This is a genomic window from Mesorhizobium sp. WSM4976, from assembly GCF_029625685.1.
Classification (GTDB): domain Bacteria; phylum Pseudomonadota; class Alphaproteobacteria; order Rhizobiales; family Rhizobiaceae; genus Mesorhizobium.
In genome coordinates, this window is record NZ_JARTVT010000001.1 from 340626 (window position 1) to 450652 (window position 110027).

117 protein-coding genes and 1 pseudogene (2 of these 118 cut by a window edge) are annotated in these 110027 nt (G+C 62.5%); 53 read left to right on the forward strand and 65 right to left on the reverse strand.

The genetic code is table 11. The features are described from left to right. On the forward strand, nucleotides 1–255 hold the end of the coding sequence (locus P9272_RS01580; protein ID WP_278158338.1) for a hypothetical protein. 1419 nt of this gene lie to the left of the window's left edge; the window shows 255 of its 1674 coding nt (coding positions 1420–1674); the start codon falls outside the window, past its left edge; the stop codon is at nucleotides 253–255. A gap of 16 nt (nucleotides 256–271) precedes the next feature. Here P9272_RS01580 and P9272_RS01585 read toward each other — a convergent pair whose 3' ends face one another. The 9 genes from P9272_RS01585 to P9272_RS01625 all read right to left on the reverse strand — a co-directional run bounded on the left by P9272_RS01585 (nucleotide 272) and on the right by P9272_RS01625 (nucleotide 9472). After that, nucleotides 272–457, reverse strand: coding sequence for a hypothetical protein (locus P9272_RS01585; protein ID WP_042647245.1), 186 nt, complete (start codon nucleotides 455–457; stop codon nucleotides 272–274). A gap of 79 nt (nucleotides 458–536) precedes the next feature. After that, the gene (locus tag P9272_RS01590; protein ID WP_278158592.1) at nucleotides 537–1571 is read right to left on the reverse strand and encodes a UDP-glucuronic acid decarboxylase family protein; all 1035 of its coding nucleotides are present in this window, start codon (nucleotides 1569–1571) and stop codon (nucleotides 537–539) included. 23 nt (nucleotides 1572–1594) lie between these two features. Beyond that, nucleotides 1595–2704, reverse strand: coding sequence for a glycosyltransferase (locus tag P9272_RS01595; protein WP_278158341.1), 1110 nt, complete (start codon nucleotides 2702–2704; stop codon nucleotides 1595–1597). Continuing rightward, nucleotides 2701–3795, reverse strand: coding sequence for a glycosyltransferase (locus P9272_RS01600; protein ID WP_278158343.1), 1095 nt, complete (start codon nucleotides 3793–3795; stop codon nucleotides 2701–2703). The genes P9272_RS01595 and P9272_RS01600 overlap by 4 nt, the downstream gene beginning before the upstream one ends. Next, nucleotides 3792–4919 carry a glycosyltransferase gene (locus tag P9272_RS01605; RefSeq protein ID WP_278158345.1) on the reverse strand — a complete coding sequence of 376 codons (1128 nt, stop codon included), beginning with the start codon at nucleotides 4917–4919 and terminating at the stop codon, nucleotides 3792–3794. The genes P9272_RS01600 and P9272_RS01605 overlap by 4 nt, the downstream gene beginning before the upstream one ends. A 2-nt stretch (nucleotides 4920–4921) precedes the next feature. After that, a complete protein-coding gene (locus P9272_RS01610) occupies nucleotides 4922–6022 on the reverse strand; it encodes a glycosyltransferase family 4 protein (RefSeq protein ID WP_278158346.1) in 1101 nt (366 codons plus the stop codon). Then, nucleotides 6007–7299: a TIGR04295 family B12-binding domain-containing radical SAM protein gene (locus tag P9272_RS01615; RefSeq protein WP_278158348.1), complete on the reverse strand. Its 1293-nt coding sequence runs from the start codon at nucleotides 7297–7299 to the stop codon at nucleotides 6007–6009. The genes P9272_RS01610 and P9272_RS01615 overlap by 16 nt, the downstream gene beginning before the upstream one ends. Then, on the reverse strand, nucleotides 7296–8369 hold the full coding sequence (locus P9272_RS01620) for an NAD-dependent epimerase/dehydratase family protein (RefSeq protein ID WP_278158350.1): 1074 nt from the start codon (nucleotides 8367–8369) through the stop codon (nucleotides 7296–7298). The genes P9272_RS01615 and P9272_RS01620 overlap by 4 nt, the downstream gene beginning before the upstream one ends. Continuing rightward, nucleotides 8366–9472, reverse strand: coding sequence for an SDR family NAD(P)-dependent oxidoreductase (locus P9272_RS01625; protein WP_278158352.1), 1107 nt, complete (start codon nucleotides 9470–9472; stop codon nucleotides 8366–8368). The genes P9272_RS01620 and P9272_RS01625 overlap by 4 nt, the downstream gene beginning before the upstream one ends. Nucleotides 9473–9663: 191 nt before the next feature. Here P9272_RS01625 and P9272_RS01630 point away from each other — a divergent pair, with 191 nt between their 5' ends. Then, nucleotides 9664–9936, forward strand: coding sequence for a hypothetical protein (locus P9272_RS01630; RefSeq protein WP_278158354.1), 273 nt, complete (start codon nucleotides 9664–9666; stop codon nucleotides 9934–9936). A gap of 98 nt (nucleotides 9937–10034) precedes the next feature. Here the strand turns inward: P9272_RS01630 and P9272_RS01635 are convergent, their stop codons facing one another. The 3 genes from P9272_RS01635 to P9272_RS01645 all read right to left on the reverse strand — a co-directional run bounded on the left by P9272_RS01635 (nucleotide 10035) and on the right by P9272_RS01645 (nucleotide 12363). Further along, nucleotides 10035–10274 (reverse strand): hypothetical protein, encoded by a 240-nt coding sequence (locus P9272_RS01635; protein ID WP_278158356.1) that lies wholly within the window; start codon nucleotides 10272–10274, stop codon nucleotides 10035–10037. 39 nt (nucleotides 10275–10313) lie between these two features. Beyond that, complete coding sequence (locus P9272_RS01640) at nucleotides 10314–11492, reverse strand: zinc-dependent alcohol dehydrogenase (RefSeq protein WP_278158358.1); 1179 nt, start codon at nucleotides 11490–11492, stop codon at nucleotides 10314–10316. Between the two features lie 85 nt (nucleotides 11493–11577). After that, nucleotides 11578–12363, reverse strand: a complete 786-nt coding sequence (locus P9272_RS01645) for an SDR family NAD(P)-dependent oxidoreductase (protein ID WP_278158359.1) — start codon at nucleotides 12361–12363, stop codon at nucleotides 11578–11580. Nucleotides 12364–12505: 142 nt separating this feature from the next. Here P9272_RS01645 and P9272_RS01650 point away from each other — a divergent pair, with 142 nt between their 5' ends. After that, nucleotides 12506–12712, forward strand: a complete 207-nt coding sequence (locus tag P9272_RS01650; RefSeq protein ID WP_278158361.1) for a hypothetical protein — start codon at nucleotides 12506–12508, stop codon at nucleotides 12710–12712. 243 nt (nucleotides 12713–12955) lie between these two features. On the opposite strand, the gene P9272_RS01655 is transcribed toward P9272_RS01650, so the two are convergent. Next, complete coding sequence (locus tag P9272_RS01655; protein ID WP_278158363.1) at nucleotides 12956–13273, reverse strand: hypothetical protein; 318 nt, start codon at nucleotides 13271–13273, stop codon at nucleotides 12956–12958. 128 nt (nucleotides 13274–13401) lie between these two features. On the opposite strand from P9272_RS01655, the gene P9272_RS01660 reads away from it, so the two are divergent. Continuing rightward, nucleotides 13402–13899 (forward strand): hypothetical protein, encoded by a 498-nt coding sequence (locus P9272_RS01660; protein ID WP_278158365.1) that lies wholly within the window; start codon nucleotides 13402–13404, stop codon nucleotides 13897–13899. A gap of 297 nt (nucleotides 13900–14196) precedes the next feature. Continuing rightward, on the forward strand, nucleotides 14197–14559 hold the full coding sequence (locus P9272_RS01665) for a response regulator (RefSeq protein ID WP_278158367.1): 363 nt from the start codon (nucleotides 14197–14199) through the stop codon (nucleotides 14557–14559). A 32-nt stretch (nucleotides 14560–14591) separates the two neighbouring features. On the opposite strand, the gene P9272_RS01670 is transcribed toward P9272_RS01665, so the two are convergent. Genes P9272_RS01670 through P9272_RS01680 form a run of 3 tightly spaced genes read right to left on the reverse strand, consistent with a single transcriptional unit; the run spans nucleotide 14592 to nucleotide 19588 of the window. Next, on the reverse strand, nucleotides 14592–14981 hold the full coding sequence (locus P9272_RS01670; protein ID WP_128259243.1) for a response regulator: 390 nt from the start codon (nucleotides 14979–14981) through the stop codon (nucleotides 14592–14594). Beyond that, the gene (locus P9272_RS01675; RefSeq protein ID WP_278158370.1) at nucleotides 14950–18579 is read right to left on the reverse strand and encodes a CheR family methyltransferase; all 3630 of its coding nucleotides are present in this window, start codon (nucleotides 18577–18579) and stop codon (nucleotides 14950–14952) included. Before P9272_RS01675 ends, P9272_RS01670 begins: the two co-directional genes overlap by 32 nt. After that, the gene (locus P9272_RS01680; protein WP_278158372.1) at nucleotides 18533–19588 is read right to left on the reverse strand and encodes a chemotaxis protein CheB; all 1056 of its coding nucleotides are present in this window, start codon (nucleotides 19586–19588) and stop codon (nucleotides 18533–18535) included. Before P9272_RS01680 ends, P9272_RS01675 begins: the two co-directional genes overlap by 47 nt. Nucleotides 19589–20162: 574 nt before the next feature. Between P9272_RS01680 and P9272_RS01685 the strand changes: the two genes are divergently transcribed. Next, nucleotides 20163–20594 carry a hypothetical protein gene (locus P9272_RS01685; RefSeq protein WP_128259246.1) on the forward strand — a complete coding sequence of 144 codons (432 nt, stop codon included), beginning with the start codon at nucleotides 20163–20165 and terminating at the stop codon, nucleotides 20592–20594. Between the two features lie 45 nt (nucleotides 20595–20639). Here the strand turns inward: P9272_RS01685 and P9272_RS01690 are convergent, their stop codons facing one another. Next, nucleotides 20640–21242: a response regulator gene (locus tag P9272_RS01690; protein ID WP_278158375.1), complete on the reverse strand. Its 603-nt coding sequence runs from the start codon at nucleotides 21240–21242 to the stop codon at nucleotides 20640–20642. A 220-nt stretch (nucleotides 21243–21462) separates the two neighbouring features. On the opposite strand from P9272_RS01690, the gene P9272_RS01695 reads away from it, so the two are divergent. After that, complete coding sequence (locus tag P9272_RS01695; RefSeq protein WP_278158377.1) at nucleotides 21463–21636, forward strand: hypothetical protein; 174 nt, start codon at nucleotides 21463–21465, stop codon at nucleotides 21634–21636. A gap of 248 nt (nucleotides 21637–21884) precedes the next feature. Here P9272_RS01695 and P9272_RS01700 read toward each other — a convergent pair whose 3' ends face one another. Then, nucleotides 21885–22088 carry a DUF2934 domain-containing protein gene (locus tag P9272_RS01700; RefSeq protein WP_128259248.1) on the reverse strand — a complete coding sequence of 68 codons (204 nt, stop codon included), beginning with the start codon at nucleotides 22086–22088 and terminating at the stop codon, nucleotides 21885–21887. 147 nt (nucleotides 22089–22235) lie between these two features. Between P9272_RS01700 and P9272_RS01705 the strand changes: the two genes are divergently transcribed. Together P9272_RS01705 and P9272_RS01710 are read left to right on the forward strand one after the other, a co-directional pair. Next, complete coding sequence (locus P9272_RS01705; protein ID WP_128259249.1) at nucleotides 22236–22550, forward strand: hypothetical protein; 315 nt, start codon at nucleotides 22236–22238, stop codon at nucleotides 22548–22550. Between the two features lie 128 nt (nucleotides 22551–22678). Continuing rightward, nucleotides 22679–23068, forward strand: coding sequence for a hypothetical protein (locus P9272_RS01710; RefSeq protein WP_278158380.1), 390 nt, complete (start codon nucleotides 22679–22681; stop codon nucleotides 23066–23068). Between the two features lie 84 nt (nucleotides 23069–23152). Here the strand turns inward: P9272_RS01710 and P9272_RS01715 are convergent, their stop codons facing one another. The 4 genes from P9272_RS01715 to P9272_RS01730 all read right to left on the reverse strand — a co-directional run bounded on the left by P9272_RS01715 (nucleotide 23153) and on the right by P9272_RS01730 (nucleotide 27652). Beyond that, nucleotides 23153–23467, reverse strand: a complete 315-nt coding sequence (locus P9272_RS01715; protein ID WP_278158382.1) for a hypothetical protein — start codon at nucleotides 23465–23467, stop codon at nucleotides 23153–23155. Between the two features lie 163 nt (nucleotides 23468–23630). Beyond that, nucleotides 23631–23831 carry a hypothetical protein gene (locus P9272_RS01720; RefSeq protein WP_278158383.1) on the reverse strand — a complete coding sequence of 67 codons (201 nt, stop codon included), beginning with the start codon at nucleotides 23829–23831 and terminating at the stop codon, nucleotides 23631–23633. 53 nt (nucleotides 23832–23884) lie between these two features. Beyond that, the gene (locus P9272_RS01725; RefSeq protein ID WP_278158385.1) at nucleotides 23885–25876 is read right to left on the reverse strand and encodes a protein-L-isoaspartate(D-aspartate) O-methyltransferase; all 1992 of its coding nucleotides are present in this window, start codon (nucleotides 25874–25876) and stop codon (nucleotides 23885–23887) included. A 15-nt stretch (nucleotides 25877–25891) separates the two neighbouring features. Next, the gene (locus P9272_RS01730) at nucleotides 25892–27652 is read right to left on the reverse strand and encodes a thiamine pyrophosphate-dependent enzyme (protein WP_278158387.1); all 1761 of its coding nucleotides are present in this window, start codon (nucleotides 27650–27652) and stop codon (nucleotides 25892–25894) included. Nucleotides 27653–27797: 145 nt separating this feature from the next. On the opposite strand from P9272_RS01730, the gene P9272_RS01735 reads away from it, so the two are divergent. The 3 genes from P9272_RS01735 (at nucleotide 27798) to P9272_RS01745 (ending at nucleotide 31951) form a co-directional block, all read left to right on the forward strand. Continuing rightward, entirely contained in the window at nucleotides 27798–28811 is a 1014-nt protein-coding gene (locus P9272_RS01735; RefSeq protein WP_278158389.1) for an alpha/beta hydrolase, read from the forward strand. Nucleotides 28812–29325: 514 nt separating this feature from the next. Continuing rightward, entirely contained in the window at nucleotides 29326–31440 is a 2115-nt protein-coding gene (locus tag P9272_RS01740) for a catalase (protein ID WP_278158391.1), read from the forward strand. A 232-nt stretch (nucleotides 31441–31672) separates the two neighbouring features. Further along, entirely contained in the window at nucleotides 31673–31951 is a 279-nt protein-coding gene (locus tag P9272_RS01745) for a hypothetical protein (protein WP_278158393.1), read from the forward strand. Nucleotides 31952–31964: 13 nt separating this feature from the next. On the opposite strand, the gene P9272_RS01750 is transcribed toward P9272_RS01745, so the two are convergent. Genes P9272_RS01750 through P9272_RS01760 form a run of 3 tightly spaced genes read right to left on the reverse strand, consistent with a single transcriptional unit; the run spans nucleotide 31965 to nucleotide 33533 of the window. Then, on the reverse strand, nucleotides 31965–32177 hold the full coding sequence (locus tag P9272_RS01750) for a hypothetical protein (protein WP_278158395.1): 213 nt from the start codon (nucleotides 32175–32177) through the stop codon (nucleotides 31965–31967). Nucleotides 32178–32236: 59 nt separating this feature from the next. Further along, nucleotides 32237–32866 (reverse strand): hypothetical protein, encoded by a 630-nt coding sequence (locus tag P9272_RS01755; protein ID WP_278158397.1) that lies wholly within the window; start codon nucleotides 32864–32866, stop codon nucleotides 32237–32239. Next, nucleotides 32802–33533 carry a DUF4142 domain-containing protein gene (locus P9272_RS01760; protein WP_278158399.1) on the reverse strand — a complete coding sequence of 244 codons (732 nt, stop codon included), beginning with the start codon at nucleotides 33531–33533 and terminating at the stop codon, nucleotides 32802–32804. Before P9272_RS01760 ends, P9272_RS01755 begins: the two co-directional genes overlap by 65 nt. Between P9272_RS01760 and P9272_RS01765 the strand changes: the two genes are divergently transcribed. The 4 genes from P9272_RS01765 to P9272_RS01780 all read left to right on the forward strand — a co-directional run bounded on the left by P9272_RS01765 (nucleotide 33526) and on the right by P9272_RS01780 (nucleotide 36087). Next, nucleotides 33526–33867 carry a hypothetical protein gene (locus tag P9272_RS01765; RefSeq protein WP_278158401.1) on the forward strand — a complete coding sequence of 114 codons (342 nt, stop codon included), beginning with the start codon at nucleotides 33526–33528 and terminating at the stop codon, nucleotides 33865–33867. The genes P9272_RS01760 and P9272_RS01765 overlap by 8 nt on opposite strands. 122 nt (nucleotides 33868–33989) lie before the next feature. Continuing rightward, a complete protein-coding gene (locus tag P9272_RS01770; protein ID WP_278158403.1) occupies nucleotides 33990–34205 on the forward strand; it encodes a hypothetical protein in 216 nt (71 codons plus the stop codon). Nucleotides 34206–34255: 50 nt separating this feature from the next. Further along, nucleotides 34256–34807, forward strand: a complete 552-nt coding sequence (locus tag P9272_RS01775; protein WP_278158405.1) for an isochorismatase family cysteine hydrolase — start codon at nucleotides 34256–34258, stop codon at nucleotides 34805–34807. A 359-nt stretch (nucleotides 34808–35166) separates the two neighbouring features. After that, on the forward strand, nucleotides 35167–36087 hold the full coding sequence (locus P9272_RS01780) for a hypothetical protein (RefSeq protein WP_278158407.1): 921 nt from the start codon (nucleotides 35167–35169) through the stop codon (nucleotides 36085–36087). A 39-nt stretch (nucleotides 36088–36126) separates the two neighbouring features. Here the strand turns inward: P9272_RS01780 and P9272_RS01785 are convergent, their stop codons facing one another. The 3 genes from P9272_RS01785 to P9272_RS01795 all read right to left on the reverse strand — a co-directional run bounded on the left by P9272_RS01785 (nucleotide 36127) and on the right by P9272_RS01795 (nucleotide 38584). After that, nucleotides 36127–37197, reverse strand: coding sequence for an HWE histidine kinase domain-containing protein (locus P9272_RS01785; RefSeq protein WP_278158409.1), 1071 nt, complete (start codon nucleotides 37195–37197; stop codon nucleotides 36127–36129). Next, on the reverse strand, nucleotides 37197–37940 hold the full coding sequence (locus P9272_RS01790) for a Crp/Fnr family transcriptional regulator (RefSeq protein ID WP_278158411.1): 744 nt from the start codon (nucleotides 37938–37940) through the stop codon (nucleotides 37197–37199). Before P9272_RS01790 ends, P9272_RS01785 begins: the two co-directional genes overlap by 1 nt. 425 nt (nucleotides 37941–38365) lie before the next feature. Beyond that, nucleotides 38366–38584, reverse strand: a complete 219-nt coding sequence (locus P9272_RS01795) for a hypothetical protein (RefSeq protein WP_278158413.1) — start codon at nucleotides 38582–38584, stop codon at nucleotides 38366–38368. Nucleotides 38585–38947: 363 nt separating this feature from the next. Between P9272_RS01795 and P9272_RS01800 the strand changes: the two genes are divergently transcribed. Then, nucleotides 38948–39241 carry a hypothetical protein gene (locus tag P9272_RS01800; RefSeq protein ID WP_278158415.1) on the forward strand — a complete coding sequence of 98 codons (294 nt, stop codon included), beginning with the start codon at nucleotides 38948–38950 and terminating at the stop codon, nucleotides 39239–39241. Between the two features lie 466 nt (nucleotides 39242–39707). On the opposite strand, the gene P9272_RS01805 is transcribed toward P9272_RS01800, so the two are convergent. Next, nucleotides 39708–42014 (reverse strand): FdhF/YdeP family oxidoreductase, encoded by a 2307-nt coding sequence (locus P9272_RS01805; protein ID WP_278158417.1) that lies wholly within the window; start codon nucleotides 42012–42014, stop codon nucleotides 39708–39710. A gap of 243 nt (nucleotides 42015–42257) precedes the next feature. Between P9272_RS01805 and P9272_RS01810 the strand changes: the two genes are divergently transcribed. The 3 genes from P9272_RS01810 to P9272_RS01820 all read left to right on the forward strand — a co-directional run bounded on the left by P9272_RS01810 (nucleotide 42258) and on the right by P9272_RS01820 (nucleotide 44081). Continuing rightward, a complete protein-coding gene (locus P9272_RS01810) occupies nucleotides 42258–42419 on the forward strand; it encodes a hypothetical protein (RefSeq protein WP_278158418.1) in 162 nt (53 codons plus the stop codon). A gap of 113 nt (nucleotides 42420–42532) precedes the next feature. Then, the gene (locus P9272_RS01815) at nucleotides 42533–43339 is read left to right on the forward strand and encodes a nucleotidyltransferase family protein (RefSeq protein WP_128259269.1); all 807 of its coding nucleotides are present in this window, start codon (nucleotides 42533–42535) and stop codon (nucleotides 43337–43339) included. After that, the gene (locus tag P9272_RS01820) at nucleotides 43332–44081 is read left to right on the forward strand and encodes a metallophosphoesterase (protein ID WP_278158420.1); all 750 of its coding nucleotides are present in this window, start codon (nucleotides 43332–43334) and stop codon (nucleotides 44079–44081) included. The genes P9272_RS01815 and P9272_RS01820 overlap by 8 nt, the downstream gene beginning before the upstream one ends. Before the next feature lie 3 nt (nucleotides 44082–44084). On the opposite strand, the gene P9272_RS01825 is transcribed toward P9272_RS01820, so the two are convergent. Then, nucleotides 44085–44366, reverse strand: coding sequence for a hypothetical protein (locus P9272_RS01825; protein WP_278158422.1), 282 nt, complete (start codon nucleotides 44364–44366; stop codon nucleotides 44085–44087). Nucleotides 44367–44506: 140 nt separating this feature from the next. Here P9272_RS01825 and P9272_RS01830 point away from each other — a divergent pair, with 140 nt between their 5' ends. Further along, nucleotides 44507–45718 (forward strand): FAD-binding oxidoreductase, encoded by a 1212-nt coding sequence (locus tag P9272_RS01830; protein ID WP_278158424.1) that lies wholly within the window; start codon nucleotides 44507–44509, stop codon nucleotides 45716–45718. A gap of 41 nt (nucleotides 45719–45759) precedes the next feature. Here the strand turns inward: P9272_RS01830 and P9272_RS01835 are convergent, their stop codons facing one another. Continuing rightward, complete coding sequence (locus P9272_RS01835) at nucleotides 45760–46773, reverse strand: ATP-dependent DNA ligase (RefSeq protein ID WP_278158426.1); 1014 nt, start codon at nucleotides 46771–46773, stop codon at nucleotides 45760–45762. Further along, on the reverse strand, nucleotides 46767–47099 hold the full coding sequence (locus P9272_RS01840; RefSeq protein WP_278158428.1) for a GFA family protein: 333 nt from the start codon (nucleotides 47097–47099) through the stop codon (nucleotides 46767–46769). Before P9272_RS01840 ends, P9272_RS01835 begins: the two co-directional genes overlap by 7 nt. Nucleotides 47100–47683: 584 nt before the next feature. Between P9272_RS01840 and P9272_RS01845 the strand changes: the two genes are divergently transcribed. Genes P9272_RS01845 through P9272_RS01855 form a run of 3 tightly spaced genes read left to right on the forward strand, consistent with a single transcriptional unit; the run spans nucleotide 47684 to nucleotide 51562 of the window. Next, the gene (locus P9272_RS01845) at nucleotides 47684–48253 is read left to right on the forward strand and encodes a (2Fe-2S)-binding protein (RefSeq protein ID WP_278158430.1); all 570 of its coding nucleotides are present in this window, start codon (nucleotides 47684–47686) and stop codon (nucleotides 48251–48253) included. A gap of 1 nt (nucleotide 48254) precedes the next feature. After that, nucleotides 48255–49280, forward strand: a complete 1026-nt coding sequence (locus P9272_RS01850; RefSeq protein WP_278158432.1) for a xanthine dehydrogenase family protein subunit M — start codon at nucleotides 48255–48257, stop codon at nucleotides 49278–49280. A 2-nt stretch (nucleotides 49281–49282) separates the two neighbouring features. After that, the gene (locus P9272_RS01855) at nucleotides 49283–51562 is read left to right on the forward strand and encodes a xanthine dehydrogenase family protein molybdopterin-binding subunit (RefSeq protein ID WP_278158434.1); all 2280 of its coding nucleotides are present in this window, start codon (nucleotides 49283–49285) and stop codon (nucleotides 51560–51562) included. Nucleotides 51563–51570: 8 nt separating this feature from the next. Here the strand turns inward: P9272_RS01855 and P9272_RS01860 are convergent, their stop codons facing one another. After that, nucleotides 51571–52665, reverse strand: a complete 1095-nt coding sequence (locus P9272_RS01860) for an FAD-dependent monooxygenase (RefSeq protein WP_278158436.1) — start codon at nucleotides 52663–52665, stop codon at nucleotides 51571–51573. A 416-nt stretch (nucleotides 52666–53081) separates the two neighbouring features. Then, entirely contained in the window at nucleotides 53082–53258 is a 177-nt protein-coding gene (locus P9272_RS01865; RefSeq protein ID WP_278158602.1) for a hypothetical protein, read from the reverse strand. Between the two features lie 197 nt (nucleotides 53259–53455). Between P9272_RS01865 and P9272_RS01870 the strand changes: the two genes are divergently transcribed. Genes P9272_RS01870 through P9272_RS01925 form a run of 12 tightly spaced genes read left to right on the forward strand, consistent with a single transcriptional unit; the run spans nucleotide 53456 to nucleotide 65252 of the window. Beyond that, nucleotides 53456–54112 (forward strand): cytochrome c3 family protein, encoded by a 657-nt coding sequence (locus P9272_RS01870; protein ID WP_128259278.1) that lies wholly within the window; start codon nucleotides 53456–53458, stop codon nucleotides 54110–54112. Beyond that, nucleotides 54096–57071: a TAT-variant-translocated molybdopterin oxidoreductase gene (locus tag P9272_RS01875; protein ID WP_278158438.1), complete on the forward strand. Its 2976-nt coding sequence runs from the start codon at nucleotides 54096–54098 to the stop codon at nucleotides 57069–57071. Before P9272_RS01870 ends, P9272_RS01875 begins: the two co-directional genes overlap by 17 nt. Next, nucleotides 57064–58422, forward strand: coding sequence for an NrfD/PsrC family molybdoenzyme membrane anchor subunit (gene nrfD, locus P9272_RS01880; RefSeq protein WP_128259280.1), 1359 nt, complete (start codon nucleotides 57064–57066; stop codon nucleotides 58420–58422). The genes P9272_RS01875 and nrfD overlap by 8 nt, the downstream gene beginning before the upstream one ends. Continuing rightward, nucleotides 58419–58946 (forward strand): DUF3341 domain-containing protein, encoded by a 528-nt coding sequence (locus tag P9272_RS01885; protein WP_128259281.1) that lies wholly within the window; start codon nucleotides 58419–58421, stop codon nucleotides 58944–58946. Before nrfD ends, P9272_RS01885 begins: the two co-directional genes overlap by 4 nt. Next, nucleotides 58943–59485: a cytochrome c gene (locus tag P9272_RS01890; protein ID WP_128259282.1), complete on the forward strand. Its 543-nt coding sequence runs from the start codon at nucleotides 58943–58945 to the stop codon at nucleotides 59483–59485. The genes P9272_RS01885 and P9272_RS01890 overlap by 4 nt, the downstream gene beginning before the upstream one ends. Then, nucleotides 59482–60594: a hypothetical protein gene (locus tag P9272_RS01895; protein ID WP_278158442.1), complete on the forward strand. Its 1113-nt coding sequence runs from the start codon at nucleotides 59482–59484 to the stop codon at nucleotides 60592–60594. The genes P9272_RS01890 and P9272_RS01895 overlap by 4 nt, the downstream gene beginning before the upstream one ends. Further along, on the forward strand, nucleotides 60587–61036 hold the full coding sequence (locus P9272_RS01900; protein ID WP_278158444.1) for a hypothetical protein: 450 nt from the start codon (nucleotides 60587–60589) through the stop codon (nucleotides 61034–61036). The genes P9272_RS01895 and P9272_RS01900 overlap by 8 nt, the downstream gene beginning before the upstream one ends. Further along, nucleotides 61033–61785: an SCO family protein gene (locus P9272_RS01905; protein WP_278158445.1), complete on the forward strand. Its 753-nt coding sequence runs from the start codon at nucleotides 61033–61035 to the stop codon at nucleotides 61783–61785. The genes P9272_RS01900 and P9272_RS01905 overlap by 4 nt, the downstream gene beginning before the upstream one ends. Next, entirely contained in the window at nucleotides 61782–62735 is a 954-nt protein-coding gene (gene coxB / locus P9272_RS01910) for a cytochrome c oxidase subunit II (protein WP_278158447.1), read from the forward strand. The genes P9272_RS01905 and coxB overlap by 4 nt, the downstream gene beginning before the upstream one ends. Next, nucleotides 62732–64375: a cytochrome c oxidase subunit I gene (gene ctaD, locus P9272_RS01915; protein ID WP_128259287.1), complete on the forward strand. Its 1644-nt coding sequence runs from the start codon at nucleotides 62732–62734 to the stop codon at nucleotides 64373–64375. The genes coxB and ctaD overlap by 4 nt, the downstream gene beginning before the upstream one ends. After that, a complete protein-coding gene (locus tag P9272_RS01920) occupies nucleotides 64372–65007 on the forward strand; it encodes a cytochrome c oxidase subunit 3 (RefSeq protein ID WP_128259288.1) in 636 nt (211 codons plus the stop codon). Before ctaD ends, P9272_RS01920 begins: the two co-directional genes overlap by 4 nt. Beyond that, nucleotides 65004–65252 carry a cytochrome C oxidase subunit IV family protein gene (locus P9272_RS01925; RefSeq protein ID WP_278158450.1) on the forward strand — a complete coding sequence of 83 codons (249 nt, stop codon included), beginning with the start codon at nucleotides 65004–65006 and terminating at the stop codon, nucleotides 65250–65252. Before P9272_RS01920 ends, P9272_RS01925 begins: the two co-directional genes overlap by 4 nt. A gap of 8 nt (nucleotides 65253–65260) precedes the next feature. On the opposite strand, the pseudogene P9272_RS01930 reads toward P9272_RS01925, so the two are convergent. Continuing rightward, nucleotides 65261–65515 (reverse strand): annotated as a pseudogene (locus P9272_RS01930) (NADPH-dependent oxidoreductase); the annotation flags it as partial. Between the two features lie 153 nt (nucleotides 65516–65668). Further along, nucleotides 65669–66067 carry a hypothetical protein gene (locus P9272_RS01935; RefSeq protein WP_278158452.1) on the reverse strand — a complete coding sequence of 133 codons (399 nt, stop codon included), beginning with the start codon at nucleotides 66065–66067 and terminating at the stop codon, nucleotides 65669–65671. Between the two features lie 281 nt (nucleotides 66068–66348). On the opposite strand from P9272_RS01935, the gene P9272_RS01940 reads away from it, so the two are divergent. From P9272_RS01940 to P9272_RS01950, 3 genes are all read left to right on the forward strand, one after another. Beyond that, nucleotides 66349–67512: an NnrS family protein gene (locus P9272_RS01940; RefSeq protein WP_278158454.1), complete on the forward strand. Its 1164-nt coding sequence runs from the start codon at nucleotides 66349–66351 to the stop codon at nucleotides 67510–67512. Nucleotides 67513–67992: 480 nt separating this feature from the next. After that, the gene (locus P9272_RS01945) at nucleotides 67993–69345 is read left to right on the forward strand and encodes a hypothetical protein (RefSeq protein WP_278158456.1); all 1353 of its coding nucleotides are present in this window, start codon (nucleotides 67993–67995) and stop codon (nucleotides 69343–69345) included. A 21-nt stretch (nucleotides 69346–69366) separates the two neighbouring features. Further along, nucleotides 69367–69882 (forward strand): DUF2249 domain-containing protein, encoded by a 516-nt coding sequence (locus P9272_RS01950; protein WP_278158458.1) that lies wholly within the window; start codon nucleotides 69367–69369, stop codon nucleotides 69880–69882. 112 nt (nucleotides 69883–69994) lie between these two features. Here the strand turns inward: P9272_RS01950 and P9272_RS01955 are convergent, their stop codons facing one another. Next, nucleotides 69995–70705, reverse strand: a complete 711-nt coding sequence (locus P9272_RS01955; protein WP_128259294.1) for a Crp/Fnr family transcriptional regulator — start codon at nucleotides 70703–70705, stop codon at nucleotides 69995–69997. Nucleotides 70706–70941: 236 nt separating this feature from the next. Then, the gene (locus P9272_RS01960) at nucleotides 70942–71370 is read right to left on the reverse strand and encodes an Rrf2 family transcriptional regulator (RefSeq protein WP_278158594.1); all 429 of its coding nucleotides are present in this window, start codon (nucleotides 71368–71370) and stop codon (nucleotides 70942–70944) included. A gap of 239 nt (nucleotides 71371–71609) precedes the next feature. Between P9272_RS01960 and P9272_RS01965 the strand changes: the two genes are divergently transcribed. The 4 genes from P9272_RS01965 to P9272_RS01980 all read left to right on the forward strand — a co-directional run bounded on the left by P9272_RS01965 (nucleotide 71610) and on the right by P9272_RS01980 (nucleotide 73012). Continuing rightward, a complete protein-coding gene (locus P9272_RS01965; RefSeq protein WP_128259295.1) occupies nucleotides 71610–71861 on the forward strand; it encodes a DUF2249 domain-containing protein in 252 nt (83 codons plus the stop codon). A 43-nt stretch (nucleotides 71862–71904) separates the two neighbouring features. Beyond that, nucleotides 71905–72243 (forward strand): metal-sulfur cluster assembly factor, encoded by a 339-nt coding sequence (locus P9272_RS01970; protein WP_278158462.1) that lies wholly within the window; start codon nucleotides 71905–71907, stop codon nucleotides 72241–72243. Between the two features lie 308 nt (nucleotides 72244–72551). Then, on the forward strand, nucleotides 72552–72674 hold the full coding sequence (locus P9272_RS01975; protein ID WP_278158465.1) for a hypothetical protein: 123 nt from the start codon (nucleotides 72552–72554) through the stop codon (nucleotides 72672–72674). A 35-nt stretch (nucleotides 72675–72709) separates the two neighbouring features. Further along, nucleotides 72710–73012, forward strand: coding sequence for a DUF6522 family protein (locus P9272_RS01980; protein ID WP_278158467.1), 303 nt, complete (start codon nucleotides 72710–72712; stop codon nucleotides 73010–73012). Nucleotides 73013–73151: 139 nt separating this feature from the next. Here P9272_RS01980 and ric read toward each other — a convergent pair whose 3' ends face one another. The 9 genes from ric to P9272_RS02025 form a co-directional block, all read right to left on the reverse strand. Continuing rightward, nucleotides 73152–73847 (reverse strand): iron-sulfur cluster repair di-iron protein, encoded by a 696-nt coding sequence (gene ric, locus P9272_RS01985; RefSeq protein WP_128259299.1) that lies wholly within the window; start codon nucleotides 73845–73847, stop codon nucleotides 73152–73154. Between the two features lie 302 nt (nucleotides 73848–74149). Further along, nucleotides 74150–75199, reverse strand: a complete 1050-nt coding sequence (locus P9272_RS01990) for an FAD:protein FMN transferase (RefSeq protein WP_278158470.1) — start codon at nucleotides 75197–75199, stop codon at nucleotides 74150–74152. After that, a complete protein-coding gene (locus P9272_RS01995) occupies nucleotides 75196–75771 on the reverse strand; it encodes a nitrous oxide reductase accessory protein NosL (RefSeq protein ID WP_278158472.1) in 576 nt (191 codons plus the stop codon). Before P9272_RS01995 ends, P9272_RS01990 begins: the two co-directional genes overlap by 4 nt. Then, nucleotides 75768–76598: an ABC transporter permease gene (locus tag P9272_RS02000; RefSeq protein WP_278158474.1), complete on the reverse strand. Its 831-nt coding sequence runs from the start codon at nucleotides 76596–76598 to the stop codon at nucleotides 75768–75770. The genes P9272_RS01995 and P9272_RS02000 overlap by 4 nt, the downstream gene beginning before the upstream one ends. Further along, the gene (locus P9272_RS02005; RefSeq protein ID WP_278158476.1) at nucleotides 76595–77503 is read right to left on the reverse strand and encodes an ABC transporter ATP-binding protein; all 909 of its coding nucleotides are present in this window, start codon (nucleotides 77501–77503) and stop codon (nucleotides 76595–76597) included. The genes P9272_RS02000 and P9272_RS02005 overlap by 4 nt, the downstream gene beginning before the upstream one ends. Further along, the gene (locus P9272_RS02010) at nucleotides 77500–78774 is read right to left on the reverse strand and encodes a nitrous oxide reductase family maturation protein NosD (RefSeq protein WP_278158478.1); all 1275 of its coding nucleotides are present in this window, start codon (nucleotides 78772–78774) and stop codon (nucleotides 77500–77502) included. The genes P9272_RS02005 and P9272_RS02010 overlap by 4 nt, the downstream gene beginning before the upstream one ends. Then, nucleotides 78771–80693, reverse strand: a complete 1923-nt coding sequence (nosZ, locus tag P9272_RS02015; protein ID WP_278158480.1) for a TAT-dependent nitrous-oxide reductase — start codon at nucleotides 80691–80693, stop codon at nucleotides 78771–78773. The genes P9272_RS02010 and nosZ overlap by 4 nt, the downstream gene beginning before the upstream one ends. Continuing rightward, nucleotides 80690–82990 carry a NosR/NirI family protein gene (locus P9272_RS02020; protein ID WP_278158482.1) on the reverse strand — a complete coding sequence of 767 codons (2301 nt, stop codon included), beginning with the start codon at nucleotides 82988–82990 and terminating at the stop codon, nucleotides 80690–80692. The genes nosZ and P9272_RS02020 overlap by 4 nt, the downstream gene beginning before the upstream one ends. A 674-nt stretch (nucleotides 82991–83664) precedes the next feature. Continuing rightward, the gene (locus P9272_RS02025; RefSeq protein ID WP_347404019.1) at nucleotides 83665–84267 is read right to left on the reverse strand and encodes a pseudoazurin; all 603 of its coding nucleotides are present in this window, start codon (nucleotides 84265–84267) and stop codon (nucleotides 83665–83667) included. An 899-nt stretch (nucleotides 84268–85166) separates the two neighbouring features. Between P9272_RS02025 and P9272_RS02030 the strand changes: the two genes are divergently transcribed. Beyond that, complete coding sequence (locus P9272_RS02030; protein WP_278158484.1) at nucleotides 85167–85568, forward strand: hypothetical protein; 402 nt, start codon at nucleotides 85167–85169, stop codon at nucleotides 85566–85568. A 21-nt stretch (nucleotides 85569–85589) separates the two neighbouring features. Here P9272_RS02030 and P9272_RS02035 read toward each other — a convergent pair whose 3' ends face one another. Further along, nucleotides 85590–85721 (reverse strand): hypothetical protein, encoded by a 132-nt coding sequence (locus tag P9272_RS02035; RefSeq protein ID WP_278158487.1) that lies wholly within the window; start codon nucleotides 85719–85721, stop codon nucleotides 85590–85592. 335 nt (nucleotides 85722–86056) lie between these two features. Between P9272_RS02035 and P9272_RS02040 the strand changes: the two genes are divergently transcribed. Then, a complete protein-coding gene (locus P9272_RS02040; RefSeq protein WP_278158489.1) occupies nucleotides 86057–86350 on the forward strand; it encodes a hypothetical protein in 294 nt (97 codons plus the stop codon). Between the two features lie 636 nt (nucleotides 86351–86986). Here the strand turns inward: P9272_RS02040 and P9272_RS02045 are convergent. The 9 genes from P9272_RS02045 to P9272_RS02085 form a co-directional block, all read right to left on the reverse strand. Beyond that, nucleotides 86987–87802, reverse strand: coding sequence for a c-type cytochrome (locus tag P9272_RS02045; protein WP_278158491.1), 816 nt, complete (start codon nucleotides 87800–87802; stop codon nucleotides 86987–86989). Continuing rightward, nucleotides 87802–89424 carry a b(o/a)3-type cytochrome-c oxidase subunit 1 gene (locus tag P9272_RS02050; RefSeq protein WP_278158492.1) on the reverse strand — a complete coding sequence of 541 codons (1623 nt, stop codon included), beginning with the start codon at nucleotides 89422–89424 and terminating at the stop codon, nucleotides 87802–87804. The genes P9272_RS02045 and P9272_RS02050 overlap by 1 nt, the downstream gene beginning before the upstream one ends. Beyond that, nucleotides 89414–89971 carry a cytochrome C oxidase subunit II gene (locus P9272_RS02055; RefSeq protein WP_278158494.1) on the reverse strand — a complete coding sequence of 186 codons (558 nt, stop codon included), beginning with the start codon at nucleotides 89969–89971 and terminating at the stop codon, nucleotides 89414–89416. The genes P9272_RS02050 and P9272_RS02055 overlap by 11 nt, the downstream gene beginning before the upstream one ends. A gap of 18 nt (nucleotides 89972–89989) precedes the next feature. Continuing rightward, on the reverse strand, nucleotides 89990–90163 hold the full coding sequence (locus P9272_RS02060) for a hypothetical protein (protein ID WP_278158496.1): 174 nt from the start codon (nucleotides 90161–90163) through the stop codon (nucleotides 89990–89992). 7 nt (nucleotides 90164–90170) lie between these two features. Continuing rightward, the gene (locus tag P9272_RS02065) at nucleotides 90171–91451 is read right to left on the reverse strand and encodes a cytochrome c (RefSeq protein WP_278158498.1); all 1281 of its coding nucleotides are present in this window, start codon (nucleotides 91449–91451) and stop codon (nucleotides 90171–90173) included. 9 nt (nucleotides 91452–91460) lie between these two features. Next, a complete protein-coding gene (locus P9272_RS02070; RefSeq protein ID WP_347404020.1) occupies nucleotides 91461–92168 on the reverse strand; it encodes a c-type cytochrome in 708 nt (235 codons plus the stop codon). An 868-nt stretch (nucleotides 92169–93036) separates the two neighbouring features. Next, nucleotides 93037–93849: a class I SAM-dependent methyltransferase gene (locus tag P9272_RS02075; protein ID WP_278158500.1), complete on the reverse strand. Its 813-nt coding sequence runs from the start codon at nucleotides 93847–93849 to the stop codon at nucleotides 93037–93039. 172 nt (nucleotides 93850–94021) lie between these two features. Further along, nucleotides 94022–94462: a nuclear transport factor 2 family protein gene (locus tag P9272_RS02080; RefSeq protein ID WP_278158502.1), complete on the reverse strand. Its 441-nt coding sequence runs from the start codon at nucleotides 94460–94462 to the stop codon at nucleotides 94022–94024. A 74-nt stretch (nucleotides 94463–94536) separates the two neighbouring features. Next, nucleotides 94537–95595 (reverse strand): class I SAM-dependent methyltransferase, encoded by a 1059-nt coding sequence (locus P9272_RS02085; RefSeq protein ID WP_278158504.1) that lies wholly within the window; start codon nucleotides 95593–95595, stop codon nucleotides 94537–94539. Between the two features lie 171 nt (nucleotides 95596–95766). Here P9272_RS02085 and P9272_RS02090 point away from each other — a divergent pair, with 171 nt between their 5' ends. Further along, nucleotides 95767–99627 carry a BTAD domain-containing putative transcriptional regulator gene (locus P9272_RS02090; RefSeq protein ID WP_278158506.1) on the forward strand — a complete coding sequence of 1287 codons (3861 nt, stop codon included), beginning with the start codon at nucleotides 95767–95769 and terminating at the stop codon, nucleotides 99625–99627. Nucleotides 99628–100040: 413 nt separating this feature from the next. Beyond that, nucleotides 100041–100277, forward strand: coding sequence for a hypothetical protein (locus P9272_RS02095; protein ID WP_278158507.1), 237 nt, complete (start codon nucleotides 100041–100043; stop codon nucleotides 100275–100277). On the opposite strand, the gene P9272_RS02100 is transcribed toward P9272_RS02095, so the two are convergent. The 8 genes from P9272_RS02100 to P9272_RS02135 all read right to left on the reverse strand — a co-directional run bounded on the left by P9272_RS02100 (nucleotide 100271) and on the right by P9272_RS02135 (nucleotide 105894). Beyond that, nucleotides 100271–100711, reverse strand: coding sequence for a GNAT family N-acetyltransferase (locus P9272_RS02100; protein ID WP_278158509.1), 441 nt, complete (start codon nucleotides 100709–100711; stop codon nucleotides 100271–100273). The two genes, P9272_RS02095 and P9272_RS02100, sit on opposite strands and share 7 nt — an antisense overlap. Continuing rightward, nucleotides 100708–101208 carry a DoxX family protein gene (locus P9272_RS02105; RefSeq protein WP_278158511.1) on the reverse strand — a complete coding sequence of 167 codons (501 nt, stop codon included), beginning with the start codon at nucleotides 101206–101208 and terminating at the stop codon, nucleotides 100708–100710. Before P9272_RS02105 ends, P9272_RS02100 begins: the two co-directional genes overlap by 4 nt. Before the next feature lie 253 nt (nucleotides 101209–101461). Continuing rightward, complete coding sequence (locus P9272_RS02110; protein WP_278158513.1) at nucleotides 101462–102169, reverse strand: NAD(P)H-dependent oxidoreductase; 708 nt, start codon at nucleotides 102167–102169, stop codon at nucleotides 101462–101464. A 26-nt stretch (nucleotides 102170–102195) separates the two neighbouring features. Further along, nucleotides 102196–102672, reverse strand: a complete 477-nt coding sequence (locus P9272_RS02115; protein WP_278158515.1) for a DoxX family protein — start codon at nucleotides 102670–102672, stop codon at nucleotides 102196–102198. Beyond that, nucleotides 102669–103466, reverse strand: a complete 798-nt coding sequence (locus tag P9272_RS02120; protein ID WP_278158516.1) for a DNA-binding domain-containing protein — start codon at nucleotides 103464–103466, stop codon at nucleotides 102669–102671. The genes P9272_RS02115 and P9272_RS02120 overlap by 4 nt, the downstream gene beginning before the upstream one ends. After that, complete coding sequence (locus P9272_RS02125; protein WP_278158518.1) at nucleotides 103453–104487, reverse strand: DUF692 domain-containing protein; 1035 nt, start codon at nucleotides 104485–104487, stop codon at nucleotides 103453–103455. The genes P9272_RS02120 and P9272_RS02125 overlap by 14 nt, the downstream gene beginning before the upstream one ends. Before the next feature lie 45 nt (nucleotides 104488–104532). Beyond that, nucleotides 104533–104802, reverse strand: a complete 270-nt coding sequence (locus P9272_RS02130; protein WP_052467677.1) for a DUF2282 domain-containing protein — start codon at nucleotides 104800–104802, stop codon at nucleotides 104533–104535. Between the two features lie 234 nt (nucleotides 104803–105036). Beyond that, the gene (locus P9272_RS02135) at nucleotides 105037–105894 is read right to left on the reverse strand and encodes a hypothetical protein (protein WP_278158523.1); all 858 of its coding nucleotides are present in this window, start codon (nucleotides 105892–105894) and stop codon (nucleotides 105037–105039) included. A 106-nt stretch (nucleotides 105895–106000) separates the two neighbouring features. On the opposite strand from P9272_RS02135, the gene P9272_RS02140 reads away from it, so the two are divergent. The 6 genes from P9272_RS02140 to P9272_RS02165 all read left to right on the forward strand — a co-directional run. Then, the gene (locus P9272_RS02140; RefSeq protein WP_278158525.1) at nucleotides 106001–106375 is read left to right on the forward strand and encodes a hypothetical protein; all 375 of its coding nucleotides are present in this window, start codon (nucleotides 106001–106003) and stop codon (nucleotides 106373–106375) included. 187 nt (nucleotides 106376–106562) lie between these two features. Beyond that, the gene (locus P9272_RS02145) at nucleotides 106563–106838 is read left to right on the forward strand and encodes a hypothetical protein (protein ID WP_278158527.1); all 276 of its coding nucleotides are present in this window, start codon (nucleotides 106563–106565) and stop codon (nucleotides 106836–106838) included. A gap of 171 nt (nucleotides 106839–107009) precedes the next feature. Further along, complete coding sequence (locus P9272_RS02150) at nucleotides 107010–107924, forward strand: LysR family transcriptional regulator (RefSeq protein WP_278158529.1); 915 nt, start codon at nucleotides 107010–107012, stop codon at nucleotides 107922–107924. Between the two features lie 192 nt (nucleotides 107925–108116). Next, on the forward strand, nucleotides 108117–108599 hold the full coding sequence (locus P9272_RS02155; RefSeq protein ID WP_278158531.1) for a cupin: 483 nt from the start codon (nucleotides 108117–108119) through the stop codon (nucleotides 108597–108599). A 90-nt stretch (nucleotides 108600–108689) separates the two neighbouring features. Further along, on the forward strand, nucleotides 108690–109892 hold the full coding sequence (locus P9272_RS02160) for an MFS transporter (protein WP_278158533.1): 1203 nt from the start codon (nucleotides 108690–108692) through the stop codon (nucleotides 109890–109892). Nucleotides 109893–109972: 80 nt separating this feature from the next. After that, nucleotides 109973–110027, forward strand: the start of a protein-coding gene (locus P9272_RS02165) for a DUF302 domain-containing protein (RefSeq protein WP_278158600.1). 371 nt of this gene lie beyond the right edge of the window; 55 of the gene's 426 nt are visible here — the first part of the coding sequence; the start codon lies at nucleotides 109973–109975; its stop codon lies beyond the right edge, outside the window.

The following is a 110027-nucleotide window of genomic DNA, read 5'->3' on the forward strand; positions in this document are numbered from 1 at the left end:
ATAGAATGGGACATCGCCGGCGCGCGGGCCGAACACGACCTGTCCGCCGCCGAGGTTTCGACGCTGGTCGGCTGCATCGAGCAGGCGACATCGATCGACAGGGCCCTGGTCGACTATTTCGAGCCTTGCTATCTCGCGTTTCAGCTTGGCCTCTGGAGGATTGCAGGGCATTCGGCCGACGACCAAGACCGGGCGCGTGCGACGCGGATAGTCGAACGTTACAAAGCCGGACTTGTTAGGCTTCTGGGCTGTTGAAGGCCAAGCCCGCAGGTCAGTCGAGCCTGCGCAGCATGTCGGCTTCCTGCTCAAGTATGCTTGCCACTTCCTCCCGTCGCAGATGCGTCATCATCAGGCTGACGCAACACTCGAGATAAGTGATGGAAGCTCTTCGCAGGAACGCGGCGGTTTCCGCCGCCGCCATCTGCTCTATGTCCTTGACTGGTCGCTTCGGCTGCACAGTTTTCCTCCGTCGCGGTTGTCATGCCCAACCGCAATGTCGGGCGGTTGTTCCGCAATGGTGAAAAGATGCCGCTGCTTCAAAGCTGCAGGTTCTGCAGCTTTCCCCCAGCCGCTCTGTCGATTGCAGCGACGGGCGCGATCGCCAGATCATCCATGCCTGAAAAGTAGACGATCGTCTGCAGCAGGCCCTGCCTGAGAGGCACCTCGGGCGACCAGCCGAGAAGCGCCTTTGCGCGGCCTATGTCGGGGCGCCGCCGGCGCGGATCGTCCTCAGGCAGAGGCAGGAATTTCACCGGCGATCCGGTGCCTGTCAGTTCGCACACCAGTCTTGTCAGTTCGAGGATCGAAAACTCCCCGGGATTACCCAGATTGACCGGCTGGCGTGGATTGGAATCGACATCTATCAGGCGGCGCAAACCCTCGACCATATCGGTGACATAGCAGAAGGAGCGGGTCTGCCGGCCGTCGCCGAAGATCGTCAGCGGCCGCTTCTCGATTGCTTGCATGACCAGGTTGGAGACGATACGGCCGTCGGCGGGGTCCATCCTGGGCCCATAAGTATTGAAGATGCGGGCCACGCGAATATCGGCCATCTCTGCACGCAGATAATCGAAGCAGAGTGTTTCGGCCGCGCGTTTGCCCTCGTCGTAACAGGCTCGCGGTCCGGTGCAGTTCACGTGGCCGACATAGTCCTCGCGCTGCGGATGCTGTTCTGGATCGCCATAGATTTCGCTTGTCGACGCCTGCAGGAAGCGGGCGCCGTTGCCGGCGGCGAGCTCCAAAAGATTGAGCGTCCCGATGACGCAGGTGCGCGTTGTGTGGATCGGGTCGGCTTGATAGCGAGGCGGCGAAGCCGCGCAGGCCAGATTGAAAACGCGATCGACAGGTTCACCGAGTTCCAGCGGGGTGCAAACGTCCTGCTCGATGAGCCGAAAGCGCGCCTGGCCAACCAACGAACCGATATTCTCCATTCTGCCGGTGAGGAAATTGTCGACGCAGATCACGCGATACCCGTCATACAGCAGCGCCTCGCACAAATGCGAACCGAGGAAACCGGCACCGCCGGCAACAAGCGCCGTCCGTGTTTGTTCAGCCCTTTTTGATCGCCGCATCTCGATGGTCTCCTGTCTGCCGCTCATGCTGCACTTTCGACGTCCAGATCGACCGCCGGTCGGGCGTCGACAGACGGCGTCAGCGCCGAAACGAATTCACGTGCCCTTGCCATGGCCGTATGTCTTGAAAGCACCGCCTCGCGAGCCAGTCTGGCCATGTCGAGCCTTGCCCGCTCGGATTTGGCGCTGAGGATCTCCTCGACATCTGCGGCATTGGCCGCCGTCTCGACCGCCGGTCCCGGGAAGAAATCGTCGAGTCCAGGCCAGCGGTCGCTTATGATCGGCGTACCGCAGGCAGCGGCCTCGAAGAGCCGCACGCTGGGCGACCATCCTGCTGCGATCATCGACGCCCGCGTAAGGTTCAGCGTGTAACGCTGCCGACTGTAGAAGGCAGCATGTTCACCGGGCGGCAGGTGCTCGATCCGCTCCACATTGTCCGGCCAGGCGATGTCGGAGGGATATTGCGAGCCGGCTACGACGAAGCGGCGGTCCGGCAGGCGCCGCGCAGGTTCCAGAAGCAGCGCTTCCAATGAGGGCTGCCGGTCCGCGCTATAAGTGCCAAGATAGCCAAGGTCCCATTCGATGGCGTGTCTGGTGCGACGATGTCGCGTTGGATCGACGGAGCAGTAGAGCGCCTCCGCCCGGCGCGCGCCGAACTCGGACCTCAGCCTCTCCAGGGTAGGTCCGCCGGTGAAGGAGAAGTAGACGTCGAAATAGGGAATCTGCCGGCGGGCAAGATAGTCGCAATCGTCCTCGGCCACCCGCGCCAGCGTCACCGGCGTGTCGATGTCGTAAAAGCAGAACTGTCCCGTGCACAGCGAAGCAAGATCGTCGATGATTGCCCTGCCTTCCGGCACGAAGGAGCCCATCACCACCGCGTCGGCCCGCTCCAACTCCCGCCGGTTGTTGCGGCGCAGCTCCGAGATCGTCTCGTAGTAGCGCAAGTCGCAGAAATCGGGAGCGCGCAAGTCCCGGTGATGCGCGTACCAGGGTACGTCGCGCTCCAGGAACGTGACGCGATGGCCGAGATCGTTGAGCGCGCCAAGCAGCCCCCTGAAAGTCGTCGCATGGCCGTTGCCCCAGGACGAAGACAGGGAAAGGCCAAGGAAAACGATGTCGAGCGGTCTCGTCATTCGGCAGCCTCCATGGAGCGGCGCTCGAAATGCGCCTTGAAGATGTCGTCCACCAGCTCGGCCCTCAGTGTGTAGGTATGCTCCGCCAGAACGCGCCGCAGCGCTGCGGCGCCGACCGCCTGCGCCCGTTCCGGCGTCAGCGTGCGCATGATCTCGGCGACATCGGCGCCGTCGCGGGCGACCAGAATCTCTTCCCCAGGGGTCAGGAACAACTCGATGCCGAGCCAGGCGTCGGTGAGGAGGCACGCGCCGGCCCCCGCCGCCTCGAAGACGCGGGTCGCGGGCGAAAAGCCGTTCGCCGCCATGCTGTCGCGGCTGATGTTGAGCACGGCCTTTGGCGTGACGTTGAAGGCGTTGTGATCACGCGTGCCGACATGCCCCAGCCACGAGACGTTCGCCGGCAAGGGCTTGTCGTCCCAGCCGGAGCCGCCAAGCAGGAAGCGCTGGTGGCCGAGCCTACGGGCCGGGTCGAGGAAGAAAGCGTCGACCCGCGCCTCGCGATCCGGCAGCCGATTGCCGAGGAAAGCCAGGTCGCAGGCAAAGCGCGGATTGGCGGCGAGCGGATGATGCGTCTCAGGATCGAGCGCGTTGTAGATCGGCACGCACTCCGCTGCGCCAAGCGCCCGATACTCCCAGACGACCGGGTCGCCGCCGCCGTAGGTCAGCACGATGCCGATCCTCTTCAATGCCTCATGCAACGGGTGTTCGGCATCGTTGCGCAACTCGCTTAGGGTCGCCGGCGCGTCGACATCCCAGAAGACGGTCAGCGCGTCTGGGCGGGCATTGTCGAGAACCGCTTGCAGCAGCGCATCGTCTTCGAAGCCCACGCCGCTTGCCTTGACCACGACGTCTGCCCGCGCGGCGCGCGATGCAACTTTCATCACCGCGTGCGGGGTCGGCTCGTAGACCACGACGCTGCACCAGTCCGGCGCCTCGATGTCGCGATGCTTCTGCCTCTCGTAGACGTCGGGCTCATAGAAGACGATGTCATAGCCACGCTGCGACAGTGCCTTGAGTAGGCCCCGGTAATAGGTGGCCGCGCCGTTCCAGTAGGACGACAGCAGGCTCGATCCGTAAAAGGCGATCTTCATGCGGCGGCCTCCGTTGCAGGTTTGATTTCGGTCGCGTCGCGATTGCCGCATGCGGCGAGGATGGCGAACAATTCGTCGGCGCGGTGCCGGCATGTGTGCCGCGCAAGGATGGTCTCCAGGCCCGATGCGGCCAGTGCTTGCGCAAGCTGGCTATCGTTCAGCACGTCGTGAAGGTGGCCTCTCATCTCGGCGCCGTTTCGGGCGAAGAGGAAATCCGTTCCGGCGCGGAACAGCCCTTCGACATCCGACCATGGCGCGGACACAAGCGGAATCCCGCAGGCCAGTGCCTCGAACATGCGAATTGTCGGAATGCCAGGCAGACTCTCCCGGTAGGGCCTGCGCGGGATGTGCATGGTGACGCGGTGCCGCGCGAAGGCCTTCGGCACATCCGCATTGGCGATCCAACCTTCATAGCGCAGGCCGGTATCTGCGAGGGCCGTCAGCGCATCGGGCGGATAGCGCACGCCGTGAACGGTTCCCGACAATCTAAGCGCGCTTGCCGGCTGGATCAGGAACTCGGCGATCTCGGCGCTGCGTTCGTCGTCGCCCCAATTGCCGATCCAGACGAGGTCGGAGACGGGGTCGATTTCCGGACAGGGCTTGAACAGCCGGTCGTCAGCCGCCTCATGCCAGGTGAAGACGCGTTTACCCCAGCCGGCGCGAAGATAGCTCTCCCGCAGCACTTCGCCGAAGACCAGCACCCCGTCATAATGATCGAGCTGAAGCGCCGCGATCGCCTGCGTCGCCGATACGGCGCGGTGATGGGTGTCATGGAACAGCAGCGTGAAATTGCAGTAGGCTCGCGCCTGCCCGATGCGCGCGACAAGATCTTTCTCCGTCCATTCGTGGACGATCACGATATCCGCGCCGGCAAGCCACGCCTCGTGCTCGAAGGCGGGACCATAGGTCACCGCCATCAGTTCCGGAAAGTCCTTGCGGAAGCGCTCGACGGCGAAGGGACCTTGCTGGGCGAGCAGGTTCGATCGGCTCCAGCCGTCGGTGGGCTCGAGCGCGACCACCTCATGGCCGCGCGCGGCAAGCTCGCGCATGATGCCGCGCTGGAAATGCGCGTTGCCGTGGTTCCAGTCGGAAACCGCCGAATGGGTGTAGAACAGAAAACGCATGGTCAACGCCCCGCCGCGGTCAGGGCCGCCCTGTTGTAGATGTCGCGCATCATTCTCACCTGCTTGCCCAGCGAGAATCTGCGTGCCTGTCGCGCGGCGCGCCTGCCGAGCCTGCGCCGCAAGCTTACGTCGCGGGACAGGCTCTCGATGCAGCCGGCCAGCGCATCTGAATCACGCGGATTGAAGAACGTGGCCGCGCCATTCCAGATCTCGCGGTAGGTCGCGATATCGGCGAGCACCAGCGGCGTGGCCGAGAGCGCGGCTTCCAGGGCGGCCAGCCCGAAAGGCTCGTAGATGGAAGGCGAAACGAAGATGCCGGACCGCCTCATCAGCCGGCGGACTTTACCGTGATCCATCGGCCCGAGAGAGACGCAGTGGTCGCAACGGGCGCGCTGTCCGTCGGGGCCGGCCAGCGGACCGGCGACCTGAACGGGCCAGTCGCAGAGCGCGGCGGCAGCATCGAGCAATGCTCCATTCTTGCCCTCGTCCCACCAGCGCGCCGCGGCGAAGACGAAAGGCTCGCGCCGCCCCGGCCTCGGGCCGGGCAAGGCGCCATTATGGACAACGCCCAACCCCGCGATCGCGCCGTAGCAGGCTTGGAGCATCTCGGCATGGCTCCGGCTCGGAGCGACAACGACGTCGGCGCGATCGAATCCGGCCCTGTTGCGATCTCGCTGCCAGGACCAGGCATCCGCCGGGACCTGGCCACGAACCGCGTGCAGCCATGTCGCCACGCATGAATGCGAGACGGCCACGATGGGACATTCGAGATGGAGCCTGGCCGCTTGCGCCGGCGCATTGAGATGGACGAGGTCGATCGCATAGGCCTTGGCAAGGCTTTGCAATTCGCCCGGCAGGCGGTCGAGATCTTTTTCATCGCGCGTCATCCAGTCCGGCGGGCTTTTCAGCCAAACCAGAGTGGCGAAAGACCGCGCCTCACGCGCCTGCTCCGGAGAAGGTTCCGGCCCCAGTCCGGCAAGCACGATGCTGTCGCCGCCCGCCGCCAGTTCGCGCGCCAGGTCGAGACAATAGCGCCACACTCCCCCGACGGCGTCGGTCGTCATCAGGATGCGCCGAGGACGATGGATCAGTGATTGCAGCATGAGGACTCCAATTCAGCCAGAGCATGCGGACGCTGGTCCTGGATGTCGCTGAAGGATCGGAAGGAGGCGAGGTAGTGCTCATGCGCGCGCTCCCAGGCGACATCGTCGGGTTCGCCCCAGAGTTCGCGGTAGCTGGGAGAGCTCGGATAGGGATATAGCGGCACGGGTTCGTTCGCCCAGACGCCGTGATCGATGAGGTGCTTGCGCCAATAGTCCACCAGCGCCGGATCGTCCTCGACGACGCCGATCAGATTGGCCTGGACGAAAGGCACGTTGCGGCGGGCGTCGATGAGAAGCGCGGCGAGATCCTCGGTGTCCAGCCGGCAGCGCTTGGCCAGCATCGCCCGACCCTCGACGGTAAGGCTTTCGAGACCGGCTTCGATCGAGACGCAGCCGGCAGCGCCGAGCAGCTCGAGCAGTTCCGGCTTCCAGAGGTCGATGCGCGTCTGGACGCCGAATTGGACGTCGCGGTCGACCAGCGCTTCCAGCAGCGCCTTCTGGGGCAGGAAGATCTCGTCGATGAAATAGATGTAGCCGACCCCTTGCGCGATCAGTCCATCGATCTCGGCCACGATGGCGTCGTGCTTCCGGCGCCGGTAGGCATCGCGAAAATCGATCTTGGCGCAGAAGCTGCAATTGTAGGGGCAGCCGCGCGAGGCCTCGACCTCGGCGCCGGCGCCCTTCTGGACGGCATCGAACCTGTGGTGGTGATGGCTATGCGTCGCGATCCAGTCGGACGGCCAGGTGAGTGCCGGATGATCGACGAAAGGACTGGCATGAACGCCGCCGTTGCAAGCCAGACCGTCGCTTTGGAGGCGGGCCGTGTGCGCAACCTTGCTCCAGTCGCTTTTCCGTGCAAGCGCTGCCACGACCTCCTCGCATTCGCCGCGCACGACCACATCGACGCCGAGCTTGCGCAAGGTCGGGGCCGGCGTCGCCGAGCCGTGCGGTCCGACCGCCACGGTGCGTCCACCGCGCCCAGCGAGATGGTTGAGGAATTCTCTGGGAACACGCAGCTCCGGCGGCGCGCAGCGCCAGAACAGATAGGTCGGCGCGGTGGTCACGACGGTCATGTCTGGCGCGAACGCCGCCACATGCTCAGCGAGCGCCGCGTTATCGAGGCCCTGAAGTTGTCCGTCCAGCATCAGGACGTGGTGTCCTTCGGAGTCCAGCATTGCCTTCGAATAGCCGAGCTCCAGCGGCAGATGCGGCTGGCGGCAGCCGAAATAGATGCTGTGCTCGTATGTCCAACAAGGATTGACCAGGGCTACCTTCATGCGACGTACCTCGTGGCTTCTGGGCGCGATTGGAGCCGATACCGCAGCAGCCAGCTGGCAAGATCGCAGACGCCTTCGCGCCATGGTACATGCGCCTGCCAGCCGATCGCGGCTTGCAGCTTTCGCGTGTCGGCGACGAAGAAGGGCTGATCCCCGACGCGCTCGCGGTCGTGGCGGATCGCGATGTCGCTGCCGGTCATATCGGCGATCTCCGCCAGCAGCACGCGCAGGCTGACTGCGTTGCGCGGGCCGCCGCCCAGATTGAACGCCTGGCCCTTGAGATCCTCGATCCTGGCGAGCACGCCGCGATAGGCGGCAACCGCATCGGACACATGCAGGATGTCGCGCACCTGCCTGCCGTCGCCGTAAATGGTAATCGGCTGGCCCGACAGCGCGCTGAGAAGAAAATGCGCAACCCAGCCCTGGTCCTCGGTGCCGAACTGGCGCGGCCCGTAGATGCAGCTCATGCGCAGCACCGCTGTCGGCAGCCCATAGGATTTGGAATAGTCGAGCACATACTGGTCGGCCGCGCCTTTCGAGCAGCCATAGGGCGTACAGAAATCGAGGCCGACCTTCTCATCGACGCCGCTCGTCCGCACCTCTTCGTCGAGTGGTTCACAGTGATCGCCGGATTGGCGCACCGTGATCTGCGGCAGGCTGCCATAGACTTTGTTGGTGCTGGCGAAGACCACGGGAGTTCCGCTGTCGCGGGCCACCTCAAGCACGTTGAACGTGCCCTTGAGGTTGATGTCGAAGTCTTCAGCAGGATCGGTCAGGCTGGTCGTCACGGCTGTTTGAGCGGCGAGGTGAAAAATCGCCTTCGCCGGCGCCAGTGCTGTCGCCAGCGCGCTCAGATCGCGAATGTCGACGATTTCGACGATCAGCCGCTGGCCATGTTTTTGCGCCAGCCAGTCGAGATTCTGCTCGACGCCTGGACGGCTGAGATTGTCGACTACAAGCACTGTCTCTCCATCGGAAAGCAGGTTGTCGGCGAGATTGGAGCCGATGAAGCCGCTGCCGCCGATAACGGCCACCGGCGCCTTTCGGGCGTGGCGGTGCGTTCTGGTCATGAGACCAATCCCCGCTCTTCCAGCTCGCGCCTCATGTCGGCGCCCCGGTCGATGACGACGCTGTTGCGAACCCAGGCGGCGAATTCGCCGAGCGAATTTTCCAGACGATGCTTAGGCTCGAAGCCGAGCAGCTCGCGCGCCTTGGCAATGTCGGCGAAGCAATTGCGGATGTCGCCGGAGCGCGCCTTGTCGAGGATTTCGGGCGGGCGCTTGGGGATGCCCATCGCCTTGGCAAGAAGACGGGCCACTTCGCTGATAGAGTAGGCGTGGCCGCTGCCGATGTTGATGGCATGCCCGGCCGCCTGGCGTTGCTCAAGCGCCAGCCGGAACGCGGTGGCGACGTCGCTCACATGTACGAAGTCGCGCTTCTGCTCGCCGTCCTCGAAGATCGTCGGCCGCTTGCCGCTGGCAAGCCGTGAAGCGAAGTTGGCGAGAACGCCTGTATAGGGATTGGAGAGCGCCTGTCCTGCGCCGAAGACGTTGAAGAGGCGCAACGCCACCGCATCGATGCCGTAGGCCTGGCCGAAGATCAGCACGGCGCGCTCCTGCGCGTATTTGGTCAATGCGTAGATCGAGGCGAGATCCGGCCGTTTCTCCTCGTCGGTGGGAATTGGCGACAGGGCTTCACCCGATGCCGACCTGAGATCCCACAGGCCGTCCTTGATATCAGTGGGCTTGCGTCGCGCATTGTCGATCCGCTCGCCGTCCGGAGTCCGGTAAAGGCCTTCACCGTAGATGCTCATGGAGGATGCCACGACAATCCGTTCGACCGGATGCTTTATGAGGGCCTCGAGCAGCACCGCCGTGCCGAGATCGTTGGTGCCGACATAGCGGGCGATCTCGTACATGGACTGGCCGACGCCGACTTCGGCCGCCAGATGGATGACCGCCTCGACATCAGCAACCGCCTCGGCGACCGCATCGCGATCGCGCACGTCGCCCTTGATCAGCTCGGCTCCGGTCGGAAGATTGATGGCTTCGTCGCCATGCACCTGGTCGACAAGCGCATCGAGCAGGCGCACCCGATAACCATGGTCGGCGAGCTCCTGGGCGACGTGGCCGCCGATGAACCCGCATCCTCCCGTAATCAATACGCGTTTCACGGCATCTCCCTTCCGGATTTGGTTTCGGCGCCCCGAACTGTGCGGCAAAAGGTTTGTTCCCTTGCTTCAACAAAGTTCCAAGCAGCGCAGAACTGCGACGCCCGCGAAGACCGACGAGGCGCCGCTGGAACATTGCCCTTTGGCTGCTGTTAGGACCGCTGAACGGTGCCCGCTGCGAGAAAGGGAAATCCATGTCAGAGGCCAAGACGACCACCAATCACGACGAGATCCGGAAGTGGGTGGAAGAACGCGATGGCCAGCCGGCCGTCGTTCGCACTAAAGGCAAGGGCGGCATTCTGCGCATCGATTTCGGCGAGCCCGAAGACACGCTGGAGCCGATCGAGTGGGACGAATTCTTCCGCATCTTCGACGAGAACGATCTCGCCTTCCTGCATCAGGATGAAGCCGGCGGCGGCGAAACGAGCCGCTTCAACAAATTCGTCGAGCGCAGCCAGAAGGACTAGTGGCTCGAGAAGCTGGCGTCATGGCGCCGTTGGAGCGAGAGGAGGCCCTGCAACGGCGCCGCGGCAGGCGGTCAGGCTGCCAAATTTGTTCGTGCCGCTCAATCGAGCGGCTTGTCCGTCGGCCTGGGTGTCGGCCCGGTCTGGCGTCGCCGGCCGGCGTTGCGGTTTGCAACAGCATTGTCGAGCGGCGAGGTCGAGGGCTCCCGTGCGCCTGAGGTCTTTGGAGCAGTCGGTCTCGCGACCGCATCGCGGTCCTGCGCATCGCGATTTGGATGCGGAAGCCCCCCAGGATCGGGCGACTTCACCGCGGGCTTGGACAGGTCTTTCGGTTCAGCCATTTCCGAACCCTTCCTCGTTCAGCCGTTCGCTGTCGGCTATCAATCGTGTGGGCGCATCACCACTTTGATGCAGCCGTCCTGCTTGTCGCGGAATGTCTTGTAGAGATCCGGTCCTTCCTCCAGACCGGCGCGGTGGGTGATCACAAAAGTCGGGTCGATATCGCCGCTCAGCACCTTCTGCAGCAGCGGCTCGAGATAGCGTTGCGTATGGGTCTGCCCCATGCGGAATGTCAGGCCCTTGTTCATAGCCGCACCAAAGGGAATGTGATCCACCAAGCCGATATATACGCCGGGCACCGAGATCGTGCCGCCCTTGCGGCAGCAATAGATCGCCTCGCGCAGCACATGCGGCCGGTCGGTGCCGAGATAGACGGTGGCCTTGGCCTTATCGAGCATGGAATCGGACGTTGCGGTGGCATCGGCTTCCGTGCCGACGCAGTCTATGCAACTGTCAGGGCCGCGACCGCCGGTCATGGCCATGAGGGCATCGTAAATATCGGAATTGCTGAAATCGAGGGTCTCCGCCTTGCCGAAGTCGCGCGCCATGGCGAGCCGTTCCGGCACCTTGTCGATTGCGATGACGCGGCCCGCGCCGAGCATCCAGGCGCTCTGGATGGCGAACTGCCCGACCGGCCCGCAGCCCCAGATGGCGACAGTGTCGCCTTCCTGGATACCGGCGTTCTCGGCCGCCATGTAGCCGGTGGGGAAGATATCGGACAGGAACAGCACCTGCTCGTCATCCATGACGTCGGGCACCTTGATTGGGCCGACATCGGCAAAGGGCACGCGCAGATACTCGGCCTGTCCTCCCCAGTAGCCGCCGACCAGATGCGAATAGCCGAACAGGCCCGCGGGCGACTGGCCCATCACCTTGGCGGCCTGCTCGGCGTTGGGGTTCGAGCGGTCGCAGAGCGAGAACAGGCCGTTCTGGCAGAACCAGCACTCGCCGCACGAGATGTTGAAGGGGACCACGACGCGATCGCCCTTCTTGAACTTCGTGTGAGCGCGGCCGACTTCCACCACTTCGCCCATGGTCTCGTGGCCCAGCACGTCGCCCGATTTCATCGTCGGCATGTAGCCGTCCATCAGATGCAGGTCCGAGCCGCATATGGCGCAGCACGTGACCTTGATGAGGATGTCGCGATCGTTCTCGATCGCCGGGTCGGCGACCTGGTCGCAACGAATGTCGCCTTTGCCATGCCAGGTCAGGGCTTTCATCGGTTGTTCCTTGGGTCGTGGATGCTTAGCGGTTAGGAGCCGAACTGGGGCTGGGCGGGAATGTTCCCGGATCACCGCCCGCGTTTCAGCCATTCTTCGCCGAACCCGGTTCGGCCATGTTGCGGTACTGTTCGGCCAGCGTGCCCGCCGGTGTGACATGGGCCGCGGCGGCTTGCATCTTGTTCTTCCAGCCGCTGACCACCTGCTCCTCGCCGGCCATCAAGGCGTCGTAGCCGTTCCTGGCCACATCGGCGGGATTGTCCTTCTCTTGCACCCCGATTTCGGTATCCATCATGCGGGCGCGCTCGAAGAAGCGCGTCTGCGTGGCGCCCGGCATCAGCACGGTGACGCTCACGCCGCTGTCCTTCAGCTCGTGGCGCAGCGCGATGGCGAAGGAATCGATGAAGGCCTTGGTGCCGTTATAGACCGCCTGGAACGTGCCTGGCGTGAAGCCGGCGATCGAGCCTGTGAACAGGATCCGGCCGCGACCGCGTCCGACCATCTTGCGGCCGAGCCGATGGGCCAAATAGACCGTGCCGGTGATGTTGGTGTCGATGACACGGCGTGCCTCTTTCCAGTCCTGCTCGATAAAGCCTCTCCCCAAACCACGTCCGGCATTGAGGAGCAGAAGATCGATGTCGCGATCGCCGATCTCGGCGACCAATTTGTCGGCGCCGTCCTCGCTTGCAAGGTCGGCCTCCACCGCGTCGACCGAGACGCCGCGCGATCGGAGCGCCTCCGCCGCCTGCTCGATGGCCGGCTCATCGGCGACGATGACCAGGTCGTAGCCGTCCTTGGCGCAGAGTTTCGCGAGCTCCTTGCCGATGCCGCTCGAGGCACCGGTGACGACCGCCAGTTTCCCGTTTCCCATTCGATCCTCCTGAGTGGTTCGGCCGAACATTCGGTGCAACCGGATGTTCCTTCGGAGGATTTCAGCACGCCGAAACTGCAATGCCTTTGGCCGAGGGAACCGCGTGGGCGCTCCGGCTGTTGATCAGCAAGGAGCAATGGCCATGGGACTCTTTTCCGACCTGAACAAGAAGCTGACCGAAAACCTCTATGCCCATGGCAGCTATCTGAGCGACCCGAGCGCCGACCTGCCGCGACGGGTGGAGGAGACGGTCGATCTGCTGATGCCCTTCGTGAAGCCCGAAGCGCGGGAAACGGTGAAGCTGCAGATCCTCGGCATCATCCACGAGCATATCTTTGACGAGAAGTGACTCCGGCAATCGCTCGATGCTCCGGAGCACTACCCGTTAAGATTCTTTGTTATTCCGAACGCCGAGATCCGTGCTGCTTTTCGGCTTCGCGCAGCACCCGCACAATGGCGTCGACCGGGGAGGGGTACGTCGTAGCCTGTGCTTTCCAGCGCCACAGATGACGAAACAAACTTCTCAAGCTTGGCATCGCAATAACCTCCTTGGCTATCAAACCTGGGACGGCGAATGATGTTCCTTCCATGCCTAGCGGAAGGTCGCGGCGAACAGAAAGGCGACCGCGGCCAGGACAACCAGCGCCACGACGACCAGGACTGGCCCGTTCCTGTGCGGCTCAAGGTCTGGCGCGTTCTCTGGCGGTCGCATCGCGTTGGCAAAGCTCGCCTGGTTGGTGAAGTTCGGTTTGTGCGTCGCAGCCGGCGCAGCGGAAGTCGGAGCGTTGCCCGCCTCGGCGTCCGCTTCCTGTGGTGCTGCCGCCGGGTCGAACCCCGGGGTCTTGTCTTGCGTCCTGCCGGCCTGGATTTTGCCGCGGGCCTCAGCTGGTGTGCGTTCGTCAGGTGACATTCAGCGCCTCCTTTGTCCCCAAACCTGCATCTGGCCCCGCTGTTCCAACCGCGCCTTCTTGAAACCCGGAGGGAACTTTCCGGACCAGGGCAGCTTTGTATTCTCGACACCAAGAGAAAGAGGCAGGAATGCAAGTTCTCGACACGGCGATACATGCCAACCCCGGAACTGTGACGGTCGAATTTGTCGGCGAGGGCGGCGAAAACATCGCTGTCACAATGGTCGTGTCCAACCCGTTGCTTGACCACAGCGCCCTTGTTGATCGCGCCAAGGAGTTGATGGTTCAGTGCGCGGCTTTCGGCGGCCTGCCTGCACAAGACCGCCCGCAGGGGAAAGTAGATGGCGGCCGGCCCGACATCGAGCGGCAAAGCGATGCGAGCGAGGGTCCCTACACATTCGAATACCGCGAGGGTGGCAGTATGAGGCGGCTCGAAGGCGTGGAATTGCCCAACCTGGAAGCTGTTCATGATGAAGCGTTGCGGTCGGCGATCGACCTGCTCGGCGATGCGGCTACCGGACCTCTCCAGGACGGCTGGGCGGTTCGGGTTCGTGGCGGCGACGGCGAGGTCGTTCTGTCCGTCGATTTCGATGAGGCAAGGCGGGAAAAGGCAGCCGCCGCAATGTGATGGAGCCCAAGCCCGTGAAACACGCAACGATGAATCCCTTTATGTCGCTGCACGCGATGGCCGCCGCAAGGGGCGACGGGCTGAGGCCCGAGTTCCTTCGTCTGCTTGATGCTCGCGCAGCCTTGTCCCACCCCGACGTGATCGAACTTCACCGGGAGCCGGGTTTGAACCAGGCCGGTCCAAATCCTGTGGGAGACCTCGAAACAGCTCCCAAGCAAAGTATGGTGCATTTTCCTGGCCGCCGGAGTACGATCAGTCGTGCGTCCGCAAGAGATGCGCCCGTCAGAGGAGGTCGCCATGGGAGCGCTCCTCGCACTAATCATTGAAGACGAATATCTGATTGCGTCCGACGTGGCGAACGGTCTGAAGGAGCGAGGTTTCGAGTCCGCCTGCGTGGCGTCCGAGCGGGCAGCCGCGGCTTGGCTGGACGATCACAGGCCGGCCCTTGCCATCATCGATATCCAACTGCTCGACGGCCAGCGCGGTGTCGCCGCCGCCCGCCTCAAGGAAGCGGGCGTGCCTTTCGTCGTCCATTCGGGCTATGATCCGGAGTTCCAGTCGCCGATCTTCCACGGCGCGCCTTATGTGCCCAAGCCGGCGCCGATCGCGGACTTGGTCGAACTGGCAAGCCGGCTCGTAGGGCATCGCGCCGAGCAATAGATCAGGCCAATGCAACGAGCCCAAGCCGGACTTCAGCCCGACGCGGGATCACCTTTGCGGAACCGCGACACCGCCTCGACCAGCATCTTGTAGTCGACGGGCTTGGTTAGCTTCTGCGCGTCCCTGAATTGATCGGGGAAGACGGTGACGCTGTCATATCCGGTGAGAAAAATGAAAGGCACGCCGTCACGGGCCAATTGCTCGGCCAAAGGAAAGCTTCGATCGCCGCGAAGATTCACATCCAGCACGGCGCCATCCAGGGCGGTACTGTCCGCTTGATCCAGCGCCTGTTGAACGGTAGGCACCGGTCCTATCACGGTGCATCCGGCACCGCTCAACTGGTCGGCCAAGTCCTGCGCAAGCATGAACACGTCCTCAACCACCAGGACTTTAAGGCCGGACAAGAGTGTATCTGTGTTCATCCCTGGCACCCAGCGTGAGAATATCAGCGATCCGCGGCGGGGCCAACGGTATCTGGATGTCGCACTCAAACCCGGAGGGCTTGAACCGCAGGTCGACTTTCCCCCCTAGCTCATACTCTAAACTTTGCTTGATAAAGCTTGTTCCGAAATTCAGTCGCGATGGCTCGTCTACGGCAGGCCCGCCGATTTCCTTCCACCGGATTGACAGAACACCCGATTTGTCGGTCTTCCAGCCCACTTCCACGCGGCCGTCCTCAGTCGAGAGCGCCCCGTATTTCGCCGCATTGCTGGCAAGCTCGAAGAACACCATGCCAAGTGTCGCGGCCATGCTTGCGCCGAGCTGCAGCGATTTTCCGTCAATGACGATGTTCTGGCGAAGCTTGCTGCTGTAGGGCGCTAGGACCGCCCGTAGCAGCTGCTCGAGATCGGCATCGCGCCAGTTGTAGGAAGACAGCACTTCGTGCGTCCGACCCATTGCCTGCAGCCGCTGCTGGAACGAGGAAAAGAAATCACCCATTGAGCTCGACGTGCGAACCATGCGTGAAGCCAGCGCGGTGACCGTGGCCAGGATGTTCTTTACGCGATGTTGCAGTTCGTGCAGCAATCTCTCCTGGCTGCGCTCTTCCTCCTTGTGGCTCGATATGTCGACAAGGGTCGCGATGGCGCCGCGCACTTTGCCGTTTTCGTCGAAAAGCGGGTTGGCAGACATCATTACGTCGATGCCAGAGCCATTCTCGTGCAGGATTTGCGCCTCGTAACCGGGGATAGGTTTTCCGGTGCGAATTGCCATTCGCAGAGGCTGGTCTTCAGCGTTCACCTTAACGCCGTTGAGCGTCAGCGGCAGGATGGCGGGGACCGAAATGAGCTTGTCGCCGGTGGAGCGCTGCCCCATGAGTTCCACCGCGCGTCGGTTTGCGCGGATCTCCACGCCGTTGCCATCCTCGGCGATGAAGATGCCGACCGGCACCAGGTCCAGCAGGGTTTCAAGGCTTTCGACGCGGTTGTGCAAATCATGCGAGAGCACGCCGATCTTCTCCTCGGCCCGCGCGATCTGCGTGATATCGACAAAGGTGACGACGACACCGGCAATCACGTTGTCGACGGTGCGATAGGGCAGGACGCGCATGATGTAGCGCCGGCCGTTGTCAGTACCTTCGACCTGCCGCTCGATCGTGCCAAGCCTCAGCAGCACCTGCTCCATGTCGGCCTGCAGCCCGTCGGCGGGGAAGCGCGGGCGCACATGCGCCAGCGGCCGGCCGACATCGCTCTCGACCAGGCGGAAAAGGTCGCGGGCGGTCGGCGTGAAGCTCTTGATGCAGAGGTCGCGGTCGAGAAACACGGTGGCGATCTGCGTGCTTTCGAGCAGGTTTGCCATGTCGTTATTCGCGCGGCTGAGTTCGTCGACGCGGATATTGAGCTCGGCATTGACCGTCTGCAGTTCCTCATTGATCGATTGCAGCTCTTCCTTCGAGGTTTCCAGTTCCTCGTTGGACGACTGCAGCTCCTCGTTGATCGACGACAGTTCCTCGTTGGAGGATTTCAGCTCCTCATTGGAGGATTCGAGTTCCTCCGTGGTGATTTGCAGCCGCTCCTTGGTTTCCCTCAACTCCCTTTCGAGTTGACTGACATTGGCGCTTTCCACATCGTCGGCCGTGTCGACGGGCTCGTCCTCCGACTCCGTCTTGATGCCCCCAATATCCCGGAAGACCAGCATGTAGAGCGGGTCCGCCGCGCCGTCAGAGGGCAACGGCTGCACGGCAAGACTGATCGTTTGCCGGCCGCCATTGGTGCCGACGGTGATCTTGTTCTGGATTGCCACCTGTCCAGTGCTGGCCGCCTTGTGGAGCGCGGCGCGCAGGTCCATGCGAAGGCCCCGCCTTGCCATGGAAAAGACGTTGTGATCGGAGGCGCCCGCGGCGAGCTCGAGATATTTGCCTGTACCGCCGGAACTATGCATCAATTCGCCGCCGGCGTTGACCACCACATAGGCCGGCGCAAATCGCTCGACGAGAAGGCGCTCCGCCACTTCCTGCAAGGTTCCGTTCGTCGCCCGCTGCCGCGTGTTCGGCGCGGTGTGCCTGGCGGAGGTGGCGAGCGGGAATTCCGGCAACCGCTGCGGGGTCATCCCGCCGCGCTTCTGGAAGATGCGGCTCGCCTTGTCGATGGTGGAGAACAGGCGGGCGTGCCGCGTGACGTTTTCCGAGGATCCGAGAAAGAGATAGCCGTTGTTGCGCAGTGCGTAATGGAAGATCGGAACGATTTTTTCCTGCAGCTCCGGGCCCATATAGATCAGGAGGTTCCGGCAGGCGATCAGGTCGAGCTTGGAGAAGGGTGGGTCGCGCAACAGGTTGTGCGAGGAAAACAGACAGACCTCGCGCAGATCGGCCGAAACGCGGTAAGTGCCGTCTTCGCGCGAGAAAAACTCCTTGAGCCGCTTCGGCGTTATGTCCATGGCGATCGTTGCAGGATAGCGCCCGGCGCGGGCCACCTCCAGCGCGCGCTCGTCGATATCGGTGGCGAAAATCTGCAGATTGGGGGAGGCGGCGCCCCGCGGAGCGCTCTCCTTCAAGAGCATGGCGATCGAATAGGCTTCTTCGCCCGTCGCACAGCCGGGAACCCATACACGGATCGTCTCGGCGGGCTTTCGGTTCTCGAACAGCCGGGGAATGACCAGCCTTTCCAGCACATCGAAGGCGTGCTCGTCGCGAAAGAAGCTGGTGACGCCGATCAGCAGGTCCTGAAAGAGCAGATCGACCTGCTGCGGCTCGTCGCGCAGCCGCTCGTAAAACGCGATCGGGTCGTCGATCTGCAGCACCTGCATCCGGCGCTGGATACGGCGCAGGATCGTGTTGTCCTTGTAGCCGCTGAAATCATGGCCGGTGCGCACACGAAGCAGCGCCGCGATGCGCGAAAGCTGCTCGGCCACATCGCGCTTGCGGCGGTCGCGCTCGCTGTCGGTGTGGTTGGCGTGCCGGAAATAGCTGGTCAGCTTGCCCGCCATTTCCTCAGCGGGAAGCACCATGTCGACCAGGCCGCTCTGGACGGCGCTGCGCATCATGCCGTCATACTCGGCGCTTTCCTGTGCCAAGGTCAGTCCGCCGCGTTCCTTGACGGCTCTCAAACCGATGGTGCCGTCGCTGCCAGTGCCGGAAAGGATGACTCCCGCCGCGTTCTCCGACTGCTCCTGCGCCAGCGACGTGAAGAAATCGCCGATCGGCGTCCGCCTGGCTCTCGTCGTGGCCATTTTGGCCATATGGAAATGCTGGCCCTGCACCGTCACCGATACACCGGGCGGCGTGACGTATATCTTGTCGGGCTCGATCTCCATGTCTTCGGCCGCCGTCAGGGTCTCGATCGAGGTCGACCGCTGGATGATGCTGGCGAGAACGCTTTCGTGCTCGGCGTCAAGATGTTGAATGACCACATAGGCAAAGCCGCTGTCGGCCGGCACTTCGGGAAAGAACCGTTGGAGGGCCGCGATGCCGCCGGCCGACGCGCCGATACCGACAATAGGGAAAGGTGCCGCCGCCGTTGCGGCCTCGCGCGTGTCGCTAGGCTCCGCTCTTGTCGTGCTTTTCTTCCTCTCCGCCCGCGCCATTACCGCCTAACCGTGCTAGCCTGCTCTCAAGGATGCGCTCGATGACAGCGGCATCCGCTTCGTATTCCTGCGCCCGCTGGCCGAATTGATTGGCCAGTTCGGAGCGACGCCGTGTCTTTTCCCGCTCGGCCATGCGCCGGGCAAACTCCGCCCGCTGCTGATGAGAGCGAAGCAGGGCCCATAGGATCTCGTCCGCCTCGACCGCCTGAGCCTCTATCACCGCGTCGGCGGTAAAGGCGTGCCCGGTATGGCACCGATAGCGCAACATGTCACCGTCTTCGATCTCCCACAGCGGTCCGTGGCATTCCGGGCATGTAAACACCGACAACTCGCCAAGTCGATCCGCATCCTTCATGGTCGAATGCTCCTGCGCGGCGATGGCCGCCCCCAATCTGACCACCGGCGGTGCCGCAAAGGTCTCGCCCGGCGGCTCGGCCGCGAGCTTTGCCAGCAAGCCGCCAACCTCCGCGGCGGGTACACAGTGGTCGACCTCGACATAATTCAGCGCGCTTTCCACCATGGAAGGCACCAGCGTGTCTTTGGGATGCTGGACCACCGCCAGCCCGCCGACGGCCTTGACGGCCCTCAAACCGGCGGTGCCATCGGAAAGCGAGCCCGACAGCAGCACACCGATGACGCTGGCGCCGTAGCTCAGCGCCGCCGAACGGAACAAGGGGTCGATGGCCGGTCGGGCCAGGTTTTCACGTGGACCGCGCCGTAGCATCATATGGCCATCGTGAAGGAGAAGATGGAAACGGGGCGGTGCCACATAGATGCAGCCCATCCTGAACGCCGCGCCGTTCCCGGCCGGCTGCGCTTCGAGCCGCCCCGCGCGGTCGAGGATATCGGGCAGATAACTGATCTCGCCGACATGCACCACGATGAACACTGCCGCCGGCAGGCCGGCGGGCAGATCGGCGACGATCCGCTTCAGAGGTTCGATACCGCCGGCCGACGCGCCGATGACGATGATGTCGTGGTTGTTCGTTGGGCCTTTGGAACGGGCCATTCCGCGACGAGCCTCCAGATTGGGCTGTAGAACCGTTCCGTTGCGGTGATGGCGCCATCGCGGTTCAGCGACCGGTCAGCTGTTTAACCATGCAATCCACGTGATGTTCCATCGCTGCCGCGTCTCGCTTCTCGGTTGGTCGCGGCGATACAGCCGTTCGCCGGCTTTTCCAGGGTGCTGGTAGGATTTCTTTTGGAACAAACACCATCATGCGCGCTTAGGGCGCTGCGGTCATGTCCGCTCCAGGTGTCCCGCTGCAATGACCCGTCGCCGCTTTCCTCCCCGGCGACGGGTCTTTCTTTGCCTCGCCTAAACAACGTTAGGGCGGGCGAGGAAAGGGCCCCCGCGATGGCCTGGACCTCGTCTTCCCAATCCCTTGGCGAGAATGGCTGGAACATAGGTGATCGCTGGCAGTTCGGGTTCGCCTCAGACGCCGCTCCAAGGCGTCTGTTGAAGACGGGTGGGCAACACCTGGTCGGCCCGCGCTTGTCCCTCGCAGGCGTGGGCTTCAGGCACCGGCAGAACCTGCCGCGCCGCCGTGCAGATGTCGCCGCCACAACCACAGGAGACAGCAATGAAGCATCAGACCTCATATGAACTTCAATCGGTGGCGGTCGTCGACCGGCTCGGGTTGATTCCTCTTGCGACGAGAAGGCAGCGGATCGAGCGGTGGGCGGAACTTCTGGAACGCAATCCCCAGCGCTGCCTATCGGCGCTGACGGGCACCGAATATGTCGATCCCGGGGTCCGTGAACGCGTACGGGCGGACGGATCGCCGCTCGCGGTGGCCTTCGATGATCCGCTGCTGCGCGCCGCCGGATTGCGGTCGGACACCTATGGCGAGGCGAAGCGCTTTTTCGAACTCTCGGATTGGCAATTGCATGACGTCGTCTGCAGCTGCCATGCAGGCGCGACGATGCAGGCCAGTTGGGCGGCCGCGCGGGTGCGTCGAATCGTAAAAGGCAACCGGATCCTCGCCTGGCTCAGAAGCCGCTTCGTGCAATAAGAGCGCTGGTCGGCCGGCGAGCGCAGGTCGCCGGCGGCCCGATGATCAGTGCAAAAGAGAGGCTCCGCGCGACCAGGCTATCCTGCGCATGATGGTGTTCAGCCAGACGGCGATCGATAAGCCAACGGGCCGTTTGTCGATATCCTCGAGCGCCTGTTCCAAAGTGTGCTCGACAAGGCGGTCGGAGGCCCCGGCATCGTCCAAAAGCAGACGAGCGGTGAGCCGGAGCTTGGGCAGCAGAGCGACGACGTCCTCCGCCGCAGACATCGCCTGCGCGATGGTCGCTGGCTCCGCCGAGGGCTGCGGCGGGAACAGCGCGTCGACCAGGGTGACGCGGTTCGAGGACTTGCTCAGGCTGCTCGCGAAACGCAAATGCTCGGGGATGGCGATGTCGTCATATCCGCTGAAGAACACGAAGGGCACGTTCCGCAGCATCAGTTCGTCCGCCACCGGGAAGATCTTGCGGCCGTGCAGGTCAATGTCCAGGATCGCGGCCTCGGCTGCTTTCGCGTGCCGTCCGGCCTGCTCCAGCGTCGCCACCGGTCCAAGGATGACGGCGCCCATGTCGGCGAAGAAGGTCGCGAGATCGCTGGCGAGCAGCCACTCGTCCTCCGCGATCAAGAGGTGGAGTCCCCTGAGGTTTCGCACGCACGAGCTCCTTCAGTTCGCATACCTCAGCCGCAAATTATGCCGCTCAACCCGGCGCGCATGACGATGAGGTCGCCGGGAAGCCAGATGTTAGAACGCAGCGACAGATGAACTGTTCCGGCCGTTCGCCGCATGCGCTTCCATCCGGCTTGAGGAGGCATGGAACCATCCGCCGCCCTGCGGTGAGCCCGATCGAGCAGCATGTCCACTGCTTCCGCTGATGGGGTTGATCATCGCGGTGGCGCTGCATTGGGGCCAATTCCTGGCGCTGTTTGGCGCCGGAACGGCAAAAGCTCGCTTCGACCTGACCTGGAAACATCAGCAACTTGCGGTGACATATATTGCCGCCGTGATGATCGTTATCATGCTGTTCGAACTGCTGCCCTATCTGTAGGAGTTCTTCAGAGGCCTGCGCGCCAACTCCGGCCTGCTCGTTCCTGCCAAGGCAAGCGGCACAAGGCTGGCGACACCGCCGCGCGATGAAGACCTCATCCTCTCAGCCATTCTGGTCGATAGCGTGCGGCGAGGGCTGTTGGGCACCGCCGGCTGGGCGCCTGCCGTTCTGGCCGGTCCAGACCCAGAGGGCGACCAGAACGACCACCAGAATGCCGAGCGCAATTGCGATACGACGTATCAGCGGCTCTAGCCGCCTGGCCTGTTGGCGGCCGGGTCCGAGCCGACGCCAACCGCGGGATCGGGCGCGACCGGACCGCGCTCGGCTTCCGAGACTTCCGACTCGATCTCTTGTACGGCCTGATCCCAATGTTCTTGCTGGCGTCCTTCGGGGCGGCCTTCGCGGTCCCAGATCTCGTGGGCGCGTTGCCTGATGCGTTCTTCCCTGTTCATGCCCGGCTCCTCTCGCGGCTGAGCTTCACCGCCTGCGCCTAATCGGGTCCCGGGAGGTTTGTTCCATCAGGAACTTCACTCGTGCTGCCCGGGATTGGAACGCCATCCTCGCGCCGGTGTTATCTTTCATCCAACCGGAGATGAATCATGAAGGACATCCAGAACCGTCGCGAGACGGGCGCCAGGAAATATCCGGCGAACACCGATCCGGATCCGAGCGACGAATTTTCACAGGACGCCGCCGGCAACGAAAAACCTCACGTCGACCCAGGCCTTAGCCGTAGACAAGGCGAGGTCGAGGACAAGACCCATCAATCGGACGGCCGCAATCTGCCGCAGCAGCCGACGCCCAGTCCGGCGACGGTAAAGAGTTCAGGCGCTGGCCCGGCAGTCGCGGAGCATTCCAAGGACGCCAAGGCGCCCCGGAGCGGCCGTCAGCCCGGTGCCTATGTAAAGGAATGAACAGCACCTGCCGTGGAACATAGCTTTGACTTCTAAGTTCGGGAGCGGCCGTTCCGGCGATTGATATCCCCCCGGGCGGTCTGTCAGGCCCCTTCTTGCGGGGCCTGCCGCAACAAGGCGGACCGACCATGAACAGAAAAGCCTCAAGCAGACATGTCCACAGAGCGGTGGGCGCGGTGAGGCGCCGTCCGTCCGATCAGCGCCGATCGAAAGTGTTGCTGATATTGCCCGCGAGCCTTTTGGCTGGTTCCCTCTGCATGCCGGCATCGGCGCACCAAGCACCGGCGGGCTGGCAATATGATTCTTCTTGCTGCGCCGGAGTGGACTGCTACCAGGCCCCCCCTTCGGACGTGAAGGAGACCAAATACGGTTATCAGCTTTCGACCGGCGAGCTGATCCCCTACAGCGACCACCGCATAAAGCGATCGCGCGACGAGAACTTTCACGAATGCAAGCCAGGTGGCGATATCAATTCGCAGCACTCCTTCTGCCTCTACGTCCCGGACCGCGGCATGTAGCGGGAATGCTCCAGCCACGCGATCGCCAAGAAAGAAGGGCCCGCCTGTGAAACGCGGGCCCTCCGCGTGGCGCGGGCTGCAGACCTACTTGTTGCAGTTCTGCATATTGGATGTGGTGTTGCCGGTAGCGGTATTGTTGTCGACGTCGTTGCCGGCCACGTCCTTGCAGCGATCGGCTGCGCCGTTGGGCTTGGAGGTGTTCGTGCTGTTGGTGGCGTTTGGATCGATCGTGCCGTTGCCGTTGTTGCTGCCCATGCCTGTTGCAGCGCCAGTGCCGGTGGTGCCTGTGGTAGCGCCGGCGCCGTTTGTGCCGTCCCCGTTGCCCGAGCCGCTCGTTTGCGCCATCGCGGAAGTTGCCAGGACAATTGCAAGAACCGATGCGGAAAGAAGTTTTATCATGGTAAGGATCTCCTGTTGATCGCCTGATTGCGATATTAGTCAACATAAAATTCTTCCAGATGTTCCAAAGGCCGCTGCTCGGATGGAGGTTTTGTTCATCAATGTTGATGCATACCGGGCAGAATTAAGAATTCTAATATGTTGAACGGTATTAGTTCTGAGTTTACTTATTCGTGCGAACGGGGCGTGGCTCGATGCCGCCTGCGTCGGTGGTGTCGTTTTCGACATCACCTTCGACTGTGTTCTCGCCATGCTCCAGCTCGTCGCCTTCCTTGATGGTGCCCTTGGAAGTTCCGATGCCGGGATCATCGCTCATATCCGCATCGCTCGGCTTTTTCGATTTCGGGTGCTGGTTTCCGCTCATGGCCGTTCCTCGTTATGTCTTTCGAACTGGAAGCGGCTCGGAATGTTTAGGCGTCAGATGCCGAACGGATAGGTTTCCGGCATGCCTTCAGTCGCGTGCTCGGGCCCGAGCGGCGTGACGGCGCTGGTTTCATCGAACCAGACCAAGGCGTCGAACTGCCGGGCCAGCGAAGCGTCGGCATAGTGGCTGTGCAATTCGGTTTCCGGCCGGTAGATCACGCCGATGAAGCGCTCCAGGCGGCGCTCCGTCAGACGGTCGCGCAGGTTCGGGTCGCGCCCGAGGTCAAGCAGGAACCGGCCGATGCCGGCGTCGTGGCAAAGCCGCTCATAGCTGTCCTCACGCGATGGCCTTACCGACTTGATTTCCATCTCGCCGTCCCAGTCGGTCGCCGCCGCAACAGTGCCGGTGTGCGTGCCTAAGCCGATGAGCGCCGCCTTGTCACCAAACCGCTGCCGGCAGAGCTGGCCAATGTTCACTTCGCCGCGCGAGATTCCCATTTCGGTGTAGCGGGCATCGCCTATGTGCGAATTGTGGGCCCACACCACGGCCTTCGCGTTGGGTCCTCGCGCATGGAGAATATGCTCGAGCGTTTCGAACATATGCGTGTCGCGCAGATTCCAGGATTGCGGTCCGCCATAATACATGACGCGGTAGTACTGCTCGGCGGAGGCGACGAGCCGGGCATTCTGCGCTGCGTCGAAAAGATCGTCGCCGTCTGGCCCGGAATCATTCAACTGTCTCGCCAGCATGTCGCGGCACTGATCGAGGGCCGCTTCCTCGCATTCGCGATAGCCCCTGGTCAGCGCGGCGCGGCCGTAGGTCGACGGTTCGGTCTGCCATGGCGTCAGGCAGCCATAGCGTTCCCGCGCAACCCTTGCCGCCTCGGGGTCGACGCGGTCGAGATATTCCAGGACGGCGGCGATCGAGCCGCGCATGTTGTAGATGTCGAGGCCATAAAAGCCTGCTTGCGGCTGCAGTGCCTTGGCCTTGTCATTGTGCTCGCGCAGCCATTCCACGAATGTCGCGACGTCGGTGTTGCGCCACATCCAGGTTGGAAAACGCTGGAACGGCTGATCGGCGACGGGCGAGGCGCCTCGGCCGCGGACATAGCGGTCGACGGCCGCTGCATCGGGCCAATCGGCTTCGGCCGCGACGATTGTGAAGCCGTGCCTCTCGATCAGCCTTTTGGTGATCGCCGCGCGCGCCCGGTAGAATTCGGACGTGCCATGGCTGGATTCGCCGAGCAGGACGATCCGCCGCTCCGCGAACCGGTCGAAAGGTTCCGCAAACCCGGGATCGTCGAGGTCGGAAAGCGGCTCGGCGGCCGCTGCGATCATCTCCGGCAGGCTGCGTTGGCGTGCCAGCGGGGTCGTGCGGACAGCCGCCGGGCGGTTTTCCTCCCGCCAGCCCTGTTCGCCGATCAACGGGACGAAGCGCACGCCGCCGAAATCCACCTCGCTATAGGTCGATGCGCCCGTGCGGGTTACCTTGAGCAGGCGCTGCTCGTCGGGATCGTCGCCGACAGGAATAACCAGCCTGCCGCCGACATCGAGCTGCTGCTGCAAGGCCAGCGGCGCGCCCGGTCCGCTCGCCGCCACCACGATCGCGTCGAAGGGTGCTGCTTCGGGCCAGCCTCTGGTGCCGTCCCCGGTCCGGACTTCGATGTTGCCGTAGCCCAGTTTCTGAAAGCGCCGTCTTGCGGCCTCTGCTAGCGATGCATGGCGTTCGACCGTGTAGACATGGTCGACGATGCGGCTCATGACGGCAGCGGCGTAGCCGGATCCCGTGCCGACCTCAAGCACTTGGTCCCCCGGGCCGATCTCCGCCATCTCCAGCATGAAGGCAACGATGTAGGGCTGCGATATCGTCTGCCCTTCCGCGATCGGCAGCGGTCCGTCCTCATAGGCGAATTCCTCATAGCCCGGATCCACGAAGACTTCGCGCGGAACTTCCCGCATCGCCGCCAGGATTTCCCGATCCTGGATGCCACGGCGGGCAAGATGAACGTCGACCATCCGACGGCGCTCGCGGGAAAGATCGAGCATGGGCACTCCTCCGTCCTATTCGCCTGCCTCCATCATCGTCTTGGCCGGCTCGCGGGCGACGTTTTCTTCGATCTGCTCGCGGCCGGGAGTCTGAGGCAGCGCCTTGCGGAAGTTCTTGGCGTAATCCGACGGCATCTTCGGCGGCATCATCGGCTCGTAGGCGTCTACCAGCGCCTCGATGATCACCGGCCCGCTGGCGGCGAAAGCCTGGTCGAGCACGCGCTCGACCTCCTCCTCCCGCTCGATTCTGAAGCCTTTTCCGCCCATCGCCTCGGCCGCCTTGGCGAAATCGATCGGCTGCAACTCGCAGCCGAATTGGGGGTTTCCGAGGAACATCATCTGCTCCCAGGCGATCTGGTTCAGCATGTTGTTCTTGATGACTAGGACTTTCAGCGGAATGCCGTAGCGCACGGCCGTGGAGAACTCGCCTAGTTGCATGGCAAGCCCGCCATCGCCGACGATCGCTGCGACCGGCCGGCCCGGAAAGGCAATACCGGCCGCGATCGCGTAGCTGAGGCCGCAGGACATGGAGGCGAGCGCGCCCGAAACGCCGAAGGCTTGCCCGGCGCGAAGATCGACATGGCGCGCGGCGAGTTCCGTGTTCTGGCCGGAATCGGTCGCCAGTACCGTATTGTCGGCGAGGCGTTCGCCGAAGGCGCGCGCGACCCGCTGCGGCTTGAGGGGATGGGCCAAGCCATCTTCGGACTTACGCATCATCTCGCGCCATTTTTGCATCGAGCTCTGCGCGGTCGCCAGGAATGCGCCGTCGCCCTTCGGCTTCAGCCGCTTGTTGAGAGCGCGCATGGTCTCTGCAGCATCGCCGACCAGACCGGCCTCGACCGGAAAGCGCAGGCCGATGCGCTGCGCATCGCAATCGATCTGGACGCCGCGCGCCTTGCCCGGCTGCGGATAATACTCGATATAAGGGAAGGTCGAGCCGACGATGAGGACGGCGTCGCACGTCTCCATCGCCTCTTGCGATGGCAAGGTGCCCAGAATGCCGATGCCGCCCGTGGTGTAGGGATGATCGTCTGGCAGCACCGCCTTGCCGAGCAAGGCCTTGGCGATCGGTGCCTGCAACAGCCGCGCCGTTTCCTCGAGTTCAGCCGCCGCGCCGATCGCTCCGCGTCCCGCAAGGATCGCCACGCGCCCAGCGTCGTTGAGAATGGCCGCGGCCTTGTCCAACTCCGCATCCTGCGCGAGGCAGCGAGGGGCGAACATGTCCTGCGGCGTGTGAGCCGGCCGGTTGCGCTTGGATCGCTTGGCCGCGTCGGCGGGCTGCTCCTGGATATCGCTGGCGATCGAAAGATGAGCGACGCCTTTGCGGGCGAGCGCCGTGCGGCAGGCAAGGCTCGCCACGTTCTCCATATGCGCCGCGTCCGAGACCTGGACATTATAGACGCTGACGTCATTGAAGACGCGGGTGAGATCGACATCCTGCTGGGTGAAAGTCTCGACTAGATCATGGAACTGCATGCCGGTGATCGCCAGCACCGGCGCCTGGTCGAGCCTGGCGTCGTAGAGGCCGGTGAGAAGGTGAGTACCGCCGGGTCCGGACGTTGCGAGGCACACTCCGAGCTTCCCTGTCCATTTGGCGTAGGCGCAAGCCATGAACGCGGCCGATTCCTCGTGCCGCACCTGGACGAAGGATATCCTGTCCTGGTTTTTGCGCAGCGCCTCCATGACGCCGTTGATGCCGTCGCCGGGCAGCCCGAACACGACTTCGACGTTCCAGGCGATCAAGGTGTCGACGAGAATTTCGGCTGCATTGGGCATGGCGAGGCTCCGCTGTTGGGTTCCGAACCAGCAAGGCTGCGGTTGGTTCCCTCGCCGGATCGAGGCGGCTCATGGCCAAAGGGAACAAACCTGATTGCGCGGGGTTGGGCGGCCACTGCGGTGTGGTGCGCATGAGGAGGCGTCCATGGAAGAGCCTGTCTTCTGCGATACTTCGCTTCTGCGCGTTGCCTATCTGAGCGGCGGATCCGAGGGCGGCTCGCCTGTGCTGCTTATTCATGGCTGGCCGGATGATGCGACCACTTTTGCGGATGTCGCACCATCTCTTCAGGCCGCGGGCTTCCGCACCTTCGCGCCATGGCTGCGCGGTTTCGGGAAGACCTCGTTCCACTCCGATAAAACGATGCGCTCAGGCGAGATCGCCGCCATGGCGCAGGACGCGCTCGATTTTGCCGACGCCATCGGCCTCGAACGGTTCGCGGTTGTCGGCCATGACTGGGGCGCGCGTATTGCCTATCTGCTCGCCTCCGTCTTTCCGCAACGCATAACATGCTGTGCGGCGCTTTCGCTGGGGTGGCAGCCCGGCCCGCCTCCGACGCCGCCTTTGAAGCAGGCGAGGGCTTTCTGGTATCAGTGGTTCATGGCGACCGAGCGCGGCGAAGAGTTCGTGCGACAGCACGGTCACTCCTTCGCGCGGTTCCAGTGGGACAGCTGGAGTCCCCCAGGCTGGTTCGACGACGCGCTGTTCGAACGGGTCGCGAGGTCCTTCGAAAATCCCGACTGGCCGGACGTGACGCTGCATTCCTATCGCGTGCGCTGGGGCGAGGCGGATCCCGACCCGAACTATGCTGAACTCGCGCGCAAGCAGATCGGGGCGGAGGTCATCTCGGTCCCGACATTGGTCCTTCATGGCGATGACGACCGCGTCGTTCTGCCGGATTCCTCCCAAGACAAGGAGGCCTATTTTACCGCCGGTTATGGCGTGTGCTCCTGCCGGGTGTCGGTCATTGTCCGACTAGGGAAGCTCCTGGCCAGGTCCGAGAGAGGTTGGAGAGGTTCCTGGTCGGCTTCGGCAGGCAATAGGCGACGGCGACTTCCGCGTTCGGGGAAGCAGGAACCTTTGTTCCCTCAGTGGGTTAGTGGGCAGGCATTAACCCATGTTAGGGCGCGGCCGTGGCACACAAGGTTCATGAAGCACTGAGATCGGAACAGGAGCTGTCCGAGACGACAACGCCGGAACGCGAGACGACCGTCGCGTTGGAGGCGCTGGGACTCGAGAAAGCGCCTTCCCGAATGCTGGAACTGGCGCGAAAGCTGGACGCCGCGATCGCGTTGCGTGCGCGCAAGGCCCGTCCTAATTGATTTTCCACTAACGACGCTCTGATGGCGCCGACCCGGAACAATCAGGGCCGGCATCTGTTCACCCGTGAGACCTTCCATGGCAATCGGATGAAGAGCCTGATTCAAAGCCTGATGGCCGAGTTCCTGCCGCGCTGGTGGCGTCGAAAATCTCGCGCCCCTGCGCCGAGAGAGATGCCCGCTCGTGCATCCTCGCGGGTAACGCCGGACCGTTCTCAGGCAAGCGGGGCCGGGGAAGGATCGGACGCTGTTCCAAGATAGCTCAGGCTGGGGCATGCCCGCTCCACCGCCCTGGAACATTCGCCCCGATTGCTCGTTCGGCAACATCATTTCAGCGAGCACAAGGGACACCCACAATGCCGAAGAAAGCTTCCCCGGCCGACGCTACAGCCGTGGCTGAGATTCATGACCAGAAACTTTTCCGCGGCAATGGCGGCGAGCTGCACCAGGTCGCAGAAGGCGAGGTCGAGGTGCAGACGACGGCGCTTGGCGCGCCGATCGCAGATGACCACAACACGTTGAAGATCGGCGAACGCGGTCCCACGCTGATCGAGGATTTTCATTTCCGCGAAAAGATCTTCCATTTCGATCATGAACGTATCCCCGAGCGCGTTGTGCACGCGCGCGGCTACGGCGCCCACGGCTTCTTCGAGACCTATGAGTCGCTCGCCAAGTACACCAAAGCCGATATCTTCCAGCGGCCCGGCGAGAAGACACCCGCCTTCGTTCGTTTCTCAACGGTCGCCGGCAGCAAGGGGTCCTTCGACCTGGCGCGGGATGTTCGCGGCTTTGCCGTGAAGCTCTACACCAAGGAGGGCAATTGGGACCTCGTCGGCAACAACATCCCGGTCTTCTTCATCCAGGATGCGATCAGGTTTCCGGACATGGTCCATGCCGTGAAAGAAGAACCGGACAGGGCGTTCCCGCAGGCCCAATCCGCGCACGACAATTTCTGGGACTTTATCTCGCTCACGCCGGAATCGATGCACATGATCATGTGGATCATGTCCGATCGCGCCATTCCCCGGTCGTTCCGGTTCATGCAGGGCTTCGGCGTGCACACGTTCCGTCTTGTCAACGCCAAGGATGAATCGACCTTCGTCAAATTCATCTGGAAGCCTAAGCTGGGCATGCAGTCGGTGGTCTGGAACGAGGCCGTGAAGATCAACGGCGCCGATCCCGATTTTCACCGCCGAGACCTCTGGAACGCCATCCAGTCTGGAGATCTTCCGGAGTGGGAGCTGTGCGTGCAGCTCTTCGACCAGGATTTCGCCGACAGTTTCGACTTCGACATCCTCGATCCCACCAAGATCATTCCCGAGGAGATCATCGAGCCGCTGCCGGTCGGACGCCTTGTTCTCGATCGCATGCCTGAGAACTTCTTCGCCGAGACCGAACAGGTTGCCTTCATGACGCAGAACGTGCCGCCGGGCATCGATTTTTCCAACGATCCCCTGCTGCAGGGGCGCAACTTCTCCTATCTCGATACGCAGCTCAAACGCCTGGGCGGTCCCAACTTCACCCACCTTCCCATCAATGCCCCGAAATGCCCGTTCCATCATTTCCAGCAGGACGGCCACATGGCGATGCGCAACCCCGCCGGCCGCGCCAATTATCAGCCGAATTCCTGGGGCGAGGGGCCGCGTGAGTCGCCTGAGCGGGGCTTCCGCTCCTTTGCCGATGCGGAGGAGGGGCAGAAGGTCCGGCTGCGGGCGGAGAGCTTCGCCGATCACTACAGCCAGGCCCGGCAATTCTTCCTCAGCCAGACCGAGCCTGAGCAGCGTCACATCGCGATGGCGCTGACCTTCGAGTTGAGCAAGGTCGAGACGCCGATCATCCGCGAGCGGATGATCTCCCATCTGCTCAACATCGACGAGACGCTGGCGACCACGGTTGCCGACAAGCTCGGCATCAAGACGATGCCGGCGCCTGCCGACGCGGCTGTGCCGACACGCGATGACCTCGAGCCGTCGCCTGCGCTCAGCATCATCAACAATGGGCCGGACAGCTTCAAGGGCCGCAAGATCGGCGTGCTCGTCAGCGACGGCATCGATTTCGGCCTGCTGCAAGCAGTGCGGGATGCCGCGCAAGCCGAAGGCTCCAAGGTGGAAATCGTGGCGCGCCGGGTGGGCGGGGTCGAGGCTGCCGATGGCAGCTGGATCGAAGCCAACCACATGATCGACGGCGGACCGTCGGTTCTCTTCGATGCGGTCGTGCTGCTCGTTTCCGAGGAAGGCGCCGAGATGCTGTCCAGGGATGCTGCAGCAAGGGACTTCGTGTCCGATGCCTTCGCGCACCTGAAGTTCATCGCCTTCGTCGCGGCTGCCGGACCTCTGCTGGCAGGCGCCGGGGTAACGGCCGATGCGGATGAGGGCCTCATCGAGCTCACAGGCGACGATTCTGCGCGCTCGTTTGTCGAGGCTTGCCGCAAGCTGCGGCTTTGGGCGAGGGAAGGCGCGGTCAAGCTCTGACTTTCGTGGGAACATTTCGAGCGTCTGCCGGTTCGAAAGATGATCGCCCTCCCTCCAGCGATCCAGGGTCCCATCAAGACCTGATAAGGCCCGTTGCCGCATGCAGGCAGCGGGCCTTTTTTCGTCGGCGATATTCGGTTGTCGCGAGCGTCCAATCCGGGCCCGGCGGGAACAAGCGGGATGTCTTGGGGGTTCCCTTTCGAGAGAGGGGAACCGTCAACAGGAGGCCGCAATGAGCGAGGCTATGACCACCTCAAATCATGAAGTGATCCGAGCTTGGATCGAGGCGCGCGAAGGCCGGCCTGCCGTTGTCGCGACGCCGGGGAAGGTTGCGACGCTGCGGGTCGATTTCGGCGCGGGCGACGAAGATCTGAGGCCGATCGAATGGGAGGATTTCTTCAAAGTTATGGACGACAACAACCTGGCGTTCGTTCACCAGGACATGACCGCGGAGGGCAGCACCAGCCGCTTCAACAAGTTCGTCCCGCGCGAGCAGCCATCCGGGAGGTAACGGATCTCGACTGTTACTGAGCTCCCGGCATCTTGCTGGCGTCCTGAGGGTTCTTTTTGATGCCGGCCGCCGGGGAGGTGTCTTGCGGCGCGTTTCCGCCCTGGTTCTGTTCAGGCGTGCGCTTCCACGGCGTGTCAGACGAGCCGCTCTCGACGCGAATGAAGGCCCAGTAGCAGGCCAGCAGCACGACCAAAGTCAGTATGAGCGGCAAAACAACACGTCTCATGCCGATTCCTTCATGGCCTTTGTCGACGGCAAGCTGATCCGAGTGTCTGGGTGTCTGGCTCAGGCTCTCCGCCGTCGCGCGGCCTCGCGCTCGACATCGTCAGCCGAATAATCGCCGGCGGCCGGGTCGAACGCTGCCCATCCGCCCGCTTGGTATTCGCTGCGGCGGTCGGCGATGTTGACTGACGCGGAGCTGCGGAGAACGTCCCGAGCTTCCGAGGCGAGGTCGTCCTCGACACGAGCCGTCACCAGCGTTCCGCCGCGGCGGACGCCTTCAGCATAGACATGCGCGTCTTCCTCCGGCACGCCGGCGTCGGTCAGGCTGCCGATGATGCCGCCAGCCGCGCCGCCCACAATCGCTCCAGCGACGGCGCCCGCGGCTGTCGCCGCCAGCCAGCCGGCCGCGACCACCGGCCCGACGCCCGGTATCGCCATAGCGCCGAGGCCCGTTGCAAGGCCGCCCACGCCACCCACGACCGCGCCGATGCCGGCGCCGCTGGCGGCGTCCTCGGCAGCGGGAGATTGCGTGTTTCGGTGCCAGCCGCGGGCATTGTTGGCCATGATACTGATGTCGGATGACGGAACGCCGGTGGACTCCAGCGCGCCCACGGCGTCAGCGGCATCGTCATAGTCGTCGAACAGCAAAGACGTTGCCCTGGTAGTCGAGCGCGACGGAGATGCCCTTGCCATCCTTCGTCGCTTGGCCGCGCCAGACTCCCTGCTCGTCCTTGGCGAGCGCGGAGACGTCCGCATATCCGGCATCCTGGATGCGTTTCTTCGCCTGCGCTTCGGTGAAGCTGTTCGCGCCGGGAACCGGAGCAGGTGGTTTCGGCGTCGATGCCGTTTTGACCGCCGGCATGCCCGCGCTGGCGCCAGCGATCTTCTCGATCATGTCGCGATGCATCTTCAGCGTCGGCAGCGTCTCCGCCGCGAAAGATCTGAGGGCGGGATTGTCTCCCTCCTTGGCGTAGGCTTCGAACAGGCTGACCGCGTCGGCATGCGCCTTGCGCTGCATCTCGACGTAAGGCTGGTCCAGCGAGGCCGTCGTGCTCTGCAAGCGTTCAAGGTCGCTCTTGTGCTCGGCGTCGGGTTGCGTCGGCACCTGGAGCTTCTGCTCGCCGGCGATCTTCTGCAATTTGGCGTTCGCCGCACCGTGATCGGAGATCATGCGCTTGGAGAAATCCTTGATCTGCTGATCCTTCGCATTGTCCTGCGCGATCTTGCTCGAATCCACTTCGAACATCCCGCCGATCGCAGCCTTGTTGACGAAGCTCTGCGCGTCGTCGGCCGCGAACGCCGGAAGGGCAAGCATCAACGCGGCGGTCGCCGATGGGATAAGGAATATCCGCATGCTCATGGCTCAAGGCTCCTTCGGTCTTGGTGGCACCGAACCAACGTCCCTGCCCTTTGTTCCCCAGGGACCTCGTTTCCTTGGACCAATAATAGAAATCGCCCTGCCGTGGCCGGGCGGATTGGATCTACTTGGTGCCCGAGGTGCTTGGACGGCATGTCGGGCAACGCGCGTCGCCACATTGGCTCTGCCGCCGGCGAGCTTGGAAAGCGGGCGTCGGCTCCTCCATGATCTCGCCGCCTTCGGTGATGCCGACGATGCCAACAAACCTCGTAGCGGCCCAATCGTTCAAAGATTCTTTTTCAGCGCAGCGGCCAAAAAACATCATTTGTTATTGTGACTTGGCAGATTGAGGCGCGCTCAGCGCGAGCGCTTCCGAAAAGCGTGGCAGGCGCCTACCTCGATGGAACGGAGGACGTTAATCGGAGTTTAGCGGCAGACAACCCGATGGAGAAATTCAACATGGAATACGCTGCCGAATACCTCTGTCCTGAAATCGCCGAGCGCGAACGATGCGCGGCCATCGCCGAGGCGCAAGCGAGGGAGTTCGAACGGATCAAGATGTATCCGGTCGCACGCGCGATGCGTGCCTTGGCCTGTCGCATCAAAGAATCCAGCCTGCCGCGGGATTTCGACACGCGAACCGCGTCTCGCGATATCGAACGCGCCGCGGTCTGACGGCCTTGCCCGCGCTCTCACCGATCTCGGCGAAAGCCGTCCATATTTGCGTGGACATGCAGAAGATGTTCACGCCGCCCATGCCTTGGGCGGTCGATTGGCTGCCCGTGATCCTGCCACAAGTTGAAAGGTTGGTCCGCAGGCGACCCGAATCCACGATCTTCACCAGGTTCATCCCCGCGCGAAATCCGGGCGAAGGCCACGGTCAATGGAAACAATACTACGAGCATTGGGCGGACATGACGATCGCAAGGGCCGGCAAGGAGGTGGTCGACCTTCTGCCCGAGCTTGCCGTCCATATCCCGCCGGCGCGCGTGTTCGATAAGCCGATCTATTCGCCGTGGCTGAGTGGCGAACTGGCTGGTGTGCTTCAGGCCGAAGGTGTTGAGGAAGTCATCGTCAGCGGCGGCGAGGCCGATATGTGCGTTTTGGCGACCCTGCTCGGCTCCATCGATCTAGGCTATCGAACCATCCTCGCGGAGGATGCCATCTGCAGCGCGTCCGATGAGGCGTACGAGAACATCCTGAAGCTCTTCACCAAGCGGTATTCCCACCATGTCGAGGTGGTGCCGGTGGAGGCTATCCTTGAATCCTGGCATTGACCCAACCGGGCGTCGATACCGCTATTTTGGCGGGTCCGAGAAACATCGCACCGCGGTCTGGTTTCGGTAGGCGACGGCGTGCCGCGTCGCGGTGCGCCGTCTCGGGCCACAAGCATCCGGTCGCGGCCGCCCGATCACCCTTTGCGGGCGGGCCTTTTCCAACCGAGCTGCGCAGCTTCAGGCGTTTATCCCGGTGCTTCGCTTGTGAACGGAACGAAAGACAAATCCGGGAATTAGGTACATGCAACCGAAGATCATTACAGGAGGAAGAAATGGGACGAGGTATTCTGCTCTGGCTTCTTGGCGTTCCGATCCCGATCATTATCCTTTTGATGCTTTTCGCGCGGTAGGAGCAAACAATGACCAACGCCTTTTCCGCGGTCGATGAGCCCGCCGCAATCGAAACATCGGCTTCTGCCGTCAGTTGGGGGTCCATCGTCGCGGGTGCGTTCGCGGCTGCCACTTTGACGGTCATCCTCATGCTGGTCGGGTCCGGACTCGGCTTGACGATGATGTCGCCCTGGGGCAGCGCTTCATTGACGACATTTGCGGTGTCGACCGCCGTCTGGCTCGTCATAGTGCAGTGGCTGTCGTCCGCGCTTGGCGGCTACGTCGCCGGACGCCTTCGCACCAAGTGGGTCAACGTCCATACAGATGAAGTATATTTCCGCGACACAGCGCACGGCTTCCTGGCCTGGGCCCTCGCTACCTTGTTGGTGGCCACTGTCCTTGGTTCGGCGATTTCCGGAATTGTGGGGACCGGTGCCCAAGCCACAACCGGGCTGTTGAGCGGCGCCGCCGCCGGAGCGGCTTCGCAGGCTTCGCCGGCGCAGTCGCCGTCCGCGAACGAATTGGCCGGATATTTCGTCGACACGCTGTTCCGCCCGGCCGACAACGCACCGGCCGCGGCACCTTCCGCAGCTGGCACGCCCCAGAACAATGCGAGTGCCACGGGCGAGGCGGCGCGCATCCTTGCAATCAGTGCTGCGAACGGCGAAATGAGTGCGGACGACAAGGCATATCTCGCCCGTTTGGTCGCGTCGCGGACGGGACTTCCCCAGGCCGATGCGCAGAAGCGGGTGGACGATGTCCTTGCGCGTGTCGATGATGCCAAGAACAAAGCCAAGGCGGCTGCCGACAAGGCTCGAAAAGCAAGCGCCACCACAGCTCTGGTCGGAGCTTTGTCCCTGGTGATCGGAGCCTTCATCGCCGCCGTCGCGGGAGTGCTCGGCGGCCGGCAAAGGGATGAAGACGAGGCTCGTTTTTCGCGAAGCGGCTGACGGTGGAAGGTCGCAATCGGATTGCCGATAACCGTCTTGCTATTGACTGCTGACGGCCGCGAGCGGGATGGCCGCCCTGAGATTGAGACCGCTTGGAGCGACCCATAAGTCTACTGTCGCTCCGAGCTCGTAAGGCAAGGTCCGCTCCAGCACCTCCACGCCGAAGCCGCGCCGCTCAATTGGTGCGAAACTGTAAGGACTGCTTTCGGTCCAATTGAAACGCAGCAGGTCCTGCTCCAAACGCCATTCGATATCGATGCGGCCGTCCCGGTTCGAAAGTGCTCCGTACTTCAGCGCGTTCGTCGCCAGCTCGTGAATGGCCAGCCCCATTGTCTCGGCGGCGTTGGGAGCAAGCGTCACGGGCGGCCCTTCAATCTTCAGGTTCTCGCCTTCCCGGCCGCCGGCCGCGCGCAATTCCTCCGCGATGATCGATGCCAAATTGATGCCAATTGACGGGCGTCGCGTGATGGCCGCCTGCACGCGAGCGAAGGCGTTGATGCGACCTTCCAGATGCGCTGCGGCTTCATCAAGGGATGCACTTTTTTCCATGGTACGCCGCACGATCGAGCGGATGACGGCCAGCGTGTTGCGCACTTGATGCTGCAGGTCGGCGAAGCGGACCTGTAGCTGTTCCTCGAGTTCTTTCTGGCGCGTTATGTCCTGACCGACGCCACCGATATGGGCAATCTTTCCCGCTTCATCGCGAATTGGAAAATCGGCGTCGCGCAGCCAGCGTATGTCGCTGTCGGCCGGCCGGCATATACGGTATTCGAAGGTCACGCGCTCGCCGCTGCGTATGCGCTCGATCTGGCCCAGCACATGCTCGCGGTCTTCCGGCAGGACAAGGTCGATCCAGGTGGCGAAATTGTCGCCGGCCAGCGCCTGTTCGCGGCTCATCCCGTAAATGTCGTCGAAGGCCGGCGTCAGGTATTCCCATTGCAGTGTCTCGGCATTGCGGATCCAAAGCACGTCCGAGGCGGCCTCACCGAAATCCTGCAGGTTCTCCTCGCTTTCGCGCAGCCGGGCTGTGGCACGCGCGTGGTCGCGCAGGGCTGCCTTGACATCGGTCAGACCGCGTTCAAGTGGCTTGTCGGACGGCCCCTTGGACATCACTCCTCATTGGCATCGAGATGCCTGCCTTCGCGATCGAGATGCAGATAGTTGGCATTGAACAGAGCGACGTCCTGCAATGCCTGAAGATTGGGAATGGTCAGCGTCCTGTCCTTCAACACGATGAGGTTGGACGCGCGCAACTCCTGCAGCGTACGGTTGACGTGAACCGTCGACATGCCCAACGTCTCCCCCAGTTCCGTCTGCGTCAAAGGGAATTCGCAACTGTTATCGCTTGTACAGCCGGAAGCCTCCAGCCGGATGAACAGCTCGCATAATAGATGTGCCATGCGCTCCAGCGCATCACGTTGACCGAGGTTGACTGTCCACTCGCGCTGGATCGCCGCGGCGACCAGGGATTCCCACCACAGCGCCTGAGTGATGCGCGGATGACCGATCATCATTTCGTCGAAGTCCGTACGCGAGATCTCGGAAATCGCGACCGGCGTAATGGCTCCGATCGAGTGGTCCATTTCCTTCAGGATGAAGACGTTGAGGTCGCATAGATCGCCGGGCAGGAAGAACGCAATGATCTGCCGGCGGCCATCATCGAGGGTCTTGTAACGGCAGGCCCAGCCCTCATTGATCAGGTTGATGAATTCAGGCTTCTCGCCCTCGTGGATGATGTCTTCGCGCGCGGTGAAGCGCCGGATGCGTTGCGCCGCGATTCTGACCAGCATCTCCTTGTCGGCTTGCGAAAGCCGCGTGAACTTCTCGAGCTTGCGGATCAGAGGTCGCCTCATCCTTATCCTCTATCCCGTGATACACAGAATGATCGGGCAGTGACCTTACCTATGTTAATGTGGAGCACCACAGGGTTCGAACGGTTACCTCACTAGCTCGCCCTGTACGACAACACCGCCTTTGGCAGTGACTATTGAAGACCGTTACCTCGGCCCAGGATATCACGAAAGCGCTTTACGCGACCTGGCGGTCATGGACCGTCGCCGCCTGCAGAACGCGGTGCGACGACTTGATCTCACTTTGCAATTTTCCGGCGGGATCAGCCATTGAGAAGGCAGCGACCGCATGTCGTCGCCCGTTGCCACGACACAAGTGGTATTCTCGTCGTTGCCGAAGAGCGCAGTTCGAAAAACCCCGCAACGCCACCGAACTGGCGGCGGGTCTGCCGTGCCAGTTTTTTGATCGGCCAAGGCTTCCACGTCGGCTACATGCTCATCAGGTCGAAGCTGACGGCGTGGCCGTGTTTGACGGCAGACAGCGCGATCATGTTGCTGAGTTGCGGGCCTCCAACCGAGCAATCCGGCATGACGGTCAAGATGGCCCTCGTAGCCGCCGCCACCGATACCGGTGAACGGTGCGAGGAACGCGTTTCCATGTAGTGATCGATGAGTTCGTTCAGTCGGACAGGATGATATTTGATCACGCGCACCTCCCTGGCCGCGCTTTTATTTGTCTTCAGCCAACGATTGCTCGCGGCTCGCCTTTGTGCATTAACCCATGAGAGGGAGGCGGAAATTCTTTTGAAGCTTCGGGGCTCAAGGACACGTTCGGAAGAAAGGGCCCGCCACGCCAGGGCGAGTTAGGCGGGCCCTCCGGCTCGTTTGGTTGCCACCGTCTTGTCAAGCCAAGACTAAAAGATATCCGAGGCCTGCAGGGGGGCGCTTTAACCTGCGTTATTGCCGCGGGTTTGCGCCAAGTGCAGATATCTAGGGCGTCATCGGCGAACCCCGGTCGAAATGGCGCTTGGGATTGCCGCAAGGTGCTCAGCCGGCCAAGAAGAACAAAAATGGTCTCCGTCCCTAACGCCTATGATTTCGCCGACATCAAAGCTGTCGCGCGTGAGCTCTGGGAGGACGATCCTGCCGTGCCGATCGAGGACATCGTCCGGTCGCTCTACGATAGTCTTTACGAGGGCGAACCCTGCCCGCCGGCGTTGATCGAAGCCGTCAAGCAAGAGCTGCAGACCCGGCGCGCGAGGAAACATAGGCAGGCGGTGTGTGAAGATGCGCCGCCATTGAGATTTCGCGACGCTGAGATGTTCCCTTCCGCTTCCCCGGCAGAACCACGTAGCAGGAAATAGCGTCAGGCTTGGTCGCCCAAGAAGATACTGGCGTCCTTTGCAGCGTCTACGAAAGCCGGTGCGCCACGCGTCGCGGCTTCTCGTCCCGCAACACCGCCAGGCACGCCCTGATAGCGTGATGCCGGACGCGGAGTTGGGCTTTGGCCAGGTATGCAGAAGGACGTCGGCCGCATCCAGCAGGTGACCACCACCCGATCACGATCGATCCGCCGGGCTGCAAGATAACCGGTTTGCGAAAACGTTTGATGCGTTTCGAGCGCATGATCGCTTTGCCGCTGACCGCCTAGCCCAAGGAGAAGCGCTCGATCCCCGCCGTCATCAAAAACTTATGTTAAGGCAGCGGCTGGATCATCGTGCAACATAGGCTGGCCTTTGTCCCCTCACTTAGGCCAGGCCCGGCCTGCAATCCTGTGTCACGGACGAAAACGCAGGTCGGGCTTCACCCGTGGGAGGTGATCGCGAGCGGTCACCCAGGCACCACCACCCGAACCGGAACCGATTTCGCTGCCGGCACATGTGCCTTCTCGGCGCGGTGCCAGAGCGGGATGAGGGGATTGAGCTCCGGGTAGTAGCCTGCACAATCTCCGCGCGGGATTGAGTAGCGCGTCACGCGCAGGCCACGCACACGGCGCTCGACATTATCGGTTGCCGCCGACTCTAGATCGATCATTTCCCCGTCATGGAGTCCCAGCCGCTCGATGTCGTGCTCGTTCATGAGCACCACCATCCGTGTTCCATCGATGCCGCGAAGGCGATCGCGGTAGCCGTAGACGGTGGTGTTGAACTGGTCATTGGAGCGAACGGTGATCAGCGTCAGCACGTCCGATTGCGGTGTGCCGATGTCTGGATCCGTTTCCAGCATCGTCGGCGGCTTGAAGTTGGCCTTCTTGTTCGGTGTCTGCCACACCCGCTTGGAAGCCTTGATGTCGCGATGAAAACCCCCCGGCACCAGGAAGCGTTTGTTGAAGTCCTTGAAATGGTCCGGGAAGCAACGTTCGATCTCGTCCCTCACGCGGGAATAGTTCGCGACCCACTCGTCCCATGGGATCGAGCTCTTTCCAGGCACCGTGGCCTTGGCGAGCTCGGCGACGATCTTAGGCTCGGAGAGCAGTTTGGGCCCGGCCGGCGGGCGATAGCCGAAGGAACCATGGATGCAGGCGGTGGAATCCTCCATCGAGACATGCTGCTCGCCGGTAGCCTGCAGATCCTTCTCGATCCGTGACAGACAGGGCAGCAAATAGGTGACGGCTCCCGGTATCAGGTGACTGCGGTTCAGCTTCGTCGCGATCTGGACATGCAATCTCAGATGCCGCCAGGCGTCCTCCACCAGCCCTGTTTCGGGAACGGCGCGCACGAAATTGCCGCCCAGTCCTATAAAGGCCTTCACCGAACCGTCGATCACGCCTTCGCATGTCTCGACGGTGTCGCGGCCCTTCTCGCGCGGCGGCTCGAACAGATAAAATTCGGCAAACTTGTCGAGGGGGACAAGTTCCGGCTTCTCGGAGATGCCGACGGTCCGTTGACCCTGGACGTTCGAGTGGCCACGAAGCGGCGACACGCCGGCGCCCGGTTTGCCGATATTGCCGCGCATCAGGAGCAGGTTGCACAGCATGTGGACGTTCTCGGTCCCATGCCGGTGCTGCGTCAGGCCCATGCCGTAATTGCCGATGACCGCCGAGGCCCTGCTATAGACCTCGGCCACATGCTCGAGATCGGCGCGCGCGATACCCGAGCGCGCTTCAATCTTGTCCCAGGATGTGCGCCGCAGATAGGCTTCGAACGCGTCGAAACCGTGCGTGTGTTCCTCAATGAAGGCCGTGTCGAGAACGCGCGGGGCGCCGGCCTGCTTGGCCGCGTCGTCAAGCGCCAGAACGGCCTTCGCAATGCCGGTCATCGCTGCGATATCGCCGCCGCCACGGATCTGGAAGAAGTCGCTGGACATCCGGGTGCCGGGGCCCGGCGAAAGCATTTCAACCGGGTTCTGTGGATTCTTGAATCGCTTCAGCCCGCGCTCCGGCAGCGGATTGAAGGTAATGACGGGTATGCCACGCTGGCGCGCCTCCTCGATCGGGTGAAGCAGCCGCGGCGCGGTCACGCCGGTATTGTGGCCGAAGAAGAACATCAGGTCGCAATGGCTGAAATCCTCCAGCTGCACGGTGCCCACCGGCGAGCCGATGGACTCGGGCAAGCCGACCGAGGTCGACTCGTGACACATGTTGGAAGAATCCGGCAGGTTGCCCGAGCCGTATATGCGCGCGAATAGCTGGTACATGAACGAGGCCTCGAGCGAGGCGCGACCCGAGGTGTAGAACACGACCGATTTCGGATCGAGCTTGCGGAGTTCTTCACCGATGCCGCGGAACGCGGCCTCCCAGGAGACCGGCACGTATTTGTCGGTGACCTCGTTGTAGCGCATCGGCTCGAGCAGGCGGCCCTGCTTTTCGAGGTCATGATCGGGCCAATCCAGCAATTCGTTGACGGAGTGCGCGGCGAAGAACTCCGGGCCGCAGCGCTGTTTCGTCTGGTCCCAGATCGTGGCCTTGGCGCCGTTCTCGCAGAATTCGAACGGCCGCGGCTCGGCGGGCTTCGCCCAGGAACAGGAGACGCACATATAGCCGTCGGCCTTGTTCTGCTTGAGCAGCGTGCTCCAGATGCCCGACATTAGCAGGCCTTCGCCCCGTGCCTTGCGGATCAGGGACTTCAGCGATCCCCACCCGCCGGTCGGGTGGTTGTATTTGCGGATTTCGACATGGTCGTTGGTGGAGGGTTTCATGGTGGAACTCGGCTGGCCGTCGTTTTGATCTTCAACCTTTCAGGAGGCAGCATGTTCCCATGCTCTGAACGCGGCGGCGGGTTTCGACCTTTGCGCGATAAGAGGTTGCCAGGCGTGCTTCAGCCGCCGACTGATGTGCGATCTCCGTTCCGGCAGCGGAACATTTGAACCTTTCACCAGTTAGCGCACCACCGGCGATCCTGCTTCCGGGAGCACAGCCTTCGATCCGGGAAGGAAAGATCCATGTCAGGCACCGAGTTGTGGTTCATCGTCGTCGCTGGCGGCCCTCTCGTTCTCATGCTCGTGATCGTCTATGTTCTCCTTACCCGTCGTCGCCGCGGACCAGCGGAGCGGCGCGAGAGCGACCGTGCGGCCGAACGCCTATACCGGGACGAAGGCGACTAGCGCCTCCGGACTGGCGAAGCTCGTCAAAGCGTGATGTCGAGCGCGGAACAACGCCGGTTTGCCGCTGTTTACCGAAACATGGGAATGAAGATCGAAAGCCGGAGCAACGGTTGATGGCCAATGACGAGTTGCCGGGAGTGCTGGCGACGCTGCCGGTTATCGATGCAAAGGCGGAGCCGACGCTGAAGAGCGCGGAGGCGGAAGCGTTCTACACGCATGCAATCCGGGAGCTCACCGCCACAGACATTCCGTTTCTGGTTGCCGGGACCTATGCCGTCAGCGCCTATACCGGCGTCGTGCGGCAGACCAAGGATCTCGACATCTTCTGCAAGCCGGGCGATTGCCCGCGCATCCTCACCCATTTCAAGGATCTCGGCTACGCCGTCGTGATCGAGGATGACCGCTGGCTCGGCAAGGTCTTTGAGGGCCCGTATTTCTTCGACGTGATCTTTGCTTCCGCCAATGGGACCATGCAGGTCGAGGACCAGTGGCTGGAACATGCCCGCCAGGTCGAGCTGCTGGGCAGCCGGGTCAGGATCATCGGGCCGACCGAGCTTATCTGGTCGAAATGCTTCATTCAGGACAGGGGCCGGCATGATGGTGCAGACATCGCCCATACGATTCTGAAAGCGCGTGAGCAGATCGACTGGCAAAGGCTGCTGTCCTATCTCGACACCCACTGGGAGGTTCTCTTGATGCAGTTGCTGAATTTCAGATGGATCTATCCCAGCGAACGCGACCACATCCCCGATTGGCTGCTTGACAACCTGCTCGACCGGCTCGCTAGGCAGCGGCAATTGCCCTCGCCGAGGATGAAGATCTGTCGCGGCAGGCTTTTGTCGCAGGTCGACTACGAGATCGACGTCAAGGAATGGGGCTTCGCCGGCGTCGGCGGCGTAGGGGAATTCCGCGATGGCTGAACAAAGGAAGACGGCTCGCAAAGCGAACGGCAACGGCAAGGTCAAGATTGCCGCCATGGGCGATCTGCATATTCAGGAGGATGCGCAGACTTCCTACCGCGACCTTTTTGGCGAGATTTCCCGCGAAGCAGATGTCCTGGTGCTCACCGGGGATCTCACCAATCTCGGCAAGCCAAAGGAGGCCGAACTCCTTGCGGAGGATTTGCGCGCCTGCTCGATCCCCGTGGTCGCGGTGCTCGGCAATCACGACTACGAATCAGGTTGCGTCGACCAGATCGCGGCGACGCTCCGTCAAGCAGGCGTTTATCTCCTCGATGGACAAGCGACGGAGCTGATGGAAGTCGGCTTTGTCGGCGTCAAAGGTTTTGTCGGCGGCTTCGGCCCGAGGATGCTTGGTTCCTTCGGCGAGCCGGCGATCAAGGCGATGGTGGCCGAGAGCGTCAACGAGGCGATGCGGCTCGAGAACGCGATGCGGCAGGTCCGCGCAAAGCGCACGCTGGTGGTGCTTCACTATGCGCCTATCCCGGAGACGGTCACCGGCGAGCCGCCCGAAATTTTTCCGTTCCTCGGATCGTCCCGGCTTGCGGAAACGATCGACCGGTTCAAGGTGAGCGCCGTCGTGCACGGCCATGCCCATCGTGGCACTTTCGAAGGCCAGACCCCCGGCGGCGCGAAAGTCTACAATGTCGCCATGCACATCACCAAGCCGACGGGCCGGCCCTACGCGCTGCTGGAAATCTAAACGTTAGACCTCGTCGAAACGGCTGCCCTCCTTGGAAGGGTCCTTCGACAGGACGCGCTCCTCCTCGTCGTCGGGCAAGGCTTCGTCGCTGTCCTGGAAGGGGTTGTCGTCATCCTCTTCCGGAAGGTCGCCTCTCGCTTCGGCATCATCCTGCGGGTCACCGTTCACGGCAACTCTGTCAGGCAGGATTCTGCCGCCCTCCAGAGCATCCCAGTCCTGCTGTTCGATGGTTGGCGCTTCGGTTTCGTCGGTCTTTGCAGGCCGCTGTTTGTCGCGCGGGTCCATGACGTTCTCCATTGCTGAGCTTCGAGTGAAGAACCTCTCGCCGAAACACTTGTTCCGCTTCTTTTCCATCAGGGATGGGGCGCAGTTGCCTGGGAACAGCATGACGCCTTCTGACTTATCGTGCGGAACCGGGAACTTTCATGCCTCGCAAGCTAGATCTCAGAAGCGGTACGCCTGTCTGGTCCGCCTATCGCTCGCCCGCGGTGCCGGCAGACCGCCTGACCCGCGATGCAAAGACCGATGTCCTGATCGTCGGCATGGGCATCAGCGGGGCGACGATGGCCGAAGCTTTGACCCGCGACGGCCACGCCGTCATTTGCATCGACAGGCGTGGGCCGTTGAAGGGGTCGACGGCCGCGACGACGGCGCTCGTCCAGTTTGAGATCGATCAACCGTTGACAAGGCTGTCCAGGATGATTGGACGCGATGCCGCGCGTCAGGCCTGGGTCCGGTCACGGCTGGCCCTCGCGAACCTGCATGGGCGAATTGCCGAACTTGATATCCGCTGCCGGTCGGCGGATGCGCCTTCGCTTTATCTGGCGGGCGACCGACTTGGCGCCTCGGGCCTGCGCCATGAGGCGCAAGCGCGCCGCGTAGCGGGTATCGGAGCGTCGGTCTTGACCCGCGAAGAGCTGCGAAACGATTTCGGCATAGACCGCGCGGCGGCGATTTTGAGCCACGGCAATCTAGCGCTCGATCCACGCAAGTTGACGTCCGGGCTGCTCATGAGGGCGTTGCAGCGCAAAGCGCGTTTCTATGCGCCGGCGGAAGCGATTGCGATCGCGGACGATCGCCTCGGCGTGACGGTGGCGATGCGACATGGGCCTGTGATCAAGGCTCGCCATCTTGTTCTTGCGACCGGCTACGAGTTGCTCGATATCGTGCCGAAGATACGCCATCGCATCATCTCGACATGGGCGATTGCCACCCGGCCGCAGCCGGGGAGGATCTGGCCTCTCGCCGCCCTGATATGGGAAGCTTCCGATCCCTATCTCTATCTCCGGGCGACATCCGACGGTCGCGTGATCTGCGGCGGCGAAGACGAGGAGTTCACCGACGAGGAACGGCGCGACGCCCTGATCGCGCAAAAGACGGACCGCCTCGAGGAGGAACTCGGGAAAATCTTTCCGCAACTCGACACGTCGGTTGAATTCGCCTGGACCGGCTCATTCGGAGCCACCGATACCGGACTTCCGATTATCGGCAGCGTGCCCGGCCACCCGCGTATACATGCGGTGATGGGCTATGGCGGAAACGGGATCACCTTTTCGCAGATCGCTTCGGAGATCGTCTGCGCGTCCATCGCAGGCAGGGAGGACTCAGATGCAAATCTCTTCGCGTTCAAGACGTGATCCGCCTGGACGCCATGGCCGTGAGCCGATTGGCCGCCCGGCTACTCGATCTGCTCGAACGTGCACTGGCGCGCCGCCTTGTCCGGGCGCCAGCGCAGCAACCTTGTGCCGTGCCGGAAACGCTCGCCGGTGACATGGTCGAAGCGGACCTCGACCACCAGTTCCGGCTTCACAGGCTCCCATTCCCCGCTGCGCTCGGTGCTCCAGCGACTTGGCCCGCCCGGCGCCTTGCCGGTGAAGCCCGACCCTCCGCGCAACGCTTCGAGCTTCGCCGTGAGCGCCGCGCGCTCTCCATTGGCGATGGTCGATGTGAAGCCGACATGATCGAGCTGCCCATTGTCGTTGTAGAGCCCGAGCAACAGCGATCCGACCTGCCGCTTGCCGTTCAGATACCGGAAGCCGCCAACCACACAATCGGCGGTGCGCAGCCGCTTGACCTTGACCATCGCGCGCTCGCCCGGCCGATACGGCTCGTCGAGCATCTTGGCGACGACACCATCAGTCGAGCCGTGGCCGGCGCCTTGCAGCCATTGCCTGGCGGTGGCGACATTGGTGGTGGATGGCGACAGCTGGAGGCCGGGATTGGCTGCCTTGGACAGAAAGGCCTCCAAAGCGTCGCGCCGAGCGTGCAAGGGTCGTTCGAGAATGATCCTGCCGCCCGGGGTGACCAGCATGTCGAACAGGATCAGCCGCGCCGGCGTCTCGATGCTCAGCTTGCGGATACGGCTCTCCGCGGGGTGCAGCCGCATCTGCAGCGCGTCGAAGGAAGCGCGGCCGTCGATCTCGATGACGATCTCGCCGTCGACGACGAAATCCTCCGCATCGAGGCTTTGCATCGTTTCAATCAATTCGGGAAAGTAGCGGCCAAGCGGCTTCCCGGACTTTGCCCTGAGATCGACTGCCTTGCCATCCTTGAAGGCAAGGCAGCGGAAGCCGTCCCATTTCGGCTCGTATTGCCAGGCGCCATCTCCGTCCGGCAATGCTTCCGCCGTTCGCGCCTCCATTGGCGGCGTCTCCAATGGCAACGGGAAGTCGTTCCGGGGCGCCGCTACCATCGTTCTTCCGTGTCGTGATGCGGCAGGTCGATGCCGCAGCGGATCCACCCGAGCCGTTGCGAGGAACCGTAATTGTGTCGCGGCTCAAGCTCGGACGGATCGTCGAAGGTCCCGATATGCATCGCGACCTCGTGCGGGTTGGCGTCATAGGCAAGGGTAAGAGGCGTACCGCAAGACCGGCAGAAGCTTCTGCGGGCGATGGGCGAGGAGCGGCGATAGGCTGGTTCCGTCGTCAGCCATGAGAGTCCGTCGACAGGCGCCCAGCCAAGCACGGCGAAGGCGCTCCCCGTCGCACGCCGGCACATGTCGCAGTGGCAGTAATGCACGCGCGGCTCCCCCGTCAGGCGGTAACGGATAGTGCCGCACAAGCATCCGCCGTATCGCTCGACGGCTGCGTTTCGTGTGATGACGTCGGGGTCTTCCATCAAGCTTGAACGCTCGATGGAAGATGCGGTTTCGGTAGCGCAAGATTTTACGCGTCGAGATCGATCAGGGCGATACCGAGGCCGGTTCGTACGCAGCAAATGAACGGGCGAGTCCGTCACCGTGACCTCGAGTGTTGGCTTCACCACGCCTTCCAGACGCGGGTCGATCCGTCGCTTAGGAAGCACCGCATACAGATGCAGGCTTGGCTTGTCGTGGCGTCCGCGACAATGTCGCCGATCGCTCTCGGAGAGATGGACTGGGACAGAACGCCCCGCCGTGCCGCATGTTCCAGCATGGGTGCGAAGCCTCGCGACGCTCCCGTTCCAGGTCGAGGCCTCACACTTCGGTGAAGCGTCGCGGTTCTGCGCTCACCATCGGAACAATGGCACCGTTGAGAGGTTAGCGCACAACACCAGCCAGCGAGGAGCGAGTCATGTCCCAGCCCTCAGCTCTGTTAACCAATGGCCTCAGCCGAAGAAAGTTCATGGCAGGCACGGTCTCGGCGGCCGCGGCTGCGCCGTTGCTGGCTTCACGGGCCGAGGGCGCCACGCCGGTCGCAGCCGAGGCGAAACTGAGGCAGCCGCTCGTGACGTCGCTCAGGATCAACAACCAGGCCTATGAGCTTTCGCTTGATACCAGGACGAGCCTGCTCGACGCGCTTCGCGATCATGTCGGACTCACCGGCACCAAGAAGGGCTGCGACCACGGCCAGTGCGGCGCCTGCACGGTGCTGGTCGACGGCAAGCGGGTCCTTTCTTGCCTGAGCTTCGCCGTGATGAACGAGGGCAAGGACATCACGACGGTCGAAGGGATCGCCTCCACCGAAGGCAAGCTGCATCCGATGCAGCAGGCCTTCATCGACCACGATGCCTTCCAGTGCGGCTATTGCACGCCGGGCCAGATCCTGTCGGCGATCGGTTGCGTCAATGAAGGTCACGCCGAATCCGAGAGTGACATCCGCGAATATATGAGCGGTAACATCTGCCGCTGCGCCGCCTATCCCAACATTGTCGCCGCCATCCTGCAGGCGCGCGAAGAGACGAGGGGAGCCTGACATGCGCCCCTTCGTCTATGAGCAGCCCGCCGACGTCTCCACGGCGGTCGCGATCGCGTCCCGGTTCACGACCAACGACGATCAACCCACGCGAGCGAATGCGCAGTTCATCGCCGGCGGCACCAACCTTGCCGACTACATGAAGCTCGGCGTCGCCGAGCCAAACCGTCTGCTCGACCTAAACAAGCTCAAGGAGCAGGAACTCAGGCACATCCATGTCACGAATGAGGGTGGCATTCGCTTCGGCGCCCTGGCGCGCATGGGCGAGGCCGCCGACCACGCCGAAGTGAAGCGCCGCTACCCGGTCATTGCCGACAGTTTGCGTTTGGCGGCAAGCGGCCAGATCCGCAACATGGCAAGCCTGGCCGGAAACGTGCTGCAGCGCACGCGCTGCGAATATTTTCGCGAGACATCTTGGGCCTGCAACAAGCGAGTGCCCGGCTCCGGCTGCGCCGCGATGGAAGGTTTCAACCGGCAGCATGCGATTCTGGGGGCCAGCGACGCATGTATCGCCACCTATCACGGCGATTTCGCCCAGGCGTTGATAGCGCTCGATGCTGTCGTCCATGCCGAAGGCTCGCGCGGCGCACGAAAGATCGTGTTCGCCAAGCTGCATCGGCAGCCGGGCGACACGCCGCATATCGAGACCGATCTCGCCGCCGACGAGATCATCACCGCGATCGAAGTGCCCGCCATTCCGTGGGCACGGCGCTCGCTTTACCTGAAAATCCGCGACCGCGAATCCTATGCCTTTGCGCTGGCTTCGGCGGCCGTGGCGCTCGATCTGGATGGGGAGACTGTGCGCGAGGCACGCATTGCGCTCGGCGGTGTGGCGACCGTGCCTTGGCGTGCCGGCGCGGCCGAACAAAGCCTGCAAGGCAAGAAGCTCGATGAGGCATCGGCGGAAGCGACGGCCGAAGCCGCCTTTGCCCAAGCCCAACCGCGCCGGCACAACGCATTCAAGATGGAGCTTGGCAAGCGAACGCTGGTACGCGCGCTGCTAGAAACCCGAGACATGAAGGTGTGACCATGGACGCTGCCGCTCCCAAGCCCAAGGAGAACATGGGCGAACCGCTGCCGCGCATCGATGGGCGTTTGAAAGTCACCGGACAAGCCCATTACCCCGCCGATCTGCCCACCGCCAACATCGCCTATGGCGCGCTGGCCACCAGCAGCATTGCCAAGGGCAAGGTGACGAAGCTTCGTCTCGACGATGCCCGTGCGGTGCCCGGCCTGCTCGACATTGTGACCTATGGCGACATGGACAAGCTCGAGAAGCCGAAATTCGGCAATTCCGGCGCGACTTCTATCGGACCGCTGCACGACAGGAGGATCTTCCATGACGGCCAGATCGTCGCGCTCGCGGTTGCCGAGACTTTCGAGGCTGCCGAAGAGGCGGCGCAGCTGATCCGCGCCGAGTACGAGGAAGAGAAGCCGACCGCGACCTTCGACAGCCCGGGGACGGCGACCATCCCTGCCGCGGGAAGGAGCCCTCTGTTCAAGGAAGATGTGAAAGCCGGTGACTTCGACGCGGCCTATGCCGCTGCAGCCGTCAAGATCGACCAGCGCTACTCGACGCCCACGCAGCACCACAACCCGATCGAGCTGTTCTCGACGACCGCGTACTGGCAGGGCGAGCAGCTCGTCGTGCATGAGCCCTCGCAGAACGTCACCGGCTGGAAGGTCGAGCTGGCCAGGCAGTTGAAGATCGACCCTGCGAAGGTACGCATCGTAAGCCCGTTCATCGGCGGGGCCTTCGGCTCGAAGGGGCCGATGACACCGCGTACCGCAATCGTCGCCATTGCCGCCAAGCGCCTCGGACGTCCGGTGCGTTGCGTGACCAGCCGAATGCAGGCTTTCGGCACGCAGACCTACCGGGCCGAAACCCGACACCGCATCCGGATCGGCGCCGGCAAGGACGGCCGCATCACCGCCTTCGCGCATGAAGGTTGGGAGGTGACATCGCGGCCCGACCCCTATGTCGTCGGCGGCACTTCGGCCACCGGCCGCATGTATGATTATGGCTCTGTGCTGACCCATGTCTCGCTGGTGCAGGCAGACCGCAACACGCCGGGCTACATGCGCTCACCGCCCGAGACGCCTTATGTCTACGCGCTTGAAAACGCCATGGACGAGATGGCAGTGGCGCTTGGCATGGATCCGATCGAGTTCCGCCGCATCAACGAGCCCAAGACGGATCCGATCGGCAAGAAACCTTTCTCCAGCCGCTCGCTGATCCAGTGCTACGACCAGGCAGCGGTGGCCTTCGGCTGGGCCAAGCGCGATCCGAAGGTCGGCGCGATGCGTGACGGCGACTGGCTGGTCGGCATGGGTTGCGCAACGGCGATTTACCCAACGGCCGTCGCACCATGCGCGGCGCGCGTGCGCCTGACGGTCGACGGCGACGTGCGCCTGCAATGCGGTTCGCATGAGATCGGCACCGGCGTGCGCACCGTGGCCGGCCAGATGGCTTCCGAGCGGCTCGGCGTCAGCATCGACAGGACCAGCGTCGAAATGGGCGACAGCGGCCTGCCTCCGGCTCCGGTCTCGGGCGGGTCGATCTCCACGGCAAGCGTGTGCTCGGCGGTGCTCAAGGCCTGCGACGCCATCCGCACCAAGCTTTACGCCGCCGCGACCGCGGAAGGCGGTCTGCTGGCCGGCTCGCGTAATGCGGAATTCGAACTTGTTGACGGAAAGATAATGGCGAAGAGCGGCGCCTCGGCCAAGGTCGAGGATGTCCTGAAAGCCATGCAGGTCGGCGCGATCGAGGAATATGCCGAGTTCGCCCCCAAGGGTGCGACGTCGGAGGCGCTGAAGAAACTCTATGCCGGCAAGCCGGAATTCCACGGCGGCGACCAGGACGAGGATTCTGTGAAATATGCCTTCGGCGCTGAGTTCGTCGAAGTGCACATCAACCGCTACACCAGGGAGATCCGCGTGCCGCGCATCGTCGGCGCATTTGCCGCCGGCCGCATCATGAACACGCGCACGGCACGCAGCCAGCTCATGGGCGGCATGATCTGGGGTATCGGTCAGGCGCTGCATGAGGCAACCGAGATCGACAGGCGCTATGCGCGCTATGTGAACCGCGACCTGCAGGACTACCTTGTGCCGGTCAATGCCGACATCAAGGACCTGCAGGTGATCCTGGTCCCGGAGGTGGACCACGCGGTCAACCCGGCCGGCGTGAAAGGGCTGGGCGAACTGGGCAATGTCGGCACGGCCGCCGCCGTCGCCAGTGCGGTGTATCACGCCACCGGCAAGCGTATCCGCGATCTGCCGATCAGGATCGAGCAGTTGCTCGTCTGACGGTCTTGCTACTCCCTCAGACCTGCGACGCGCTCGATAAGAGGTTTTTGCAGGACCGGGAAGTGGCCGATGGTCGTCATTGCAAGGTTTCTGAACGTCTGTACGAATATGTTGGTCGACTGCACCGTCGACAGAATGCGTTCGCTGAGTTCGATCCAGCGATGCCCTACTGGCCGGCGCTCATCGGTGTATCCATCCAGAGTGCCGTCGCCGAAACGCCGGGCCAAGGACGCGGCATCCTCGATGCCGAGATTCATGCCTCGCGCGCCAAGCGGCGAATGGACATGCGCAGCATCGCCGCCGAGGAAGACGCGGCCGGCCTGGTAGCGTCTCGCTTGCTTGGCCGGAATATGGAAACGATCGGTCCGCAGCACCTTCGACACGCGGTAATTGCCCGGCACTTGGGCCAATGCGTCGGGCGTGTTGGAGACAGAGCGAAAGCGGCCGTCGCCGATCGGTATGATGAAGCCGACGTCGCCGCCACGGTTGACGAACGCCTGCGCAGCACCCGGCTCGTAAGGCCAGGATGCGATCTCCGCGTCGGTGATGCTCCATTGCCGCTTGTGCGTATAGCCCTCAAATTCGATACCTGATGACTTGCGCACCGAGCTCTCGGGGCCATCGGCACCGAAGACGATGTCGAAGTTTTGTCTTTCCTCGTCACCGCTTCGGCTGATCCTGGCCTCCACCTTGTCGGCATGCTGGGTGAGGCCGACCAGTTCCGTGCGCCATTCGACATCGATGCCGAATGTCGCCAGCGTGTCGGCCATGATCCTTTCGGTATCGCGCTGAGGCAGAGACAAGAGGAAATTGTAGCGGTGCGGCAGCAGCGAGAAGTTGATTGTGAGAAGCTCCCGCGCTTCCACATGGAAATGCGCGTGGCGGACCTTGAGCCCTTCGGCGAGCAATTGCCTGCTCACCCCGGACGCTTCGAGGATATCGAGGCTGTGCGCGCTGATCCCCACGGCCTTGCTGAGCGCCGTGGGTCCGTCCTTCTCATCAATGATGCGGGGAAGGGCGCCGCCTCGCGCAAGCTCCAACGCCGCGGTCAGTCCTGTTGGACCGGCACCGACGATGAGGATGGAAGCTTTTTCTCGAGGCACGACCGTTGCCTTTCCCAAACTGTCTACACGGGTGCCCCACTTGTCGACGATAGACCGGAACGCTTTGCGGGAACGGAGGTTGCGTACCAATGAGGCTCCGCGTCCAACTGTCTTCACCGAAATGACACTTGCGCCCGGTCGCTCTCGGAACTGTTCTTTCCCACGCCGGTTTGGGTATGGGCCGACTGACCGCAACAGGACAGAGAGACGTTCATGTTTCACCTTGGCGTTTGGATGCTGCCCATCGCGGGCGTCCCTCTGATCCTCATCCTGATCTGGATGTATTTCCTCGCCAGGCGCCGAAGCCGGCGGCTGGCGGAGCCGAGAGGCGATCCATCACAAGAGACCCGACGGCGCCCCAACGACCCGCTGGGCTGAAGGCTCTCGAGGCCCTGCCTTAGCTGAACAGCCATCTGTCAACCCGCCGGCAGAGCATAGGCGATGACTTCGTCGCCGACCTTGGGTTCCATGAAGTGGTGGCCGCCGGGCGCGATGACGACATACTGCCTGTCGTCGACCACATAGGTCATCGGCGTCGTCTGCCCTCCAGCGGGAAGATCCACCTGCCACACCTCCTTGCCCGTGTCGGTCATGGCATTTTCCAGCGTGAAACAGATCGTGATATCTGGCGAACGCCTGCGGGCGGCTGCGGTTGCGGATAAAATCTACGACCAGTTCCCGGGCGCGGTCACCATTCTGTGATCCTTTTTGCGGCTTCGGAACCTTCGCGGCGAAAGCACCGTTAAGTGCCGTCAACTCTGAGTTTGCCTTCAGCAGAATCGGCGAGGGGATGCCGCAGATCTTCTCGAAAAACGCCAATGGCGTTGCGCGCTTTGTCATCTGGGGAAGTTGTGCCGTTCTGCTGATCGCAGCCGCGATTGGGATAATCCTGCCCCGCTCGGGCCTGGTAACGGGAGTAGGTGAGCCATTGGCGCAGCCGGTGCCGTTCAGTCACAAGCACCATGTCGGTCAACTCGGCATCGACTGCCGCTATTGCCACAACGGCGTCGAAAGCTCGTCTTCGGCGGGTCTGCCGGCCACCGAGGTCTGCATGACCTGCCATTCGCAGCTGTTCACCAATGCCGATATGCTGGCGCCGGTGCGCGCAAGTCTAGCGAGCGGCAAGCCGATCGAATGGCAGCGCGTCAACAGCGTGCCCGACTTCGTTTTCTTCAATCACGCGATCCACATCAACAAGGGTGTCGCCTGCGAGACCTGCCATGGCGAGGTCGACCAGATGCCGCTGACGATGCGGGCGCATACGCTGAGCATGGAATGGTGCCTTGGCTGCCATCGCAATCCGCAGCCCAATCTGCGTCCGCCGCGGGACGTGTTCCTGATGCACTGGCAACCGCCCGCGGACATTGATGAGATCAGGCGGCAACTGATCGGCATGCTCGACATTCATCCCGAGACAATGACGGATTGCTATGTCTGCCATCGCTGACGACAGGCCTGGCCCCGCCATCGACATCGAGGCTCTGCGCAAGCGGTTGGCGCGTGGCGGCGAAATATGGCGCAGCCTGGACGAGATCGCCGGCACCGCCGAATTCCGCCGCTTCGTTGAGGCCGAGTTTCCGGCAATCGCGGAACGCCTGCCTGCAAAGCCGAACCGGCGCACGCTGCTGAAGCTGATGGGCGCCTCGCTGTCGCTTGCCGGGCTGGCCGCCTGCAGCAGGGCGGAAAGCATCGTGCCCTATGTGCGCCAGCCGGAAATCCTCATTCCCGGCAAGCCTATCTATTACGCGACGACGCTGTCGAGCGACGGCTTCGGCATCGGCGCCATCGTCGAAAGCCATGAAGGGCGGCCGACAAAGGTCGAGGGCAACCCCGATCACCCAGCGTCGCGCGGCGCGACCGACGCGGTCATGCAGGCAGCCGTGCTGACGCTGTTCGATCCCGACCGCTCGCGTACGCCGCTCAAGGATGGGGAGCCGGCATCTTATGGCGATTTCCTCAAGGACATGGCGGCGCTTGTCTCGCGCTGGGCGGCATCGCAAGGCCAGGGCGGGGCGTTGCTGGTTGAGGCCACGACATCGCCGACCGCCGCCGCACAGATCGATGCGTTGCGGGTTCGCTATCCCAAGCTGAAGATCTATCGTCACGACCCATTGGCGACGCCAGCCACGGAGGCGGTCTCGCGCGCGCTGTTCGGATCGCCGCTAACGCCGGTCTACCGCTTCGACCGCGCCGAAATGATCCTCAGCCTCGATGCCGATTTTCTCGGCGAGGGTCCCGGGCGGCTAGCTTATGCGCGCGATTTCGCCGCGCGGCGACGTGTACGCGATCCGTCCGACCGGATGAGCCGGCTTTATGCGATGGAGTCGACGCCCACCATAACCGGGGCAGCTGCCGACCATCGGCTTGCGATCAAGCCAAGTGAGGTCGAAGCCGTGGCCGCCGGGTTGAACGCGGCGTTGACCGGCGAAGCCGGAGGTTCCCGCTCGCCGATCGACCAGGTCTGGATGACGGCGCTGGTCGATGACCTGAGAGCGGCGGGCCGCAACGCATTGGTTATTGCAGGGGCGCATCAGGGCGCCTTCGTTCAAGCCGCCGCTTTATCTGCCAATGCGAAGCTTGGCGCGCTTGGCAACACGGTCGGGCTGATCGAACCACCGGACGCATCGCAGGTCGATGGCGATGTAGCCGCGCTGTGTGAGGCAATCGGCGATGGCGGGATCGACTCGGTCGTGGTGCTGGGCGCAAACCCGCTGCATACGGCTCCAGCGGGGCTCGATGCGCATAAGGCATTCTCCAGCCTGAAGCTGCTTGTCCATTACGGGCTCTATCGCGACGAGACCGCATTCCTGGCGCACTGGCATGTACCGGCCGCCCATGAGCTCGAGAGCTGGAGCGACATCCGCGCCTATGACGGTACCCGCTCGCTGGTGCAGCCGCTGATCAAGCCGCTCTACGATGGCAAGACCACGCATGAACTGCTCGCCGTGCTTGGCGGCCAGTTCCAGACCGATCCACTGGCGCTCGTCCGGCAACATTGGGCAGCGCTCGATGACGATGCGTGGAAGAAGGCGTTGCGCGACGGCATCGTCCCGGATAGCGCCACCAAGCCCGTACCCGTCACAATGCCGTCAAATCTAGGCGGCTTGAGTCCGGCGGCGAACGCTACCGATGGCATCGATATCCGCTTCGTTCCCGATCCGTGGCTGCGAGATGGCCGCTTTGCCAATGCGTCGTGGCTGCAGGAATTGCCGCGGCCGCTGACCAAGATCGTCTGGGGCAATGCGGCGCTCATCTCGCCCGCCACTGCCGAGCGGCTGAAAATCGAGAACGGCAGGGTCATCAATGTCGCGTCCAACGGCACCAGCGTCGACGCGCCGGCCTGGATCGTGTCCGGCCACCCCGATGAGACGGTGACGCTCTCCTTCGGCTTCGGGCGCAAGGCCGGCTCCGTTGCCGCGCTGTCGGAAGGCCATGATGCGTTCCTTTTGCGCAGCGCGGCGGAATGGATGGCGACTGGTGCTGCGATCACGCCGCGCGAGAACAGCGCGCGCGTCATCAGCACACAACATCACCAGGCGATGGAAGGCCGCGCCATCGTACGCCACGCCTCGCTCGAAGCGTTCCGGCGCGATCCGCGTTTCGTGCGCAAGGATGCGCCGCCGTCACCAAAAGAATCACTCTATCCCGACTGGCCCTACGATCGGGAAGCCTGGGCGATGGCGATCGACCTTTCAGCCTGTATCGGCTGCATGGCCTGCGTCTCTGCTTGCCAGGCGGAGAACAACATCGCGACGGTCGGGCCGGAAGAATGCGAGCGCAGCCACGAAATGCATTGGCTGCGGGTCGACCGTTACTATGCCGGTCCGCTCGATGCGCCCGAGACCCTTTTCCAGCCGGTTCCCTGCATGCATTGCGAGAAGGCGCCCTGCGAAGTGGTCTGCCCGGTCAACGCCACCGTGCACACCCATGATGGGTTGAACGCTCAGGTCTACAACCGCTGCATCGGCACGCGCTATTGCTCGCAGAATTGCCCCTACAAGGTGCGGCGCTTCAACTTCCTCGAGCACCAGTCCTTCGACAAGGACGAAGCCGGTCCGGAGCAGGGCGTTCACAACCCCAATGTCAGCGTTCGTTCGCGCGGCGTGATGGAGAAATGCACCTACTGCGTCCAGCGCATCAGCGCCAAGCGCATCCAGGCGCAGATCGAAAATCGCGACATTGCCGATGGTGAAGTGGTCACTGCCTGCCAGCAGGCTTGCCCGACCCAGGCCATCACCTTCGGCGATCGCAACAGGAAAGACGCAAAGGTCGTTCGCGAGAAAAGTGCGCCCCAGAACTACGCGCTGCTGGAGGAGTTGAACACAAGGCCGCGCACCTCCTATCTCGGCAAGATCTCCAATCCGAACGGCAGGCTTGCCAAGCCGGGCGAGGCGACCGATGGCTGAAGCCGGCGCGAACAGCTTGGACGTCATGCGCGGCCGCCACGATTTTCCAGAGATCACCGGGCGCATCGGCTCGATCGTGCTCAAAGGCCGCCTGCCGCGCCATTTCTGGACCGCGTTCTTCCTCTGCTTCCTGCTCGTCCTGCTCTTCCTCTACTCGATCATCTACCTGATTTCCGTCGGGGTCGGCGCCTACGGCATCAACATGCCCGTGGTCTGGGGCACGATGATTTCCAACTTCGTCTGGTGGATCGGCATCGGCCACGCCGGCACGCTGATCTCGGCGGTGCTGCTTTTGCTGCGCCAGCCATGGCGCGCCTCGATCAACCGTTTCGCCGAGGCCATGACGCTGTTCGCGGTCGCCATGGCTGGACTGTTTCCGATCCTGCATCTCGGACGGCCGTGGTTCTTCTATTGGCTGCTGCCGCTACCCAATGTGCATATGCATTGGCCGCAATGGCGCAGTCCACTGGTCTGGGATTTTGCCGCGATCGCGACCTACGCGACCGTCTCGCTGCTGTTCTGGTACATGGGCCTTCTGCCCGATCTTGCGGTGTTGCGAGATCGCGCAAGGTCGAGAGCGGCGCAGCTTTTCTACGGCATATTGGCACTCGGCTGGCGCGGCTCGGCCTATCATTGGGCGCGCTACAGGATAGTCTATTTCCTGCTGGCGGCCCTGGCCACGCCGCTGGTCGTCTCGGTGCACTCGATCGTCTCGCTCGACTTCACCTTCGCGATCACGCCCGGCTACCACTCGACGATCTTTCCGCCTTATTTCGTCGCCGGCGCACTGCTGTCCGGTTTCGCCATGGTGCTTACCATCGCCATTCCGCTGCGCTGGGCGTTCTCGGTCGAGGACCTGATCACGCTGCGGCACATGGACAATGCCGCCAAGCTGATGATCGCCGCCGGCATGGTCGTCGCCTATGGCTATGTCTCCGAAGCATTCTTCGCCTGGTATTCGGGCGAGCCCTATGAACGCGCCATGATGGTACAGCGCGCCATCGGTCCTTATGCGCCGCTGTTCTGGCTAATGCTCAGCCTGAACTGCGGCGTGCTGCAACTGCTGTGGTTCAAACGCATCCGCCGCAACATGCCGCTGCTTTTCGCTATTGCCGTCGCGATCAACATCGGCATGTGGATCGAGCGCTACATCATCGTCGTGACGGGGCCGAGCCGCGATTACCTGCCGTCCGCCTGGGGTGAGCAGTCGCTGACCTGGCTCGATTTCGGCATCCTGTTCGGCTCGATCGGAACCTTCTTCGCGCTTGTCTTCCTGTTCATCCGCATCCTGCCGGCGATCACCATCTTCGAAGTCGAGGAGTTGGCTGAAGAAGAGGGCAAGCTCAGATGAGCCTCTACGGTCTCATGGCGGTGTTTGCCGATCCCGAAGCCCTCGTTGCGGCGGCGCGCCACATGCGCGAGCGCGGGTATCGTCGCATGGATGCGTTCTCACCGTTTCCGATGAACGAGCTGGACGGGATATTGGAGATCCCGAAGTCGCGGCTGCCCTGGGTCGTGCTCGCCGGCGGTATTGCAGGTGCTGCTCTCGTCTATGCTCTGATCTGGTATTCCGTCGAAGTCGACTATCCAATCAATGTCGGCGGCAGGCCGCTGCATTCCTGGCCGGCTTTCGTCGTCATCGCCTTCGAGGTCGGCATCCTCGGCGCTGCCTTCGCCGGCTTTCTGGGCCTGCTCGCGGCCAATGGACTGCCTCGCTACCATCATCCGGTGTTCAACGCCGAGAGCTTCACCTATGCACGCGGCGGCAGGTTCTATCTGCTGATCGAAGCGGCCGATCCGAAATACCGCAAGGGCGTGACCAGGGGCCAACTGACGCGCCTCGGCGCCGAGACTGTCGAGGAGGTGGAGGCGTGAGCGGCCTGCGCCTCACGCTCATGCTCGGCGCGCTGGCCATCGCCGGCTGTCGTCAGGATATGGAGGACCAGCCGCGTTACGATCCGCTGGAGGCAAGCAACCAGTTTGCCGACGGCATGTCAGCACGCACCCCGGTGACGGGTACGGTGACGCGCGACGCCGATCTTTCGCCGACCCCGCAGCGGGTACCCTATCCGATCACGATGGAGCTGCTGCAGCGCGGCGAGCAGCGTTTCGATATCTTCTGCTCGCCTTGCCACGGCCGCACCGGCGACGGTCACGGCATGATCGTCCAACGCGGCTTCCCGGCCCCGCCTAGCTACCATCAGGATGCGTTGCGCAAGGCTTCGGACCGGCACTTCTACGACGTCATCAGCGACGGCTATGGCGCCATGTACTCTTACGCGGCGCGCGTGCCGCCGCGCGACCGCTGGGCGATCGTCGCCTATATCCGCGCCCTGCAATATTCGCGCGACGCACCTGTCGCCGAGCTCCCGCAAAGCCTGCGCGCACGGCTCGACGCGGAGGCATCGCCATGAGCCGAATCGAGCAGGGCTGTCTGGCCGCCGGCATCGCGGGACTTGTCCTGTGCGTGCTCGGGGTATCGCTCGATGCTAAGGCAATGCTGGGCGCCTGGCTGGCCGCAGCCATATTTGTGCTCAGCCTTCCACTCGGTGCGCTGACGATCCTGATGGTGCACGGGCTGACCGGCGGACGCTGGGGCGATGCGGTCCGCCAGCCCTTGCGGATCATGGTCGCGATGTTGCCGTTTGCGCTGATCTTGCTCCTGCCGGTGTTGATGAGGCTCGACCTGATCTTCCCATGGGCCGGCCCCGACTCCGGGATGCTGCCGGAGAAGGTCCGCGAGAAGCTCGCCTATCTCAACGTCCCATTCTTCCTGCTGCGCTTCGCCGTCTGCGGCGCTATCTGGGTCGTTCTCGCCTGGATGATGCTGGGCCCGACTGCGGAGGATTCCGTAAAGACTGGCAATGGTAGGAAATATGCTTTCGGCCTGATCTTCCACGCGCTTGCTGTCAGCGTCTTTGCGATCGACTGGATGCTGTCGATAGAGCCGGAATTCACCTCCACCATCTACGCGCTTTGCGAGGTGGCGGCAGAAGTGGTCGGGGCATTCGCGCTTGCCGCCCTGGTGCTGGCGGCGAGGCGGGCGGTCGAGCTCTTGCCGGGGGGAGATGAGGAAACCTCGCTAAGCGAAGATCTCTCCAACATGCAGTTCGGCTTCGTGCTGACCTGGATCTACCTCGTCTTCATGCAGTGGATCGTCGTTTGGGGTGGAGACCTTCCGGACGAGATCCACGGGTACATCGTCCGCGCCACCGGCGGCTGGCAGTATCTGCTGTGGCTGCTGCTAGCCTTGCAGGTGGCTGCGTTCGCGGGCTCGCTCAGTCGACCGCTCAAGCGCAGCCATGACGGCCTGATCTGGCTGGCGGGCATAGTTCTGGCCGGCCATCTCGCCGATGTGTTCTGGCGCATTCGACCGCCGCTCTTCGCCGGTGGTCCGCCGGCACTGTGGCATGATGCGGTTGCCTGGATTGGAGTAGGCGGGTTGTGGCTCGCCCTGTTCCTTTTCCTGCTGCGCCGGCCGGATAGGATGGTCTGGTGGAAGCGGGAGGCCGCCCATGGCTAAAGCTCGCCGCCATCCCGAGACGCGCGATGTCCAGCCGCGGGTGCTGCTCGCTTTCGGCGGCGGGCTGTTGGTGTTTTTGGCCTTGGCCGCGTTCTGCATCAAACTCGTCTTCAACACCACGCCGAGCTGGCTGCCGCCACCCGAGAACGCCAGTCCGGAAGCTCCCGATTTGCAGAGCGCACCAAGGCAGGACCTTGTCAACTTCCGCGCCGAGGAGGATCGCCAGCTGAAAATGCTCGGCTGGGTCGACCGCAGCGCCGGCATCGCGCGCATTCCGATCGACGACGCAATGTGGGCAGTGGTCAACAACGGCTTGCCGGATTGGTCACAGCCCGACGCCACAGCCCCGGAACCTGGAGATTGCAACCTGCTCGCGGCTGCAGTTCCCCGCACATCCCAGGCCCAGAATTGTCAGCAGCAAAGTGACGAGGCAGGGCGATGAGAAGCCTGTTAGCCGCGCTTTGTCTGCTGGTTGTCGGGGCGGCCACTGCCGCCGAGCGACCGACATTCGATCCGAAGCTCGGCGCGCAGCTGACGGCGGACCGCGAATTGGTCGACGCCGGCGGCCGGAAGCTGACGCTGGGCGCAACACTGGACGGCCATCCGGCGCTCGTCATCTTCGGTTACGACAAATGCCCGAACCTGTGCGGCGTCACTCAGCAGGCCGTTGCCTCCGACCTGAAGAAGACATCACTTCGACCGGCGGATTATCGCGCGCTTTTCATCTCGATTGATCCCAGGGAGACACCAGCCGACGCAGCTGCGGCGCAAGACGAAATCGCTTCCGCCGCAGGTCCGGCAGGGCTCGCCGCCTGGCGGTTCCTGACCAGCAGCGACGGCGCCGGCGCGGCGCTGGCCAATGAGGCAGGTATCAATTTCGATCGGCGCAAGGGCATCGATCAGTTCGTTCACCCGATTGCGGTTATCGCGCTTACGCCAACGGGTCGAATTGCGCAGGTGCTGCCGGCGCTCACTTTCACGCCGCGTGATCTCCAACTCGCGCTGGTCGAAGCGTCGGAGAATAAGCTCGGGTCGATTGCCGATCATGTCTTCTTGCTCTGCGCCGGGTTCGACAGTTCGAAGGGCCAGTACACGCCAGCGATCTGGGCGGCACTGAAAGTGGCGAGCCTGGCCACGCTGTTCGGCCTCGGCGCGACAGTGCTCTGGCAAGGCTGGGGGAGGGCAAGGTGAGCTTCGGCATCCCCTTCTTCCCCCAGGAGGCTTCATCGGAAGCCGGTCGGATCGACGCGCTGTTCTACACGCTGCTCGCTTTTTCTGCCGTTCTCGGGCTGGCGCTCGCCGGGCTGGTGGTCGGCTACGCTGTGAAATACCGCGTCGGCTCAAAGGCGGATCGAACAGGCAAGCGTTCCCGCAGCCTGCCGCTGGAGATGAGCTGGACGATCGCCAGCCTGGTCATCGCTTTCATCTTCTTCGGCTGGGGCGCGGCGCTCTTCGTTCGCCGCGACCATCCGCCGGCGGACGCGCTGGAGATCAGCGGCCTTGGCAAACAATGGATGTGGGAGTTCAGGCAACCAGGCGGCCAGCGCGAGATCAACGAACTGCACGTTCCCGTCGGCAAGGTCGTTGTCGTGTCGCTCGCCGCGCAGGACGTTATCCACTCGTTTTATGTGCCGGCCTTCCGCATCAAGCAGGACGCGGTGCCGGGGCGCACGACGCATATCTGGTTCATCGCCACCCAGCCCGGCCGCTACCATCTGTTCTGCGCCCAATATTGCGGCACGCAGCATTCGGAAATGGGCGGCTGGGTGATCGCGATGGCCCCCGAGCAATATGCCGCTTGGCTGAACAGCCAGGGCGAGGGCGAGACGCTCGCCGCGAGCGGCGAGAAACTCTTTCGCGCCCTGGGCTGTTCCGGCTGCCACGGCGCGAGCAGCAAGGTGAGGGCGCCATCCCTGGATGGCATCTTCGGCCGTCCGGTGGCGCTCGACAATCAGCAAACGGTGATCGCCGACGAGCGTTACCTGCGCGACTCCATTCTCAACCCGAAGAAGGAGGTCGCCGCAGGCTACGAGCCAGTCATGCCGAGCTTCGACGGCCTCATCGACGAAGGCGAGCTGCAGATGCTGCTTGCCTATCTGAAGGCGCTTTCGCCGCAACCAACGGCTGGAGCCAGGCAATGACCAACGCGGCGATGTCCGGCACTTATCTTGGCGAAGGCAGCGGTCCCCGGGCGTGGCTGCTCACCACCGACCATAAACGCGTCGCATGGCTCTATCTTGTGTCGCTGACGGCCTTCTTCTTCCTCGGCGGCGCCATGGCGGTGCTGATGCGGATCGAGCTGGCGACGCCGGCCGGCGACCTCGTCTCCGACGATGTCTATAACAGGCTGTTCTCGCTGCACGGCATCATCATGGTCTGGTTCTTCCTGGTGCCGTCGATCCCGGCGAGCTTGGGCAATTTCCTGTTGCCTCTGATGATCGGCGCGCGCGATCTGGCTTTCCCGCGGCTCAACCTCGCCAGCTGGTATGTCTTCATCTCGGGCAGCCTGTTCGCGCTGTTTGCGGTGGTGGCCGGCGGCGTCGACACCGGCTGGACCTTCTACACGCCGCTCTCGACGCTCTATGCCAATGGCTGGGTCTCGACCGCGGCGTTCGGTGTCTTCATCGTCGGCTTCTCGACGATCATGACAGGCATCAACTTCATCGTTACGGTGCATACCCTGCGCGCGCCCGGGCTCACCTGGTTCCGCTTGCCGATCTTCGTCTGGACGCTTTACGCCACCAGCCTGGTGATGGTGCTGGCAACGCCTGTGCTCGCCGCCTCGCTGATCCTGATCGTGCTGGAGCGCGTGTTCGGCATCGGCATCTTCAATCCCGCTCTCGGCGGGGATCCGCTGCTCTTCCAGCACCTCTTCTGGTTCTATTCGCACCCGGCCGTCTACATCATGATCCTGCCCGGTATGGGCGTGGTGTCGGAGGTGCTGCCCTGCTTCAGCCGTCGGCCGCTGTTCGGCTACAAGGCGGTGGCGATGTCGTCGATCGCGATCGCCGTCTTCGGCTTCCTGGTCTGGGGCCACCACATGTTCGTCAGCGGGCAGTCGGCCTATGCCGGCGTGGTGTTCTCGTTCCTGTCCTTCTGCGTCGCCATTCCGTCGGCGATCAAGGTCTTCAACTGGAGCCTGACGCTGCGCAAGGGCGAGATCAGCTTCGAGACGCCGATGCTTTACGCGCTGTTCTTCCTCGCGCTGTTCACCTTCGGCGGGCTGGCGGGGCTATTCCTTGCCTCGCTTGCGGTCGATGTGCATGTCCACGACACATACTTCGTCATCGCGCATTTCCACTACATCATGGTCGGCGGCATGGTGACCGCCTATATGGCCGGCCTGCATTTCTGGTGGCCGAAGATGACCGGCCGCATGTATTCGGAAACGGCGGGGCGAATTGCGGCGACCGTCACCTTCATCGGCTTCAACCTGACCTTCTTCCCGCAATATGTGCTGGGCTTCGACGGCATGCCCCGCCGCTATCATACCTATCCACCAGAGTTCCAGTTCTGGAACGTCTTGTCCTCGGCCGGCGCGGTGGTGCTGGCGATCGGCTACCTTATGCCATTGTTCTATCTCGGCTGGTCGCTGTTTCGCGGCGCCCGGGCGCCCGATAATCCCTGGAACGCCACCGGGCTCGAATGGCAGACGGGCTCGCCGCCGCCGCCGCATAATTTCGAGACCATGCCGGTCGTGACGCGACCGGCCTATGCCTACGACATGAAGGGCCTCGAGCATGAGCGCTTCAGCCCGCACCGGGAGGAGGCAGCGGGATGAGCGGCACGGAAAGCATCGCCTTCGACACGCCGCAACGCGAACGGCGCGCCGACACTTTTGCCATGTGGGTGTTCATCGGCTCCGAGGCGATGCTGTTCGGCGCGATCTTCCTTGTCTTCCTCGTAGCCCATGTCGATTTCGGCCCAGCCTTTGCGGCCGCCTCGAAACATCTTTCGCTGCCGCTCGGCACCTTCAACACGGCCGTGCTGATCACCAGCAGCTTCACCATGGCGCTGGCGCACAGGCTTGCGCTTCAGAGGCGTTGGCGCGCGACGGTCTGGGCGCTGGTCGTCACCTCGGGCCTGGGCCTGTGCTTCCTGGTCGTGAAGGGGATCGAATACGGCAAGGAGATCGGCGAAGGACTGGCGCCGCTCCTCGGCATGCCGTTCCGCTACGCCGGGCCGGATCCGGTTCATGCCGAATTCTTCTTCGGCCTCTATTTCGCGATGACCTCGCTGCATGCGCTGCACCTGATCGGCGGCATCGTGGTCATCGCCGGCATGATTGCGCTCTGGCGGACCGCCAGTCCTGCCAACCGGCTGCGCCGGGTCGTGACCGTAGGCCTCTACTGGCACTTCGTCGACATCATATGGGTGTTCATGTTCCCCGTCCTTTACCTGATCAACCGATGAGCGAACTGCGCAAACTCACCTTCGGCTATCTCGGTCTCCTGGCGCTGCTGACGCTGACGGTAGGCTCATCTTTGGTCGATCTCGGCGGTTTCAACGTCGCGCTCAACCTGGCGATCGCCGCCGCAAAGGCGATCCTGATCGCCATGCTGTTCATGCATCTGACCGGCACGTTGCCGCGGCTGGCCGTAGCGGCCACCGGGCTTTGGCTGATCATCCTGTTCGGGCTGACGCTGATCGGGCGATAGGAGAGACATTAATCGCCGGCAGGGACACCGGCATAGGTTTTGGTCTTGAAGAGCCCGGCCAGATGGGCGGCATTGGAAGCCGCCATCTTGATCATGCTGACGACCTTCTCCGGTGTCCAGGGAAGATCGACGAAGTTGACGTGGTCCATCGCTTCTCCAACCCAGTACACGGCGCCATTGGCGGGAACGGTGAATCCGACATCGTTGAGCGCCTGTAGGCACTCGGCATGGCAGTGATGTGCGCCATCCTCGTTTCCGACGATCGGACTGGAAGTCCTTGGGTCGAAGGTCAGTCTTCTCGGTGAACCTGGACTTCGATCCCGCCGATTGAAGCGTCAGATCGAGTCATCTTTGGCCGGGGTCTGCCTTGAAATTCCGCCGGAATGGCTGATCGAAATCGGGAAAAGAGAACCGGCTCAATGATCGGCCGGCTCGAGGTGCCGCACGACCGCGGAGAGGGCGGCAAATTGACCGAGCTGCCGCATCGAAAGCGCGCCGTCCCTTGCCATCGTCGCGATGTCGTCGAAGAGAAGGGCGAAGTCCTGGCAGACACTGCTGTCCCATTCGGCCTCTCCTATCTCGTCGAGATCCTGCAAGAACAATAGAATCGCCTCGATATGCGCGCGTTGATGGCGAGCGTTGGTGAGATGTCCGCGTGCCGCCGGCACTATCTCCAAACTGGCGAAGCGGGACAACGTCTCGTCGAGCTTGGAGCGGCACCGGCTATCCAACCCCGCCTCCTCGATCAGCCCTGCCAGCCGGGCAACGGTGATCGCCATTTCCGCAGCGCTGTTTTCAGGAAGGCCGTGCTTCATATTCTTCTACCCCCGTCGCGGTCAGCCTGCCTGGAGTCGCTGCGCAGTTGACCTGAGCCTTGGGCAGCCTGGCCGAGAGGCGCGAAACACTCCCATGCCGGAGCCAGATCGCTGGGCTACCTCACAATCTTCAAGATAGCCGATGCTTTCGAGGGATGTTTGCGCTGGAGCAAACACCAAATCGATGGTCGCACTTATTGCGCCATGCTTGTCCTTCCTGCCAGTCCGTCCAATGGCGGCCATGCCGGAGGAGATACATCGCTATTCCGGAGGACGGTCGCATGGGCGCCGACGACAACTTCAAGGCCTTCGAGACGAAGCCGGTCCACTTGCCGTTTCGACCGTTCTTTCTCGTGGCTGTTGTCGATGCCGTCCTCGGCGGCAGCGGCTGGTTGCCGTCGGCGTTCGGACTGCAAGCCTTCGGCCCGGCAGGACTCTCCGCCGGCGACTGGCACCGCGACATGCTTCTGTTCGGGATGGTTCCGGCGGTGTTGACCGGGTTCCTGCTGACCGCGCTGCCCCGCTGGACGGGACATCGCGCAGTGTCGCCGCGCACCACACATCTGCTCGTTCTCTCGTGGGCCTGCAGCCGCGCGGGGTTCTTGGTGGTGTCACCGTCGCTTGGGCTTACGTTCTCGTCCGTCTGGATACTTGCCCTGTTGTCGATCGCGGCCCGAGCAGTGATCGCCAGTCGGGATCGCCGCGATATCAAGATAGTGCTTCTCCTGGCCGTTTTTTGTGCCAGCAACGGACTCGTTGCGGCATCGTACCAGGTGGAACTTGCACTGAGGCTGGCGCTCGTTTCGATCATCTCGCTGGTCGCCATCATCGGAGGGCGGGTCGTGCCGGCCTTGACCGTGGCCTATGTCGAGAGCGCCGGCGGTCGAATTGTCCTCAGCCGCTCCACTCCCAGAGAGTACGCGGCGGCGCTGGCGACCGGTTCCGCGCTTTGTTCATGGGTTGTTGCGCCTGAGGCGCAACTCACCGGCTTTGCCTGTGCTCTCGCCGCTTTCAGCCAGGCGGCCAGGGTCGCGCAATGGAAAGGCTGGCGCAGCCTGTCCTCGTCGACGGTGCTTGGCCTTCACATCGGATATGGCTGGATCGTCGTGGGTTTTGGTTTGCTAGCGATCCATATCTTCGCGCCGGCAATGCTGGGGCAGGCGACCGCTGTTCATGCATGGACCATCGGCGCCGTCGGAACCATGGCGCTGGCCATCATGGCGAGCATGATCCGCAAGCATGGCCGGCTCGCCTTCAGGCCCTCGATGCCTGCGACCTGTGCGCTCGCGGCGATGACGAGCTGTTGCCTCTCGCGCCTGCTGATAGAGGCGCTGCCTGCCAATTTCGGCCTGCTGGCAAGCCTTTCCGGCGCTTTGTGGATTGTCGCGTTTGGGCTGTTTCTGTTGGCTTATGGGAGGGCTCTGTCTCAAGTGGCCGTGAAATAGCGCCGCGGGAGCAAATCCGGCGGCAAGTTGCCCCAGATTTGTTGCTAAGACAATCATCGCGGCGATTAGGAATGTCGCTGAGGGAACTGCTCATTCGCCTTGGTCTCGATTGAGCAAGGCAGCCATTGATCTTGCGGGGCCTCTTGGCGACGGGTAGGCCAAAGCGCGACCCGAAGCGGGTAGAATATCTCTGGCAGTGCTGCCCGAGGCGGCCTATCACCAGTCCACCCGCTCATCGTAGCTAGGTTTTGGTCCTATTCGGCTTAGCCCCAGCCTCAGTCAACTAGCTTGCGCTTAGACAAAGATCGAAAGGTCAGGATGGCTCATAAAGTCACATATCGGATCATTCAGAGCAGTCACATCCATGCTTTACTCCGTTACCACTTGGCACACTGACTCGCAGAAATACCGGCCGACAGAGGTGCTTCGAAGGAATTCAGCTCGGACATTCAGCATTGGCAGTGCTTCGCGGAGAGAGCAATGATGCACTCCGCGCTATCACGCTGGACGATGTCTTACTTTGCCGCGGCGCTGTTCTTTTTTGTCGGCGCGCAGGTGTTGATGGTCGTCGGCTATGGCTTCCCCTCGGCGGCGGCGGAAGCGCCCGAGACGTTGGTGGTCGTGCACATGATTACTATCGGGTGGCTTAGTCTGCTGATGTGCGGGGCGCTGTTCCAGTTCCTGCCTGTGCTGATCGCCCGGCCATTGCGCGGCGAAGGCTTTGTATTGCCCGCCCTATTGTGCCTCTTGGCCGGCCTTGTATGCCTACTCGGCGGCTTCCTGGAGGTTTCGGGCGCGATCGAGACTGGGGTTCCGCTGCTGGCCTGGGCTGGCGTGTTGCTACCGGTCGGCTTTGCAATTGCGGCGGGCGTGCTTGGCGGGACGCTCTGGGGCGCTCGTCTACCGTTTCCAGCGCGGTTCGTCACGGTGGGGTTGCTGAGCGTGCTCGCTACCGCCGTCCTCGGCGCGCTGTTCGCGCTGCAGCTCTCTGGCCGCCTTCCAGCACTGGCTGAACTCGACTTTCGAACGCAGGCACTTCCTGTCCATATCGCGGTTGGGCTCGGTGGCTGGCTGAGCTTTTCCGCTATTGGAGTCTCCTATCGGCTTTTGCCGATGTTCATGCTGTCGCCGCACAAGGAGCGGCGGAGCAGCAAGATCGTCTGGTGGGCGGGCGCGATTGCGTTGCTGCTCATGGCTTTGGCAGCACCTCTTGCGAGCCTGTTCGGAACTCCCGATGTGACCGTCTCGGCACGCATACTCGCCGTTCAGCTCGGCGGCGTATCGCTAATCTTCTACGGTGCCGATCTTGCCTTCTTCTACCGCCACCGAAAACGTCGGGCCGTCGAACTCAATAGCCACGCGGCTAAGGGAGCCTTTCTGGCGCTTGCCCTGTCCGCTGCCATGCTGCTCACCTTGCTGGCAAGCGGGACGCTAGAGAAGCACGCCGAAGCGCTGCTTTATCTGGTCGCGTTCGGCTGGCTTAGCGGCCTGGGGCTATCGCAACTTTACAAGATAGTGCCGTTCCTGACCTGGTTAGAATGCTATGGCCCCGTGATGGGCAAGAAGCCGACACCGCGCGTGCAGGATCTTGTCGCAGAACCGCGTGATCGGGTGTGGTTTGCGGTCTACTTCCTTAGCGTGACGGTCGGCGCCGCCGCCCTGCTTGCCGAACAGCCCAGCCTGTTCCGCATCGCCACGGGCGGGACGCTGCTCGCATCGCTGGCTATCGTGAGCGAACTCGTTCTGGCGCGAAGCCTCAAGAACGTGCCCTACGCCCAGCGTTCGCCGGAGGGAGCCGTGCCGCCGCGCCTTTTCCTGCCAAGAACGCATTGAACAACGCAAGAGGAGGCTGCAATGACCCAGCCAGACTACGAACTTGATGTCCGTCCGATCATCGCAAAAGGCGGCGAGCCCTTCGGCGCTATCATGGAGGCGGTAGCTGCGCTCGCTCCCGGCCAAGGCCTGCGCCTGCTTGCACCGTTCAAGCCGCTCCCGCTTTTTCATGTCTTGGCCCAGCGCGGGTTCGAACCCAAGGCGCGCGAGATCGGCAACGGTGACTGGGAGGTGACCTTCAGGCCGACTGCCGGGGAGCAGAATTCCGGCGCAGCAGTTTCGGCACCGGTCCAGACCGTCGACCCCAATACCTGGCCTGAGCCAGCGGTTGAGCTAGACAATCGCGGTCTTGAACCGCCTGAGCCGATGGTGCGGACGCTCGAAGGTGTCGAGGCGCTCACGTCGGGTCAGACGCTGGCAGCCCTGTTGCCGCGCGAACCCCTCTTCCTCTTCGAAGAGTTGGAGGCGCGCGGCCACTTATGGCGCGGAGCCTTCGACCCGGAAGGACACTATCGCATTCTGATCCGACGAGGCTGAGCCAACAAGCGGCGTGTCCGGCGCCTGATACCGATGGACCTTGTCGACGAAGGGGGGCGTCCACCCCGGCGGATTGCTCGGCGGGTTGGCGGCTGCGCTCAACTCGCCATGTTCAGCCGACAGTTTTTGGAATGCGGCCTTCTGCAAGCATGAGCAGGCGGTGCGGTTCAACGACGGTCACTTTCTGGCGTCCGCTTCTCACCAGCCCGTCGTCTTCCCAAGCCGACAGAAGGCGGCTGACCGTGTGCAGCCTCGTGCCCGTCATCTCAGCGATGTCCTGGCGGGAAAGGGGAAAGTCTATCAAAAAGCCTTCCTCAGTCTTCCTGCCCGTCTGCTTCACCAGCTTGAGCAGGGCATGAGCCACTCGTCGGTCGACCTGCTCAGTCGACATCTCGATCACGCGTGCATGGGCATCCTGCAGGCGGCTGCCGATGGTCTTGTATGCGTTGGCGCTGAAACTGGGATAGGATGAAGCGAATTCCGACCAGAGGCTGCTAGGCCACGCCAACACCACGCAGTCGGTGACGGCGATCGCGCTGGCCGGATAGGTGATGATCCCAAGCGCGTTGGCAATGCCCATCAATTCTCCAGGGCTGATATAGCGCACGATCACCTCGTCGCCGTCCGGAGTGGTCTTGACCACGCGTACATGGCCGTCCAGCAACAGGAAGAAGGAGTGCGCCTCCAACTCCTGCTCGAAGACCGGCTGTTCCTTTGCGATGCGCAGCGCCCGCGCCTGACCGATCATGTGGTCGAGTTCCCCGGGATTTAGCCCTTGGAACGGCGGCAAGTCGGCAATTAACGAGCGGTCGAGATGACTCATGTTGTGTTTCTCCGCTATCCGACATCTCGCCTCTGTATGGGCATTCTCTTTCGATCCACCATGTAGTGTCTGCGCCGCTGCCGCAAGCTCCTTATAGCGCGGCGTTTTCCTCGCAGGACACCTCCGACGCCCGATCGGTTGCTGCTGTCAGTCCTTGGTGCAACTGACCTCAATATCATTGCGGCGGTCAATCATAGGCTTGGCCGACGACCAGCTGAAGCGGCAGGAGATGGACGTTAGGCTGACGGCTGAACTCCGAAGTCTTCGGGGCGGAGCAGAAGATCGGCCAAGGTGTAGCGGTCGAGCGTCCCAGCGAAGGCTGCGAGCGCCTCCTTGAGCGCTCCGCGCAGGCGGCAACGAGGAGTGATCAGGCAATGGTTGTCGCTCCTGAAACATTCGACCAGAGCAAAATCGGGCTCCGTGGCCCGCAGCACGTCGCCCAATCGGATCTGTGCCGGAGCCTTGGCAAGCGTCAAGCCGCCGGAACGGCCTCGAACCGCCTTCAAAAAACCGGCACGGGTCAATTGGTTGGCCACCTTCATCAGGTGCGCCCGCGAGATCCCATAGACCTTGGAGGTTTCCTCGATGGTGATCAACTGACCGTCCCTGGCCGCCGCGTATAAGAGCACGCGAAGCGAGTAGTCGGAAAAATCCGTCAGTCTCATCCAAAAATCCCTTTGCTGGCCACTAGCGAAATGTCGCTCGTCCAGTCGCTCCTCCAAGAAAGGTGCGCGACTGCTATATGTTTTGCAAGGTTGCGCAGTTGAGTGATAAAACATATATTGACAATATATGTTTTAACGCCGACTATCGTAAAGGGTAGCGAAGCCCGACGTACGCATCGCCGCCGCTGGCGGCGCGCGAATGGGTTGCCCGCTCGTCAACGCAATCGAAGGATGAACCGATGCCGCATACCGCCGTCCCAAACGAAATAGATGTCCGCAGCCTCGTGCCTATGCAGCGGCACCAGAAGATCTTCGAGCTTGTCGATGAGCTAGCCCCTGGCGGGAAGTTCGTTCTCATCAACGACCACGATCCCAAGCCGCTCTATTACCAGCTTGAGGCGGAACATCCCCAGCAGTTCTCCTGGGCCTATCTCGAAAGGGGGCCGGAGGTCTGGCGCGTCGAGATCGGCCGCCTGTCGAAGGCAGCGTGAGCCGAGCGCTGCGCGCTGCAGCGAGGCGGCGGAAGGTGTGGACATGAGTGTTGGAGCGGAATTGCAGCTGGACGACGAGAAGGTCAAGGAAGCGCTTCGACTCGTGATCGATCCGGAGCTCGGCTACAACATCGTCGATCTCGGGCTCGTCTACGCCGTCCTGGTCAACGACGGCGGTGTCGTCAACATAGTGATGAGCACGACGACACGCGGCTGCCCAGCCACCAATTACCTGACGGAGGGAGCTCGCGACGCGGCTTGGAGTGTACCAGGCGTCGAGTTCGTCGACGTCACCCTAACCTACGAGCCGGCCTGGTCGCCACAGAGGATGACCGCGGGCGCCAAGGAGCATCTTGGCATTTCCGACGGCGGTGAGTGGTGACATGGGCGCGGACCGGATCGAGGCGGAAGCTGGTATCGCAACTTTCAGCGGCGATCATACGGTGTCTGTCCTGACAGATATCCTGGTCACGAGTCTCGAAGCCTTGGCGAAGGCCGGGCATGCTGACGCGGCTTGCCGACAGGCTGGAAAGGCTTGTGCCGCGCTACGCGCCTCGAACCCCGCCCAGTGGAGAAAACTCAACGCGCTGCTGCATCGTCTGAGCAGGCAAGCGCCTTGAGGTGGAGCGTGAAGTTCGGTCGCGTTCTCTGAGAGCCCGCATCGAGAACCAGCACAGGAGTATTTCTGACATGAACGGCTTCGATCAGGAGACCAAGGCGGATGCCCGGCACGAGAGCTCCCTGCTGCCCATGCTTGTCGGCGGCCTTGTGCTCATCGTGGTCGGGATGCTCCTGGTTGCCTGGCTGGTCTGACTTTCATGAGCTGCGAACCTTTCAGGAGCCCGGAATTGTCGGATCGCTGCCACAAAATCGAGATGAGCGCGGGCGAAATATTCGTCGATGCCGAACTGCTTGGGACGCTGCTCGGTCTTGAGCCGGCGGCAATTCCGTCGCTGTTGAGGAACCGGACAATTACATCTTTTTGTGAGCGCGGGACGGGCGCCGACGAGGGCCGACATCGTTTGACCTTCTTCCACGGCAATCGCCGTGCCCGCCTCGTCGTCGACTCTGCTGGACTGATCGTAAGTCGTTCGACGATCAACTTCGGGGAACACGGCTTGCCGCGGCAGCTGCACCGCGCCGGCACCTAGCTTTGGGCAACGGCAGTTCCACCGCCACTTTCTGCCACGGCTCACATCTCGCTTTTCGAAACCGCCCCACACTTGCGCGATATGCAAAGGCCGAAGGTCTCGCAATGCCGCCGGCTGGCGTTCCGGTCTCAACCTGCCGTCAGGGCCGGCTTTCCGCCACGGCGAAGCGCGGGAAAAGGACATTGTTCTCTAAGTGGATGTGCTCGACCAAATCCTCGGCGAGTTGCGCAACGCCCACATAGAGCGCTTGCCATGACCGGCACGCCCCTTCGGGCAGGGTGAAGTTATCCGTTAGGGTTTCAAGCAGCCGAAGCGTAGTGCCTTGGTCGTCGTGCTCGTGCCGCAGTTCCGAAATGGGAATATCATACTTGCCCTCGGTCCACTGCAGCATTGCCGGAAACAAGATAGCCTCTTCCTTGGCCATATGCGGCTCCAACTCGCTGCGGAGCAGCCGCAACGCCTCGGAAAGCCCAGCCGGCACCTTTGGATGCTCCCGATGCACGGCCTCTACCTTTCGCGATAGCGCCATCAGTTCAGGTAAGGCATGCCGGTGACCCTCGTGGTAGCAGGCCTGAATATGGTCGATCAGAACCTCGTTGCTCATTGCGGCTGCCGCCGTGCCAGCGCCATCGCGGGTGCCCAAGGCCACCAACGCGCTCTCGAGCTCCGCTGGATCGACCCCTCTCCTGTGAGCTGCGCTGTCGAGGGTTAGATCGCCGCCGCAACAGAAATCGATCTTGAACTTCCTGAAGACTGCGGTAGCGCCGGGCAGCGTGGCAGCTATGTCGCCGACGGTACGCTCCCAGAGTTCTGGGCCTGGAAATTGGTCGTTCATCGAGTTCTCCTTACTTGCTCGCCGAATGAGACCAAAGACTCAAAGTGGGTTCATCCGCTTTGGTGCAGTCCCAAGACTAGCCACCCTTGTCGGCGGCTGGGTCACAGATGGCGGATGTCTGGGACCGTTTCTTTGCGCTGGAGCAATGAGATCCAAACCTTAGCTCGGCGTTGAGCGGGACATGTATCCAATATCTGACACGCCCCGCGGGCATGGTTGTTTGTTCAGCGACGATTATGGCTCCGCAGTGGAAGTCGCTCGAACAAAATGGAACGATACCACAACCCGATGCTCCGCCCGACCTAGCTGCTCCGGTCGACGACGCGACCGTCAGGAAGCACGAAATAAGCCCGCGTCGCTCCGGCGTCGGCGAGAATCGACGAGGCACGCTCTAGGGGCAAGATGGATAGGCCTGTCGAGAGCGCGTCGGCGCAAGCAGCGGTTGGCGCGACGACCGAGACGCTGAGATAGCGATTGGCGCACGAACCTGTGGCGGGATCGAAGATGTGATTGAACCGTCCTGATGCATCGAATCGAGTCTCGTAGCCGCCGGACGTGGAAATGGCTTGGTTGTCGAGAGCGATCGTCGCAATGGAGCGATCATCCGTGCGCGGATTCCTTATTCCAACCGACCAAGGCCGGCCCGTCGGATGAGCGTCGAGCGCGCGCGTCTCTCCCATATCCACCAGAGTATGAGTGACTCCACGGGCACGCAGAAGCTCGGCGACGCGATCGGTAATGTAGCCTTGCGCGATGCCGTTCAGGGTAAGGCCCATGCCCGACCGCTCGAATACCACTTTGCCGGCGTCGACGGTCATGCGCTGGTAGCCGCATCTGCGCACTGCGTCTGCGATGTCGGCCGGCGACGGACCGTTCGGATTGGCATTCTCCACGCCAAAATGCTTCGCGTAGAGATCCCAGAGCGGCTGCACGGTCGGGTCAAAGGCTCCGCCGGTAGCGCGAGAGTACCGCGCGCTCATGGCCAAAAGCTCGACCAGTTCCTGCGGCGGATCAACGAGGTGGGCGTCTCTGTTCAACTGGCAAAGCGCGGATGTGCTGTCATAGAGACTAAAGACGCGCTCCAGCCGGTGCACCTCGTCGAGCGCATCTGCGATCAGGCACTCGGCTTCCGCGGCATCTTGATGGTACAGCTGCAACGAGGCATCGGCGCCGAGCGCGACGCCATGCCATTCGTGGAACAACGGCGACGCCCGGCCCGGCCACGCAGAACCTGCCCCAAGCGCCGCAAGGCTCACGCCTGCCACGGCGCCGCTGATGCGAATGAAGCGGCGTCGTGTTAGCCGGCCTGCCAACACGCCGTCGGGATTGATTCCATCGCTAAGGATCGTCATTGGATCACCGCCGTCTTGCGCTGCATCAAGTAGGCGACCGAGAAATCGGCGACGTGGTCGCTGCTCAGATCGCTTTCCAGGACGTAGTTCTCAGGGATGTCGTCGAAGCGCACGACCGTTCCGCCGTGCGTCGCCGTGAACGATTGGGCGGCTTTTTCATCGGAGAAGGGCACGACTTCCTTGCCGCCCATACCAGCGTTGTAGTCGCTTTCGATTGCATACCAGGCGTCGTGAGCCTCGACCCAGGCTCCTGCCTCGGGGCGATCCCAGTTCTTGGCCTTCGCCATGTCGTTGACATAGATGGCGACGACGTCCTTCGGCTCTCCCGGGAGTATCGAGAAGGCGACCGCATCGCGAACGGACGAGAACCAGAGCGGCTCGGATTTGCCGACCCGAAAGGCCTGAGCCTTCGGGCCGCCGTGCTCGAGCAAGCCCATAGAACAGAAGTAAGCGACGGATGTAGCGGTCGGCTCCTGCGGCGGCGGCTTGGGCAGGCCGGCCAAGTCCTGGTTGCAGCCGGCGAGCAGGAGGACAGCGGCGACTAGCGCGCCGACAACCTTTATGCGCATCATGGCTCTTTCCTTGAAAAGACGAAGGCGGCCAGCGCGAGCGGAACCGCCACCCAGGCCGCCAACGCGGTGAGCAGCACCGCGCGGCCGAACTGCATCTGCTCGGCAAGGCCGGCCATTCCGGCGAACAGACTTGTCCTCGACAACCCGGCGAGGTTTAGGAGGCGGAAGATGTCGGCGGGATCGAGCAGGAGCAGCCAGTTGAACGCAGCGGCGCTTATTGTCCTGCCCTGATCCGCAACCACAAGCCCGAGCAGCGCCATGTCGTAGAGAAGAACCAGAACCAGCCAGATGCCGATGGCAAGGCCCGCCGCGGTCGCGCGCTCGCGCACGGTTGCGCTGATCAAATATCCGAGCGCGACGAACACCGCGCCGAGGAGGACCGACGAACCGACCAGGCGTGCGAAGCTGCCGAGGCTGTCGGCATCGAACTCGCCGGCCGTAAAGGAGAGAGCTACCCCGGCGGCACCGTAGCCGAGCACCGTTGCCACCGTCAGGATCGAGAGGTGCCCAAGGAATTTGCCGAAGAGGACGTGCCAGCGCGAGAGCGGATAGGATAGAAGAAGAAGCAGCGTGCCGCGATCACGCTCTCCGACGATTGCGTCGTGGGAAAGAAGGAGCGCGATCAGCGGGACCAGGAAAATCGTCAGGCTCGACAGGCTGACGACCGTGACTTCGAACGGGCTCGCGCCGACCACGCCGGTGGGAGCGCTGCCGAGAAACGCAAGCGTCAGCGCCAGGCCGGCCATCAGCAGGACCGCGCCAATGGCCCAGCGGTTTCGCAGGCCGTCGCGTATCTCGCGGCCGGCAATCGTTGCTATGGCGTTCATTCCGCGGCCTCCCGTGTAAGCTCGTCACAGAGGTCGACCAATGTCGGCGGCATCACTTCGATGTCACGGACGCCTTGCAGCAGCGAGACGCTGCGGATCGCCTCGACCTTGCCGTCGTCGGCGCAGGTCATCTCGAAGCGCAGATCGTCCAGCCATTGCACGCTGCGCCGGGCGGTGAATTCCCGCGCCGCATTCCCGTCGACGACATGCACGCGTATGCGAAGCGGCAGGTCCGCCAGGCGACGGAGTTCGGGTAGCGCGCCGCATGCGAGCATGCGGCCGGCCTTCATGATGGCTATGCGGTCGGCCTGCTCGATGTCGCTGAGCGCGTGCGAGGAGAGCAGCAGCGTCGCGCCGGCGTCGCGCAACTCCGCCATGACGTCGTAGAACATCTGGCGAGACTCGATGTCGAGGCCGGTTGTCGGCTCGTCGAGGAAGAGGACGCGCGGCTCGCCCAGCAGCGCCTGCGCCAATCCGAGGCGCTGGCGCATGCCCTTCGAATAGGTGCCGACGCGGCGGCGCGCCGCCGCGGCAAGCCCGACGCGTTCCAGGAGCCGGTCGGCGCCGCCGAGCGGCACCTGCTTGAGGCGCGCGTAGAAGCGCAGCACTTCGCGGCCCGTCATGGCGGCGGAGAAGGCGACGTTCTCGGGCAGGAAGCCGATCCTGCTCCGGAATGCCATGGCGTGGCGCCCCGCCGGATTCTCGCCGAGCAGCGCGATGCGGCCGGCCGTCGGCGTGATGAGGCCGAGCGCCATCTTGACCAACGTGCTCTTGCCGGCTCCGTTGTGACCGACGATGGCGACGCACTCGCCCGGCGCGATCGAGATATCCACGTCGCGCACGACGTAACTATCCCCGTATCGTTTCGACACGCCTTCCATCAAGATTGTCTGAGATATGGTCATGGCTTCGCCTCCAGCGTGGGCGGGGTAGGCGCCATCAGCGGCGCGCTGTCGATGACGCCGCCCGGATGGAGCGCGGGGAATTCCGCTTGCGCCCAGCGGATGACCTGCACGGCCGGGCTGTTGATGAGAAGCTTGGCCGTCGGATAAGTCCACACGACCTTGTCGAAGATGTCGTTCGGACGGTAGGCGGTGTCGGCTATGCCGTCCCCGTTCAGGTCGAAAGCCGGATTGTCGCTCCAGTAATTGCCGCGTCCGTCCGCGGACCAGTCGAGCGACCGGGTGCCCACGTAAACGACCTGCGAGCGATTGTGGACGAAGGAGTTGCCGGTCATCCGGTTGCGCTCCGAACCTGCGGTGAAATGGATGCCGACGGCGCAGTCCTCGAACCAGTTGTGGGCGAATAGGTTCTTGTTGGCGTTGTAGATGAAGACGCACTGGTTGCTCCGCCGCACGACGTTGCCTTCGATTTCGGCGTCGTTGGCGTAGTTGAGCAGAAGCCCGTGGTCCCCGTCGTCCTCGGACAGATTGCTGTGAACGACCAGACGGCTCGAATACATGATGACGTAGCCGTCATGATTGTTGCGCGAGACGTTGCCGCTTACCTCGCTGTCGTTTGTGTACATGTAGTGGACAGCGAAACGGACATTCTCGATGCGGTTGCCACGGAAGACGTTGTTGCGGCTGGCATTGGTGAAGATGCCGTCGCGTCCGCCGGTGATGTAATTGCCGATCACCTGCGCCCCCGGCGCGTTCCAGACATAAACGCCATTGCCGAGCTCGTTGGACCTGAGGTCGGTCCGCCCCACGATGCGGTTGTTCCGCACGATGGCGTTGGCGGCGCCGTGAACATAGACGCCGACCAGGCTGTTCTCGATCCGGCTGTCCTCGACGATCGCGCCCGTGGCGCCGTCTTCGAGGAACACCGCCGCGTCCATTGGATCGTCGATGCCCGAATTGCGGATCGTGAGGCCACGCACGACCACGTTCGGGGCGATCACCTCGATGGTGCGCCCCCGGCCTTGGCCGTCGAGCACGGCGCCGGCCTTGGCCTCGATGGTGAGAGCGTGGTCTATCCGGATCGGCCCCTTGTGCACGCCGGCGGCGAGTTTCAGCGTATCGCCGGGTTGCGACGCGGCGATCGCTTGACGAAGGCCGTCACCCGCCGCAGGGACGGCGAGGGTCTCCGCCCGCCCCGCCCCTGGAAGAAGGAAGACGCAGGCGGCGACGATTGCCGCCGCGACTGCGCTCCGCTTATGCTGTTGCCAGATCATGCCGGCTGAGGCTCCACGATCATGCGCCCGGCCATTTCCATGTGCAGGGCGTGGCAGAACCACTGGCAATAGTACCAGTGGACGCCGGGGCGGTCGGCTACGAAAGTCACGGACGCGGTCTGCTGCGGCCCGATCTCCATGGCGACCCCGTGGCGCACCATGGTGAAGCCATGGGTCAGGTCCTCGACATCGTCCATGTTGGTCACGACGATGGTGACCTCGTCACCCTGCTTCACCGTGAATTTGTCGAGGCTGTAGGCAGGTGCCACGGAATGCATGTAGACACGCACCTTGTTGCCATCGCGGATGACATCGGCGGCTTCCTCTAGCTTTACGCCGTCCTTCGCCGCCTGCTGTCGCGCTTCCTCCCACATCGGATCGTCGCGCTTCCAAACGATCTCCGGCCGGACCTTGGAACGATGGACCAGGCAGATATCGTGCGGCTCGGCGAAGCTCGGACCGTCATGGACCAGGCGCATCTCGTCGCCCGAGATGTCGATCAGCTGATCGTTCTCGGGATGCAGCGGCCCCACCGGCAGGAAACGGTCCTTGGAGAACTTGTTGAGCGACATCAGCCACTTGCCGTCCGCCTCCTTGGTCTCGCCCATGGAAGTGTGGTTGTGGCCGGGTTGATAATGAACGTCGAGTTTCTGGATGATCGGGTCAACCTTGGCGCCGCCGTAAGCTTGGATCGCCTTGTCGATGTTCCATTTGACGATCTGGCTGTCGAGGAACAGCGTGGTGTAGGCATTGCCCTTTCCGTCGAATGCGGTGTGGAGCGGGCCGAGCCCCAGCTCAGGCTCTGCGACGACGACGTCGCGTGGCTTGATCTTGTCGTCGAACAGGTCGTCGAAGCGGCGCACGTCCAGGAGCGTGACGGTCGGCGAGAGCTTGCCGGCGATCGCAACGTGGATGCCATCGGGTGCTGTGTTGCAGCCGTGCGGATTGTTGCCTGCCGGGACGTAGCGCGTGTAGCGCGACCCGTGCCGCCCGTCGACCACCGGAACGCCGTTGATCTCCTTGTAGTCGCCCTTCTTGACGGCATCTTCGATGCGCTTGAGGTTGAAGATCACCATCCAGTCGCGGTCCGCTGACGTCATGTCAGCAAGGGTCACGCCCCGCTCGGAGTTGTAGCAGGTCGAGAACGCGTACTTGCCCTGGTAGTCGGCATCGGTGTTGTCCAGATTGCCGTCGACCAGCACCTGCCATGCGATCTTCATCGTATCGCCGTCGATGGCCGTGAAGACCGACCAGTACTGTTTGGGATCGTCGAGGATCTTGCCGTCGTTGGGGATCGGGATGATGTGCTCGCTGTTGGCGAACACGTAACCGGTCCGCGGATATTTCTGGACGCGCAATCCGTGGATGTCCGACGCATTCGGGATCTCGATGACCTTGTCGCACTTCATCACGTCGCAGCGGATGCGCCCGACGCGGCAATTGGCCTTATCGTTGACGAACAGATAGCGTCCGTCATAGGTGCCGTCGGTGAAAGACATGTGCGGATGATGCAGGTCGCCGTTGAGGTATACGCCACCACGCTTGGCGAGGAACTCCTGCGTGGTCGGCATCAAGCCTTCCGTCAGGATCTTCCGGCTCTCGTTGGTGAGGCCCCAACCTGTGGCGCTGCAGCGGTTGAACACCGGAATTCGCATCAGTTCGCGCATCGATGGCAAGCCGATGACGCGGACCTCGCCGCACTGGCCGCTTGAACTGAAGCCGTAATACTCGTCGAGGTCGCCTGGGCGGATCTCGCTGGTCGCCTCCTTGGCATGGGCGGGTCTGGTGAACCCGGCTACGCCGACGGCACCGCCGCCGGCCGCGCTGGCGAGGCCGGCCAATATGGCGGCTTTGCCGCTTCCGGTCAGGAGCTTGCGGCGGCTTACTCCAGTCTCCTCCGGCCTGTCATCGTCTTTCATTGGTTCTCTCCTTCAGTTGACGCGGCCTGGCTGGCCGCAGGCTTCCGTTCCACGGATTGTTCGCGACCGTTGACGGTCACCAGGACCCTTGGCTTTCGCTTGGGTTCCGGCAGCATCGACGGCGACTGCAGAGCCAGGAATTTCTCACGCTTGATGCGCTTCTGGATCACCACCGGGCAGCGTTGGTCGTCGTGGTAGAGCACCTGGCAGTTGAGGCACTGGATGCATTCGTTTGGATTGATGGTCCCCTCGGGATGGATCGCCTGGACAGGACAATCATTGGCGCAACGCTGGCAGGGCGAGCCGCATTCCTTGTACCGTTTCAGCCAATCGAACATCCTCAGCCGGGCCGGGACCGCCAGCGCGCCTCCGAGCGGACACACGTAGCGGCAGTAGAAGCGCTCGATGAAGAGGCCGGGCGCAAGGCAGCCGACAGCGAACAGCACGAACCACCATTCGCGCGCGAAATGTAGGATGATCGCGGTCTTGAACGGCTCCACCTCGGCCATCTCTTCGGCAAGTCCGAGCGATCCGAAGGACAGGCCGAAAAGCGCTAGGAAAATGATGTATTTGAAGGGCCACAGGCGCTGATGCAGCCAGAACGGGACACGCACCTGCGGGACATGTAGCCACCGGGCCACCCGGTTCGTCCACTCCTGTAGCGCGCCAAACGGGCAGAGCCAGCCGCAGTAGGCGCCGCGCCCCCAGAACAGCAGCGCGGCGGCTATGGCCGACCACAGGATGAAGACGAGCGGGTCGCGCAGGAAATACTCCCAGCGGAAGTCGCCGCGCAGCGAGTTGAAGAATGTGAGAATGTTCACGACCGACAGCTGGGCGTGCTCGTACCAGCCAAGCCAGACGAGCGTGAACGCGAGGTAGCCAAGCCGGATGCGTTCGAAGGCGCGAGGCCACTTCACCAGGAAATCCTGGAAGAAGAAGATGGCGGTGAGCACGCCGATGGCCGCGAGCATGACGGCGATGTCGAGCTTCCGCGCCTGCCACATGCGCTGCCACAGCGGCGGTTCGGGTTCTCCTGTTGCCGCCGTTTGAGCGGCAGCCGACAACGCCGGGCTCGTCACCAGCGGCGCAGCCGCTGGTGGTGCTGTTAGAAACTTTTCCGGGGTCGAGTAGTCGAGCCCCGTCGTAACGAATGCCTTGTCCAATGCACCGGTCGCCCGCTGCACGAGAAGCTGGAACCGCCATGGCGCACCGGGACCGAGGTCGGAGCCGTCAGGCGTGACGAAAACGCCGATCTCGGGAAAGTCCGGCGCGCCGGCGGCAGAAACTGCCCCGATACGCCTGTAGTTGCGATCGCGGAAGCGTATGCTGCTCTCGCTCTGGATCACCTCGATGCGATCGAAAATGCCGCCGCGCACATAACCGGAGCCGCGAAAGGAATAGGGCCCGTCGCCTGCGACGAGGATGGCCTGCTGGCCTGGCTTCAGATCCCGGCGAAGGCGGTCATACTCAGCATCGCCGAGCAGTGATCGGCCGATCGTGGGCACGCTCGCCAGGGCAACGTAGATATTGACGAAGGAGGCGTTCGGGTCGCCCGTCTGAGGACGCGCGATCGCCGCGGCGTTGCCCGTCCGCTGAAACAGGTCGTCGAGATCCTTGTTGGTGATCGCAAGCCTGCGGACCGATCCGTCGCCGAGCAGGGCCTGCCAGCTTTCGACGCCGCTTATGGTCTGATCGACGGTGCGGCGGGCCGGTTGGGAAGCGACATCGGCAACACCCGCACCGAGGTTGCGCGACCGCGCGATCTTGACCGCCGACTGCGTCATGCTGTCGGCAATAACCATCATGGTGACCGTCGCGCCGCTGACGATGTCGACCGGCATGCGGCTCTCCTCGCTCGGATCGAGGACGCGCCGGCCGACGAAGCCGTCAATATAATGCTCGATTTTGGCTTGAGGGATGCCGACCAGGACGATCGGCTCGTGATGCTCGACAAGCTTTGCACCGGTAATCTTGCCGTCGAGATCGATGCCGACAACGATGTTGATGGGTTTGCCGGAATAGCCGGTCGAATCGACGACGTCGTTCGTCAGGAAGGCGTAGCCGACGAGCTGGCCATCTTTGAGCAGCTTCACCGCGGGCGGATTGCCCCCGACTTCGCCAAATCTGTCGGCCGCGGCGTCAATGTCCGAGGCCTTGATCCGGCCGAGGAACTCGCCGAGGCGGCCGTCCGCAATTGCTTCACTCGACAGCCCAAGAACGGCGACAATGAGGATCAAGGCCGCCACTAGGCATCGCGCCATCAATCTCACTTCAAACCCGACCCTTGATTTCATCATCGCCATCTGCTTGCTGCTCAGCCAACCGTGACCAAGCGCGCGACCTTTAGACGGCCGACAGGGGCCGATCTTTGATCCAGCGCAATAAGATGCATTTTGTTGGCATGTTAATCTGGTCGGTCCACTCAGAGCCTCACGAGCTCACGAGCGGTCGGCATCGCGATGGAGCGAGTTGGCTGTCCGACAGATCGCCGAAACTTCAGCACACACTGGGGGTAGTCGATGGGCAAAGATCGCGATCCAACCCCTAAAGCGTTTCACCGTGTCACGGAAACGGCGAACCGCTCTATCCCTTTGTTTTTACGCAATTCCCGGGACGGAGAACCGCTCGCACTTTTCCTGGAATTGCTCTTGGTCGGAGTGCCTCAAGTACTTTCGCCGATCTTGGGATCGCCTTGGGGATCGCGCATCGGAAAAAGACCGAGGAGGCCCACCGGAGACACCTGCGGACGTGCTTGTGGAAGCTACATTCCCGCGGCTTCCCAGAGGATTTTCCCGGTGTCAGGAATGCGAGTAGCGGGAACGGGGTCGCCCCGAGAAAAAGAGATGCAAACCCTCGTTGTTTCTCGGGGACAGGAACAGGTGCTCGCCGCTCAACGGCAGCACCATATGTGCCTTGCAAAGAGTTGGTTAGCGGCTGATGAGCGCACCTCTAAAAAGGACTCAAACCCAGATTATTGAACGACCTGTTTGAACAGTTCGTCGAAGACTTTCTTTGCCTTGCCGGGCTGCTTGACCGACTTGGCCGCCTCTAGGTTGCTGCTCGGGTCGCCGACCACAACAAGCGCCACCATGCCCATGCCATAGTGCGGGTTGCATTTGACACCATAAACGCCCGGCTTGGTGAAGGTGACCGAAATATCCTTGTTCATCTCGCCCTTGAACGGCTGCGCACCTTCCGGCAGCATGCCGGGAATGGTTTCAACGTCGTGCCCCTTGTCCTTGGCGACGAAATGGACGGTATCGCCGGGAGCGACTTTGACGAAGGATGGCTCAAGCTGAAACATCCCCTGCTTGCCCATGTTCATCGTGTTGACTTCAATCTCCGCGGCATGAGCAGCTCCTGCCGCAATCATAGTGGCCGCCGCTACCGACAGCATAAGCCTTATCGAACGCATTTTTCCGTGTCCTTGGTTGTTTGGATGAACCGCTGAAACGATCCGGGTCGTGTAATAGACGAAGCAGGGCACCGGACTTTGCGCTAGCTCAAACTCACGGCTGGAAGTGAGGACCCACCGCAATTGTTCGGTGGCAAGAAGTGCCTGGAACGCAGCCACTCCGAATTGTCAGGAAGAATGTCTTTGGCCCTGCTGATGCATCCAGCCCCTCATCGACTTCCAAAAGATGTTCTCGACCGGCATCGTTCCCGGGATCGGGTCGCAGATCCCTTCTGCTCCCGGAACGGGATCAAGTTGAAGGCAGGGGATACTCCGTCCGCATGCCCCATAGAAGTCCGGATGCCAGGCAACTGCTCACTGGGATTTTCGTGGAACTTTGCGAGCCAATCGTCATGGATTATCTGGGCTGGGGAATGCGCCTCGCGGTCGGTGATGGCATGTGACGACGCGACGTTTTCAGTGGGTTGCCCACTCAGCTTGCCATGAGCGGCACCAGGCCGAATTCGGACCAATCGGCTTCGAATTCCTCGAGCACCTCCGCATATTTTCGCTTGGCCTCTTCAGGTCTTTCGTTCCGAGTGTCTTGTTGACTTCATTGCGGCCCGTCAACGCGGTGATGCCGGCTGGCAGGCGCTTCCGGAACCAGTAAACGTCAGTCTTACGATGTGACAGGGCGGCTCACAGCAACGACCGTGTGTAGCGCTCGGGTATAAGAATATAATTTTGATATTTTTCAGCTGCGTCAACACCTTAAGAAGGTGATGGTCAGAGGCAGACTCCAAAGCAAAGTTAATCCTTCTTTATTTTCAAGTGTTTGGAGATAGATCAGTAGCGACAGTCACCAACGAAACTACCAACAAATTATTTCTGTGGATAAGTTCGGTTCCAGAATGGGACCCGTCAGTCTCGTGCCACTTATCTTATAGGGCGCGAGTGATCGTAGAGGTTTGCTGCCGTCTATCCTTAAGGGCTGGCAATTGTTTCTTTCGATTCGACGCCGTTGGCCCCAAGCCTCTCGATTTCGGGCTCGTCCGGTTCACCCGGCATCTCGATACCGGTTGTCGTTCGACAAAGCCGCCCGCACCCAGCAATACCAGCGGGCGCTCACAATTTTATTTCAAGGCACGGAACAAACTCGGCGCATAGGAGTTACGACCGCGCTACGGGGAACGCCGCAAATGCTCCTTGCCTTGAACGATGCAATCTCGACGGCTGTCCTGGCCGGAAGGGGCGCAGACGCGGAAATCTTTGGCGTGATCGATCTCACCAGCAAAACAGAAACCCGGATCGGCGCGCTCAGCTTAGGACACGCCATCCAGTTCGTCGCCAACGCGTCGGTGCTTGGGTACGATGTCCGCCGTGCAATAGTCCTTTACGGCGAATCAGGTAAGCCTAGCCTGCGGATATGGGACTGCGAACATCTGTGGGCGCAATATGGCGGCGCTTTGCTCCAACCCTGAATCCACGGCTGAGGCACCCATTCACCTTGCTAATGGCCGGCGCTCGTAGTCCACCGGGCCGCTGAGCAAATTCCTAGCCTCACCGCGTCCGACGTCCCTGCTGAGCTTGAAGGCGGCATAGACCGCGCCGAGGGTGATCAGAAATCTAAACATTCACTCATTCTCCGGTGTGCGAGGAGAGGAACCGCCGACGGCTCCGATTGGTTCCGGCGTGTCAGACAAAGCGGAAGACCCGCGCGCCCATCAGCAGCGGGCAGAGACCGAGCTAACCGGCGAAGTCTCCGCGTCGATGAGGATCTTGTGATTGTCCTCGGCAGGGATCTCGGCATCAGGATCAAGCACAGTGCCGTGCGGCTGTGCTGAGCCACGTGGCGCCAAAGCGATCGGCAAGGACCTGCACGGTGCCACCATTCTGCGACCGCTTCAGCGGACAGTCGCAGCCCCTTTCTCAACATGGCAAATTGCCTCTTGTTCATTGGAGGATTCAGATGAATTCCCCTCGCGTCATATCCGGTCGGTGCTCGATGACCTTGCCCGCTACCGTCACATCGATCCGACAACCATCGTCGCTTCATGCGCGCAACTGGCGCATCCGCAATCCGCCGATCGAGCGGGAACTGCTTCTGGCGATGTCCAGCCAGCGGCCGACCACGACGGTCATACGCGCGCTGACGTCGCTCATCCGCGATGAGGTGCGTATCCTGCGCAAGCTCGGAGTCTGGGAGCCGCGTCCGCCGTCTCCTGACCTTGAACGTGCAAACGATCTCGGAAGAGCAGGATAAGGGGCGAGCCATGCCGAGCGCCATGGCGGGAACGGCGCTCCTCGGCATTGCCGGCGGATGCAGGTTTCTCCACTTGGCCTTCAGCGGTTCTCGCCATAAGGCGGCGTCCTTTCGTACCAAATGCGGCGTAAAACGGCGTGCGTAGAGGCGCGTCCGCTTAGCGCCCCCTGTCGGACGTTGCGGTCAAATTTCACTCCACCCTAAAGCGGACACTTGGCCCGCGGCGCCTTCTCCTCGATAGAGCGGTAGCAGGCATCGATCGGCTCCACGCGAAAGGGCAACCCGGGTGCTCGGGTGCGCTTCCGCGCTGATGATCCACACGGGGCATCGATTGAGCAAGGACATCGATGTAGAACCAAAAGAGGCCTTCGCAACAAGGTTCTTGCTGAAATTTCGAATACAGAGTCGTCGATGAGAGGCCTCCTGGACTGGTCGTAAACGCCGCGTTCGTGCGCCAAGGCAATTTTCGTGCAAACGCGCCCCCGGGAGGACTGCTTTCCTGTCAACATTGCAGTGTCCATCACCTGAACGCTGTGGCTTCCACGAGTGGTCGGCGCAAGGCTCTCGGTCATGGGCTATGGTCATTCGCTGCTGCGGGACGCATCTCGGCGTTTTCAGCAGGCTTCCTCACTGCTCTCACGGCGTGGGCTGATACTGATCGGGCGGCTGCGATGCATAATAGCTGGCAGCTTCCTCTATTTCGTCGGCCGTCATAGCCCGAGCGATGTTTCGCATCTGCTGGCTGATGTCGTTGCGACGAGCACCGTTCGCAAATGCAAGCAGCTGCGCCTTCATGTAAGCGGCCGACTGCCCTTCAAGCCAAGGGCTTCCCACCTTGTTGTCCAGGCTGCCGTGACAGGAGCCGCAAGGGGCGATGCCACGCATCGGAGCGCCGTTGACGACAATGCGGGGCGCTGGCCGCCTCTGCGCGGGATGATACGCCGGCAGCCGGGGGAGATAGTGGTAATACGCCGCGAGGTCGACCATGTCCTGGTCGGTGAGATGCGCCGCGAACGGGCTCATCACGGCGTTGGTGCGTGCACCGGATTTGAAATCCTTGAGCTGCTTGTAGATGACAGCCGGGTATTGCCCGGCAAGGTTTGGGGAGTCCGCCCGGCTGACCCCTGTCGGGCCATGGCAGATCGCGCACTGCTGGGCCAGCGTCGCTCCTCGCCCGATGGATTCGCTTGAAGGATTGGCCAGCATTGCCGAGGTCACGACGGCATCGGAGGTCTTGAACGTCGGCTGGACGGAGCTTGCGCTGGACGCCAGCTTGGGGATGCCCGCGGCGCTGCATATCGCGTCCCACAGGCCGGCTATGTTCGAGTGCGACTGCGCATAGGGAAGCAGAACAAATCCTAGGAGCGCAGTCAGAACCACGAGCGCCGCCGTGAGGCCGACGCTCAGGCTGAACCAGGGATTTCGAGTGGAGAAGAGGCGTTCGTTCGGCATCAATGCGCTCCGATGTAGACGGCCGGAACGGAGGTGCCCTGCCGCAGCGCAAGCTGCGCGATCGGGAAACCGTAGTTGGTCACAGTGAGCCCGATCATCAGAGCCAGCCACAGTCCATAGCTGTTCAAAGCAACGGGTACCGAGACTGGCGGGTGGACGGCCATGCTGAAACGATACTCGCCGGCCTCGATCGCAGGGGATCGCTGGCCTCGGATGAGGATCAGAATGAAGAGAGCGCCGGAGATTAGCAGGATCAGACCGCCAAATACCGACATGGTGACCGAAATCGCTTCCGGCGCGAGCGCGGGGTCTGCGTAGTCGAAATAGGCCATGCGCCGGGGCATGCCGAGTATCCCGACGTAGTGCCACGGGAAAGTCGTGATGATCATGCCCACAAACCACAGCCATAGCTGAAGGCGCATCAGGCGAAAGCTGTCGAACGCCCGTCCCGTCAGATGAGGCCACAGGTCATAGGCGATGGCGAAATACATGATGACAATCGCGCCCCCGAAGATGAGATGGAAATGGCCGGTGATCCACTGCGTGTTGTGGATGGTGGTGTCGAGCTGGTAGCTCATATTGATCAGGCCTCCGGCACCGCCGAAACCCAGCAGCACGAAGGAGAAGGCGGTCGCCAGCATGATGGGGTTGTCCCAGGGTAATGCGGCAATCCACCCGAGGGGTCCTTTGCCGCCGCGCAGGCGGCCGGCGATCTCCACCGATGCGCAGATCGTGAACACCGTTAGCAGCGTCGGCAAGGCCACCAATGCCGTGAACGCCGAATGGATGAACTTGAAGCCGGCGCCGACCTGCGGATCAGCGAAGGCATGGTGGATGCCAATTGGCATCGCAACCACCAGGAACAGAACGAAGGCTATCCTGCCCATCGTGTCGCTGTAGAGCTTGCCGCCGATCGCCCGGGGCACGATGGTGTAGTAGGCGATGTAGGTCGGCATCAGCCAGAAATAGACGATGGCATGCAGCGTCCACGAGAAGAAGACGCGGGCCAAGCCGGCGTCGATGGTGGACTTCAATCCGAGCGCAACCGGCAAGATCTGGAACAGTAATTCCAGCGCGGCTCCCACGGCCGTCCAGGCCCAGAGATATGCTCCGGCGACATTTGCGAACATCGGCAGCGGCACCGGCTTGTCGGGGTTGTCGCGCTTCCATACCCTCAGGTTGATGGACATCAGCGCCACCCAGATCCAGGAGCCCACCACCACCAGAACGACTCCTATGTAATAGAATGCGTTCCCTATCAGCGGCGGATAGAAGGTGTAGAGGACGGAGGCGCGGCCCAGCGAAACTGGGACCATGGCCGTTACCGCACCCACTAGGATCAGCCAGAAGCCTGCCCAGGCCCATCGCGCGCCAACGAGGGGCTGCTTGAGGGAGCTTTCAGAAATCGCGTAGCCAAAACCCATGGCGACGAGCGTCGGGAAGACGTAGCCCATGACGGTTCCGTGAGCCGTCAGGGATCGGTAGTACCATTCCGGGTCGCTGATCCAGGTATGGAGCGGGCTGCGGATGAACATCTGCCACGCGCCCAGCACAAGTGCGACCCCGAATACCGCAAATGCCAACCAGAAGTGAGCGAGTATCAGGCGCCGGCTATTTAACACAGCTCAATCTCTCTTGCTTGGACGCCATGGCCATGAACTCGGCCTTGTCGATGACCTTGACCTTGCCCCACATCCCTTCATGGCCGAAGCTGCAATATTCCTGACACGGCATCAGGTACTCGCCGGGCTTGTGAAAGCGCGCGTTCTGCACGGAAATATATCCTGGCACGAGCATGGTGTTGACGGTCGTGCCCTGAATGAGCAGCCCATGGATGACGTCCGCACTGGTCGCGCGGATGTTGATCGCGGTGTCCGTCGGGACCAAGATGCACTGTGGCGTAAAGGAATATTGTTGCCCGATCGCGCGAACCGTCACCGAACCGTCGGGCTCGAGCGCGGTACCAAGGTTGGACTCTACGAACTCGCCCGACAGGTGAAGTGTTGTCGGGTCTGTCGTCTCGACGCGCGCTTGCGGCATCGTTGCCTGATGGATGCCCGCGAATGCCGCCATGCCGGCAAGGAAGGCTATGATCAACACCGCGATCGTCGCCCAGTTCTTCTCGGCGCGTATCGCGGTCGCGGCATGGTAGGTCGGATGCTCGCTCATCGGTTAAGCCTTGAAGCCTTAGGGGTTGGCGTGCGGGATGAACACAAGGAAGTAGAAGGCCACCCAGAGAGCGAGCACGATGGCCGTCGTGAGGCCGGCGAGGAGGAAGGCCCCACGGGGACCGGACCGCAAAACCCGTTCGAGAGCCTCGTCCTCGGGTTCAGAGTTGTGGGGCAGGTCAGTGTTGATCATCTCGCCCTCAATTCAATGGCGCCGAGCGCAGCTGGTTTGCCTCGGCGGCGCTGATCGCAGCCCCGCGATTGCTCCACGAGGTGCGTATGTACGTGACCACGGCCGCGACTTCGTTGTCAGTGAGAACGCCGGCAAAGGGAGGCATGCCATAAGGCTTCGGGTTGCCGGCGGTGCCGGGCGGGTAGCCGCCGTTAAGCACCATCCGGATCGCGTTGACAGCTGATTGCATCTGGATCGACTGGTTGCCGGCAAGCGGCGGGTAGTGCGGGGGAGCGCCTTCCCCCCGGGTGCCGTGGCAGCTCGCGCATCGTTGGTCGTAGACGGCCTTGCCGAGGCTCATCAGCAGGCTTCCTTCGCTTGGCGGCACTGAAGGTTGAGCAACGTCGGGAGCGGCATCCTGCGCGATGCCTTTCAGGTAGACGGCCATCGCGCGCGTGTCTTCGTCGCTGAGATACTGAAGACTATTGTAGGTAACCTCGGCCATCGGCCCGTAGACGGCACCCCGCTTGGAAACCCCGGTACGCAGCAGGTCGGATATGTCTTCGATGGTCCAGTCGCCCAGGCCAGCTTCCTTGTTCGAGGTGAGCGACGGGGCATACCAATTCTGCATCGGGATCAGGCCGCCCTTGAAGGCATCGGATTGAGAGTTCCCACCGAGTGCGTTGATCGGCGTGTGGCACATGCCGCAGTGACCCAGTCCTTCGACGAGATAGGCGCCGCGATTCCATTCCGCGGACTTGCTCAGGTCTGGCTGATATTCGCCCTCGGAGAAAAACAAGGTCCGCCAGCCCAGAATGAGCGACCGGTTATTGTAGGGGAAACTGAGGTCGTGCGGCCGGTTCAGCTGTTTCACCGGCTCGACGGATTTCAGATAGGCGTAGATTGCATCGCTGTCTTCCCGGGTCACCTTGGTGTAGGAGGCGAAAGGCATCGCCGGGTAAATCAACCCACCATCACGCGACCGGCCCGTGTGCATCATCCCATAGAATTCTTCTGCCGTCCATTTCCCGATCCCGGTCTCGGGGTCGGGCGTGATGTTTGACGTGTAAAGCGTACCGAAGGGCGTGGGCATCGCCCGTCCGCCCGCGAACAGGCGCCCCTCGGGGGCCGTGTGGCACGCGATGCAGTCGCCGGCGCGCGCCAGATATTCGCCTTTGACGACGACCGGGTCTCGCGCGGCGGCCGTTTGTTGCTGCGCCCAAGCGTCAGTCTGCTTCAACGCGAACAGCGTGAGCGATGCGGCACCGGAAAGCGCGAGGATGCCGAGCAGGGCTTTGACCTTCAGCATGGCAGCCTCTCAATTAGCTTGGCTGCCGCAGTCGAACGGCAAGGTGAACGTGCCCTTCGGCGCGGGAGTTGCATTTGGGGGCGCGGGCAGGGAGGAGAGCCATGCGGCCACGGCCTTCACGTCGTCTTCCGTCAGATGCCCAGCCACGATCTGCATGCAGTCCGGGGCTTTCGCCGTCCGGGTACCGTAGCGCCAGGCTCCTAGCTGGGCGCTTACATAGGCGGGACGCAGGCCGAGAAGGCCGGGAATGGCTGGTTCCATGCCAGTGAGGGAAGGTCCGTGGCAACTGGCGCACGCAGGAATGGAGCGCGCCGAGTCGCCGTGGTTCACCAGGTCTTTGCCGAGCGCCAGTATCTCCTGGGAAGCCTCAGGGGCCCCGCCAACCGGCGATGTAGGGCGCTGTTCGGCGAAATACTCGGCCATTTCCTTAAGATAGGTCTCGGGCAGAAACTCGAGCAGGTAGTTCATAGGCGGATAGTGACGGCGCCCGGTCCGGAAGGCGAGAAGCTGGTTGTAGAGGTAGCCGGCGGGCTTTCCCGCCAGCCGCGGAAAATAGACGTCGTTCGTCCCCTTGCCTTTTTCCCCGTGGCAGATCGTGCACGCCTGGACGCGAGCTTCCATCGTGTCCGGAGCGCTGGCCGGGTCGTCTTGGGAATGGGCCGGGACGGAGATGAGCAACAGCGACGCGAAGACAGCGATCTGAAGTGGGTTGCTCATACCTAAGCTCCATCAGGCGGGTGAAGATAAACAGGCATGAGGACCTTCCACAAGCCCAGAACGTCTTGTTATTGCTCTCTAATTTAGAACAGGCAAAGAGATTTTCCCGCGAGTGCCGCTGCGGCCAAACCGAAGACCGGACGGCCCTAAATGCTCTGCATAGCCATCTAGGACAGCGCGTCTCCGCGGCAACTGCCGCGTTTCAGGGAATACGCTCGGGTGAATTCGGCGCCGAGCAGAAAGATTAAGGACGAGTAGTAGATCCAGAGCAGGACGACAATCACTGCGCTGGCCGCGCGGAGGACGCCACCGGGCTAATGCCTAGCTAGAGTCCAATGAAGCTCTTGCCGATAGTGAACAGGCGCAGGCAAGGAACGCCCCGAACCTGACGTCTCGCCATTGCAAGTCCCTGTCCGGCAGAATCTGTAAATCGCCGCAACAGCAGGGCGATCAGGAAGAAGGAGATCAGGACGTTCAACCCTTGCACGATTACCGATCCGAAGGGCAGCAGTCGGTTGACGCAGGCGCTGAAAGCGCTGATCGCTGCGCTGGCCTTTCGGACGTCGCTGAGAAAACTCAGGTACTGAGGCGGCTGTCGTCTCACCGGCGTGCTAATGACGACATGACTAAGACTGGCCCGTCGAAGATCGGCTGAGGCTCGGGCCACTTCGAGACACCAGAAGGCCGCGCGCGTGGTAGTGCCACGACGGCCTTCTTAGTCGTGAATGTAAGCCGTACGACCCGGCAACGGCCCCAGAAGCGAGAAGGCAGCTCTGCGCCTCATCTTGGCCATACATTCCAGCCTTGCGATTTCCTAATAGCTGACCATGCCACAGGGCGTGCTGGCCAGAAGAGTTTTCTGTCCACCTCAAGCTTCGCGCCTTGCTTCAACCTTCCATGAACTCGAGTTCAACATGACACCGTCGGGCGTCGAATAGGAATCGAGTTCAGTCTTAAGCGCTTCAGTTATTCGCGCGTGCTTGCCGGTGGCCTCGTCGCCTGCCTCTCTGAAGACCTCGCCGGCCGGGCCGAGCGCAAGCTGGAATTCGACGGCCTCGTCGAGATTCCGGCCGACGAGCACTTCGGCATCGATGCGCTCGAAGGAAATGCGGCTGTAGCCAGCGCCTTGGAGGAGGCGCGTGACAATATCGGGATCGGCCATCGAGAACGGCCCTGGTCCGCAGGTGCGAGCATCTTCGCGCGGCCGAGGCAAGAAGCGGAGGACGACATCCCTCGGGATCGACAGCCACGGATTCTCGGCCAGTTCACGCCAGACGATCATCGTCATCACGCCGCCGGGCCGCAGCGCAGCGCGCATGTTGCAAAGGCCGGCGACCGGATCTTCGTAGAACTGAGTGCCGAAGCGCGAGAAGCAGAAATCGTGGACCGGCTCGAACGGATAGGTCTCGACATCCGCTTCGAGAAAGACGGCGTTGCGGATCCCGGCGCGCGGCGCATCCCTGCGGGCATGGTCGAGAAAGGCGCCGCAGCAATCGAGCCCGGTGACCGAGCCCAAAGGTCCGACGATCCTGGCAAGCTCGAGCGTCGTGTCACCGAAACCGCAGCCGGCATCAATCACCTTGTCGCCGGGGCCGACCTCAAGCATCGGGAAGACCTGCGCGCTGTGCTGCGCAAGACCGTCGACGACGATGTGCTTCCAGCGAATGAATTTCGGGGCCAATACCTCGTTCCAGAAATCCGTTTAACGCGTCGCGACAAAAGGCGGTCTTTGAAGCATTGGTGCCGGGCTGCTCATGGTGTTCCTCCCTGTCGTGACGAGCCGACATTGGCGCCGGCTCGTCTGAATTGGTTGGTGAATAGGCGAGCCTGCAGCGCGGGCTCGCCGGGCGGAATCAGTTCTTGGCGGGTTTCGGTTCGGCGACGAAGGCGAGCGTCAGATAAGCGATGTGGCCGTCCCGCACCACGAAGGTGTCGGCGCCGAAGGGATAGCGTCCCGATGGCGTGTCGCCCTGCCACAGGAAATAGGCGACGGAGCCGTTTGCCGTGAACTGTCCGGGCGTGAAGGTCGCGCCGGACGCCGAGAAGCTCTTCACGAAAGCCGTAAGCAGCCCGCGCAGGTTTTGCGTTCCGCTGACCGGCGCCTGGGCGGGCAGTATCACAACGGCGTCGTCGGTAAATGTCTTCAGCATCGCTTCAACGTCGCGCGCGTCCCAGGCCTTCAGGTATTGCCTGACGGGCGCCTCACTGGCGGCTTGGTCCGCCATCGCGACGACTGGAACATTCGCCACGGTGGCGAGCAGGACAGCGGCAAGCACTTGCTTCAATCTGGTCATCCGTCTTCTCCTTGGTTTGTGGACTGCCTGCCGGGTTTCCCAGCTCACGCCGGAGGCGGGCAGCTGGTTGCGATTCACGGGCGCGCCTCGAGGATCATGTTGAAAGGTGTCTGGGTAGCGCGGCGGAAGCGGCTGAAGCCGCCGGCTTTCGCCACCTCGCGCAGCCTGGCTTCACCCGCTTGGGCGCCGAGCGCGAGGCCGACCTCCTGGTCGAGCGAAGTCGGGGTGCAGACCATGGTCGAGCCCGCATAGTAGATGCGGCCGACCGGATTCAGATTGTCCTCCAGGCGATCGCCGGCGAACGGCTCGATGATCATCAGGGTGCCGTCCGGCGCGATTGTCTTGCGCACATGCTTCAAGGCGCCCACCGGATCGCCCATGTCGTGCAGGCAATCGAAGAAGCAGACGAGGTCGTAGTCGGTGCCCTTGAAGGACTTGGCGCTTTGGACTTCGAACGCAACGCGGTCGCTGAGATCGGCGGCGTCGGTCGATTTGCGCGCTGTCTCGATCGAGCCGGGATGAGCATCGAAGCCGAAGAAGCGCGATTTGGGGAAGGCTTCCGCCATCAGCAAGGTCGAGACGCCATGCCCGCAGCCGACATCGGCAACGACGGCGCCGCGCTCGAGCTTCTCGACGACGCCGTCCAGCGCCGGCAGCCATTCCTGCACCAGGTGATGCAGATAGGAAGTGCGGAAGAAGCGTGCCGTGCCGCAGAACAGGCAAGGATGGCGCTTGTTCCAGCCTACGCCGCGACCGGTGCGGAACGCGTCCTCGATCTTGTCGCAATCGTGCACGGTAGCAGCGACGATGTCGCCGAGCGCAGCCATGAAGACCGGGCTGTCGTCGTCGGCAAAAACGATCGCCTGTTCCGGCGCCATGGAGAACTTGGCCGACGTGGCGTGGTAGGAGACGTATCCGGATGCGGCCTGGGCCGCCAGCCACTCGCGCACGTAGCGTTCGGCGGTACCCGTCCGGCCGGCGAGCTCCGACGGGGTCATCGGTCCGCCGGCGGCGAGCGCCTTGTAGAGCCCGAGCTTGTCGCCCAGTTGCACCAGCGACGCGTTCATCGCGGCACCGATGTCGTCGAGCATCTTACCGAGGAAGGCGTTGAGTCTGTCTTGATCGGGCTGCATTGCATCCTCCTTGTGGTCGTGACCGGGAGTCCGCCGGTCTCATCGGAGGATGGTTTTAGAGGGGCGCCGTCAAAGAACGTCGCGGCGAGCGTCAAAGGTTCGTCAAAAACACGTCACCATCTTTTGTCCGCCCGTCTGCATCTCTATTCTGGAACGGCAGGGCGAGACGCGATGGCGAAAATCCGCATCAGCACCTTCGGCGGTCTTCAGGTCTTCTCGCGAGAAGGCCGGCAGATCACAATTACCTCACGCAAGGCGCAGGCGCTGCTCGTCTATCTGGCCATGACCGAAGGCCGCCGGCAGTCGCGCGACAAGCTGGCCGCGCTGCTGTGGGAGGACCGCGGCGAGGTCCAGGCGCGCGCCAGTCTGCGCCAGGAGCTTCTCGTACTGCGCAAGGTCTTGGGATTGAACGGGCCGGAAATTGTGGGAGAGGGGGACGGAATTGTCCTAGCCCCCGATTGCATCGACGTCGACGCGCTTCGCTTCCAGCGACTGATGACGGCGCGAACGCCTCAAGCGCACGAGGAGGCGGCGGCGCTCTATCACGGCCCGTTCATGGAAGCCTTTAATCTCAAGGCGCAGGCTTTCGAAAATTGGGTCGCCGTCATGCGGCAGCATCTGAACGAAATGGCCGTCAAGGCGCTGACGGCACTGTTGAGCGACAATTTGGCCTCCGGCTCCTGGGCACGGGCGCTTGAACTGATGCTGCGTCTTCTGCCGCTCGATCCGTTGCAGGAAAGCGTCCATCGGGCACTGATGCAGCTTTATGTCCGGCAGGGACGGATCGGCGCGGCCCTGCGGCAGTTTCATGTCTGCCGTGAAATCCTCCAGCGCGAAATTGGCGTGCGGCCCGAACCGGAGACCGAGCAGCTTTACCAGGATATCCAGCAGCGACGGCGGGAGCACGCCCGGTCCGGCCCTGTCGGTCTTGGAGAATCAGCACGGTCTCCGAACACGCAGCCGCTGATCCCCGGCGGGAACTCGGCGGGGCCCGAGCCTGCCGAATCGGGTTCGGAGCTGCGTCAGCTTGTCGTCATGTTTGTCGAAATGGGCGACCCGTCGGTTCTCGCCGATGAAGATGATCCAGAACGCCAGCGGGACCTTTCCACCCGCTTCGCGGACGTCGTGCGCAGCTCTGTCATGGACCACGGAGGTGTGGTCGATAGGCAGCTCGGGGGCACTACCATCGCGGTCTTTGGACTAGCTGTCGCCCATAGCAACGATGCCGAACGGGCATTGCGGGCCGGCCTCGAGATACTGAGGGTCGTCCGGGCGACCCAGGACCGCTTCCCGGCTGCCCGGATTGGGTTGGCGAGTGGCCGTATGCTGGTCACCAGGCTTGACCAGGGCGGCGCGGACACGGCCACCATAACCGGCAGCGCCATGCATGTCGCGGGCGTCCTTGCCGGAGCGGCCGATGCCGATGAGTTGCTGCTGTCAGACGCCGTGTACCAGTCGGTCGCGCATCTGGTCGAGCACGCCGAGCCCCGCACCATCGTCGCCCGGGTCTCTGAGAAGCCGATCGAAGCTTGGCGGTCTGTGGGCCTCTCGTCCGATGGCGTCGCCAGAACTGCATTCGTCGGCCGACATGCTGAACTGGCCCAGCTTGCCGGCGCCCTGAAGACATGTCTCGATACCGGGCGAGGACTCGTCGTGCATGTTCGCGGCGAAGCCGGCATCGGAAAGACCCGGCTGGTCGAGGAATTTCAGCGGCTTGCCGCCGAGCAGGGGTTTGAGTGCCACACCGGCCTTGTCCTCGACTTCGGGGCCGGCGGTAAACGCAATGCGATCCGCGCCCTGGTCCGCGGACTTGTCGAGGATGCTCCGATCGCCGTTGATAGCGGTCTTGTCGATGCCGCGCTGGAGGTTCACCTTCACCAGTTGCTGCAGCTTCCCCTGCCTGCAGACGAGCTGTCGGCCTACGATGCGATCGATAACGCCGCGCGCGCCAAAGGTCTGGAGCAGACATTGCTCCAGTTGGTCGAGCGTGCAGCCGCTCGCCGGCCTTTGGTCATGATCGTCGAGGATATCCAATGGGCGGATGCCGAGACACTGGCGCTGGTCGATGCGCTTGCCACAGCGGCGAGGGGGAGTCCGGTTCTCGTCGTGACCACTGCGCGCAGCGAAGAGGAGCTTCCCGAGCCCGGCCGGCACATCGGCGCTGGCGAAGGGCCGAGGCTCACGCTCGATCTGCCACCGCTCTACCGCCAGGAGGCCCTGACTCTTGCCGGCAGGTTCCTCGCCCCGACCGATGTTTTTGCCATCAGTTGCGTCGAGCGGGCGGGTGGCAATCCACTCTTCCTTGAGCAACTCCTTCGGAGCGGCGACCGCGGGCCGGACCGATTACCCGACACCATTCACAGCGTCGTGCTTGCCCGACTGGATATGCTGCCACCCGGCGACCGGCATATCCTGCGCGCGGCTTCGGTGCTCGGCCAGCTCTTTGCTCCCGACGCCCTCGTCTATCTGTTGGGAGATAGTGGACGGGACTATGGGTCCTTGATCCGACGCGGCTTTTTAAAGCCCGTCGGCAACGATCTTCTGTTTGCTCATGCGCTGATGCGCGACGGCGTTTATCTGTCCCTGCCGCGCGCGGAGCGTCTTGCGCTGCACCGCCGCGCGGCGCAATGGTTTATCGAGCGCGATCCGATCCTGCGCGCCGAGCATCTCGAACGGGCCGAGGACAAGGCAGCACCCCGGGCCTTCCTGGACGCCGCCAACCATGAAAATCGCGCCTATCGCTATGACAAGGCACTGGCATTGGCGGAGCGCGGCCTTCAGCTCGTCGGCGACGGCGGGACTCGCTCCGCGCTTTTGTGCTGCCGCGGTGACATTTTGCTGAGCCTTGGCCGCACCGGCGAAGCCGGCAGCTCATATAGCGAAGCGCTTGCCGCGGCAAACGATGAGGGCGAGCGCTGCCGCGCGCTCCTCGGCGTGGCGGCCGTTAAGCGGATCGCTGACGATGTCGACGGCGCGATCGCGGATGTGCAAGCCGTCGAAGGGATTGCCGCAGGCTCCGGGCTGGGGGAAGAGGCCGCCCGCGCACACTTCCTACATGGCAATCTACTGTTTCCGGGTGGCGACATCGGTGGTTGTCTGACGCAGCACAGGCGCAGCCTCGAGATTGCCCGGCAGGCAGGGCTGGCCGAGATCGAGGCTGCATCGTTGGGTGGCATCGGTGATGCCCTATATATGTGTGGCCAAATGGTCAGCGCGCACCGCCAGTATCGCTCATGCGTCGAAATGGCAGAACGCAACGGCTTCGGCCGCATTGCGCTTGCGAACCGCTCGATGGTCGTAGCGACAAGCCTCTATATCGGCGACATCAAAACCCTTCTCAGCGAAGCGCAGGCGGCCATCGAAGTGTCGAGAAAGATACTTCACCAGCGCGCCGAGCTGATCGCGCATATGAATGCCTACATTGCGTGGTCGTCGCTAATGGAATTCGATAAGGCGATGGAAAGCGCCGAGGCATCCCTGCATCTTGCGCGCCAAATCCGCGCCCCGCGCTTCGAAGCGGAAGCTCTGGCATTCCGCGGCGATGTGCATCGGCTGGTCGGCAGGAGAAGGGAAGCCATCGCAGATCTGGAGGAGGCTTTGCGCATGAGCCGCCAAACCGGGATGGCCTATCTTGGGCCTTGGTATCTCGGTCTTATGGCTGTGGCCACCGACGATCCTACGGCGAGGGCTGCCGCCCTCAAAGAAGGCGAGGCGCTGCTGGCCACAAATAGGGTTGGCCACAACCATCTTCAGTTCCGCCGCTATGCGATCGATGCCTGCTTGGCCTGCGACGACGGAGAAGGCGCTTGCCATCACGCCGATAGTCTCGACGCGTTCACACAGGCAGAACCTTTGCCATGGGCAAGTTTCTTCAGTGCGCGCGGTCGGGCGCTCGCCGCCGCCGGCACGGGCCGGCTCTCGCCTTCCCTGCGAAAGGAACTTCAAGGCTTGTCCGAAGAGGCTCGGCGGCGCGGCTTCATCAAAGAAGGCCAAGCAATCGAAGCTGCTCTCGCGGCCCGCACATCAGCGTAACGCGCACCGGATGAGAGCTTGCACGGAACCTCTTGTTGATGCCTCCTTCGGCATCCCGTTCCGACTTGGAATAATAGAGCCTGCCTCGCTGGGAGGACTCGCGTCAGGCCGAGTTTGAGACCCCGTGAGGTTTGAATTGGAAGAGATCGAGGCGCATGGCGCAGCGCCGGCTCTCTGGCATGCCATGGGCTACCTCGCGGCGCAGCACTTCCCGAAGCCGCTCTCCGACTCCCGCGTTTTCGAGGATCCGAAAACCCAGCTTCTGATAGAACGGCGCATTCCAGATCACATCACGGAAGGTGGTCAGACTCAGAGCGACGAGACCCCGTCTCTTAGCATCGGCAATTGCTTCCTCGAGCAGGGTGCGTCCAATCCCCTTGCGCTGCCGATAGACGCACAGCGAGTTCCCAGACGTGCAGGGTATCGTCCAGTATCTCGGCACTCAAAAACGCCACCGGACGATCATGACCTATCGCGACCGAGCTGGTCCCCTGAGAGATCAGTTGCTCGTGGCGCTCTACGGTCTGGTTGTCGTCATCGGCGATCCAGGCCAGCTCCGCAATATCTCTGTAAGCCTCACCTGCCGACTGTTCGATATCAGGCAACGCTGCGGCGTCAGCCTCATGGGCAAGTCGAAAAGTGATCATTGAGCGCCAGCCTTCTCCAGCAGCGTTTTGCAGAGGATGACATTGGAATGTCCCTCGGGCCAATCCGCAAACTCAGCGACCCGAACAAAGCCGGCCTTTTCATACAGGGATGGCGCCTGGAAGTCGTAGCTCTGGACCCATATCCGCCGGACAGCTCGGATTTTTGCTTCCGCGATGAAGGCCCTTAGCAACGCTCGGCCGTAGCCTCGTCCCCGATGCGATTGGTCGACCCACATTTGTTTGAGCTCGGACGTGCCGGCCCAGGAATATCCAGCCGCGACACCAACGATGCATCCCGCTTCATTTCGGATCACAAAGCCAAGGCCTTCAGCGTCGCTGCGTCCTACCGCTTGCCGATTATGGTCGTAGAGCCGTCCTTCTATGGCGTCGATCTCAGCCGCAGAAAGGTTGTGCTGGGGGTGCGCAACGATATTCATCTTGGGCGCGCGCTAGCTTTCGATCGAGGCAGGACAGCTTGCAGCGACAAACGGCCGGGACCACCCACCGCAAGCGTTATCAGGCCTCCCAAATAGAGAAGCACGATTTCATACCCGACGGGCCCGAATCGAACCCCGGCCTCCGTTACCTCGGCAAACTTCACCGAGAAGAATCCATATTGGGAATGCACGGTGAACAATGCGGTCAATAGCACAATCGCCATGGGCACGCTGGCAATCGGTATGAAGGCACCCGCTAGCACAGCAATGCCTCCCAAGAGCTCAACCAGCGTAGTCAGCCAGGCCAGCAAGTGCGGTTCAGGGACCCCTAGCGTTTCAAGCACGATACCAAAGCTTTCTGGCCCTCGACTGAGTTTCGCATAGCCATGAGCCAGAAAGCCAAAGCCCACGATGAGCCTTATTGGCAATGGCGCCCAGTCCGCGGCGGAACTTGAAGGCGAGAACGCGATCTTTGAAAGGAGTTGGATGAACCGCATACTTCCGAGCCTTCTTCCAGCGAGCTGTAAGCGAGGTATTCGGCCTCGCCGGCACAATCCGCGACGCGTTGGAGTGACACCTCCCTTGTTCGCTCAAGTGCATGTGACCGTTACTGCCTCACGGCAACGTGACCGCCGTGTGGAAATCCGACAGGTGCCGAGCAAATCATTCAGAGGTGCGCCGGATACGTCGAAACACGACGTCAACCCGCGAACTGCCTAATCGTCCGGCAACATTCCGTCCCTGTGACAGTCAGTTCGATTTCAAAACGTGATGGTCGTCGAAGTTCGCGAGTTTCGGGTATGGGATGGTAGAGGCGCGCGGAAGATCAAGAATACGCTCGCGGTATCTGGCGAGATAGATTTGGCGCTCAACGTCGCTGATACGCGCCGGTGCATGCACAGGGAAAGGCTCGATCACGGCGAAGCCGACAAAATAGAGCATCCCGTGGTTGATCGGAAACAGGATCGAATCTATCGGGCCGTTCAGTCCTCGGTCGGAATAGATCGGCGGCGGACCGCCGATTGTGACGGAACACATTGCGCGCTTTCCGGCGAAGACACCGCAATCATACCATTTGCCGCCGCCATAGATGCGGCCACCCGATGCGAACACGCGGTCAACCCAGCCCTTGAGAATCGCCGGCAGCCCGAACCACCAGAGCGGAAACTGGAGGATCAAGGTGTCGCACCAGAAAAGCTTGTCCATCTCCGCCTGGATATCGGGGGCAAATCCGTCGTGAACTGCGGCATTCGCCTCTTCAGCCTGCTGGCGATAGTAGTTCGCGTCGTGCACGCTCGTGAAGTTGCGGCGATCCGACACCGGATTGAAGCCAATTGCATAAAGGTCGGAGATAACGACCTCGTGCCCGGCCGCAACCAGCGCTTGCTCAGCCGCGCGCGTTAGCGCGCCGTTGAAGCTGTTGGGCTCAGGGTGAGCGTGAACGATGAAGATGCGCATCGTCCGTTTCCAGCTGGCCGGAGTGTCTATTTTCTGGATGCTGAAAGGGTCAGTTCGGCAACGTGGTCGAGCGAAAAGACGCCGGCGCCGCGTGTCAGCACCAGAAGCAGCAACGAGGCCCACAGCAGATGCTCGGCCCAGTTCTCCGGATAGACGAAGATCTGGATGACGGAGGCGACGCCGAGCAGCATCAAGGCTGCGAGGCGCGAGAGCAATCCAAGGAAGATCAACACCGAACCTGTGATTTCCGCCGTCGTCGCCAGAGGCGCCGCAATCGACGGGTCGATGAACGGCAAATTGTATTCGTTGGCGAACAGCTGCAGCGTCACTGGCCAGGACGCAAGCTTGCTCTGGGCCGACTGCCAGAAGACATGCGCTACCGCGACGCGAGCGGTGAGTTGGACGAGCGAAAACGGAATATGTCCGGGCAGCTTGATGATGCGCCTGTAGAGGCCGACAAGGCCGACCGGGCTGGACGAGGAATGATCTGACATTGCGGTCATGACTGTCTCCATGAGTTTGAGTGGGAGTTCGCGACGGCCCGCACATTGGTGACGAGCCCGTCGCCGAAAAGGCGCACGAGCGCGGATACGAGATCGAAACCCGGATCGAGCGCCAGAGCGCGGCCGGCGGCATGTTCAAGGCCGAGGCCATGCTTCAAGGAGTGCAGGAAAGCGAAGCTTGCACGATCGAGCTGAACGAGCCGGATGCTGTCTCCCGCTCGCCACAGCGCCACACGTTCGGCGCGTCTTGTCCAGCCGCTATGCCGGTCGGCGGCGTCCTGCTGGTGCGCCGTCCATACGGACAGGATCGACCAATGCGAAACGATGAGCCTGAGCGATGGCTGCACCAGGACGTCGGGAGAAGTGCCCAGGTCCGTATTCTCCAAGTCTGTGAGACTACGGGGTGGCAAGGAAGCCGCATCGAGCGCTTCGGCGATGGCCCATTCGAGCCGCGCCGTTTCAGCGACGATCGGCATGTCGGATAGCGTGTCGATCGACTTGAGGAAGCGCGGGAAGCCGGCGCCATAGCGCGCCAGCCGCGATTCCGCCGGCGGATGGCGTCGAATGAACTCGCTCGCTGCGTAGCGGAAGAAACGTTCGTCGACCAGGTGAACCGTAACCGGAAACACCGCCATCAGCACGGCGGTCAGCGAGCTGCGGGTGTTGTTCTGGTAAATGCGCAGGCGTGCCAGCGGATCGGCCTTGCCGGCGGTAAGCGCTTTCGCGGCGATTATCGGCTCCATGGCGAGCACCGCGCGCGCCATGGTGGTCTGCAAGTGCTCAAGCGGCAGCATGGTATATCTCCTCAAGCGAGGGCAGCGCCAAGGAAACGGTGGGTTTCGCGACCCTGGCAGCTGCGAATGCCGCAAGCACGGGCATGCTGGTCGCCGTTTCGCGTGCGAAAGAAACTGGGATAGGCCTAGCCCGCGCTTCGGTTGCTTGGTCACGTCGGGCGGCTTGCTTGCGGCTGAACATGATCGAAGCGGTCAGCATGTCGGCCCACATCGCTTCGCCAAGCAGCACATCGAGAACAGGAACGTCGGTGTCCCACTCGATCAAGGTTGGGCGCGGCCCGAACCGGTCTATGGCATGCCGGTAGAGGGCCCACACCACTGGCGGCACGCGCGAGCCGTGATCGTCGATCAGCACGGTGTCGGTCCCGACCTGGTTGGTTGCATGACCGGCGAGGTGGATTTCGCCGATAGCCTCAGCAGGCAACGCGTCGATGAAAGCCTCTGCGTCATATTGCAGGTTGTGCGCGGAAACGTGGACGTTGTTGACGTCGAGCAGCAGGCCGCAGCCAGTCCGCGCCACCAACGCCGCCAGGAACTCGGCCTCGTTCATCGAGGAATCCGCGAATGCCAGGTAGGCCGAGAGGTTCTCGATTAGCACGCGCCGCTTCAGCGTGTCCTGCAGCGTCTCGACATTGCGGGCAACGATCGCCAGCGCCTCTTCGTCATAGCGCAGGGGCAAGAGGTCATTGAGATAGGCCCCGTCCGCGACGCTCCAGGCGAGATGCTCGGAGACCAGATCGGGCTCGAAGCGCTGGCAGACCTTGCGCAGTCGCTCCAGATGATCGCGATCCAGGCCTTGCGCGCTGCCGAGCGACAGGCCGACGCCGTGCACGGACAGCGGGTAGATCTGGCGCAGCCTTTCCAGCGCCTCGACGCCAGCGCCGTCACCCATGTAGTTCTCGGCGTGGACCTCGAGCCAGCCAGCCGAAGGGCGCCGCGTGAGCATCTCGGCGATGTGAGGCGAGCGAAGACCGATGCCTGCTGATGCGGGGATTGCGAGAGGTGAAAACATGACGGACATCGGTCTCCTCCATTCTGGTCTGGTTGGCTCGAGGTGGAAGGTTGGTCAGGCCTTCGGTTTGTCGCTGCCGCCGGTGATCTTGGCGCAGCTGCCGGCAGGCACGTAAAGCCAGGAATCCGGCTGGTTGTCGGCGGTGGACGTGCCTGCGCAGGAATGCGTGGCGGTCTGGCAGTCGTTCTGGCCAGCCTTGACGACGCCGTAGCATTTTTCGAAGGCGAAGCCGGGCTTGGCGGCTGGACCGCTGTATGCCGCCGTCGCGGCGAGCGTGGTGGCGGCCGCGAGGGCCGATCCGATGAGGGTCTTAGTGTTGATCACAGGCTTGTCTCCTGGTTGGCGTTTCGAGAGAAAGACCGGCCTCGAGGCCCGTCTGCGGATCAGTCTCTCCGATCGCGATGTCGAGCTGAAATGCTGTCTCGGCATGGAATTGATACGCGGCCACTATGTTCTGAAGAGCGGTGCGAAAAAGGCCCTCCGGCCGAGGAACCGGAGGGCCTGGCGCCTGCATTCGGGAGTATGCGAAGCAGGCGCGGCTAGGCGGGAGGGAGGCGCCTAGATGTATTGGGTTCTGCAGTCGAAAGTCGGGCGCTCATGGGCGCGTGAAAGATCGGCCGCAAGCCGGTCCTCGGCAGATTGCCGTCCCCTGTCGCGAATGTCAGTCAGCTCGCCCCAGTCGATCCAGGGTCTCAAAAGCAGCGGAGCTGCAGCTCGATATTGGCTGTCGAAGATCGTGTGAACCGCGGCGCATCCGGTCGCGCAATGGATGGAGGCGAGGCTGAGATCTGGACCCCGCGCTATAGATATCTGGGGCTTGCCGGTGACTATCAGACCACGGGGGGCCCCGGTCGATAAGGCGGTTGGTAATTGCGAGACGTCGCCATCGCCCCAATAAAAGTCGCCCTCGATTTCAACGGCTGCGGACAGGAACGGAACAGTGGCCGCCGCCACGATAGCGTCGACCGACAGCTGCTCTCCCGAGAAAATCTTCAAAGCGTCTGTGCGGGCATTGATGGCCAGGACGTCCAGTTTCACCGGGCAGTCTTCGTCGAGGATCCGCTTGAGCTCGATCGATTGTTCCAGCATCGAGCGCAGCAGGCTCGTTCTGTCGATGGCAAACATCGAGGCATGGCTGACGCGCCGCCAGAAATTGGCGAGCGCCGTCCGCGCGCCGCGCCTGCCGCCGACGCTTAAGCCATAGGCAAAGACCGCCGCTTGCATCGCCGCGAAGCCCGACGCGGTAACTCCGCTGACGTTGCAGTTCGGCTCGTCCAGCAGCCGATCGAGCACGCCCCAGACGAAAGCAGCATGCGCGTCGTTTGCCAGCACGATGTCGATCGTCTGGTCTTCGACACCAAGATGCGCTGTCGGCGTGGCGGCTGCCACTGTTCTCACTGCGGACTGAGCAAGCATGATCTGGTCTCCATCCCCAAGGTCGCCGGCAAGGGCGATTGGAGAGAGACTGCCGCATCTTCTTGTTCAGCCGAAATGCCAAGGTGGCATGAAGTCCATAGGCATATTGCATTGGCTGCCGGTCGTCGCGCGCCGCACTCTGTTCCCGATCAGGCTGGCGCCGTTCACCCAAGCCGCGCCCGGAGTGCAAGGGAGATCAACGATGAGAAGAAAGCTTGCCTGCGTGGCTGTGTTTGCCGTCGCCTTTGGCGCGAACCCGGCGTCCGCCAACCCGTTCACCGACCTCGCTGCACTGCCGACGTTCTACACGGACGCCACGATGAAGACGATGAGACCGATGGCTGGATTCAAGAAAGCCTGGTTCGCCCTGTCGAAGCATGACCGGGCCAAGATGACGAAGGCATGCAGCGACCCGGCGATGCGCAGGCCCCATGCACAATTCTGCGCGAATGTCCTCGCTTTGGGCGGAACCAACCAGTGACTGTGCCGGATAGCATCTGTGGATGCAGAACCGGCATAGTCTTCATACGCAGACGGCATTGGCGAGTTGGCAGGTGATTGCGGCAAGGTTCATACCAGCAAGGAGGAAGTCAGTAATTCTGAATTGCTGTCAAACCAATCAAATGGTTGTCGAGTGGACGACTACCTAACCAGAGAAGGACTTGAACATGAACCTTAAAGCTATCTGCCTCGGCGCTTTTGCCCTTTCCGTTCTTGGCGGCGTGGCCTTCGCCGGCGCCCTCGACGAACCCTCCAATATGCAGCCTTTTTTCACCGATTCCGGCATGAAGACGATGAAGTCGAGCGCCGATTTCGAGACCGCGTGGAAAGCGACGCCGAAAACCACGCAGGACGCGATGATGAAGGAATGCAACGACGCCGCCATGAGCAAGCCGCACGCGCAGTTCTGCGCCCAGCTGTTTGCCCTGGGTCATCACAGCTGATATGCCGCGGCGTCAAGCTACAACCGGACAGTTGGATGGCGGGTCTTGGCCCGCCATCGTCGCATGACGAAACGCTATCGACTTTATAGCCCCCGCGCATTGGCATGATCCGGCCCATTGCGGCAGTCTTCGAGCATGCAAATGCATCGATGCAGCTGAGGGACGATACGCATGGACATCCATCACATCCGCTACTTCCTGGCCGTCTGCGAGACCCGGAATTTCACGCGCGCCGGCGAGAAATGCAACGTCACTCAGCCGGCGCTGTCGCGCGCCATCCAGCAGCTCGAAGATGAGGTCGGCGGGCTGCTGTTTCGCCGCGAGCGGAACCTGACGCACCTCACGGATCTGGGCGCTTTGCTCCGCCCCAGATTTCAGCAGATCCTTGACGAGGTGACCGGCGTTCGCCAGGAGGCGTCGAGGTTCTTGTGCCTGGAGAACGCAAATCTCAAGGTTGGTGTGATGTGCACCATCGGTCCGCGCCGGTTTACCGGCCTGTTGGCGGATTTCAACAGGCGCCAGCAAGGCATCCAGCTGCAGCTTGTCGAGGGCGTGCCGGCATCCCTGTCGCAGCTGCTGGAAGTGGGCGAGATCGATGTCGCCATCATGGCGTCCAGCAACAGTTTTCCCGAGAGATTCGATGTCACGCCGCTCTATCGCGAGCGGTTCGTGCTTGCGTTTCCCAATGGACATCGGCTGGCCCGCAACGACAATGTCGCCATCTCGGAGCTTGACGGCGAAAACTATCTCAGGCGCCTGAACTGCGAGTATCGCGACTACCTTGCAGGCCTTTGCAATGAACGCGGTGTGAAGCTCAGGATCTCCTACGCCAGCGAACGCGAAGACTGGATCCAAAACATGGTCTCGGGCGGGCTGGGTATCTGCTTCATCCCGGAATTCAGCGCCGTTATCCCGGGCTTGCAGATCCGGCCAGTAATCGAACCGGAAGTTTGGCGGGAGGTATCGCTGGTCGTTGTGGCTGGGCGCCGGTTCTCGCCGGCCACATCAACCTTCGTCAACAGCGTCAAGGCGCATAGCTGGCCGGAAAGCGGCATCGATCTGTCGGTAAGAAAAACGGCAGCATAGCAAATCGAAGAAAAGAACCGAGGCCACGCGTTATGTCGTGGCACGGAATCTCGCGCCGGTATGATGATCCACGATAGTTTTCAGGTATCGATTTAAGAGCCAGTCAGCATTTCTCTTTCGACGACGCTCCGGTCACTCTCCTCGTCATGCCCCGCCTCCCGCGATTGGGCACCGACAAAGGAGAAATACGAGATGGCTACCAAGAAACTCAACCTCGCGTTCGCCCTGGGCATGCTGTCCGCGACCGCTGCATTTTCGGCGGCTCCGGCTTTTGCAAGCGAGTGCCCTGCCGGGCAGGCCGCCACCACCGACATCCAGGAACATCCCAGCAAGCCGGTCGGCGTCACCGACACGGTGCTTTCCGCAATCGATTTGAGCAGCAAGGGTGAGGCCTGGAAAGGCAACATGCTGCGCCTTCGCAAGCTCGTCGTTCAGCCCGGCGGCGTCGTGCCGTGGCATGAGCACAATGTCCGCCCCGCCAACATTATCGTCGTCGAAGGATCCATCACTGAATACGCCAGCACCTGCAAGGTCGGCATCGAACATCCGGCCGGCGACGTGACGGCCGAGTTCGGCCAGCTCGCCCACTGGTGGAAGAACAACGGCAAGATTCCGGCCGTGCTCTATTCGGCCGACGTGCTGCCGCCGGCGATGCACGAAGACCACATGATGTGAGCCGCTCGCAGCAGTGAAGTGATCCCGACATCGGAAGCCAAAAGGCCTGTCCTCGGGCGATCGCCCGAGGACGTGGCGACGGAGCCTGTCATGACGACGAGTGAACGGACGGAACCGACAAAGGTTCGCATTTTTGCAGCAGACAGCTGGCGCTTCGGCCTGATCGCGCTGATCGCGTTCCTGACGCTCGTTGACCTGTTCGCCACCCAGGCCATCCTGCCTTCGCTGGTGGTGAAATTCGGCGTCAGCCGCGCCACCATGGGCTTCGCCGTCAATGCCAGCACGTTCGGCATGGCGGTGGCCGGGATCGCCGTCGCGCTTTTTGGGCGCGGCATTGATCGCCGCAACGGCATCTGGATCAGCCTCGCCATCCTGGCGATCCCGACGACGCTGCTGTCGCAGACGGACAATATCGCTGTTTTCGCCTTGCTGCGCGTGGCACAGGGCCTCTGCATGTCGACAGCCTTCACGCTGACGATGGCCTATCTGGCCGAGCATTTTTCAGCGCGGCAGACGACGAGCGCGCTTGCAGCCTATTTGACAGGCAACGTGGCTAGCAACTTTTTCGGCCGGTTGATGTCGGCGGCGGTGGCCGACACGTTCGGCATCTCCACCAACTTCCTGACCTTCGCCGCGCTTAATATGCTCGGCGCCGCTCTTGTCTGGTTCACACTGCAGAAGACCTCGGAAATGATGCGCGCCGACCTGGAGGGCAAGCCTGTCCGCGCCGCCTGGAAAGCGCCGTTGCGGAACGTCGAGCTGCGGGCATGTTTCGCGATCGGTTTTCTGATCCTGTTCGTCTTTATCGGCACGTTCACTTACGTGAATTTCCAGCTCGTCGCGGTCCCGCTTTCGCTCGCGCCGATGGCACTTGGCGCGGTCTATTTCGTCTTCCTGCCATCGATGCTAACGACTCCGCTTGCCGGCCGAGTCGCAGCGAGCCTTGGTCCCAGGGGAGGGATCGGAGCGACGCTCGCGCTGGCAATAATCGGTTTGCTTCTGCTGCTCGCACCCAGCCTTCCGATCGTCCTCGTAGGGATGGCGCTCATTGCCGTCGGCACCTTCCTGGCCCAGGCGATAGCCACGGGACATGTCAGCCGGACCGCGTCGCGCGATCGCGCCGCTGCGAGCGGCATCTATCTGGCGTCCTACTATGGGGGTGGGCTCGCCGGCAGCTTCCTCATCGGCCAGATCTACGACCGTGTCGGCTGGACCGCATGCGTGGCCGTCCTTGCCGCTGTTCTCGCAGGTGCAATCGCGATCGCGCGCGTGCTGCGAGCGCCCAAGCCCTGAAACCTAAACCGCAACTCAGTTATTCAACCAAGGAGACCGACATGAGCAACTATCTCAAAACTCTGTTTGCAGGAGCCGCCATGCTAATGGCTGTTGCCCTGCCGGCTGCCGCTTCGGACGGCGTCGTCACCGTGA

Coding starts and splice junctions, on each gene's coding strand:
- P9272_RS01645 (WP_278158359.1), bottom strand. CDS start 12,363: ATGGGAAACGGGAAACTGGCGGTCGTCACCGGTGCCTCGAGCGGCATC.
- ric (WP_128259299.1), bottom strand. CDS start 73,847: ATGAACGACCAATTTCCAGGCCCAGAACTCTGGGAGCGTACCGTCGGC.
- P9272_RS01810 (WP_278158418.1), top strand. CDS start 42,258: ATGTCAGGCACCGAGTTGTGGTTCATCGTCGTCGCTGGCGGCCCTCTC.
- P9272_RS01715 (WP_278158382.1), bottom strand. CDS start 23,467: ATGATAAAACTTCTTTCCGCATCGGTTCTTGCAATTGTCCTGGCAACT.
- P9272_RS02110 (WP_278158513.1), bottom strand. CDS start 102,169: ATGCGCATCTTCATCGTTCACGCTCACCCTGAGCCCAACAGCTTCAAC.
- P9272_RS01725 (WP_278158385.1), bottom strand. CDS start 25,876: ATGCTCGATCTTTCCCGCGAGCGCCGTCGGATGGTCGACGTTCATCTT.
- P9272_RS02125 (WP_278158518.1), bottom strand. CDS start 104,487: ATGTCCGTCATGTTTTCACCTCTCGCAATCCCCGCATCAGCAGGCATC.
- P9272_RS01705 (WP_128259249.1), top strand. CDS start 22,236: ATGAAGGACATCCAGAACCGTCGCGAGACGGGCGCCAGGAAATATCCG.
- P9272_RS01605 (WP_278158345.1), bottom strand. CDS start 4,919: ATGCGTTTTCTGTTCTACACCCATTCGGCGGTTTCCGACTGGAACCAC.
- P9272_RS01945 (WP_278158456.1), top strand. CDS start 67,993: ATGATGCACTCCGCGCTATCACGCTGGACGATGTCTTACTTTGCCGCG.
- P9272_RS01925 (WP_278158450.1), top strand. CDS start 65,004: ATGAGCGAACTGCGCAAACTCACCTTCGGCTATCTCGGTCTCCTGGCG.
- P9272_RS01845 (WP_278158430.1), top strand. CDS start 47,684: ATGGCAGGCACGGTCTCGGCGGCCGCGGCTGCGCCGTTGCTGGCTTCA.
- P9272_RS01940 (WP_278158454.1), top strand. CDS start 66,349: ATGGGCGCCGACGACAACTTCAAGGCCTTCGAGACGAAGCCGGTCCAC.
- P9272_RS01595 (WP_278158341.1), bottom strand. CDS start 2,704: ATGACGAGACCGCTCGACATCGTTTTCCTTGGCCTTTCCCTGTCTTCG.
- P9272_RS01855 (WP_278158434.1), top strand. CDS start 49,283: ATGGACGCTGCCGCTCCCAAGCCCAAGGAGAACATGGGCGAACCGCTG.
- P9272_RS01935 (WP_278158452.1), bottom strand. CDS start 66,067: ATGAAGCACGGCCTTCCTGAAAACAGCGCTGCGGAAATGGCGATCACC.
- P9272_RS01785 (WP_278158409.1), bottom strand. CDS start 37,197: ATGTCCAAGGGGCCGTCCGACAAGCCACTTGAACGCGGTCTGACCGAT.
- P9272_RS01835 (WP_278158426.1), bottom strand. CDS start 46,773: ATGGTAGCGGCGCCCCGGAACGACTTCCCGTTGCCATTGGAGACGCCG.
- P9272_RS01615 (WP_278158348.1), bottom strand. CDS start 7,299: ATGAAGGTAGCCCTGGTCAATCCTTGTTGGACATACGAGCACAGCATC.
- P9272_RS01590 (WP_278158592.1), bottom strand. CDS start 1,571: ATGCGGCGATCAAAAAGGGCTGAACAAACACGGACGGCGCTTGTTGCC.
- P9272_RS01805 (WP_278158417.1), bottom strand. CDS start 42,014: ATGAAACCCTCCACCAACGACCATGTCGAAATCCGCAAATACAACCAC.
- P9272_RS01955 (WP_128259294.1), bottom strand. CDS start 70,705: ATGAGTCATCTCGACCGCTCGTTAATTGCCGACTTGCCGCCGTTCCAA.
- P9272_RS01885 (WP_128259281.1), top strand. CDS start 58,419: ATGAGCCTCTACGGTCTCATGGCGGTGTTTGCCGATCCCGAAGCCCTC.
- P9272_RS01800 (WP_278158415.1), top strand. CDS start 38,948: ATGGTCTCCGTCCCTAACGCCTATGATTTCGCCGACATCAAAGCTGTC.
- ctaD (WP_128259287.1), top strand. CDS start 62,732: ATGACCAACGCGGCGATGTCCGGCACTTATCTTGGCGAAGGCAGCGGT.
- P9272_RS01900 (WP_278158444.1), top strand. CDS start 60,587: ATGGCTAAAGCTCGCCGCCATCCCGAGACGCGCGATGTCCAGCCGCGG.
- P9272_RS02035 (WP_278158487.1), bottom strand. CDS start 85,721: ATGTTTAGATTTCTGATCACCCTCGGCGCGGTCTATGCCGCCTTCAAG.
- P9272_RS01825 (WP_278158422.1), bottom strand. CDS start 44,366: ATGGACCCGCGCGACAAACAGCGGCCTGCAAAGACCGACGAAACCGAA.
- P9272_RS02000 (WP_278158474.1), bottom strand. CDS start 76,598: ATGAACGCCATAGCAACGATTGCCGGCCGCGAGATACGCGACGGCCTG.
- P9272_RS01975 (WP_278158465.1), top strand. CDS start 72,552: ATGAACGGCTTCGATCAGGAGACCAAGGCGGATGCCCGGCACGAGAGC.
- P9272_RS01770 (WP_278158403.1), top strand. CDS start 33,990: ATGGAATACGCTGCCGAATACCTCTGTCCTGAAATCGCCGAGCGCGAA.
- P9272_RS01920 (WP_128259288.1), top strand. CDS start 64,372: ATGAGCGGCACGGAAAGCATCGCCTTCGACACGCCGCAACGCGAACGG.
- P9272_RS01895 (WP_278158442.1), top strand. CDS start 59,482: ATGAGCCGAATCGAGCAGGGCTGTCTGGCCGCCGGCATCGCGGGACTT.
- P9272_RS01665 (WP_278158367.1), top strand. CDS start 14,197: ATGGGAGCGCTCCTCGCACTAATCATTGAAGACGAATATCTGATTGCG.
- nosZ (WP_278158480.1), bottom strand. CDS start 80,693: ATGAAAGACGATGACAGGCCGGAGGAGACTGGAGTAAGCCGCCGCAAG.
- P9272_RS01740 (WP_278158391.1), top strand. CDS start 29,326: ATGCCGAAGAAAGCTTCCCCGGCCGACGCTACAGCCGTGGCTGAGATT.
- P9272_RS01710 (WP_278158380.1), top strand. CDS start 22,679: ATGAACAGAAAAGCCTCAAGCAGACATGTCCACAGAGCGGTGGGCGCG.
- P9272_RS02040 (WP_278158489.1), top strand. CDS start 86,057: ATGAATTCCCCTCGCGTCATATCCGGTCGGTGCTCGATGACCTTGCCC.
- P9272_RS01875 (WP_278158438.1), top strand. CDS start 54,096: ATGTCTGCCATCGCTGACGACAGGCCTGGCCCCGCCATCGACATCGAG.
- P9272_RS01950 (WP_278158458.1), top strand. CDS start 69,367: ATGACCCAGCCAGACTACGAACTTGATGTCCGTCCGATCATCGCAAAA.
- P9272_RS01970 (WP_278158462.1), top strand. CDS start 71,905: ATGAGTGTTGGAGCGGAATTGCAGCTGGACGACGAGAAGGTCAAGGAA.
- P9272_RS02090 (WP_278158506.1), top strand. CDS start 95,767: ATGGCGAAAATCCGCATCAGCACCTTCGGCGGTCTTCAGGTCTTCTCG.
- P9272_RS02080 (WP_278158502.1), bottom strand. CDS start 94,462: ATGACCAGATTGAAGCAAGTGCTTGCCGCTGTCCTGCTCGCCACCGTG.
- P9272_RS01790 (WP_278158411.1), bottom strand. CDS start 37,940: ATGAGGCGACCTCTGATCCGCAAGCTCGAGAAGTTCACGCGGCTTTCG.
- P9272_RS01700 (WP_128259248.1), bottom strand. CDS start 22,088: ATGAACAGGGAAGAACGCATCAGGCAACGCGCCCACGAGATCTGGGAC.
- P9272_RS02010 (WP_278158478.1), bottom strand. CDS start 78,774: ATGATCTGGCAACAGCATAAGCGGAGCGCAGTCGCGGCGGCAATCGTC.
- P9272_RS01990 (WP_278158470.1), bottom strand. CDS start 75,199: ATGACGATCCTTAGCGATGGAATCAATCCCGACGGCGTGTTGGCAGGC.
- P9272_RS01675 (WP_278158370.1), bottom strand. CDS start 18,579: ATGGCGCGGGCGGAGAGGAAGAAAAGCACGACAAGAGCGGAGCCTAGC.
- P9272_RS01815 (WP_128259269.1), top strand. CDS start 42,533: ATGGCCAATGACGAGTTGCCGGGAGTGCTGGCGACGCTGCCGGTTATC.
- P9272_RS02055 (WP_278158494.1), bottom strand. CDS start 89,971: ATGAGCGAGCATCCGACCTACCATGCCGCGACCGCGATACGCGCCGAG.
- P9272_RS01820 (WP_278158420.1), top strand. CDS start 43,332: ATGGCTGAACAAAGGAAGACGGCTCGCAAAGCGAACGGCAACGGCAAG.
- P9272_RS01965 (WP_128259295.1), top strand. CDS start 71,610: ATGCCGCATACCGCCGTCCCAAACGAAATAGATGTCCGCAGCCTCGTG.
- P9272_RS01620 (WP_278158350.1), bottom strand. CDS start 8,369: ATGACCAGAACGCACCGCCACGCCCGAAAGGCGCCGGTGGCCGTTATC.
- P9272_RS01830 (WP_278158424.1), top strand. CDS start 44,507: ATGCCTCGCAAGCTAGATCTCAGAAGCGGTACGCCTGTCTGGTCCGCC.
- P9272_RS01750 (WP_278158395.1), bottom strand. CDS start 32,177: ATGAGACGTGTTGTTTTGCCGCTCATACTGACTTTGGTCGTGCTGCTG.
- P9272_RS01655 (WP_278158363.1), bottom strand. CDS start 13,273: ATGTCACCTGACGAACGCACACCAGCTGAGGCCCGCGGCAAAATCCAG.
- P9272_RS01635 (WP_278158356.1), bottom strand. CDS start 10,274: ATGGCTGAACCGAAAGACCTGTCCAAGCCCGCGGTGAAGTCGCCCGAT.
- P9272_RS01720 (WP_278158383.1), bottom strand. CDS start 23,831: ATGAGCGGAAACCAGCACCCGAAATCGAAAAAGCCGAGCGATGCGGAT.
- P9272_RS02020 (WP_278158482.1), bottom strand. CDS start 82,990: ATGATGAAATCAAGGGTCGGGTTTGAAGTGAGATTGATGGCGCGATGC.
- P9272_RS02145 (WP_278158527.1), top strand. CDS start 106,563: ATGAACCTTAAAGCTATCTGCCTCGGCGCTTTTGCCCTTTCCGTTCTT.
- nrfD (WP_128259280.1), top strand. CDS start 57,064: ATGGCTGAAGCCGGCGCGAACAGCTTGGACGTCATGCGCGGCCGCCAC.
- P9272_RS02005 (WP_278158476.1), bottom strand. CDS start 77,503: ATGACCATATCTCAGACAATCTTGATGGAAGGCGTGTCGAAACGATAC.
- P9272_RS02070 (WP_347404020.1), bottom strand. CDS start 92,168: ATGAGCAACCCACTTCAGATCGCTGTCTTCGCGTCGCTGTTGCTCATC.
- P9272_RS01850 (WP_278158432.1), top strand. CDS start 48,255: ATGCGCCCCTTCGTCTATGAGCAGCCCGCCGACGTCTCCACGGCGGTC.
- P9272_RS02060 (WP_278158496.1), bottom strand. CDS start 90,163: ATGATCAACACTGACCTGCCCCACAACTCTGAACCCGAGGACGAGGCT.
- P9272_RS01680 (WP_278158372.1), bottom strand. CDS start 19,588: ATGGCCCGTTCCAAAGGCCCAACGAACAACCACGACATCATCGTCATC.
- P9272_RS01735 (WP_278158389.1), top strand. CDS start 27,798: ATGGAAGAGCCTGTCTTCTGCGATACTTCGCTTCTGCGCGTTGCCTAT.
- P9272_RS01745 (WP_278158393.1), top strand. CDS start 31,673: ATGAGCGAGGCTATGACCACCTCAAATCATGAAGTGATCCGAGCTTGG.
- P9272_RS02105 (WP_278158511.1), bottom strand. CDS start 101,208: ATGCGGTTCATCCAACTCCTTTCAAAGATCGCGTTCTCGCCTTCAAGT.
- P9272_RS02045 (WP_278158491.1), bottom strand. CDS start 87,802: ATGCCGAACGAACGCCTCTTCTCCACTCGAAATCCCTGGTTCAGCCTG.
- P9272_RS02065 (WP_278158498.1), bottom strand. CDS start 91,451: ATGCTGAAGGTCAAAGCCCTGCTCGGCATCCTCGCGCTTTCCGGTGCC.
- P9272_RS01670 (WP_128259243.1), bottom strand. CDS start 14,981: ATGAACACAGATACACTCTTGTCCGGCCTTAAAGTCCTGGTGGTTGAG.
- P9272_RS02150 (WP_278158529.1), top strand. CDS start 107,010: ATGGACATCCATCACATCCGCTACTTCCTGGCCGTCTGCGAGACCCGG.
- P9272_RS02085 (WP_278158504.1), bottom strand. CDS start 95,595: ATGCAGCCCGATCAAGACAGACTCAACGCCTTCCTCGGTAAGATGCTC.
- P9272_RS02115 (WP_278158515.1), bottom strand. CDS start 102,672: ATGACCGCAATGTCAGATCATTCCTCGTCCAGCCCGGTCGGCCTTGTC.
- P9272_RS01995 (WP_278158472.1), bottom strand. CDS start 75,771: ATGATGCGCATAAAGGTTGTCGGCGCGCTAGTCGCCGCTGTCCTCCTG.
- P9272_RS01600 (WP_278158343.1), bottom strand. CDS start 3,795: ATGAAGATCGCCTTTTACGGATCGAGCCTGCTGTCGTCCTACTGGAAC.
- P9272_RS01650 (WP_278158361.1), top strand. CDS start 12,506: ATGGGACTCTTTTCCGACCTGAACAAGAAGCTGACCGAAAACCTCTAT.
- P9272_RS02120 (WP_278158516.1), bottom strand. CDS start 103,466: ATGCTGCCGCTTGAGCACTTGCAGACCACCATGGCGCGCGCGGTGCTC.
- P9272_RS01780 (WP_278158407.1), top strand. CDS start 35,167: ATGACCAACGCCTTTTCCGCGGTCGATGAGCCCGCCGCAATCGAAACA.
- P9272_RS01660 (WP_278158365.1), top strand. CDS start 13,402: ATGCAAGTTCTCGACACGGCGATACATGCCAACCCCGGAACTGTGACG.
- P9272_RS01865 (WP_278158602.1), bottom strand. CDS start 53,258: ATGACCGACACGGGCAAGGAGGTGTGGCAGGTGGATCTTCCCGCTGGA.
- P9272_RS01730 (WP_278158387.1), bottom strand. CDS start 27,652: ATGCCCAATGCAGCCGAAATTCTCGTCGACACCTTGATCGCCTGGAAC.
- P9272_RS01685 (WP_128259246.1), top strand. CDS start 20,163: ATGAAGCATCAGACCTCATATGAACTTCAATCGGTGGCGGTCGTCGAC.
- P9272_RS01760 (WP_278158399.1), bottom strand. CDS start 33,533: ATGAGCATGCGGATATTCCTTATCCCATCGGCGACCGCCGCGTTGATG.
- P9272_RS01870 (WP_128259278.1), top strand. CDS start 53,456: ATGCCGCAGATCTTCTCGAAAAACGCCAATGGCGTTGCGCGCTTTGTC.
- P9272_RS01755 (WP_278158397.1), bottom strand. CDS start 32,866: ATGGCAAGGGCATCTCCGTCGCGCTCGACTACCAGGGCAACGTCTTTG.
- P9272_RS02160 (WP_278158533.1), top strand. CDS start 108,690: ATGACGACGAGTGAACGGACGGAACCGACAAAGGTTCGCATTTTTGCA.
- P9272_RS01610 (WP_278158346.1), bottom strand. CDS start 6,022: ATGCTGCAATCACTGATCCATCGTCCTCGGCGCATCCTGATGACGACC.
- P9272_RS01960 (WP_278158594.1), bottom strand. CDS start 71,370: ATGAGACTGACGGATTTTTCCGACTACTCGCTTCGCGTGCTCTTATAC.
- P9272_RS01905 (WP_278158445.1), top strand. CDS start 61,033: ATGAGAAGCCTGTTAGCCGCGCTTTGTCTGCTGGTTGTCGGGGCGGCC.
- P9272_RS02100 (WP_278158509.1), bottom strand. CDS start 100,711: ATGAATATCGTTGCGCACCCCCAGCACAACCTTTCTGCGGCTGAGATC.
- P9272_RS02155 (WP_278158531.1), top strand. CDS start 108,117: ATGGCTACCAAGAAACTCAACCTCGCGTTCGCCCTGGGCATGCTGTCC.
- P9272_RS02135 (WP_278158523.1), bottom strand. CDS start 105,894: ATGCTTGCTCAGTCCGCAGTGAGAACAGTGGCAGCCGCCACGCCGACA.
- P9272_RS01695 (WP_278158377.1), top strand. CDS start 21,463: ATGGGGTTGATCATCGCGGTGGCGCTGCATTGGGGCCAATTCCTGGCG.
- P9272_RS01630 (WP_278158354.1), top strand. CDS start 9,664: ATGTCAGAGGCCAAGACGACCACCAATCACGACGAGATCCGGAAGTGG.
- P9272_RS01640 (WP_278158358.1), bottom strand. CDS start 11,492: ATGAAAGCCCTGACCTGGCATGGCAAAGGCGACATTCGTTGCGACCAG.
- P9272_RS01765 (WP_278158401.1), top strand. CDS start 33,526: ATGCTCATGGCTCAAGGCTCCTTCGGTCTTGGTGGCACCGAACCAACG.